The sequence below is a fragment of the Kaistella carnis genome, from assembly GCF_003860585.1.
In the GTDB taxonomy this organism is placed as follows: domain Bacteria; phylum Bacteroidota; class Bacteroidia; order Flavobacteriales; family Weeksellaceae; genus Kaistella; species Kaistella carnis.
This window is the reverse complement of sequence record NZ_CP034159.1, coordinates 173,015-288,357: the sequence shown is the minus strand read 5'-3', so window position 1 is coordinate 288,357 and position 115,343 is coordinate 173,015. Positions and strand designations below refer to the sequence as shown.

Annotated in this window: 106 protein-coding genes and 2 tRNA genes (2 of these 108 running past the window's edge); 30 read left to right on the top strand and 78 right to left on the bottom strand. The window is 36.0% G+C overall.

Annotated features, from left to right (window positions below):
• Nucleotides 1–302, top strand: the final stretch of a protein-coding gene (locus EIB73_RS01235; RefSeq protein WP_125021861.1) for a M28 family peptidase. 865 nt of this gene lie to the left of the window's left edge; only the last 302 of its 1,167 coding nucleotides appear in the window; the start codon falls outside the window, past its left edge; its stop codon occupies nucleotides 300–302.
• 52 nt (nucleotides 303–354) lie between these two features.
• Here the strand turns inward: EIB73_RS01235 and hisIE are convergent, their stop codons facing one another.
• The 12 genes from hisIE to EIB73_RS01175 all read right to left on the bottom strand — a co-directional run bounded on the left by hisIE (nucleotide 355) and on the right by EIB73_RS01175 (nucleotide 10,815).
• Nucleotides 355–945: a bifunctional phosphoribosyl-AMP cyclohydrolase/phosphoribosyl-ATP diphosphatase HisIE gene (hisIE, locus tag EIB73_RS01230; protein WP_125026041.1), complete on the bottom strand. Its 591-nt coding sequence runs from the start codon at nucleotides 943–945 to the stop codon at nucleotides 355–357.
• A complete protein-coding gene (hisF, locus tag EIB73_RS01225) occupies nucleotides 945–1,697 on the bottom strand; it encodes an imidazole glycerol phosphate synthase subunit HisF (protein WP_125021859.1) in 753 nt (250 codons plus the stop codon). Before hisF ends, hisIE begins: the two co-directional genes overlap by 1 nt.
• Before the next feature lies 1 nt (nucleotide 1,698).
• Nucleotides 1,699–2,412 carry a 1-(5-phosphoribosyl)-5-[(5-phosphoribosylamino)methylideneamino]imidazole-4-carboxamide isomerase gene (gene hisA, locus EIB73_RS01220; RefSeq protein WP_125021857.1) on the bottom strand — a complete coding sequence of 238 codons (714 nt, stop codon included), beginning with the start codon at nucleotides 2,410–2,412 and terminating at the stop codon, nucleotides 1,699–1,701.
• Nucleotides 2,413–2,569: 157 nt separating this feature from the next.
• The gene (gene hisH, locus EIB73_RS01215) at nucleotides 2,570–3,151 is read right to left on the bottom strand and encodes an imidazole glycerol phosphate synthase subunit HisH (protein WP_125021855.1); all 582 of its coding nucleotides are present in this window, start codon (nucleotides 3,149–3,151) and stop codon (nucleotides 2,570–2,572) included.
• Nucleotides 3,148–4,242: a bifunctional histidinol-phosphatase/imidazoleglycerol-phosphate dehydratase HisB gene (hisB, locus tag EIB73_RS01210; protein ID WP_125021853.1), complete on the bottom strand. Its 1,095-nt coding sequence runs from the start codon at nucleotides 4,240–4,242 to the stop codon at nucleotides 3,148–3,150. The genes hisH and hisB overlap by 4 nt, the downstream gene beginning before the upstream one ends.
• On the bottom strand, nucleotides 4,239–5,270 hold the full coding sequence (gene hisC, locus EIB73_RS01205) for a histidinol-phosphate transaminase (protein ID WP_125021851.1): 1,032 nt from the start codon (nucleotides 5,268–5,270) through the stop codon (nucleotides 4,239–4,241). Before hisC ends, hisB begins: the two co-directional genes overlap by 4 nt.
• On the bottom strand, nucleotides 5,260–6,555 hold the full coding sequence (gene hisD / locus EIB73_RS01200; protein WP_125021849.1) for a histidinol dehydrogenase: 1,296 nt from the start codon (nucleotides 6,553–6,555) through the stop codon (nucleotides 5,260–5,262). The genes hisC and hisD overlap by 11 nt, the downstream gene beginning before the upstream one ends.
• Before the next feature lie 11 nt (nucleotides 6,556–6,566).
• On the bottom strand, nucleotides 6,567–7,424 hold the full coding sequence (hisG, locus tag EIB73_RS01195; protein WP_125021848.1) for an ATP phosphoribosyltransferase: 858 nt from the start codon (nucleotides 7,422–7,424) through the stop codon (nucleotides 6,567–6,569).
• 223 nt (nucleotides 7,425–7,647) lie between these two features.
• Entirely contained in the window at nucleotides 7,648–8,751 is a 1,104-nt protein-coding gene (locus EIB73_RS01190) for a glycosyltransferase family 4 protein (RefSeq protein ID WP_125021846.1), read from the bottom strand.
• Complete coding sequence (locus EIB73_RS01185; protein ID WP_262706708.1) at nucleotides 8,751–9,338, bottom strand: glycosyltransferase family 32 protein; 588 nt, start codon at nucleotides 9,336–9,338, stop codon at nucleotides 8,751–8,753. The genes EIB73_RS01190 and EIB73_RS01185 overlap by 1 nt, the downstream gene beginning before the upstream one ends.
• Before the next feature lie 89 nt (nucleotides 9,339–9,427).
• Nucleotides 9,428–10,237 carry a 2,3,4,5-tetrahydropyridine-2,6-dicarboxylate N-succinyltransferase gene (locus EIB73_RS01180; RefSeq protein ID WP_125021842.1) on the bottom strand — a complete coding sequence of 270 codons (810 nt, stop codon included), beginning with the start codon at nucleotides 10,235–10,237 and terminating at the stop codon, nucleotides 9,428–9,430.
• 38 nt (nucleotides 10,238–10,275) lie between these two features.
• The gene (locus EIB73_RS01175; RefSeq protein ID WP_125021840.1) at nucleotides 10,276–10,815 is read right to left on the bottom strand and encodes a C40 family peptidase; all 540 of its coding nucleotides are present in this window, start codon (nucleotides 10,813–10,815) and stop codon (nucleotides 10,276–10,278) included.
• Nucleotides 10,816–10,983: 168 nt separating this feature from the next.
• Here EIB73_RS01175 and prmC point away from each other — a divergent pair, with 168 nt between their 5' ends.
• Nucleotides 10,984–11,835, top strand: coding sequence for a peptide chain release factor N(5)-glutamine methyltransferase (gene prmC, locus EIB73_RS01170; RefSeq protein ID WP_125021838.1), 852 nt, complete (start codon nucleotides 10,984–10,986; stop codon nucleotides 11,833–11,835).
• 505 nt (nucleotides 11,836–12,340) lie between these two features.
• Here prmC and EIB73_RS01165 read toward each other — a convergent pair.
• The 9 genes from EIB73_RS01165 to atpB form a co-directional block, all read right to left on the bottom strand.
• Complete coding sequence (locus tag EIB73_RS01165; RefSeq protein ID WP_125021836.1) at nucleotides 12,341–12,997, bottom strand: rhomboid family intramembrane serine protease; 657 nt, start codon at nucleotides 12,995–12,997, stop codon at nucleotides 12,341–12,343.
• 42 nt (nucleotides 12,998–13,039) lie between these two features.
• Nucleotides 13,040–13,357 (bottom strand): ATP-dependent Clp protease adaptor ClpS, encoded by a 318-nt coding sequence (locus tag EIB73_RS01160; protein ID WP_125021833.1) that lies wholly within the window; start codon nucleotides 13,355–13,357, stop codon nucleotides 13,040–13,042.
• Between the two features lie 32 nt (nucleotides 13,358–13,389).
• A complete protein-coding gene (locus tag EIB73_RS01155; protein WP_125021831.1) occupies nucleotides 13,390–14,748 on the bottom strand; it encodes a hemolysin family protein in 1,359 nt (452 codons plus the stop codon).
• 329 nt (nucleotides 14,749–15,077) lie between these two features.
• On the bottom strand, nucleotides 15,078–15,935 hold the full coding sequence (atpG, locus tag EIB73_RS01150) for an ATP synthase F1 subunit gamma (protein ID WP_125021830.1): 858 nt from the start codon (nucleotides 15,933–15,935) through the stop codon (nucleotides 15,078–15,080).
• Nucleotides 15,936–16,005: 70 nt separating this feature from the next.
• A complete protein-coding gene (gene atpA, locus EIB73_RS01145) occupies nucleotides 16,006–17,583 on the bottom strand; it encodes a F0F1 ATP synthase subunit alpha (protein ID WP_125021828.1) in 1,578 nt (525 codons plus the stop codon).
• An 18-nt stretch (nucleotides 17,584–17,601) separates the two neighbouring features.
• Nucleotides 17,602–18,141, bottom strand: a complete 540-nt coding sequence (atpH, locus tag EIB73_RS01140) for an ATP synthase F1 subunit delta (protein WP_125021826.1) — start codon at nucleotides 18,139–18,141, stop codon at nucleotides 17,602–17,604.
• 1 nt (nucleotide 18,142) lies between these two features.
• Complete coding sequence (gene atpF, locus EIB73_RS01135) at nucleotides 18,143–18,631, bottom strand: F0F1 ATP synthase subunit B (protein WP_125021824.1); 489 nt, start codon at nucleotides 18,629–18,631, stop codon at nucleotides 18,143–18,145.
• A 93-nt stretch (nucleotides 18,632–18,724) separates the two neighbouring features.
• Nucleotides 18,725–18,946: an ATP synthase F0 subunit C gene (locus EIB73_RS01130; protein ID WP_052252138.1), complete on the bottom strand. Its 222-nt coding sequence runs from the start codon at nucleotides 18,944–18,946 to the stop codon at nucleotides 18,725–18,727.
• Nucleotides 18,947–18,984: 38 nt separating this feature from the next.
• Complete coding sequence (gene atpB, locus EIB73_RS01125; protein ID WP_125021822.1) at nucleotides 18,985–20,100, bottom strand: F0F1 ATP synthase subunit A; 1,116 nt, start codon at nucleotides 20,098–20,100, stop codon at nucleotides 18,985–18,987.
• Between the two features lie 421 nt (nucleotides 20,101–20,521).
• On the opposite strand from atpB, the gene ffh reads away from it, so the two are divergent.
• The gene (ffh, locus tag EIB73_RS01120; protein WP_125021820.1) at nucleotides 20,522–21,889 is read left to right on the top strand and encodes a signal recognition particle protein; all 1,368 of its coding nucleotides are present in this window, start codon (nucleotides 20,522–20,524) and stop codon (nucleotides 21,887–21,889) included.
• Nucleotides 21,890–21,958: 69 nt separating this feature from the next.
• Here ffh and EIB73_RS01115 read toward each other — a convergent pair whose 3' ends face one another.
• From EIB73_RS01115 to EIB73_RS01090, 7 genes are all read right to left on the bottom strand, one after another.
• The gene (locus EIB73_RS01115; RefSeq protein WP_125021818.1) at nucleotides 21,959–22,570 is read right to left on the bottom strand and encodes an OmpW family outer membrane protein; all 612 of its coding nucleotides are present in this window, start codon (nucleotides 22,568–22,570) and stop codon (nucleotides 21,959–21,961) included.
• A gap of 204 nt (nucleotides 22,571–22,774) precedes the next feature.
• Nucleotides 22,775–22,918: a hypothetical protein gene (locus EIB73_RS14985; protein WP_164467840.1), complete on the bottom strand. Its 144-nt coding sequence runs from the start codon at nucleotides 22,916–22,918 to the stop codon at nucleotides 22,775–22,777.
• Complete coding sequence (locus EIB73_RS01110; RefSeq protein ID WP_125021816.1) at nucleotides 22,884–23,477, bottom strand: hypothetical protein; 594 nt, start codon at nucleotides 23,475–23,477, stop codon at nucleotides 22,884–22,886. Before EIB73_RS01110 ends, EIB73_RS14985 begins: the two co-directional genes overlap by 35 nt.
• A 286-nt stretch (nucleotides 23,478–23,763) precedes the next feature.
• Nucleotides 23,764–24,252 (bottom strand): outer membrane beta-barrel protein, encoded by a 489-nt coding sequence (locus EIB73_RS01105; protein ID WP_125021814.1) that lies wholly within the window; start codon nucleotides 24,250–24,252, stop codon nucleotides 23,764–23,766.
• A 282-nt stretch (nucleotides 24,253–24,534) separates the two neighbouring features.
• Nucleotides 24,535–25,119 (bottom strand): outer membrane beta-barrel protein, encoded by a 585-nt coding sequence (locus EIB73_RS01100; protein ID WP_125021812.1) that lies wholly within the window; start codon nucleotides 25,117–25,119, stop codon nucleotides 24,535–24,537.
• A gap of 297 nt (nucleotides 25,120–25,416) precedes the next feature.
• Nucleotides 25,417–25,974: a porin family protein gene (locus EIB73_RS01095; protein WP_125021810.1), complete on the bottom strand. Its 558-nt coding sequence runs from the start codon at nucleotides 25,972–25,974 to the stop codon at nucleotides 25,417–25,419.
• A gap of 118 nt (nucleotides 25,975–26,092) precedes the next feature.
• Nucleotides 26,093–27,052 carry a PhoH family protein gene (locus EIB73_RS01090; RefSeq protein WP_125021809.1) on the bottom strand — a complete coding sequence of 320 codons (960 nt, stop codon included), beginning with the start codon at nucleotides 27,050–27,052 and terminating at the stop codon, nucleotides 26,093–26,095.
• Nucleotides 27,053–27,178: 126 nt separating this feature from the next.
• On the opposite strand from EIB73_RS01090, the gene EIB73_RS01085 reads away from it, so the two are divergent.
• On the top strand, nucleotides 27,179–28,006 hold the full coding sequence (locus EIB73_RS01085; protein WP_125021807.1) for an SAM hydrolase/SAM-dependent halogenase family protein: 828 nt from the start codon (nucleotides 27,179–27,181) through the stop codon (nucleotides 28,004–28,006).
• A gap of 71 nt (nucleotides 28,007–28,077) precedes the next feature.
• On the opposite strand, the gene EIB73_RS01080 is transcribed toward EIB73_RS01085, so the two are convergent.
• Nucleotides 28,078–30,243, bottom strand: a complete 2,166-nt coding sequence (locus EIB73_RS01080) for a M12 family metallo-peptidase (protein ID WP_228411259.1) — start codon at nucleotides 30,241–30,243, stop codon at nucleotides 28,078–28,080.
• A 150-nt stretch (nucleotides 30,244–30,393) separates the two neighbouring features.
• Here EIB73_RS01080 and EIB73_RS01075 point away from each other — a divergent pair, with 150 nt between their 5' ends.
• From EIB73_RS01075 to gldG, 3 genes are all read left to right on the top strand, one after another.
• Complete coding sequence (locus EIB73_RS01075) at nucleotides 30,394–30,939, top strand: CopD family protein (RefSeq protein ID WP_125021803.1); 546 nt, start codon at nucleotides 30,394–30,396, stop codon at nucleotides 30,937–30,939.
• 68 nt (nucleotides 30,940–31,007) lie between these two features.
• On the top strand, nucleotides 31,008–31,736 hold the full coding sequence (locus EIB73_RS01070; protein WP_125021801.1) for an ABC transporter permease subunit: 729 nt from the start codon (nucleotides 31,008–31,010) through the stop codon (nucleotides 31,734–31,736).
• 23 nt (nucleotides 31,737–31,759) lie between these two features.
• Nucleotides 31,760–33,418, top strand: coding sequence for a gliding motility-associated ABC transporter substrate-binding protein GldG (gldG, locus tag EIB73_RS01065; RefSeq protein WP_125021799.1), 1,659 nt, complete (start codon nucleotides 31,760–31,762; stop codon nucleotides 33,416–33,418).
• Nucleotides 33,419–33,458: 40 nt separating this feature from the next.
• Here gldG and EIB73_RS01060 read toward each other — a convergent pair whose 3' ends face one another.
• Nucleotides 33,459–33,887, bottom strand: a complete 429-nt coding sequence (locus EIB73_RS01060; protein ID WP_125021797.1) for a DUF4268 domain-containing protein — start codon at nucleotides 33,885–33,887, stop codon at nucleotides 33,459–33,461.
• Between the two features lie 327 nt (nucleotides 33,888–34,214).
• Here EIB73_RS01060 and EIB73_RS01055 point away from each other — a divergent pair, with 327 nt between their 5' ends.
• From EIB73_RS01055 to EIB73_RS01035, 5 genes are all read left to right on the top strand, one after another.
• Nucleotides 34,215–34,622: an RrF2 family transcriptional regulator gene (locus EIB73_RS01055; RefSeq protein WP_125021795.1), complete on the top strand. Its 408-nt coding sequence runs from the start codon at nucleotides 34,215–34,217 to the stop codon at nucleotides 34,620–34,622.
• 89 nt (nucleotides 34,623–34,711) lie between these two features.
• Entirely contained in the window at nucleotides 34,712–35,407 is a 696-nt protein-coding gene (locus EIB73_RS01050) for a phosphoadenylyl-sulfate reductase (RefSeq protein WP_125021793.1), read from the top strand.
• Nucleotides 35,408–35,425: 18 nt separating this feature from the next.
• A complete protein-coding gene (cysD, locus tag EIB73_RS01045; protein ID WP_125021791.1) occupies nucleotides 35,426–36,334 on the top strand; it encodes a sulfate adenylyltransferase subunit CysD in 909 nt (302 codons plus the stop codon).
• A gap of 153 nt (nucleotides 36,335–36,487) precedes the next feature.
• A complete protein-coding gene (locus tag EIB73_RS01040; RefSeq protein WP_125021789.1) occupies nucleotides 36,488–37,726 on the top strand; it encodes a sulfate adenylyltransferase subunit 1 in 1,239 nt (412 codons plus the stop codon).
• A 3-nt stretch (nucleotides 37,727–37,729) separates the two neighbouring features.
• Nucleotides 37,730–39,256, top strand: a complete 1,527-nt coding sequence (locus EIB73_RS01035) for a TSUP family transporter (protein ID WP_228411258.1) — start codon at nucleotides 37,730–37,732, stop codon at nucleotides 39,254–39,256.
• A gap of 369 nt (nucleotides 39,257–39,625) precedes the next feature.
• On the opposite strand, the gene kbl is transcribed toward EIB73_RS01035, so the two are convergent.
• The 5 genes from kbl to EIB73_RS01010 form a co-directional block, all read right to left on the bottom strand.
• On the bottom strand, nucleotides 39,626–40,819 hold the full coding sequence (gene kbl, locus EIB73_RS01030; RefSeq protein ID WP_125021787.1) for a glycine C-acetyltransferase: 1,194 nt from the start codon (nucleotides 40,817–40,819) through the stop codon (nucleotides 39,626–39,628).
• Nucleotides 40,820–40,915: 96 nt separating this feature from the next.
• Nucleotides 40,916–42,847, bottom strand: coding sequence for a M1 family aminopeptidase (locus EIB73_RS01025; protein WP_125021785.1), 1,932 nt, complete (start codon nucleotides 42,845–42,847; stop codon nucleotides 40,916–40,918).
• Between the two features lie 78 nt (nucleotides 42,848–42,925).
• Nucleotides 42,926–44,380, bottom strand: a complete 1,455-nt coding sequence (gene dacB, locus EIB73_RS01020) for a D-alanyl-D-alanine carboxypeptidase/D-alanyl-D-alanine endopeptidase (RefSeq protein WP_125021783.1) — start codon at nucleotides 44,378–44,380, stop codon at nucleotides 42,926–42,928.
• 148 nt (nucleotides 44,381–44,528) lie between these two features.
• Complete coding sequence (gene priA / locus EIB73_RS01015; protein ID WP_228411330.1) at nucleotides 44,529–46,982, bottom strand: replication restart helicase PriA; 2,454 nt, start codon at nucleotides 46,980–46,982, stop codon at nucleotides 44,529–44,531.
• Between the two features lie 164 nt (nucleotides 46,983–47,146).
• Nucleotides 47,147–48,316 carry a proline dehydrogenase family protein gene (locus EIB73_RS01010; protein ID WP_125021779.1) on the bottom strand — a complete coding sequence of 390 codons (1,170 nt, stop codon included), beginning with the start codon at nucleotides 48,314–48,316 and terminating at the stop codon, nucleotides 47,147–47,149.
• Between the two features lie 90 nt (nucleotides 48,317–48,406).
• Here EIB73_RS01010 and aroB point away from each other — a divergent pair, with 90 nt between their 5' ends.
• On the top strand, nucleotides 48,407–49,447 hold the full coding sequence (gene aroB / locus EIB73_RS01005; RefSeq protein WP_125021777.1) for a 3-dehydroquinate synthase: 1,041 nt from the start codon (nucleotides 48,407–48,409) through the stop codon (nucleotides 49,445–49,447).
• Between the two features lie 301 nt (nucleotides 49,448–49,748).
• On the top strand, nucleotides 49,749–50,372 hold the full coding sequence (locus EIB73_RS01000; RefSeq protein ID WP_055042777.1) for a porin family protein: 624 nt from the start codon (nucleotides 49,749–49,751) through the stop codon (nucleotides 50,370–50,372).
• Nucleotides 50,373–50,442: 70 nt separating this feature from the next.
• Here the strand turns inward: EIB73_RS01000 and purF are convergent, their stop codons facing one another.
• From purF to EIB73_RS00965, 7 genes are all read right to left on the bottom strand, one after another.
• Nucleotides 50,443–51,933, bottom strand: a complete 1,491-nt coding sequence (gene purF / locus EIB73_RS00995; protein WP_125021775.1) for an amidophosphoribosyltransferase — start codon at nucleotides 51,931–51,933, stop codon at nucleotides 50,443–50,445.
• A gap of 18 nt (nucleotides 51,934–51,951) precedes the next feature.
• A complete protein-coding gene (gene purC, locus EIB73_RS00990; protein WP_125021773.1) occupies nucleotides 51,952–52,671 on the bottom strand; it encodes a phosphoribosylaminoimidazolesuccinocarboxamide synthase in 720 nt (239 codons plus the stop codon).
• Nucleotides 52,672–52,761: 90 nt separating this feature from the next.
• A complete protein-coding gene (locus tag EIB73_RS00985) occupies nucleotides 52,762–53,463 on the bottom strand; it encodes a DUF3307 domain-containing protein (RefSeq protein ID WP_125021771.1) in 702 nt (233 codons plus the stop codon).
• Nucleotides 53,464–54,069 (bottom strand): SatD family protein, encoded by a 606-nt coding sequence (locus EIB73_RS00980; protein ID WP_125021769.1) that lies wholly within the window; start codon nucleotides 54,067–54,069, stop codon nucleotides 53,464–53,466.
• Between the two features lie 135 nt (nucleotides 54,070–54,204).
• A complete protein-coding gene (locus EIB73_RS00975) occupies nucleotides 54,205–57,894 on the bottom strand; it encodes a phosphoribosylformylglycinamidine synthase (protein ID WP_125021767.1) in 3,690 nt (1,229 codons plus the stop codon).
• Nucleotides 57,895–58,019: 125 nt separating this feature from the next.
• Entirely contained in the window at nucleotides 58,020–59,447 is a 1,428-nt protein-coding gene (purB, locus tag EIB73_RS00970) for an adenylosuccinate lyase (protein WP_125021765.1), read from the bottom strand.
• Nucleotides 59,448–59,503: 56 nt separating this feature from the next.
• On the bottom strand, nucleotides 59,504–60,310 hold the full coding sequence (locus EIB73_RS00965) for an SDR family oxidoreductase (RefSeq protein ID WP_125021763.1): 807 nt from the start codon (nucleotides 60,308–60,310) through the stop codon (nucleotides 59,504–59,506).
• 128 nt (nucleotides 60,311–60,438) lie between these two features.
• Here EIB73_RS00965 and EIB73_RS00960 point away from each other — a divergent pair, with 128 nt between their 5' ends.
• Nucleotides 60,439–61,800, top strand: coding sequence for an aldehyde dehydrogenase (locus tag EIB73_RS00960; protein ID WP_125021761.1), 1,362 nt, complete (start codon nucleotides 60,439–60,441; stop codon nucleotides 61,798–61,800).
• Between the two features lie 31 nt (nucleotides 61,801–61,831).
• Here EIB73_RS00960 and EIB73_RS00955 read toward each other — a convergent pair whose 3' ends face one another.
• Complete coding sequence (locus EIB73_RS00955; protein WP_228411329.1) at nucleotides 61,832–62,305, bottom strand: thioredoxin family protein; 474 nt, start codon at nucleotides 62,303–62,305, stop codon at nucleotides 61,832–61,834.
• Nucleotides 62,306–62,505: 200 nt separating this feature from the next.
• On the opposite strand from EIB73_RS00955, the gene EIB73_RS00950 reads away from it, so the two are divergent.
• From EIB73_RS00950 to EIB73_RS00925, 6 genes are read left to right on the top strand one after another with little or no spacing between them, the layout of a single operon-like run.
• Complete coding sequence (locus EIB73_RS00950) at nucleotides 62,506–63,381, top strand: lysophospholipid acyltransferase family protein (RefSeq protein ID WP_125021757.1); 876 nt, start codon at nucleotides 62,506–62,508, stop codon at nucleotides 63,379–63,381.
• 27 nt (nucleotides 63,382–63,408) lie between these two features.
• Nucleotides 63,409–64,371 carry a glycosyltransferase family 2 protein gene (locus EIB73_RS00945; protein WP_125021755.1) on the top strand — a complete coding sequence of 321 codons (963 nt, stop codon included), beginning with the start codon at nucleotides 63,409–63,411 and terminating at the stop codon, nucleotides 64,369–64,371.
• 60 nt (nucleotides 64,372–64,431) lie between these two features.
• A complete protein-coding gene (locus tag EIB73_RS00940) occupies nucleotides 64,432–65,295 on the top strand; it encodes an alpha/beta hydrolase (protein WP_228411257.1) in 864 nt (287 codons plus the stop codon).
• A 52-nt stretch (nucleotides 65,296–65,347) separates the two neighbouring features.
• Complete coding sequence (locus EIB73_RS00935; protein WP_125021753.1) at nucleotides 65,348–66,637, top strand: hemolysin family protein; 1,290 nt, start codon at nucleotides 65,348–65,350, stop codon at nucleotides 66,635–66,637.
• A 3-nt stretch (nucleotides 66,638–66,640) separates the two neighbouring features.
• Nucleotides 66,641–67,414: an alpha/beta hydrolase gene (locus tag EIB73_RS00930; RefSeq protein WP_125021751.1), complete on the top strand. Its 774-nt coding sequence runs from the start codon at nucleotides 66,641–66,643 to the stop codon at nucleotides 67,412–67,414.
• A 43-nt stretch (nucleotides 67,415–67,457) separates the two neighbouring features.
• Nucleotides 67,458–68,015, top strand: a complete 558-nt coding sequence (locus EIB73_RS00925) for a 3'-5' exonuclease (protein WP_125021749.1) — start codon at nucleotides 67,458–67,460, stop codon at nucleotides 68,013–68,015.
• A gap of 50 nt (nucleotides 68,016–68,065) precedes the next feature.
• Here EIB73_RS00925 and apaG read toward each other — a convergent pair whose 3' ends face one another.
• The 7 genes from apaG to EIB73_RS00890 all read right to left on the bottom strand — a co-directional run bounded on the left by apaG (nucleotide 68,066) and on the right by EIB73_RS00890 (nucleotide 76,736).
• Nucleotides 68,066–68,452 carry a Co2+/Mg2+ efflux protein ApaG gene (gene apaG, locus EIB73_RS00920; protein ID WP_125021747.1) on the bottom strand — a complete coding sequence of 129 codons (387 nt, stop codon included), beginning with the start codon at nucleotides 68,450–68,452 and terminating at the stop codon, nucleotides 68,066–68,068.
• A gap of 83 nt (nucleotides 68,453–68,535) precedes the next feature.
• Nucleotides 68,536–69,774, bottom strand: a complete 1,239-nt coding sequence (gene odhB, locus EIB73_RS00915; RefSeq protein ID WP_125021745.1) for a 2-oxoglutarate dehydrogenase complex dihydrolipoyllysine-residue succinyltransferase — start codon at nucleotides 69,772–69,774, stop codon at nucleotides 68,536–68,538.
• Nucleotides 69,775–69,798: 24 nt separating this feature from the next.
• Nucleotides 69,799–70,365, bottom strand: a complete 567-nt coding sequence (locus EIB73_RS00910) for a hypothetical protein (protein WP_125021743.1) — start codon at nucleotides 70,363–70,365, stop codon at nucleotides 69,799–69,801.
• An 8-nt stretch (nucleotides 70,366–70,373) separates the two neighbouring features.
• Complete coding sequence (locus EIB73_RS00905) at nucleotides 70,374–73,181, bottom strand: 2-oxoglutarate dehydrogenase E1 component (RefSeq protein WP_125021741.1); 2,808 nt, start codon at nucleotides 73,179–73,181, stop codon at nucleotides 70,374–70,376.
• Nucleotides 73,182–73,281: 100 nt separating this feature from the next.
• On the bottom strand, nucleotides 73,282–74,319 hold the full coding sequence (locus EIB73_RS00900; protein ID WP_125021739.1) for an SRPBCC family protein: 1,038 nt from the start codon (nucleotides 74,317–74,319) through the stop codon (nucleotides 73,282–73,284).
• 85 nt (nucleotides 74,320–74,404) lie between these two features.
• Complete coding sequence (locus EIB73_RS00895) at nucleotides 74,405–75,673, bottom strand: glucose-1-phosphate adenylyltransferase (protein WP_125021737.1); 1,269 nt, start codon at nucleotides 75,671–75,673, stop codon at nucleotides 74,405–74,407.
• A gap of 286 nt (nucleotides 75,674–75,959) precedes the next feature.
• Nucleotides 75,960–76,736 carry an XRE family transcriptional regulator gene (locus EIB73_RS00890; protein ID WP_125021735.1) on the bottom strand — a complete coding sequence of 259 codons (777 nt, stop codon included), beginning with the start codon at nucleotides 76,734–76,736 and terminating at the stop codon, nucleotides 75,960–75,962.
• A 61-nt stretch (nucleotides 76,737–76,797) separates the two neighbouring features.
• Between EIB73_RS00890 and dinB the strand changes: the two genes are divergently transcribed.
• Both dinB and EIB73_RS00880 read left to right on the top strand, forming a co-directional pair.
• Nucleotides 76,798–77,940 carry a DNA polymerase IV gene (gene dinB, locus EIB73_RS00885; protein ID WP_125021734.1) on the top strand — a complete coding sequence of 381 codons (1,143 nt, stop codon included), beginning with the start codon at nucleotides 76,798–76,800 and terminating at the stop codon, nucleotides 77,938–77,940.
• 9 nt (nucleotides 77,941–77,949) lie between these two features.
• Complete coding sequence (locus EIB73_RS00880; RefSeq protein ID WP_125021732.1) at nucleotides 77,950–81,015, top strand: DNA polymerase III subunit alpha; 3,066 nt, start codon at nucleotides 77,950–77,952, stop codon at nucleotides 81,013–81,015.
• A 110-nt stretch (nucleotides 81,016–81,125) separates the two neighbouring features.
• On the opposite strand, the gene EIB73_RS00875 is transcribed toward EIB73_RS00880, so the two are convergent.
• The 19 genes from EIB73_RS00875 to EIB73_RS00785 form a co-directional block, all read right to left on the bottom strand.
• A tRNA-Asp gene (locus tag EIB73_RS00875) sits at nucleotides 81,126–81,199 on the bottom strand.
• A gap of 32 nt (nucleotides 81,200–81,231) precedes the next feature.
• Nucleotides 81,232–81,305 (bottom strand) — tRNA-Asp (locus EIB73_RS00870).
• Between the two features lie 224 nt (nucleotides 81,306–81,529).
• Entirely contained in the window at nucleotides 81,530–81,847 is a 318-nt protein-coding gene (gene trxA, locus EIB73_RS00865; RefSeq protein ID WP_125021730.1) for a thioredoxin, read from the bottom strand.
• A 77-nt stretch (nucleotides 81,848–81,924) separates the two neighbouring features.
• A complete protein-coding gene (locus EIB73_RS00860) occupies nucleotides 81,925–83,100 on the bottom strand; it encodes a cysteine desulfurase family protein (protein WP_125021728.1) in 1,176 nt (391 codons plus the stop codon).
• A 39-nt stretch (nucleotides 83,101–83,139) separates the two neighbouring features.
• Nucleotides 83,140–83,727 carry an HAD family hydrolase gene (locus EIB73_RS00855; protein WP_125021726.1) on the bottom strand — a complete coding sequence of 196 codons (588 nt, stop codon included), beginning with the start codon at nucleotides 83,725–83,727 and terminating at the stop codon, nucleotides 83,140–83,142.
• A gap of 51 nt (nucleotides 83,728–83,778) precedes the next feature.
• Nucleotides 83,779–84,504 carry an SDR family NAD(P)-dependent oxidoreductase gene (locus tag EIB73_RS00850; RefSeq protein WP_125021724.1) on the bottom strand — a complete coding sequence of 242 codons (726 nt, stop codon included), beginning with the start codon at nucleotides 84,502–84,504 and terminating at the stop codon, nucleotides 83,779–83,781.
• Nucleotides 84,505–84,556: 52 nt separating this feature from the next.
• On the bottom strand, nucleotides 84,557–85,870 hold the full coding sequence (locus tag EIB73_RS00845; protein ID WP_125021722.1) for an FAD-binding oxidoreductase: 1,314 nt from the start codon (nucleotides 85,868–85,870) through the stop codon (nucleotides 84,557–84,559).
• Entirely contained in the window at nucleotides 85,867–86,754 is an 888-nt protein-coding gene (locus tag EIB73_RS00840; RefSeq protein ID WP_125021720.1) for a decaprenyl-phosphate phosphoribosyltransferase, read from the bottom strand. Before EIB73_RS00840 ends, EIB73_RS00845 begins: the two co-directional genes overlap by 4 nt.
• Before the next feature lie 88 nt (nucleotides 86,755–86,842).
• On the bottom strand, nucleotides 86,843–87,535 hold the full coding sequence (locus tag EIB73_RS00835; RefSeq protein WP_125021718.1) for an OmpA family protein: 693 nt from the start codon (nucleotides 87,533–87,535) through the stop codon (nucleotides 86,843–86,845).
• A 29-nt stretch (nucleotides 87,536–87,564) separates the two neighbouring features.
• Nucleotides 87,565–88,044 carry a lipocalin family protein gene (locus tag EIB73_RS00830; protein WP_125021716.1) on the bottom strand — a complete coding sequence of 160 codons (480 nt, stop codon included), beginning with the start codon at nucleotides 88,042–88,044 and terminating at the stop codon, nucleotides 87,565–87,567.
• Nucleotides 88,045–88,141: 97 nt separating this feature from the next.
• Nucleotides 88,142–89,845 (bottom strand): S8 family serine peptidase, encoded by a 1,704-nt coding sequence (locus EIB73_RS00825; RefSeq protein ID WP_125021714.1) that lies wholly within the window; start codon nucleotides 89,843–89,845, stop codon nucleotides 88,142–88,144.
• Nucleotides 89,846–89,853: 8 nt separating this feature from the next.
• The gene (locus EIB73_RS00820) at nucleotides 89,854–90,465 is read right to left on the bottom strand and encodes a WbqC family protein (RefSeq protein ID WP_125021712.1); all 612 of its coding nucleotides are present in this window, start codon (nucleotides 90,463–90,465) and stop codon (nucleotides 89,854–89,856) included.
• Between the two features lie 153 nt (nucleotides 90,466–90,618).
• Nucleotides 90,619–92,268, bottom strand: a complete 1,650-nt coding sequence (lepB, locus tag EIB73_RS00815; RefSeq protein ID WP_125021710.1) for a signal peptidase I — start codon at nucleotides 92,266–92,268, stop codon at nucleotides 90,619–90,621.
• Between the two features lie 101 nt (nucleotides 92,269–92,369).
• Nucleotides 92,370–93,074: a 4-hydroxy-tetrahydrodipicolinate reductase gene (gene dapB, locus EIB73_RS00810; RefSeq protein ID WP_125021708.1), complete on the bottom strand. Its 705-nt coding sequence runs from the start codon at nucleotides 93,072–93,074 to the stop codon at nucleotides 92,370–92,372.
• Between the two features lie 32 nt (nucleotides 93,075–93,106).
• Nucleotides 93,107–93,739, bottom strand: coding sequence for a DUF5683 domain-containing protein (locus EIB73_RS00805; protein WP_125021707.1), 633 nt, complete (start codon nucleotides 93,737–93,739; stop codon nucleotides 93,107–93,109).
• Nucleotides 93,736–94,623: a ParB/RepB/Spo0J family partition protein gene (locus EIB73_RS00800; protein ID WP_125021705.1), complete on the bottom strand. Its 888-nt coding sequence runs from the start codon at nucleotides 94,621–94,623 to the stop codon at nucleotides 93,736–93,738. Before EIB73_RS00800 ends, EIB73_RS00805 begins: the two co-directional genes overlap by 4 nt.
• A 58-nt stretch (nucleotides 94,624–94,681) precedes the next feature.
• A complete protein-coding gene (locus tag EIB73_RS00795) occupies nucleotides 94,682–95,455 on the bottom strand; it encodes a ParA family protein (RefSeq protein ID WP_125021703.1) in 774 nt (257 codons plus the stop codon).
• A gap of 170 nt (nucleotides 95,456–95,625) precedes the next feature.
• Nucleotides 95,626–96,444 carry an energy transducer TonB gene (locus EIB73_RS00790; protein WP_125021701.1) on the bottom strand — a complete coding sequence of 273 codons (819 nt, stop codon included), beginning with the start codon at nucleotides 96,442–96,444 and terminating at the stop codon, nucleotides 95,626–95,628.
• A 219-nt stretch (nucleotides 96,445–96,663) separates the two neighbouring features.
• Entirely contained in the window at nucleotides 96,664–97,950 is a 1,287-nt protein-coding gene (locus EIB73_RS00785) for an adenylosuccinate synthase (protein ID WP_125021699.1), read from the bottom strand.
• 152 nt (nucleotides 97,951–98,102) lie between these two features.
• Here EIB73_RS00785 and hpt point away from each other — a divergent pair, with 152 nt between their 5' ends.
• The 5 genes from hpt (at nucleotide 98,103) to EIB73_RS00760 (ending at nucleotide 102,358) form a co-directional block, all read left to right on the top strand.
• On the top strand, nucleotides 98,103–98,660 hold the full coding sequence (gene hpt, locus EIB73_RS00780) for a hypoxanthine phosphoribosyltransferase (protein ID WP_125021697.1): 558 nt from the start codon (nucleotides 98,103–98,105) through the stop codon (nucleotides 98,658–98,660).
• Between the two features lie 16 nt (nucleotides 98,661–98,676).
• Nucleotides 98,677–99,255 carry an adenylate kinase gene (locus EIB73_RS00775; RefSeq protein WP_125021695.1) on the top strand — a complete coding sequence of 193 codons (579 nt, stop codon included), beginning with the start codon at nucleotides 98,677–98,679 and terminating at the stop codon, nucleotides 99,253–99,255.
• 86 nt (nucleotides 99,256–99,341) lie between these two features.
• Entirely contained in the window at nucleotides 99,342–100,325 is a 984-nt protein-coding gene (gene obgE / locus EIB73_RS00770) for a GTPase ObgE (RefSeq protein WP_125021693.1), read from the top strand.
• 220 nt (nucleotides 100,326–100,545) lie between these two features.
• Nucleotides 100,546–100,893: a DUF6438 domain-containing protein gene (locus EIB73_RS00765; RefSeq protein WP_262706707.1), complete on the top strand. Its 348-nt coding sequence runs from the start codon at nucleotides 100,546–100,548 to the stop codon at nucleotides 100,891–100,893.
• 208 nt (nucleotides 100,894–101,101) lie between these two features.
• Entirely contained in the window at nucleotides 101,102–102,358 is a 1,257-nt protein-coding gene (locus EIB73_RS00760; RefSeq protein WP_125021690.1) for a DEAD/DEAH box helicase, read from the top strand.
• Nucleotides 102,359–102,422: 64 nt separating this feature from the next.
• Here EIB73_RS00760 and EIB73_RS00755 read toward each other — a convergent pair whose 3' ends face one another.
• From EIB73_RS00755 to EIB73_RS00720, 8 genes are all read right to left on the bottom strand, one after another.
• Nucleotides 102,423–103,544 carry a 1-acyl-sn-glycerol-3-phosphate acyltransferase gene (locus EIB73_RS00755; protein ID WP_125021688.1) on the bottom strand — a complete coding sequence of 374 codons (1,122 nt, stop codon included), beginning with the start codon at nucleotides 103,542–103,544 and terminating at the stop codon, nucleotides 102,423–102,425.
• Nucleotides 103,545–103,553: 9 nt separating this feature from the next.
• A complete protein-coding gene (locus tag EIB73_RS00750) occupies nucleotides 103,554–104,318 on the bottom strand; it encodes a TatD family hydrolase (protein WP_125021686.1) in 765 nt (254 codons plus the stop codon).
• 169 nt (nucleotides 104,319–104,487) lie between these two features.
• Entirely contained in the window at nucleotides 104,488–105,438 is a 951-nt protein-coding gene (locus EIB73_RS00745) for a GSCFA domain-containing protein (protein ID WP_125021684.1), read from the bottom strand.
• Nucleotides 105,439–105,506: 68 nt separating this feature from the next.
• On the bottom strand, nucleotides 105,507–106,478 hold the full coding sequence (locus tag EIB73_RS00740; RefSeq protein WP_125021682.1) for a polyprenyl synthetase family protein: 972 nt from the start codon (nucleotides 106,476–106,478) through the stop codon (nucleotides 105,507–105,509).
• A 111-nt stretch (nucleotides 106,479–106,589) separates the two neighbouring features.
• A complete protein-coding gene (locus tag EIB73_RS00735; protein WP_125021680.1) occupies nucleotides 106,590–107,732 on the bottom strand; it encodes an inorganic phosphate transporter in 1,143 nt (380 codons plus the stop codon).
• Nucleotides 107,733–107,762: 30 nt separating this feature from the next.
• The gene (locus tag EIB73_RS00730) at nucleotides 107,763–108,401 is read right to left on the bottom strand and encodes a DUF47 domain-containing protein (RefSeq protein ID WP_125021678.1); all 639 of its coding nucleotides are present in this window, start codon (nucleotides 108,399–108,401) and stop codon (nucleotides 107,763–107,765) included.
• Between the two features lie 217 nt (nucleotides 108,402–108,618).
• Nucleotides 108,619–110,166 carry an IS1182 family transposase gene (locus EIB73_RS00725; protein WP_125026038.1) on the bottom strand — a complete coding sequence of 516 codons (1,548 nt, stop codon included), beginning with the start codon at nucleotides 110,164–110,166 and terminating at the stop codon, nucleotides 108,619–108,621.
• A gap of 109 nt (nucleotides 110,167–110,275) precedes the next feature.
• Nucleotides 110,276–112,051, bottom strand: coding sequence for a DEAD/DEAH box helicase (locus tag EIB73_RS00720; RefSeq protein WP_125021676.1), 1,776 nt, complete (start codon nucleotides 112,049–112,051; stop codon nucleotides 110,276–110,278).
• 361 nt (nucleotides 112,052–112,412) lie between these two features.
• Here EIB73_RS00720 and EIB73_RS00715 point away from each other — a divergent pair, with 361 nt between their 5' ends.
• A complete protein-coding gene (locus EIB73_RS00715) occupies nucleotides 112,413–113,084 on the top strand; it encodes a DUF2461 domain-containing protein (protein WP_125021675.1) in 672 nt (223 codons plus the stop codon).
• Nucleotides 113,085–113,161: 77 nt separating this feature from the next.
• Here EIB73_RS00715 and EIB73_RS00710 read toward each other — a convergent pair whose 3' ends face one another.
• Nucleotides 113,162–114,799 (bottom strand): alpha-amylase family glycosyl hydrolase, encoded by a 1,638-nt coding sequence (locus EIB73_RS00710; protein WP_125021673.1) that lies wholly within the window; start codon nucleotides 114,797–114,799, stop codon nucleotides 113,162–113,164.
• A 290-nt stretch (nucleotides 114,800–115,089) separates the two neighbouring features.
• On the opposite strand from EIB73_RS00710, the gene EIB73_RS00705 reads away from it, so the two are divergent.
• Nucleotides 115,090–115,343, top strand: partial view of a lipopolysaccharide biosynthesis protein gene (locus tag EIB73_RS00705; protein ID WP_125021671.1) — the start only. It continues 1,225 nt past the right edge of the window; 254 of the gene's 1,479 nt are visible here — the first part of the coding sequence; the start codon lies at nucleotides 115,090–115,092; its stop codon lies beyond the right edge, outside the window.

The window sequence follows — 115,343 nt, the reverse complement described above, 5'->3', positions numbered from 1 at the left end:
CACTGGGTGCCGTTCAACATTTTGCCGTGGCGAAAATCTCTCCAGATCTGGGAGTTGTGGATGCCGGTCAGAACCTAAATGATGAAATCAGTTTATACCCCAATCCTGCACAAGATTTTGTAAATATTGGCATTAAGGGAAAAGACTTTCAAACGATCATCAGTGACTTTTCAGGTAAAACTGTTTTAAAATTTGAGAATGAGCAAAGCCTTGACGTTTCTAAATTACCCAATGGAAATTATCTACTCACCGTATCCAGAAATGGAAAGAGTGTAACAAGAAAATTAATGATTAAAAAATAAGATAATCATCAAACACATGAAAAACCTGAGCTCTGTTCAGGTTTTTTTATTTCTATTTTGAACTTCTTTCCATCAATACCTTTTCTATTTCAGCCAATGAAAACGATTTCGCTTTTAGTAAAATTAAAAAATGATAAATCAAATCTGCGGCTTCATCTTTAAACAATTTGACGTTATCATCTTTGGCTTCGATGACCAATTCTACGGCTTCCTCTCCTACTTTCTGCGCCATTTTATTAATGCCTCTTTGATACAAATCATAAGTGTAGGATTTTTCAACTTTCTGATCAATTCGTTCGGAAATAGTTTCTTCTAATTCATATAAAAAGCCTTTTGACTTTTTCTCTTCGAAACAACTGAAAGTTCCAGTGTGACAAACGTTTCCGACTGGTTTCACCTGAATCAATAAAGCATCTGAATCACAGTCTTCTTTAATGCTTTTTACATAAAGATAATTTTCGGACGTTTCTCCCTTGAGCCAAATTCTGTTTTTGGTTCGGCTGAAAAAATGAACTCGTCCGTCTTTTTGCGTTAATTCTAAAGCTTCTTTGTTCATATAACCCAACATTAAAACCTGCTGTGTTCGGTTATCCTGAATAATTACAGGAACTAAACCGTTTCCTTTTTCAAAATCTAAGTTCATCATCTTATTGATATTTTATTCTGTTTTAAATTTTCTTTTAAATCGGATATTTTTATTTCATTAAAATGAAAAATACTAGCCGCCAAAGCGCCGGTTACTTTCGTTTTGGTAAAGACTTCTGTAAAATCTTCCATCTTACCTGCACCGCCGGAAGCGATCATTGGAAGCTGACAAACATCTGAAACATTTTGTAACATTCGGATATCAAACCCGTTTTTAGTTCCGTCAAAATCCATAGATGTTAGTAAAATTTCTCCAGCTCCTAAATCTGCGACGGTTTTTACCCAGTCTAAAGTTTTCAATTCGGTTTTAATTTTTCCTCCATTAATGAAAACAAAATCTTCACCTTCAAGTTGCTTAGTATCAATCGCTGCCACAACACATTGATTTCCGAATTGTTGGGCTATTTCACGAACTAATTCAGGACGTCGAACTGCAGCAGAATTGATGGAAACTTTATCCGCACCGGCTTTTAATAAGGCTTCAACATCTTGAACGGAAGAGATTCCGCCACCAATCGTAAAAGGAATATTGATTTCTAAACTGAGTTTTTCCACGAGTTCAATTAAAGTTTTTCTTCCTTCTAAAGTTGCCGTAATATCCAGGAAAACCAATTCATCGGCTCCATCTTTGACATACTTTTTTGCGAGTTCAACTGGATCTCCGGCAATTCGTAAATCTTCAAACTGAATTCCTTTTACCGTTTTTCCATCTTTGATATCCAAACACGGAATGATTCTTTTTTTCAACATGTTACAAAAATTTTTGAAGTTCTTTTAAAGTAATTTTTCCTTCATATAAAGCTTTTCCAATGATTGCGCCCGAACAACCAAGTTCTTTTAAATCCTCCAAATCCTGAATGGATGAAATTCCGCCACTTGAAATTAATGAGACTTCGCTTTGATTTAAAATTTCTTTATACAATTCGAATGAAGGTCCTTCTAACATTCCATCTTTAGAAATATCGGTGCAAATCACATCCTTTATTCCTTTATTTTGATACGATTGAATAAATGCAATTACATCAAGATCTGAATTTTCTAACCAACCCGAAGTTTTGACTTTCCGGTCTAAACAATCTGCGCCTAAAATTAATTTCTCTGCCCCAAATTCATTAATCCAATCTATACATAGTTCCAGATTTTCGACAGCAATACTTCCTATCGTAACTTGGTTTGCTCCTGCATTGAAAGCACTTTCCAAACTTTCTCGTGTTTTGATTCCACCTCCGAAATCAATAATTAAATTTGTTTCCGAAGCCAATACTTTTAAGGTTTTTAAATTTTTAATGGTTTTTGCCTTCGCTCCATCTAAGTCAACCAAGTGCAAATATTGGATTCCATTCGCTTCATACTCTTTCGCAATATCCAAAGGGTTTTCGTGATAGATTTTTTTCGTATCGTAATCTCCTTTGGAAAGTCGAACGCATTTTCCGTCGATAATATCTATGGCTGGAATTATTTTCATTTTATATTATTTTTTAAACCACAAAAGGCACAAAATTTTTCTTCAATTTTTTGAGAAACTCAAAAGTCCATATATTTGTAAATGTTAACACCACACCTTTTGCGAACTTTAAAGAGATAAAATTTCATCTTTAACTTTTGTGACTTTTGTAGTTAAATTATTTTATTTTTAAGAAGTTTTGAAGAATGAGAGAACCAACATCGCCAGATTTTTCCGGATGAAACTGTGTTCCATAAAAATTATCTTTCTGTAAAGTAGCACTGAAAGGCAAGATATAATCACATTCTGAAGTCGTATTTTCGCCAATTTCACAATAATAACTGTGGACGAAATAGAAATTATCGTCTTCAGAAATTCCGTTTAAAAGTTTACCACTTATCTTCTGCAAATTATTCCAGCCCATGTGCGGAACAATATCTGTGGCGGGAAATTGTTTTACTTTCAGATCAAATATTCCGAGACATTTTGTATTTCCTTCTTCTGAAAAATCACATAATAATTGTTGACCCAAACAGATTCCTAAAAAAGGTTGTTTTAAAGTTGGAATTAATTCGTTTAGTTTTAAACTTTTCAAATAATTCATCGCTGTTGAGGCTTCACCAACTCCAGGAAAAATCACTTTGTCAGCATTTTTAATTTCTTCAGGATTTGAAGTTATTAAGGTTTCGTAACCCAATTTTCTCACAGCATTTTCAACGGATTTTACATTTCCGGCAACGTAATCGATAATCGCTATCATAATACTCCTTTTGTACTTGGAATTGAAAAATTATTGTCATCTCGCTTCACCGCATCTCGTAAAACTTTCGCAAAAGCTTTAAAGATCGATTCAATTTTATGGTGTTCATTTTCGCCTTCACATTGAATATTGAGATTACATTTTCCAGTATCTGTGAATGATTTAAAGAAATGATAAAACAATTCAGTCGGAACATCACCGATTTTTTCTCTTTTAAAATCAACGTTCCAAACCAACCAATTACGTCCACCAAAATCGAGCGCGACTTGCGCCAAACAATCGTCCATTGGTAAAGCAAAAGCATAACGCTCAATTCCTTTTTTTGAACCTAACGCTTGCTCAAAACAAGTTCCGAAAACCAAAGCCGTATCTTCAATCGTGTGATGTTCATCAACCTGAAGATCGCCATTTACCAAAACTTTTAAATCAAAATTTCCGTGTTTTGAAATCTGTTCGAGCATGTGATCAAAGAAAGCCAAACCGGTGTTGATATTAGATTTTCCGCTTCCGTCGAGATTCAGTTCAATTGAAATCTCTGTTTCTTTTGTTTTTCGATTGACCTTTGCTTTCCTTGGAATCTGCTTTAAATATTGATAAATTTCATCCCAATTATCAGTAGTTAAAAACGCATCTTCAAAATTTTCTTTAGAAATGAAAATAGATTGTGTTCCTAAATTTTTCGCCAGTTCTACATCTGTTTTCCGATCTCCAATGACGAAGGAATTTTTCAGATCATAGTTTCCATAGATGTATTTTTGAAGCAATCCAGTTCGAGGTTTTCTGTTGGGCGAATTTTCAGATTTAAAACTATTATCAATTAAAATATCTGAAAAAACAATATTTTCATTGGCCAAAGTCTTCAACATTTTTTCCTGTGGAATTTTGAAATCTTCATGCGGAAAAGAATCCGTACCCAAACCATCCTGATTCGTAACCATAACCAATTCGTAATCCAGTTCTTTCACAATCTTGGCTAAATTCTGAATCACTTTTGGATAAAATTCTAATTTTTCTAAAGAATCTACTTGTAAATCTGTCGGCGTTTCAATAATTATAGTTCCGTCGCGGTCGATGAATAATACTTTTTTCATAATTCGTCTATTTCTGATAATACTTTTAATAGTTCTGAATTTTCTTGAGCAGCTCCGACACTTATTCGAAGGCAGTTTTTTAAATTGGGATGTCTTAAACTTGTCAAAATATTTTTGTCTAATAATTTCTGATAGATCAATTGTGCATCTTTAAATTCAATGAGAAAAAAATTAGCATCGGACGAATATATTTTTACGACCTCATTAATTTGATCTAAACCTTTTTTTAATTTTTCCTTTTCTTCCAGAATGAAACCGATGTTATTTTCGATTTCTTGCACTTGATTCAATTGCTCCAAAGCCAATTTTTGACTTTCTGAACTAATATTGTAAGGAGGTTTAAGTTGTATGAACAAACTCGCAATTTCTGCTGAGGCAAAACCAACTCCAATTCGTAAACCTGCCATTCCAAAAGCTTTTGATAAAGTTTTTAAAACAATTAAGTTTGGATATTTATATAATAATTTGACCGCAGAATCTGCTGGAGAAAACTCAATATACGCCTCATCAACGACTACAATTCCCTTAAAATTTTGAATATAAAATTCTAGATCAGAAATTGAATTTCCGGTTGGATTATTAGGTGAACAGAGAAATAAAACTTTAGCCTGACTTGTAGAAATTGTATTTAAAAACTTACCTTTCTCTAATTCAAAATCTGAATTCAATTGCAGTTTTTCAACCTGAAGATTATTCATTTTTGCATAAATTTCGTACATCACAAAACTCGGATTCATAATCATAATCGAATCTTTCGTCGGTTCGCAGAAAATGCGCATCGTTAAATCGATCAACTCATCGCTGCCGTTTCCTAAAAATAAATTCTCAGTTTTTGCTAGATTAATTTCGGCCAGTTTCTTTTTTAACTTAATTGGATCACCATCCGGATAACGGTTAAATTCACCGAAAGGATTTTCATTCGCATCCAAATAAACCGCTTGTTTATTAATATAGGAATCACGTAAAGTTTGGTATGATTTCACTCCAACTAAATGCGGACGAATCATTTTATTTAAATTAAATTCCATTTTCTAAAGATTTTAAGCGAAGTGAAACAGCATTTTTGTGAGCATCCAAACCTTCTGCAGCTGCCATGACCTCTATAGTTTTTCCAATATTCTTCAGTCCGATTTTTGTAATTTCCTGAATGGTTATTTTCTTAACAAAACTGTCGAGTGAAACACCACTATAATTTCTCGCAAAACCGTTGGTTGGTAAAGTGTGATTGGTTCCACTTGCATAATCTCCCGCTGATTCCGGTGTGTAATTTCCGAGAAAAATAGAACCTGCGTTTGTAATTTTTGATATATAACTTTTTGAATTTTCGACCGCTAAAATTAAATGTTCCGGTGCATAGAAATTACTCATTTCAAGGGCTTCATCAATTGAATTCAATAAAATAAACCGGCTGTTATCTAAGGCTAATTTTGCGATTTCATTTCTTGGAAGTTCGTCTAATTGTTTTTCAATTTCGTCTAAAGTTTCATTAAAAATGATTTCATCTGTCGAAATAAAAATAACTTGAGAATCCGTTCCGTGTTCTGCTTGAGACAATAAATCTGCGGCACAAAATTCAGGATTTGCGGATTGATCGGCCATCACTAAAACTTCGCTTGGACCCGCTGGTAAATCGATGGCGACATTAAATTCCATCGCCAATTGTTTCGCTTGCGTCACATATTGATTTCCGGGACCGAAAATCTTGTCAACTTTGGGAATACTTTCTGTTCCAAAAGTTAAAGCTGCAATGGCTTGCGCACCGCCAACTTTAAAAATTTTTGTAATTCCACACAATTTCGCGGTGTATAAAATTGCGGGATTAATCGAACCATCTTTTTTTGGTGGCGTGCAAAGAATCACTTCTTTACAACCTGCAATTTGAGCCGGAATAGCCAACATTAAAACAGTGGAAAAAAGCGACGCGGTTCCGCCTGGAATATATAATCCAACTTTTTCAATCGCTCGCGATTCGCGCCAACAAATAACTCCTTCGGTGGTTTCAATTTCTTCGGTATTTGCTTTTTGAGCAACGTGAAATTTATAGATGTTTTCTTTAGCCTGATTGATTGCGGTTTTTAATTCTTCTGAAACTTCATTAATCGCAAATTCTATTTCTTCTTCAGAAACCAATAAGTTTTCAATATTAACCTGATCAAATTTTTCCGAGAATTCTTTTAAGGCAGAATCTCTTTCATTTTTAACCTTCAAGAAAATTTCCTGAACGGTATTTCTCAAATCCTTTTTTTCCAGCAATGGTCTTTGTAGCAAAGTTTCCCAAGTATTTTGCGTCGGATATTTAATTATATTTTTCATGATCAATTAAATTACAAAACCATTTTTTCGATTGGAATCACCAAGATACCTTCTGCACCAAACTTTTTCAACTCATCGATAATTTTCCAGAATTCATTTTCACGAACAACAGAGTGAATACTACTCCATCCAGTTTCAGCTAAAGGTAAAACCGTTGGAGATTTCATGCCTGGCAAAATTTCAATTATTTTTTCGATTGAATCGTTTGGAGCGTTTAACAAAATGTATTTGTTCTCACGGGAATTAATGACTGCCTGAATTCGGAAAAGAAATGATTCCAGAATGATTGAAATATCCTCAGGAAGATTTCGGCTGGAAATTAGAACGGCTTCACTTTTTAAGACCTGCTCCACTTCTTTCAAACCATTGTGTAATAAAGTGCTTCCGGAACTTACCAAATCAGCAATGGTATCTGCTAAACCAATACTTGGCGCGATTTCCACACTTCCAGAAATCTCCACAATTTCGGCATTGATATTTTTTTTATCGAAATAGTTTTTAACAATTGAAGGATAAGATGTTGCAATTTTTTTCTGATTGAAAAAACTTAAATCGGTATATTCTACATCTTTCGGAATTGCAAGTGATAAACGACAATTCGCAAAACCCAGCTTTCTTACTAAGTCAACATTTTTGTTCTGTTCCAGAACTTCGTTTTCTCCGATAATCCCAATATCGACAATACCTTGTTCTACATATTTGGGAATATCATCATCCCGAAGGAACAGTATTTCTAAAGGAAAATTAGTGGCTGAATTTTTCAGTTTACTTTTAAAATCCGGAATTTTAATTCCACATTCCTGTAAAAGTTCTAAGGATTTTTCGCTTAAGCGTCCGCTTTTTTGGAGGGCAATTTTTAATTTGTTCATGTTCAATTTTGAGATTGGGTCTGAACAAATGCTTTATTTTTGGATACAAAAAAAACCGTCTTTGCTCAGACGGTTTAATTTTATTTTATTCACTTAATGCCATAAATATATCAACTCGTCTTTAGATGAGATGATGATGATGGAATAAAGTGATTGTATTTTTCATGTTGTTTTAACTGTGCAAATATAACTGATAAACATTTTAACCTGCAAGAATTAATTTCTATTCAATTATAACTTCCTGATAAACAGCGTGTAAATTTTTAGCAATTTCTTCATCATTAAATTTCTGAACGAATTCTAAACTTTTTCCTGTTCTTCGATTTCTTTCAGATTCGTTATTCCAGAGAAATAAAATCTTGGCTTTAATGTCTTCGAAATTGTGTGGATTTATGTAAACTGAATTCTCGCCACCTGCTTCCGGCAGACAACTTATGTTACTTGTAATTACTGGCGTTCCGGAAAAAAGAGATTCAATAACAGGAATACCAAAACCTTCGAAAAAACTTGGGTAAACGAAAATATCTGCCAGTTTATAAATGGTGGCCAATTCTTCCATTGAAACATTTTCAAGAAACTGAACCTGATCTTCTAATTTATTTTTCTTTACAAACTTTTGAACTTTATTAAAGTATTTTGTTTTCTTACCGATGACCACTAAAGGGATTTCCGTTCCATGAATGGCTTTAACAATATGTAAAAGGTTTTTTCGCTCTTCAATTGTTCCGACATTCAAAATAAATCTTTTCGGAAGATTGTATTTTTCTTTAATGGAATTTAAAAAGTCTGCGCTTTGATTTACTTTAAAAGCATGATGACAGCCTTGATAAACAACCCTAATTTTTTCTTCCGGAACTTTTAAAAACTGAATAATATCCCGCTTGGTCTGTTCTGAAATGGCGATAATTAAATCGGCTTGTTCTGTGGCTTTTTTAAATTTCCAGAAATGGATTTTACGGTCAAAAAAAGAATAGTATTGGGGAAATCTTAAGAAGATCAAATCATGAATGGTAACGATCTTTTTAATGGGTTTATCTGTCCATTTTAAAGGCAATTCACCGGAAAGTCCATGGAAAATATCTGCATTGATCTGCTGTGCATCTTTACCCATTTTCAATTGTCGGGAAAAATTTCCTTTGGAAGTTTCCACAAAAGAAACATTCGGTAAATTCAGAATATCTTTACCTTTTACTGATTGATTTTCATTAAAAAGTACATATTTGTTTTCCGAAAAATAAGTCGCTAAAATCCTGACTAAGTCGCGTGAATAGTTTCCTAAACCCGAACTGTTATTGAAAAACCGTTTCCCATCAAAAGCAATTTTCATTATTCCGCAGGTTTAATGATATCCTGAGTCAGTTGTTTGCGTTTCCAATGGTCTGATTTCTTACTGTATAGAAAAAACTTACCCAATTTATACTTGAATTTCAAATAACCGCGGTATTCAATTCCATCAAAAATACGGTAAGGAATAGAAGGATCTTCAGCAATACAAGCTCTGATCGCGTTGGAGAATGCAGTAGGACCGGTAGTTTGATGCACATCGTGAGGAAAACGGTGCGTCTGAATATTCTCTAAAACATCTTCTAACGTTCTTTTCAAAAAAGGATGGCCTTTGTCGAAAATTAAGGCCCACTGGCAAAATAATCCAACGTGTCTTTCCTTGCTGATCAGTGCAACATCATCATGCTGAATGAGATATTTTAAAGGTTTTGACATTCCACTGTCGATATCGAGATAGACGCCGCCTTTCTTATAAAGAATCGCGTAACGGAAAAAATCTGCCTTTGCTGCACCAATCGTCAGTTCATTGTAAGCTTTTAAATAGTCTTGAGGAAATTCCTTTTTAAAAAACTCCTGAATATCCTCATCATCATACAAAAAATATTCATATTCAGGGTTTTGTCTTTTCATGTTCCAAATATGCCATCGGGTGATCACTGGCAATTTTTTGGTCTTAAAAGTTTGAAAAATATACTTAGGAATTGCCATAGCGATCAGAATTAAACGGAAACATTATTTTCTCTCAAAGCGTCGTTAAGAGAAGTTTTTTTATCCGTAGATTCTTTTCTTTGCCCAATGATCAAAGCACAAGGTACCTGATATTCTCCAGCTGGAAACTTCTTGGTATAACTTCCGGGAATGACCACCGAACGCGCCGGAACTCTTCCTTTAATTTCAACCGGATTTTCACCCGTAACATCAATGATTTTTGTAGAGGCAGTTAAGACCACATTTGCTCCCAACACAGCTTCTCTTTCTACATGAACTCCTTCTACAACGATACATCTGGAACCCACGAAAACGTTATCTTCAATAATGACCGGAGCGGCCTGTAAAGGTTCTAGAACGCCGCCAATTCCTACTCCACCACTCAAGTGAACATCTTTCCCGATCTGTGCACAGCTTCCAACAGTTGCCCAGGTATCAACCATGGTTCCAGAATCTACGTACGCCCCAATATTTACATAAGAAGGCATCAAAATCACGCCGGAGGCGATGTAAGCTCCTTCTCTTGCAACCGCATGAGGTACGACTCTCACCCCTTTTTCAGCATAATTTCTTTTCAAAGGCATTTTGTCATGAAACTCGAACGGACCTACTTCAATCGTTTCCATTTTCTGGATTGGAAAATACATCACGACGGCTTTTTTCACCCATTCGTTTACTTTCCAGCCATCGTCAGTAGGTTCGGCTACACGCAGTTCTCCTAAATCTAATTGTCGGATCACTTCACGAATGGCTTTTTTACTGTCTTCGTTCTGTAACAATTCTCTGTTGTCCCAAATATTTTCTATGGTTTGCTGTAACATATAATCAGTTTATTTTTAAAATTTTAAAGCGTACAAATTTACAAAACTCTTCGGGCGAAAAGATATGCTTTGTTCCAATACTTTTCATTAAGTGAAGAGATAATTACGCCTTTTGAAGTAGATGAATGAATAAATTTTACTTCGCCGTCACGCCCGATATCGTGAATAATTCCGACATGTGTTACTTTTGAACCACCTGATGTTGCAAAAAAGACAAGATCGCCCGGTTTTGCTTCTTTTATTTTTATCGGAACTCCTTTATTCGCTTGATCTTCGGATCTGCGTGGAAGCTGCAACTCATTTTCGTCAAATACTTTTGCTACTAATCCAGAACAATCAAAACCGGAGGCCGTATTTCCAGCGTATTTATAAGGAGCACCTAAATATTTCTTAGCGTCGCGTAGTAATTCTGAGACTAAATTGGAGTTTTTACCGGAATAATTTGATTCTAACGTTTTTAAGTCAGCAGTTTTAGCAACAGTTTTGGTTGGAGTTGCACGCTTGACCACTACTTTTTTTGAAGAACCGCAGGAAACTAGAACTACTGCAGAAAAAGTCATCAGAAAATATTTTTTCATTTTTATTTTTCAATTTTTTCAAAATTAGTGAATTTATTTAAATTTGGCCTTAGAAACGAGACAATTTGCTTTTTATAAGGGCTTTCTACAATTATTTTTTAATGCATCTCCACTCCTTTCCAAAAAAAGGAATTATATTTAAAATTCTGAAAAATACTGAACAATAAAATGACCTATTCCCAATATAAAATTCACTTTAAAAAACAGCTTCTTTCCATTTATGATGATTCGGAGTCTTCCCGGCTATTTGATGTTTTTGTTCAGCATTTAACAGGATGGAATTCGATAGAAATTCGAAATGCCCGCGATGAAGATGTGACAGAAAATATAGAAGAAAAATTAAATTCTTTTTTATCTGAACTTACAACCGGGAAACCTTATCAACAGATTTTAGGGGAAACGGAATTTTATGGTTTAAAGTTTTTTGTGGATGAACATGTTTTGATTCCAAGACCTGAAACGGAGGAATTGTTGGAGTTGGCGATTGATAAAATTAACAAATCAGGTTCCCATAACAAGGATTTAAAAATTTTAGATATTGGAACGGGTTCTGCAATTATTCCGATTGTGTTAAAGAAACGTTTTCCGGACGCGGAAGTTTCGGCGATTGACTTCTCTGAAAACGCTTTGAAAACTGCGCAGCGAAATGCAGATTTTCAGCAGGTTGAAATTAATTTTATCCACCAGGATTATTTGAAGGCAAACTTGACTGGGGTTTATGATGTTATCATTTCTAATCCGCCTTATATTGGAATCGAGGAAGAAGGTGAGATTGCAGATTCGGTAAAAGAGTTTGAGCCTAAAATGGCATTGTTTTCTCCAACTTCAAATGCTTTGATCTTCTATGAAAAGATTGCAGAAGATTGCAAAAGTCATTTGAATGAAAATGGATTGGTTTTTCTGGAAATTAATCAGAAATTGGGAAAAGAAACTTTGGAACTTTTTACTAATGTTTTGTCGGAAGCAGAATTGATGAGAGATTTGTCTGGGAATGAGAGGATTGTTTGGGGAAGAAAGTGAGGAGAGTTTATTGTTGAAAGGTAAAGGGTGAAGGTTGAAGGTGGGCGCGAGCGAAGCGAGCGCCGAAAAGTTGAATTGTTGCATTTATTCATTTTTATTGCGCTGATTTATTGAATCTAAAATGTAATTACAAAACCGGAATTAGTCAATATATCTTGAAACAATTACTGTTACAAAAAGAAGTAGTTCTCTAAAGGTCTTGTCTAAAAACTATTTTGAACTGGATCTATTAAGACCGGGGTAATCCTTTTGCTAATGAAATTATAAGAATTTTTAACTAAAATACCTCGTTAAAATTCTGCCATGAAAATAGAAACTGTATGAAATTGTAGCCATCTTATTTAAGGAATACCCGCAAAAATTTGTCGCGAAAAGAAAAACTGCGTGAACTTCTAGCCCCGATTGGAACGGCATCCTTTTTTGAGGAGGAACGACGAAAAAAAGATAGAGTGGAAAGCGGGACCGGAATTTCTAAGAAGCGTAAATTTTGTTGCTCCTAACAATTTTAACCAACTCGCTTTTTCACGAAAACCATATACGCCATATACATAAGCGGAAGTGCCATAATTCCCAAGTATAAAGCATTCTGCACTGCTCGTTCAGGTTGAAGGGCAACCGCGTAAACCAAGCCGAAAAATGCGCCGCCCAAATGCGCGGCATGTCCGATATTATCGTTTTGTCGCGGATTGAGCATCATATAAACGGAATACCCAAAATAGGCGAAACCGAAAAGGTACCCCGGAATGGCAATTGGAATAAAGAAAAAGTAAATGGGCAAATCAGGAATCATCGCGATGGATGCAAATAAAATCCCCGAAACTCCACCACTCGCTCCGATTGCAGAATACCAGGATTGATTTTTATAGAGGTAGAGGGAAAATACGTTTCCTAATAGAATAGATCCGAAATACACCAAAAGAAATCCGAACGCACCAAAAGCATCGATGACAATGGGTCCAAAGAAATACAACGTCATCATGTTGAACAACAAATGCATTAAATCTGCATGTAAAAAACCGGCAGAAATTAACCGCACATATTCTTTATTGCGCAAGATTGCACCGACATTGAACTTGTATTTTTCGAAAAGCGCGTGATTGCTAAAAGCGATATAACTGATGATTGCCGTGGCTGCAATGATGATCAATAAAACTGGACTCATATTATTTTATAAAATAAAAGTTTCGAAATACGAAACTTTGGTTTAAACAATTTCTGAAGTTAAACTTCGGGAAAGTAATTTTTCGTGCATGGGTTTTAGCTTTTCTAAACTCCCGGTTTTTACGGTACATTTGCCTTTGTAGTGAACGAGCATCGTACATTGTTCTGCCTGTTCTAAGGTATGCCCGCAAATTTCTATCAAGGCTTCTATAACGTAATCAAAGGTATTTACGTCATCATTCCACAACACGATTTTATATACTTCATCTTCCTGCTCAAGCAGTCCGACGTCTTCTTCGTATTCCCGCTGCGGCTTTTCGTAATCTTTAATGTTTGCCGGAATATTATAATGTATGCTCATGTCTTTAATTTTAAAAATTAGTATTCTTTAAATTAAATTTCTCCAATTTCGTTGGCTAATTCCGAAATAATATTGGGTTCTTCATAAACAAGTTCTACAAGATCAACACTTTTATTCTGCATTTTCAGAATTTTAATCTGATAATCATTGATAACGAATTCCTGATTTTCTCCCGGAATATCTTCGAGTTCATGCAAAATAAAACCTGCTAATGTATTGTATTCTCCATCTTCTGAAAGTGGGAAAATTTTTGGTAGCTTCTCATTGATCTCATCTAAAGGTTGCGTAGCTTTTACCCAGAAAACATTCTCGCCCACTTTGTCAACGATTTTCTCTTCTTCATCTTCCTCATCCTGAATCTCACCTACCAACTCTTCTAAAATATCTTCTAAGGTTACAATTCCTTCAGTGCCACCGAATTCATCAATAACAACTGCCAAATGCTGCTTTTTCTGCTGGAAAACTTTTAAAAGGTCAGAGATCTTCTTACTTCCCACCACGAAAAATGCTTCCCGCATAAGATCGTTTAAATCTTCATGGGTAATTTCTCCCTTTCTTTTTACATATTCGCGAATGATTTCTTTCGCATAAAATATTCCAATAATATTATCAATAGAATCTTTATAAACGGGAAGTCGGGAATAACCGCTTTCCATAATGATATTAATAATATTTTCAATGGGTTCTTCAATATCGATCGACGAGATATTCTGTCTCGGAATCATGATCTGCTTCGCAGAGTGGTCCGTAAAATCAAAAGCATTTTTAATGATCTCGTAGTTTTCTTCTTCAATCGCTCCGGAATCGGCAGACTGTTTTACCAATAACTGCAATTCTTCGGTAGAGTGAATTTCCTGATCGGAAGCTGGATGAATTTTTATTAAACGCAAAAATGCATTAGACATGTGGTTCATGGTCCAGATAAATGGCTTGAAAACAGTATAGAATACACGCAAAGGCATTGCGATAAACATGGCTGTAGATTCTGATTTTCTGATCGCAATAGATTTCGGAATTAATTCACCAAACACAATATGCATTACGGTAATTATCAGGAAACTTAATACAAGGGAAATCGTAGTAATGGTGGCATCTGCAACAGCAACATTGAAATAATGAAACATATTTTCGATGACGTGATGCATTGCACTTTCACCGACCCAACCTAAAGCCAGGGAAGCCAAGGTGATACCGAGCTGGGTTGCAGAAAGATATTCATCTAAATGCTTAATGATGTGTTCCGCCTGTTTGGCCATCGAATCTCCCTCTGCGGCCTTCAATTGAATTTGAGAGTAACGAACTTTAACGATAGAGAATTCAGCGGCTACGAAAAAACCATTCAATACTACTAAGAATACAGCTAACAAGAGCTTGACTATGTCCGAGTCCATTTAGAAATTTAAAAATATTGCCACAAAGATACACAAATAAAATAATTAATATAGAAGTAATTACGATATCTGTAAACTGGGGAAAAACAAAAGCAGCTAATCTAAAGACGCTATCTTAAAGGTTAGATTCTCTTTTTTAGTAAAATGCTTAAAGTAAAAAATTTATTTATAAGAAACAACCTATTTTCTTACTTAAAATATTAATAATCAGTACATAAACCTATGCGTGGTTTGTGATTAATGATCAGTAGAACTTGGCAATTCGATTTCGCATAAAAAAAAGACTGTGAAAAATATCACAGTCTATAATTTTATAAAATATACTCTTTCTAAGAATTCTTCAAAGCTTCTGCTCCACCTACGATTTCTAAAATCTCGTTGGTAATCGCAGCTTGACGCGCTTTGTTGTAGAAAATTTTCAACTCGTTTCTAAGAGCTTCCGCATTATCGGTTGCTTTGTGCATTGCAGTCATTCGAGCGCCATGTTCAGAAGCCACTGAATCTAAGATTGCTTTGTAAACCTGCGTTTTAATTGATTTAGGCATTAAAACGTCTAAAATTTCTTTTGCATTAGGCTCAAAAAGATAATCGGTGTTTGAAGCCTCTACATTTTGAGGTAAAGAAATCGGCAGAACCTGCTCGGTCTGTACTTCCTGAGTTGCAGCGTTGATGAATTTATTGTAAATCACATACACTTTATCAAAACGACCTTCGCGGTAATCTCTCATGACGTTTTCTACAAAATTCGCAACAACCTCAAAGCTCATTCCATCAAAAATACCACTTTGATTATCATAAATTTTCTTGCTCTTTCTTACTGCATCATATACTTTTTTACCTACGGACAGAATTTCTATCTCATGAGGTGTATTGGCAATTGACTTGTTAAGTTCTTTGATTACAGCAGAGTTAAATGCGCCGGCCAAACCTTTGTTAGAAGTTACCACAATGTAAAGTACTTTGTTTACTTCTCTTTCTTCGGTGTACGTAGACACACCTTCCAGATCAGTTGAAGCACTTACATTTTCGATAATCTCCTGCAATTTTTCCGAGTAAGGTCTCAACATCCCAATTGCATCGGTTGCTTTCTTCAGTTTCGCTGCCGAAACCATTTTCATCGCACTCGTAATCTGCATTGTAGATGAGATCGAAGTAATTCTCCCCCGTATTTCCTTTAAATTTGCCATTCTTTGACTGTAAAGTTTAAAATTCAGTATTCAAAATTAAAAATTCTGAATACTGAAAATTGAATATTTTTTAGTTGTATTTAGAAGCAAGTTCTGTAGCAGCCTGCTTAAGAACAGAAGTAATTGAATCATCAATTTTTCCCATTTTAATTGCTGCCATGGTCTCAGGATGTTTAGATCTTAAGAACGCAATATATTCAGTTTGGAACTCTCTTACTTTCTCAATAGGAATATTACGCATTAAGTTTTCAGTACCTGCATAAATCATTGCAACCTGGCTATCTACAGGAAGTGGTGAGTTTACGGGTTGTTTCAAAACTTCCACGTTTCTCTCTCCTTTAGAAATTACCGCCTGTGTAGAAGCATCTAAGTCTGAACCAAATTTAGCAAAAGCTTCCAGTTCTTTATATTGTGCTTGGTCAAGCTTCAATGTTCCAGAAACTTTTTTCATTGATTTAATCTGAGCATTACCACCAACACGAGATACCGAAATACCTACGTTAATTGCCGGACGAACTCCGGAGTTAAACAAATCAGTTTCCAAGAAAATCTGACCGTCGGTAATTGAAATTACGTTCGTCGGAATATAAGCAGAAACGTCTCCCGCTTGAGTTTCAATAATCGGAAGTGCTGTTAATGAACCACCACCTTTAACAATTGGTTTTAATGAATCCGGTAAATCGTTCATTTGTGCTGCAATCGTATCATCGTTGATTACTTTCGCCGCTCTTTCCAATAATCTGGAGTGAAGGTAGAAAACGTCACCTGGATAAGCTTCACGACCCGGTGGTCTTCTCAATAGTAGAGAAAGCTCACGGTAAGCAACAGCCTGTTTAGACAAGTCATCATAAACAATCAAAGCCGGTCTACCCGTATCACGGAAGAATTCCCCGATCGCTGCTCCAGCCATTGGTGCATAAACCTGCATCGGAGCCGGATCAGAAGCGTTTGCTGCAACAATTACAGTATATGCTAAAGCGCCTTTGTCTTCTAATGTTTTTGCAATTTGCGCAACGGTTGAACCTTTTTGTCCAATCGCTACATATATACAGAATACAGGTTCACCTGCATCATAAAATTCTCTTTGATTAATGATCGTATCAATCGCTACCACTGTTTTACCAGTTTGGCGGTCACCAATGATAAGCTCTCTTTGTCCTCTACCAACAGGAATCATGGAGTCGATCGCAACAATACCAGTTTGTAATGGCTCAGTTACCGGCTGACGAAAAATTACTCCCGGCGCTTTTCTTTCCAAAGGCATCTCGTAAGTTTCACCAGAAATAGGTCCTTTACCATCAATTGGATTTCCTAAAGTATCAACTACTCTACCCAACATTCCTTCTCCTACTTTAATAGAGGAAATTCTTTGGGTTCTGTTTACGGTGTCTCCTTCCTTAACTAATTTGGATTCACCCAAGAGAGCAACCCCAACGTTATCTTCAGCAAGGTTAAGAACGATTCCTTCAACACCGCTTTGGAATTTTACCAATTCACCGTACTGAACATTTTCTAAACCGTACACTAAAGCGATACCATCACCGATGGTTAATACCGTTCCTACCTCTTCAACATTCGACTGTGTATCGAAATTAGCGAGCTGCTGTTTTAGAATTGCAGATACTTCTGCCGGATTTATTTCTGCCATTTTATGGTTGTTTTTGTCTTAATTTAATTGAAATTCTTTATTCAATCGGTTTAATTTTGATTTCACCGATGCATCTATTTGTTGATCGCCAACCCGTAATATATATCCTCCCAAAATTTCAGGATTGATAATTGATTTTACATCGAACTGGTTATTATGATTAACAAGGGTTGTTGATTTAAGGATATTATCAATATTCTCCTGAGAAAGTGCCGTTGCAGAAGTCAAAGTAATTCTTTGCACTCCGTTCATGTCTTCCACTTTGTTAATGAATTCCTGACCAATATTGCTCAATTGTCCTTCTCTACCATGCTTAATGACCAACTGAATTAAATTCTTAGTCACAGGAGAAAAGCTTTTAAAAATCTCTGCCGAAACACTGATTTTCTTCTTCACCTCTATAATCGGAGAAGTAAAAAAGCTTTGCAGCTCTTTCGATTTTTCGATGGTATTCACCAGGTCCTTCATCTCCCCAAAAACAGAAGTTGTAAGTCCTGCTTCCTGGGTAAAATTAAGTAAACCTTGTGCATATCTTTTTGCAACTTTACTTGTACGCATCCTAGTTTAAGTTAGAAGTATTAAGGATATTTGCTACTAATTCATCCTGTGCACCATCGTTATCTAATTTTTGTTTCAAAATAGATTCCGCGATGTTTACAGATAAAGCTCCAATTTGGTTTTTGATATCAGCTACAGCAGCAGATTTTTCTGCCTGGATGGTGTGTCTTGCTGATTCAATTATTTTGTCTGCTTCCGCTTTTGCTACATCTTTAGCCTCACCTACAATTCTGTCTTTAATTTCTCTGGCTTCTTTCAAAATTTGATCACGCTCTACCTTAGCTTCACGGATGATGATTTCGTTTTCAGCTTTCAAGTTTTCAACTTCTTGTTTTGCCAATTTAGCTTGATTAAGGGAATCTACGATCGTAACTTCTCTTTCGTTAATAGCACTTAAAATTGGTTTCCACGCGAACTTTGCTAATAAAAATAAAAGGATCACAAAGGTTAAAGTCATCCAAAACAATAAGCCAATTCCCGGTTCTATCATAATAGTAATTTTTTGTAATTTTTTTTCTTTATGGAAGTTAAAAAATTCTTAGCAGAGCCAACCGCGCTGCTAAGAACTAGTTTCTGAGGTTTCTTACTTAACGAACGCTCCAAAGATGATCGCGATCAAACCAGCACCCTCGATAAGTCCTGCAGCAATAAGCATTGCTCCCTGGATTTTACCTGCTTGCTCTGGTTGTCTTGCAATAGCATCCATTGCATGTCCACCGATTTTACCAATACCTAGACCAACGCCTAATACTGCTAAACCGATTCCTACGTAAATAAGTCCTACTCCTTGTGAAATCTCTTCCATAATAAAAATATATAAAGGTTAAAAATATTCTAAATTAATTAATGTGCTCCTTCATGTTCGTGCTCTTGAACTGCCATTCCAATAAACAAAGCTGAAAGAACGGTAAAGATATAGGCCTGTAAAGCTGCTACTAATATTTCCAACATTCCGATGAATAATCCAAGTGGAACTGAAGCGAATCCTAAAAGTGGTGTTTTAAAAATAAATATTAAAGACATGATCGCTAATACCATAATGTGTCCAGCTGTAATATTAGCAAAGAGACGCATCATTAAGGCAAATGGCTTCGTGAATATACCGATGATTTCAATTGGAACCATAATTGGGTACAATAATAATGGCACTGGTGGCATGAAGATATGTTTCCAATAATCTTTATTGGCACTGAATAGAGTAATTAATAAAGTAATAATTGCTAAAACAGCTGTTGTTGCGATGTTACCAGTTAAGTTATAACCAAATGGCGCAAATGGAATTAAACCAAACATATTGTTAAACCAGATAAAGAAAAATACAGTCAATAAATAAGGCATGTATTTTTTATATTTTTTTGCTCCAATATTCGGGATCGCTACTTCGTCTCTAATAAAAAGAATAACAGGTTCCATGAATCTTCCGAATCCACTTGGTACTAATGATTTTGAATATCCTCTTGCCATTCCAATAAAAACAAGGAACATAAAGAAGATGGAGATAAAGATCGCTGCAACGTTTTTCGTGATCGAAAAATCATAAAACGCGTTGTCTGAATTATGTTTTCCGCTTAGTAAAGAGAATAATTTTGCCTGCTCTAAACCTTGTGTAGATTTTACAATTCCATTTTCTAAAGTATAACCATCGTGCTCGTGCCCATGTGCTATCGCACTAGACATGAACATGTGAAGGCCCCTTTTGTCTTTAATGATAACCGGCAAAGGAATAGAAACATGGTTTTCTTCAGGCGTTCCTTCATTTAATGTTAGGATATGCCACTCATTCGCATCGCTGATGTGACTCATGATCATACTCTTCGCATCAAATTTTTGATTATCCTCTTGGATTTTTTGCTCCAAACTTTCAGTAGGCTTGGCTTCAACCTCATGCTGTGCATAAGTGAAAACACCTGAAAGTGTTAGAAATAAAACGAAAAATAAAGAAGAAATTCTCTTGTTCATAGGTCAAATTTATCGGTTTGCAAATATATTGAAATTATTAAAACTTACCAATACAAAAAATTGATTTTTATCAGTTAATTTTCAGGAACGATTTAATAAGCGAATTACTTTAAAATACAGGAAGAAGGAAGTTACAAGAAAGACTCCTATTAATAATAGGAAATTGTTTTGAGTGGTCTCTAATTTACCGAGCCAATACCCTACCCATACGATGTCTTTAAAAATATTGATCATTAAAAACAATAGGCCCGGATTGGAAGTTTTCATCAAATATTTTTTAAAAATGTAAAAAAGTACTACATTTAAAAAAGTAGCGGAAAGGAATAATAAAATTATATTTACAATATTCATAGCGCAAAAATAAGCAACTTTACGATAATTGAATGAAATTCCTTATTTTTGCAAATCTTAAAGATAAATTATGTTCAATAGCTTACAGGATAAATTAGACAAAGCGCTTCACAATATTTCAGGGCGCGGGAAGATTTCAGAAATCAACGTTGCAGAAACGGTAAAGGAAATTCGCCGTGCATTGGTTGATGCCGACGTTAATTACAAAGTAGCGAAAGACCTCACCAAGAGAGTTCAGGACAAAGCACTGGGTCAAAATGTACTGACCAGTTTAACGCCCGGACAACTAATGACCAAAATCGTTCACGACGAATTGGTTGAATTAATGGGTTCAACTCATGAAGGAATTAATCTTTCCGGGAAACCAAGTGTAATCTTAATTGCAGGTTTGCAAGGTTCCGGTAAAACAACCTTCTCCGGAAAATTAGCCAATTATTTAAAACAGAAAAGAAATAAAAAACCGCTTTTGGTTGCGTGTGATGTCTATCGTCCCGCGGCAATTGAGCAGTTGAAAGTATTAGGATCACAAACCGGAATTCCTGTTTATACGGAAGAAGGTGCCGTAAATCCTTCCTCAATCGCTGAAAATGCCGTTAAATTTGCGAAAGAAAATGGTCACGATGTTGTGATTGTCGATACGGCAGGTCGTTTGGCGATTGATGAGCAGATGATGAACGAAATTAAATCTGTTCATTATTTCATTAAACCGAACGAAACCCTGTTCGTAGTAGATTCAATGACCGGTCAAGATGCCGTAAATACAGCAAAAGCCTTCAACGAAGCTTTAAATTTCGACGGTGTTGTTCTGACTAAATTAGATGGTGATACACGTGGTGGAGCTGCATTAACTATTCGTTCCGTAGTTGAAAAACCGATCAAGTTTATTTCTACCGGGGAAAAAATGGAAGCACTTGATGTGTTCTATCCGGAAAGGATGGCGGATCGTATTCTTGGGATGGGTGATGTTGTGTCCTTAGTAGAAAGAGCGCAGGAACAATTCGACGAAGAAGAAGCCAAAAAACTTCACAAAAAAATTGCCAAGAACGAATTTGGTTTTGATGATTTCTTAAAGCAAATCAATCAGATCAAAAAAATGGGGAATATGAAAGATTTAATGGGTATGATTCCAGGTGTTGGTAAAGCCATTAAAGATGTAGATATTCAGGATGATGCCTTTAAACATATTGAAGCCATTATTTATTCGATGACGCCGGAAGAAAGAAGAAGACCTTCTATCATCAATACTCAGAGAAAAAACAGAATTGCAAAAGGTGCAGGAAGAAAAATTGAAGATGTAAATGCTCTAATGAAACAATTCGATCAAATGGGTAAAATGATGAAGATGATGCAGGGACCACAGGGTAAACAAATGATGGAAATGATGAGCAAAGGAATGCCAAAAGTCCCCGGAATGGGCGGTAATTTATTTGGCAGATAAATTCACATCGATATATAAAAGCAAAAATCCTGAGAATTTTCTCAGGATTTTTTTTATTTTCTAATTTTCTTATCTAAAGAATACAGAGATTCCGGCGCTTACACCAAAAGCATCAGCAGAAGTTTTCACCTCTGTATTGTCAACTGTTTCTTTCGTCGTTAGGCTATTGTAACCAGCTCCTAAATCGATTCCGATGTTTGAATTTAGCATATACAATAAACCGCCTTTTGCACCCCAAAGAAAACCACCTTTTGTTGTTTCTTCATCATTGAAAAAGTCAGTAGAAGTTAAACTTCCGTACCCGATCCCTGCTCCCAAGTAAGGTCGCAAGTTACTTGCAGTTGGGAAATAATAGGTTGCGTTTGGTAAAATAGAGAATACTGATGTTTTTTCTTCGTAATCAAACTCTAAAGCTGAATTTTTGAAAGTAGTTTTTGTTGAAGTAAATCCTAAATCTACGCCCACGGCGATATTGTTCGCCACAAAATAACCAACGCTTGGTGTAATGGTAAATGTAGACACTTTCGGACCATCGTAAGATTGACCTTCTGCAGTGTATTTTGTAGTTGCAGAACTGAAATCGATTCCTGTTTTACCTGAAACAATCCAAGATCCTTTTTCCATTTGAGCATTTAATGCTCCAAAAAGTGCAACTGCACCAACCAGTAATAGTTTTTTCATAATTTTTTTTAATTTAATTTACAAAAGTATTAAATTTCTAATTTGAAATACCAATGATTTTTATCATAAAAAAAATCACAAATGTGTCATTTAAAATAGATTGACTGAATTAAAATTAAGAACTCCGAGTCAAATCAAATCAACGGCACAAAAAATCCTGGGTAAGAAATACGCAGGACTTTTCTAAAATATGAAGAATTTGTGTTAGTCTGAAATTTTATAAATGACTGCAGAGGCTGAACTGCTGCTTAGTAAACCCAACGCCATTCCTCCAGCATTAACTTCAAAAGACAATCGGTCCCCTGCGGTGAGTTCATATACGCCATCGATATTGGTGGCGGTCAGCATCGCACTTGCCAAAAGGGGAATACTGGTACCACTGAATTTTTTTTTCATCCAAGACTGTGTAAGAACCACCGGTATGTTTTAGAATTCCTATACTAGGCGTTCCTGAAAAGTTCAAAACAGATAACAAGACACCATTTCCGTATCTAAAATCATAATTAATTCGATAAATCCCATTGGAAGGAACAGTGTAGAAATCATTACTGGCTGTAAAATTACCGCCCGAATCAATCTTAACATTTGCGGGATCAAAATTTATTTTCTGCCAACCCGCAAAACCTGTCGCACTCAAAAGAGTAACTCCATTTCGTTCTACGGCTTTAGCAAGAGTAGTGTTAACACCAGTCATCGAAAAATTACCGTTAACTTTTTGGACTTCATTTGTCGAATTGTTATGCACCAGAAAATCATAATTTGAATTGGGTGCAGCAACCTCTACCGTTCTAATGATCACATCCCCGTTAACATCTAATGTTGACTGCGGATCATCAGTATTTATCCCAACTTGAGCTTGCAACAGACCGATGCTTACCAGCAAAACCATAGTGTAAATCTTTCTCATAAAAACTATTTTAATTGATGATAGGTAAATTTAGAGAAAAATAACTACTTAACCAAATTAACAATCATAATCTTTAATTATAAAATTATATTTATAAAATATTAATTTATGATGTCAAATCGATAAAAAAAATACAAAAACAAAACATTCAGAGTTAAATTTAAGCATAAAATTAAAAATGTAGAGTTATAAAGATTCCTACGTTTATAACATACATCCAATTGCAGAAAAAGAGAAATCCTGAGAAATTCTCAGGATTATTATTGATAGTTTTTATTATATATTATTATAATCTAATTCCCAAACCTAAATTAAATATATTAAAGTGTAGTCTCTCTCCGGAAGGACTTTTAAACGCATCATTTAACTGGAAAGCATATCTCGCTTCAATTAACAGCCCGGAAAATAAATCTGCTCCCAATCCAATGGCAGCACCGAAATTAGTTTTGTTATTTTTCGAGGAGTTGTCATTAAATCTGAAAGCGAACTGTGGACCTACCTGAACATTCACTTTTGGAACAAAATAAAACTTCATCATCACAGGAACTTGAAAATAAGAATCATCATCAATCCTCACATAATTTAGCGCTGGCTGCAATTTGAGGGCACCTGGAATACCGATTTCCGAAAATACTCCGGCATAATAACCTTGTGTAAGATTATCGAATTTTCCGGAAACGACGGCGGAAGAAAAACCACCATTAATACCGAATTTAATCTGCGCATTCATCGTCCCAAATAAAATAATTGCAAAGGCGAGGATCAGTCTTTTCATAAATTTTAATTTTTCACAAAAATATCATTTAATACCTTCATAAAAAAAGTTTCGTCCACATTTCGCGGTTGATAAGCGATTATATTTTAATTAAATTACTTTAGTTCTTCGAAATTAAAATGATGACAAAGGACATAATCGTGGAAATAGTAAGCTTGCCTTTTGAATAACAAAAATAAAATCAATTTGAAACGATTATTTATAACTTAGAAACTTATTCTTAAACAAAAAAAGACTGCTCTAATAAATTAAAACAGTCTTTTAAATCGATTTGGAATTGAATTATTCAGACTTAATATTTTGCATCGCTTTTTTAGATGGTAAGAAAATATTTAAACCAAGTCTAAAATCAACTGCAGAAGTTGTTCCTCTATTTCCAAAGCCCAGGTTCCCATTTAATTTTACAGAAGCATCAAGACCGATGTTTGGAGTTACAAAATAAGTATAACCTGGCCCGATGCCTAAATCAAGACCGTTTGCGGAATCTCCGCCATCTGAAATAGTGGTACCACCGATTCCGGCATTACCTTCAACAAAAAATCTGCCGTGTCTCAATAAACTATCTACACCCGCTTCACCTGGAGAGAAATAATATCTGGACAAAGCTCCTACTCCATAAGTAAAAGTAGTTGGCGCGTCCTTGGCTCCAGCAAAACCCAAACGAACATATGGACCTACCGCCCAATTGTCTTGAACAAAAAATGCTGCTTGCGGCGTAATTTGGAAATTATAACCAGAACCTTCATTAAGGCCAAAATGAGCGGCGGCTAATTCACCTCCTACCATATAATTTCCTTTTTGTAACTGTGCATTTGCAGCTGTGATTCCCATAAAAGCTACAGCTCCTGCAATTAGTAATTTTTTCATAATGCTATTTTTTATTGTTTACAATCTTTCTTTAACAAAAAATTATGATGATGTTAAATTTTTGACGCAAAAACCACGCCCAAAATTATAAAGCGTTTTATTGATTAATATATTTTGATGGTCTATAAATAAAATATCAACAACAAACATCTTTGTCATCAACAATATTTAAAAAAAATAAACTCGTAGATTAAAATAAAATTACAGAAATGCCTGATTTCATTTTAACACTAATAAAAACAATCCAAAAAAAGTCCCACATTTCCATGTGGGACTTCATCAATATGTATTGAAAAATTATTTGCTGAATTTGTAAGCTAAACCAATTTGGAATACTCCATTTCTTACAGAGTCACCAGGATTGTTTTTAATAACATCGCTGAAACCTGCAACATATCTTGCTGTAAGTCCAATATTTGGCGTGAAATAATATCCTGCACCAAGACCTACACCGATATCGAAACTTTCAACTGCATCTTTAGCGTCGCCTGACATTCCATTAGCTTTCGCTTTTGAAGATACTACGAAACTAAATTCTGGTCCAGCTTCTAAATAAAACTGAGGAGTTGCATTATATTGAAACATCACAGGCACTGAAATATAATCAATTTTTAATGAGATATCTCCAGGACCGTCATATTTAGCTCCTTTTGCGTTATAAAGAACTTCCGGCTGAATACTGAAATCTGCAGCAAGTGGTGCATTCATAAATACTCCCGCATTAAAGCCTACCAAAGATTTTGTATCGTCAGCATTGGAAAGGTTAGAAATATTCATTCCTGCTTTAACACCAAAAGTTTGAGCATTCATCGCTCCAAAAAGCGCAACAGCACCTACTAAAAATAATTTTTTCATAGTTATAAATTTAATTATGGTGCGAAGATAAAACTATTTTTTTTGATTTAATAAATTTTAACATTTAATTACTTAAAGTTTCGATGATTCACTGACAATTATTAAATATTTTTTTGTCCTACTCTTCTCTTTGTCTTTGTTCCTCCTCACCATATGCTGCAATTATTTTCCGTACCACAGGATGGCGCACCACATCTTCTTCGGTGAGATATACAAAACCAATTTCTTTTACCTCACTCAAAATACGCATCGACTCTTTTAAGCCGGATTTTTGACGCATCGGTAAATCGACCTGACTGGGATCTCCCGTTATAATAAATTTTGCATTCATACCCATCCTTGTAAGAAACATCTTCATTTGCGCATGGGTTGTATTTTGCGCTTCATCCAGAATAACGAATGCCTCATCCAACGTACGACCTCTCATAAATGCCAAAGGTGCTACTTCGATGACGTTTTTTTCCATAAAACCTTCCAATTTTTCATGCGGAATCATATCGCGCAAGGCATCATATAAAGGCTGTAAATAAGGGTCGAGTTTTTCTTTTAGATCACCCGGCAAAAATCCCAGACTCTCGCCTGCTTCCACGGCTGGTCTTGTCAGAATAATTCTTTTAACTTCTTTATCTCGTAAAGCGCGTACTGCGAGCGCAACACTGGTATAGGTTTTCCCGGTTCCTGCCGGTCCTATTGCAAAAACCATGTCTTTGGACTCGGTCGCTTTTACCAATTTTTTCAGATTGGTGGTTTTGGCTTTAATGATTTTACCATTGATCCCCTTTACAATAATATCCTGATCAAAGACCAGTTGCTTTTCGGCATCATCTTTAAAACTTAATATACTTTCGTAATCCTTTAAAGTGATCGCATTATTTTTGGAGATGAAACTCACAATGTCTTCCAATTTATTTCGAAATACATCGAGTGCTTCTTGATTTCCTTTTGCGAAAACATAATGATCGCGGCCCGTAATTTTAAGTGTGGGAAATTTTGATTTTAGAAGATTAAAATATTGATTGTTGACGCCATAAAAAGCCTTGGCTTCGATGCCGGAAATTTCGTAATTCAGTTCAAACATGTATCAGCGGTTTTTATTTTATTTTTATTAAAAGTATTACTTTTATTTCAATTAAAGGGCTTACTTTTCCACAATGATGCTTAAAATATTTTTTTAAACTAAATTTGTGCTTTCCTAAAATTACGCATGTCAGTTATTACTTTCACCTCAGATTATGGATTGGTTGATCACAGAGTTGCCTCAGTGAAAGGTAAGATTTTGACCTTAAATGAGCACGCAACAATTGTAGATATAACGCATAATATACAGGCCTACAATCTTTTACAAACCGCATATATTGTAAGAAACTCCTATTCTTATTTTCCAAAGGGCACGGTTCATATTATTTCGGTAGACAGCTTTTATACCAAAGAAAGAAAATGTATTCTTTATAAAGCAGACGGACACTATTTTATCGCGGCTGATAACGGAGTGCTCAGTTTAATATTTTATGATATTAAACCGGAAGAAGTCTATGAAATTACCTTAAACAACCGCTTTGATGATGAAGTAACATTCACTTCTACCGATATTTTCGCACCTGTTGCGGTACATCTTCAGAATGGAGGTTTGCCCGAAGTCATAGGCCGGAAATTTAATACGCCCAAACAACTTTCATTTCCCCGTGCAGTATTTAACGAAAGTGAGAAAATAATCATTGGTGAGATTATGTACATTGATAATTTTGGAAATGTAGTATCCAACATCACCAGAAAATTCTTAGAAAAAAGTGGGCTGGGCTTTCAGTCATTCATCGTCAAATTTAGGAATTTGGCCCTGACACGCATCTACAATCAATATACAGACCTCGTACAGGATTGGACGATAGAACACGAATTTCACGGAAAAGCGGCGGCAGTTTTTAATGATGCCGGATTACTTGAACTTACCATTTACAAAGGCCATCGTGAAAGTGGCGCCCGAACATTGTTTGGTTTAAAGGTTGGTGAAAGCATCTATATCGAATTCCAATAAGTACATTACCAATAAAAAAAATAGCCGACATTTAAATGCCGGCTATTTTCTATGAAATTAATTAGACCATTTTACGGTTTGATCACTTTTTTAGTAACTGTTTCTTTTGCAGTAATCACTCGAACCACATAAGTTCCAGCCGGAGCATTAGAAAGATCTACTTTATCTTGAGACTCTAAAGACTTCAAAGATTTCTTCACTAACTTTCCTGAAAGATCAAATACCTCATAAGACAACACTTTATCTTTCGACGTAATTGTAAATATTCCTTTCATTGTAGATGGAGAAATATTGATGGTATTCGACATCATATTTTCACCGGTACCTAAATTTGTACATTGGAAAGTAGAGATCCAACCTGTTCCATTTTCCAGCTGATCAGCTACAAATTTCACGGTGATTGCTCCTGTTGGATGCGTAGACTCAAAAGGTCCGGGAATAGTGGTCCCACTTAAATTACTGCCATTTGAAAATTTTGGTGAAGCTGTAGACGGACCGTCGTAAACATTCATGAAGTCATAACCCTCTTCTGTATCAAACTCAGTAAACGTAAGTTTCAATTTATCTTGAGAATTGTTTGGGTAGAAAGTTTTAATGATCGTCTGCTCATTAAAATAATTTGCATTATCGCCACCCGGATCCGTAAATTTAACACCACTACACCAGTTTGCATCTGTTAACAAAAGTTGTTGGAAAGAAAATGCCTGAGGACCGGAGCAAGATGTTCCCACAGCGATGGTATAATAGGTTCCTTCCTGCAAACCGCTAAGATTTATAACTTTTGTATCACTTGTTCCGGATTGAACTACGGTACCATCCATCTTAGAAACACGATATTTCCAGCTGCTTGAGGTATTATCTGCGATCGTAGCTGTTACAGAATTAGCAGTGATATTTGAAAGCGTTAATCCAAGGATTGTTGCTGGACATGCAGCGATACAGTCAGTCCCTAAACACGCTTTCGTATTGATTCTACTTCTAATAAGGGCTCCCGGCTGAGGACCGAAACCTTTTGTAAAATTAATTCCTACAGAAGAAACCAAATGGCAATAACTCATAATTGTTCCACCGTCTGAAGGTAATGGTCCGCTTGCGCAAGTTCCGTTTCCTGGGTTTCCAGAGGCTGGTCCACATCCATCGATTCTCGTATTGTTACCATTCCATACACAGTCATGGGTGTGTGGAGATCCTAAGTTATGGCCGATTTCGTGCGTCATCGCCTCAATGTTCCAGGAATAGGTCGGAACATCTGCGTATGCAAAATTAACCCCTGAATAGGAATAGTTATAAGCACCACATAAAGCATCTACATAGGCGATACTTGTTGTTGCCGGATTTCTGATCAGCTGTGCAACATCTCCGTTAAATGAAGTTCTTGTTGTTCTGAACTGATTTAAAATATTGGAAGGTGATCCGGTATAAGGATCCGTTGTAGTCCAAACAAAAATTTCACTTAAAGCGACGGTAATTCCATCATTTGCATAAAGAGTAGAAATATTGTTATGCATTGAAGTCACCCAGTTCGTAGTCGTAGTCACATTTGAACCATTTTGAGTGTAAGGTCCAAATCCTGCTTCGTAATAAATTCTAACACAATTGTCCGTTTTCTTGTCGGTCATTGTACTTGGATCGTAAGAGATCGCAAGTTTTTGATTTTCCGGAAGCTCATCGGCCTCACAGCTGAATGGATTTGCGCCTTTTAATTTAGCATCATTATAAGAAACAAAATCCTGAGAATTTTTGGCTTTACCTATAACGATATTACCCAAATCTTTAATCGAAGTTACGCCGATAACGTCATTTTTAAAAAAACTGATGGCCACTAAAGATTCGTTATCACCTTTTACAATTCCTTGGTAATAAACTCCTGGATTATAAATGGCAGTTCCCTTATCCGTATTAACTTTAAAATCATGGGTGAAGAAATTATTCTTCACTAACTCTACTTCAATACTTTTACCTTCAAACGGAAAACTCATGCTTAACGTTTCTGGTTGTTCGGTGGTAATTCTACTGATCTCAGCAGTGTTTAATTTCATCACCGTGATTCCCTCCGCCGCTGCTTTATACAAACTTTGTTTTTGAGGGCTCTGATCTACTGTAAATAGATCGTACTTCGCAAATGTCTTGTTTGCAGTTTTAGAATCATTCACTTTCTGAGCAATAGGCTTTAAATTCTGCGAAAAGCCGAAAGAGAATAATAACAAACTGAAACACAATTGGAAAACTTTTTTCATAATGTTTACTGTTTATTTTATTAGACTACAAAAAAACCAAAAAAAAACGACAATATTGGTAAGATTGATAATTTTAACATTAAAAATTGAAGTGTATTCTCCAATTAGATTTTCATATAATTCCGTTATATTTGCATCTAAAATTTTCAGATGCTTTATACCATCATAAAAGCCATTCATATTATATTTATGGTCAGTTATTTTGCCGGAATTTTTTACTTGGTAAGACTATTTGTGTACTATAAAGACACTGATAACTTTGAAGAAAATAAAAAGCAGATTTTACGGGAGCAGTACGTTTTTATGGCCAGAAGATTATGGAACATCATTACCGTTCCGGCTGGCGTCATTATGCTGACCACGGGTTTGATCATGATTTCCCTTAATTTTGGCTTAATGAAAACGCCTTGGTTTCATTTAAAATTAACTTTCCTTGTGGGTCTTGCAGCCTACCACTTCTGGTGCTGGAAAAAAGTTTTGCAAATTAAAAATCTGCAGGGAAATATTCTTCCAATTGAAAATATCAAACTTCGCCAAGCCAATGAAATAGCAACTTTCATTTTATTTCTGGTTGTGTTTACAGTCATTTTAAAATCGCTGGTTATTTCGTTTTGGTGGCAATTAATCGTAGGATTTGTCGTTTTGGTTTTTGCTATTATGATGACCGTAAAACTCGTAAACAAGAAGAAAAAATAATTAATGGTAATTCATATTGCTAACTACTGTCTTGAAGCCTTGTCATTGTCTAAACATAAATGTATTTTATGATTGCAATATTTAAAAAAGAATTGTGGACTTATTTCGGTAACTGGAGTGCCTGGTTTATTATTGGTGCATTCAGTTTAATTGCAAGCCTTTTCTTATTTTTCTTTGAAAATGATTCGAATATATTTGATATTGGATCCGCAAGTTTACAGAGTTACTTTACGCTCGTGCCTTGGTTATTGATGTTTATTATGCCGGCAGTTTCTATGAAAACGCTGGCCGAAGAACAACAATCAGGAACACTAAGCTGGTTGTTTTCCCAACCTATTAAAATTTCAGAAATCATCATCGGAAAATTTTTAGCCGTTTGGGTAGTTGGAATTTTGTGTTTACTGCCTTCGCTGATTTACCTTTACACGGTTTACGTCTTGGGTATTCCGGAAGGGAATATTGATTTGGGAGCCACTTTCGGGAGTTATTTTGGACTTTTGTTTGTAACCGCAGCATTTTCCGCTGTAGGAATCTTGGCGTCTTCCCTTTCTCAAAACCAAATTATGGCGTATTTACTTGGAGTATTTATGTCTTTCTTTTTATATTTTGGGATTGAGCAACTTGCAAGCTATAAATTGCTGGGCGGTCTAGATTACGCGCTTTCAACGCTGGGATTTTATCAACATTTTCTGGCATTTTCCCGAGGATTAATTGATACCCGCGACCTGTTTTATTTTCTGTTGGTGATCGGAATTTGTTTATTTCTGGCCAAAGTTTTTGTTGAAAAGAAAAAGTAACCGAATTTTTATCGTTTTAAAAAATGAACAAAAAAACCACTATATATCTTGTCCTTCTCGTTGTTTTATTAGCGGGCGTTTTTGGTCTGTTTTCGATGCGTTTTGATTTGACTCAGGAAAAAAGATATACCCTTTCTGATTCAACCATCAAAGTCTTGCAATCTGTGAAAAAACCTTTACACGTCGACGTTTATTTGGATGGTGATTTCCCTGCCAGTTTCCGGCAGCTTCAAAATGAAACCAAATTTTTACTGCAGGAATTCCGAAAAGTAAATCTTAAAATAGATTACCGTTTTATCGATCCAATCAAGACCAAAATGTCCAAAGATACTTTGGCTGCGATGGGCATTGAACCCTCCATTTTACCGGATATGAAAGACGGGAAAATATCGGAGATCGTTATGTTTCCTTATGCTTCTGTAAAATATAATTCAATCGGAACTTCCGTGCCTTTGATCATTAATCAGACAGGAATTGATGCTTCACAGCAATTAACGAGATCAATCGAAAATCTGGAATATAATTTCGTTTCGAATATTAAAAGAATCACGCAGGACCAGAAAAAAAATATTGGGATTCTTATCAATCAGGATGAGCTTCGACCTGATGAGTTTAGTGGTTTCATGGAAATGGCATTGCAGAATTACAACGCCGGTCCCATTATTCCTAAAAATCAAGCGGAACTGACTTACGAAGATGTGCCCCAGCTTCAACATATGGACGCTTTGGTAATCGCAAAACCAAGAAAACCATTCACCGAAAATGAAAAGTTGATCCTGGACCAATACATTATGAAAGGCGGGAAAACCCTTTGGATGATTGATGCGGTAAATGCAGAAATGGACACGCTGTATCGTTCTAAAAAAATAATGGCTTATCCCATAGAAACAGGATTAACCGATTTCTTTTTTAATTATGGAATTCGATTAAATGCTGGTTTAGTAAAGGATATGAAGAAGTCTGCACTCATCCGAATCGTATCTGGAGAAGTTGCCGGAAATCCTCAATACAGCAGTTTTCTGTGGCCGTATTTTCCTTTGGGAGTTGCAGAAGATAAAAATCCTATCACCAAAAATATTAATCCAGTTAAATTTGAATTTCCGACTTCAATTGATACTTTAGGAAGAAAAAATATTAAGACCAAAGTTTTATTTAAATCCAGCGAAAGGACGAATATTAAGCAAGTTCCGAATTACGTTGCTCTGGCGGAAATCGTGAGTACGGATTCACTGGGAATTTTTGACCAACCTACGACTCCAAAGATCTTTGCGGTAAGTCTGGAAGGAAAATTCAATTCTGCCTATGCAACCCGAAGCGAACGTAAGATCTATCCAAATTTCAAAGCCCAAAGCCCTGAGAACAAAATGGTGATTATCGCTGACGGTGATGTAGGCCGCAATCAGATTTATAAGGGAAACCCTCTCCCACTCGGCGAAGACCTTTTGACCAAACAAGCGTATGGAAATGAACAATTCTTAAGAAATGCACTCGATTTTCTGTTAGATGATTCTAATTTAATGGAGCTCCGAAACCGTAATATCGAAGCCAGACTGTTGGACCGACAAAGAATTGATGAAGAGAAAAACGAGTGGCAATGGTTTATTTTATTGCTTCCGCTCGCAATTATCGGAGCATTGGGCGGTATTTTCTACTGGTGGAGAAAAAGGAAATTTGCTAAATAAAAAACCTTCAGAAATATAAAATCTGAAGGTTTTAAAGCAGTTAAATATCTTTTATAAAATCCTCGTATTCAAAATAAACCCGTTCGAAGGCCTCCATTTTTTCTACAAAAAACTCGAAAATTTCTTGCCAAGTATTTTTGTTATAAATAGAAACATTTTCTTTCGTAATCCAAAATCGGGAAATCACTTTTCCGTTTTCTAAAGTATAGAATTCATCTTTATGAATCTCGCCTAATTCTTCTTCCAAGATGGATTCCAGCGACCACATCTTCTCGAAATAAGCATTACGAAAGAGTTCATCATTAATTTCTATATCTAAAGAAACCTCGGCTTTTTTAGCATCTGCATTAAATTTAAAGGAGAAATCTTTAATTTTTGTATTGTATAAAATCCATTTTCGCGGAAAGCTTTTTCCAAAGGCGATCCAGAACTCTTTTCTTAATTTTTGTGCTTCTTCTTTGCTAAACATTCTGTTAAATTTACGAAATGCGAACTTACTCAAAATATCATATTTTATCGAGTTCAAACCTCATATTTTTTTTGAGTGCCAACGTTTTTCTATTTTAAGAAAATGTGATCAGTTCAAATTTACCGATAACCAATTCGTACATTCGTCGCAGCATCATACTTAATGGGCACACAGATTTCACGGATCTACAAATTACAAATGAGCAAAATTAATTATTCTGTAAAAAACGTGGAATCTGTGTTTCAAGAAACCTCTTAAATTTATTTCGATTAGCGTTAAATTATTGTACTTTCTTCTCTTCTAAAATCTTTTACCTAATTTTGCTTTATGCTATCAAAAAAATCACAATACGCTTTCAGAGCCCTTTCTTACCTCGTCGGTAAAAAAAATGAGGGACCTGTTTTGATTTCAGATATTGCGAGTGAGAAAAAAATTCCCGTCAAATTTCTAGAAAATATTTTGCTTGAATTAAAAAAAGCCGAAATTCTCGACAGCAAAAAAGGAAAAGGTGGCGGCTATTTTTTAAACACCGATCCGGCAAAGGTTTCACTGGCTAGAATAATTCGTTTGGTGAATGGTCCTATCGCCATGATTCCGTGTGTGAGTCTTAATTTTCATGAACAATGTCTAAATTGCAATCAGGAACATTGTGGTTTACATGATGTCCTGATCGAAGTTCGCGATGCCTCTTTAGCGATTTTAGAAAAGAAGACTTTGCTCGATATAGTAGATTAATTCGATCCCTTTTTATTTATTTTAATAGTCCACCAATTTGGTAGGATAATAAATTTATTGCAAATTTGCTGACATTAAATAAAGAAATAATGTTCTCAACAGAAGAAATTCAGCAAATAGAAACCCTTTCCCTAGAGCAAAGTCTGTTTAAATTGTGCGAGATGATTCCAGACGGAATTGTGTTTTCAACTTCTTTAGGACAAGAAGATCAAATCATTACCGATGTTATTTTTAAAAATAAATTACCCATAAAAGTATTTACATTGGATACGGGAAGATTATTTTACGAACATTATGACCTTCTTTCCAACAACAATTCAAGATACAAAATCAAAACAGAAGTCTATTTTCCGCAAGCAGATGATGTTGAAAAATTTGTCAATGAAAAAGGAATTAACGGCTTTTTCCATTCTATAGAAAACAGAAAAGAATGTTGCTACATCCGAAAAGTAAAACCACTCAATCGTGCTTTGCAAGGAGCAAAAGTTTGGATTACCGGTTTAAGAAGTGAACAATCTGAAAACCGACATTCTTTAAAAATGCTGGAATGGGACGAAAGCAGACAACTCTACAAATTTAATCCACTTCTCCACTGGACTTATGATGAAATTTTAAAATACATTGAGGAACATCAAATTATGGATTTGCCTCTTCATAAAAAAGGGTTCATCAGCGTTGGTTGCAAACCGTGTACAAGAGCAATTGAACCCGGTGAAGATCCGCGTGCCGGAAGATGGTGGTGGGAAGAATCTCAGAAAGAATGCGGTCTTCATTCAGAAAAATAAAAATTCTAAAACTCAATTATGTCAAAATATCATTTAAATGATCTGGAGCAATTAGAAGCGGAAAGCATTTATATCATGCGGGAAGTTGCGGCTCAGTTTGAAAAACCTGCACTATTATTCAGCGGTGGAAAAGATTCGATTACATTGGTTCATTTGGCGATGAAAGCCTTTGCGCCTATGAAAATCCCTTTTCCTTTAGTTCATATCGACACCGGTCATAATTTCCCGGAAGCCTTGGCGTACCGAGATTTTTTAGCCAAAGAAATCGGTGCAGAATTAATTGTCAGGAAAGTGGAAGATACGATTCACAAACAAAAACTGACTGAACCTAAAGGAAAGTTCGCTTCCAGAAACTGGTTGCAAACGCATACTTTATTAGAAACGATTGAAGAATTCCAATTCGATGCCTGTATTGGTGGAGCGCGACGTGACGAAGAAAAAGCCAGAGCCAAAGAACGTTTTTTTTCCGTTCGGGATGATTTCGGACAATGGGATCCAAAACTTCAAAGACCGGAATTATGGAAAATCTACAACGGACGAATTCACAAAGGTGAAAATGTTCGGGTCTTCCCTATTTCAAACTGGACGGAACTCGATGTCTGGAATTACATTAAAAAAGAGAAAATTCAATTGCCCTCTATTTATTTTTCACACGAAAGAGAAGTTTTGGAATATGAAGGTCAGTTAATTGCAGTTTCAGATTTTATTCAAATTGATGAAGGTGATGTTATTTCCACAAAAACTGTTCGATATAGAACTGTGGGAGATATGACTTGTACGGCAGCGGTAGAAAGCAATGCCGCGACTTTAGATGAAGTGGTTCAGGAAATTACCGCCTCAAGAATTTCGGAAAGAGGCGAAACCAGAATCGATGATAAAGTGACCGAAGCCGCAATGGAGGATCGTAAGAAAGGCGGATACTTCTAATTATAAACAAATCGTTTTTGGAACCCTAATTCTGCAGCCCGACTTGAGCGGAAATCCTTTTTTTGTAGGGCAAAAACGCTGGAAAAAAAGATTGGGAGCGGAAGGCGGAGATGCTGCCCAAATAAAAACCTTTTAAAGAAAGAAAATAAAGAAATGGATATATTACGATTAATGACGGCTGGAAGCGTTGATGATGGTAAAAGCACCTTAATTGGTCGCCTTTTATACGATAGCAAAAGTATTCTGGTCGATCAACTGGAAGTCTTGGAAAAGCAGTCTAAAAATAAAAACTCAGACGGAATTGATTTGGCGATTCTTACCGATGGATTGCGTGCAGAAAGAGAACAGGGAATTACGATTGACGTCGCCTACCGATATTTTTCAACACCGAATCGGAAATTTATTATTGCGGATGCTCCCGGTCACGTTCAATACACGAGAAACATGATTACCGGCGCGTCGAATTCTGATTTGATGATTATCCTGATCGATGCCCGACAAGGTGTGATTGAGCAAACCAGAAGACACAGTATTATCGCTTCCCTTTTAAAAATTAAACACATCGTCATTGCGGTGAATAAAATGGATTTGGTTAATTATTCAGAAGAAGTTTTTGAAAATATTAAAACCGATTATCTGGAAATTGCTAAAAAATTGAACCTCAGCAATATTCAGTTTTTCCCAATCTCTGCTTTAGATGGCGATAATATCGTCGATCGATCTACGAAAATGCCTTGGTTTAAAGAAAATTCTTTATTAGAATATTTGGAGCAAGTTGAAATCAATAAAGAAATTAATCTGGAAGACACGCGCTTTCAAGTTCAGTTTGTCATTCGTCCGCAAACCGAAGAACTGCATGATTATCGAGGTTATGCCGGCGAAATCGTAAGTGGAATTTACAAGAAAGGTGATCGTATAAAAGTGCTTCCGCAGAATATAGAAACCACGATTATTAAAGTTGAAACCGGCGGAAAAGAAGTCGATGAAGTTTTCGCACCTCAACCTGCTGTTATTCATATTGAAGATGATATCGATATTTCACGTGGTGATTATTTTGTTCATGCAGACCAAATTCCGACCGTGGCTAATGAATTTGAAGCGTTAGTTTGTTGGATGGATCATAAAGAATTAGTGATCGGGAATAAATATTTTCTGCAGCACAGAAGTAAGTTGATTAAAACGATTATCAAAGAAATTGATTATAAATTAGATGTCAATTCCTTAGAAAAAACGCCAACTGATTCTGTCAAATTGAATGAAGTCGTAAAAGTTACTTTAAAAACCGCGAGTCCTTTAGTACATGATTCTTTTGAAAAAAACAAAGGAACAGGAAGTGCGATTTTGGTCGACGAAACAAGCAATTCAACTGTTGGCGCGGTAATGATTCTATAATTCATGAGCGAAGTTCAACCTAATAATATGCATCCGTTATTCCTTAATTTGGAAAGGATTCCCGTATTATTGGTTGGACATGATGAATTGATTCTCCAAGCATTAAAACAAATCGTTCGAAATTCTATCCATTGTAAAATCAAAATTTTTGATGAAAATAGTTCAGAAGATTTAATTGAATTTTCTTCGGACAAATCCAACATTACTCTTTTCCATCGAAAAATGGAAGAAGATGATTTACAAGATTTTGCCTTGCTAATAATTTCAACTGAAGATCATGAATACGAAGAACATCTTCTTCAAATTTCTCAAAATAAAAATGTTCTGATCAATGTCATCGGGAAACCACAAATCAGTGATTTCTCTTTGGTTTCAGTCATTAAAAAAGAAAATATAAAACTGGGAATTTCATCTAATGATTATTCGCCAGAAGTTCAGGAAAGAATCAACCGAATTATCGAACACAGCATTCCATCGGACTTGGAGGAGTTTATTGGTAAATTAAAATTCGCCTATAAAAACCCTTTGATGAATCGAGAAGATGAACTGAAATCGCTCGACACGATTACGGCTGATTATCTTGATCAGAAACAAAAACATCCTCTCGCCAATTCTGAATTTGAGAATTTAGAAAAAATAACGAAAGCCGTTCGCCGTCGTTCTAATATCTATCTTGGTATTATCGGCGTCATGGTTTTAATTGGCGTTTTGTCTTATATTCTTTTTGAATTTCAATTATTCCCGGATATCAATGCATTTCTAAATGCCGACAATCATATTTTTTATAAAATGCTGGCGGTTGGTTTCGTCGCAGAACTGGTTGTCGGAAGTACGGGAATGGGTTACGGAATTATTTGCACCACGATTCTATTAATGTTGAATATTGCACCACCAATTATTAGCGCAAGTATTCACTCGGCAGAAACATTTACGTCTGCAGCGGGAAGCATCAGCCATTTCCGCTTAAAGAATGTGAATATGAAACTGGTGAAAGCCTTGGCGATTCCGGCAATTATTGGTGCGATTATCGGCGCATTATCTCTTACTTATTTTGGTCAACATTATGCGCATATTGTAAAACCAATTATTTCCTGTTACACTTTATATCTTGGAATTAATATTTTGCGGAACGCTTTCAAAAATAATAGAAAGAAAAAACGCACTCAGAAATCTAGTCGAAACATCAAAGTTTTAGGATTATTCGGCGGGTTTATCGATTCCTTTACCGGCGGCGGTTGGGGACCGATGGTTACGGGAAGTTTATTAAAGGACGGACGAACGCCAAGATACGTGATTGGAAGTTCTACCCTTTCTAAATTTATTCTGACCATTACCAGCGCAATTACTTTTGTAATAACAATCGGTATTCAGCATTGGAATATAGTTCTCGGTCTTTTAATTGGTGGAATTGTTACCGCACCTTTTGCAGCAATGCTTACGAGCAGAATTCCGATTAAGAAAATGTTTGTGGTTATTGGGATTCTTATAATTAGTTTGAGTGTTATTTCGATTGTAAAATCGTTGACTTAGTTTTTTTTAATCACAAAAGTCACAAAAGTTTTTAATGGCCGAAGTTTAAAATAATGCTGCTGAAAGTTCACAAAACGTCTATTGAAAAGTTATTTAAACAAAAAGTCACAAAAGTTTTTAATGGCTGAAGTTTAAAATAACGCTGATGAAAAGTTCACAAAATATTTCTTGAAAATTTTTGACCGCAGAAAATCCAAAAGGTTTATTTATCAGGACATTCAAAAGGTTGTAAAAGGTGCTAGGAATAACGCTCTTAATTATTTACATTCTTTTGTACTATTTTTTTCAATTACCTTTTACTTCTTTTACGGTTAAAATATAAAAACCTTCCATTACAGAAGGTTTTTAAATATATTTCGGAACAAGTTTTTAAATAACTCCTAAATCTTTTCCTACCTTTTCGAAAGCAGCAATCGCTTTGTCTAACTGTTCTCTGGTATGAGCCGCAGAAAGTTGAACTCTGATTCTGGCTTTTCCTTTTGGCACAACCGGATAAAAGAAGCCGATGACATAAATTCCTTCATCCATTAATTTTTCCGCCATTTTTTGGGCTAAAGGTGCGTCGTATAACATTACCGGAACAATTGCTGCATCACCGTCAGGAATATCAAAACCTTTGGCTTTCATTTCTTTTCTGAAGTATTCCGCATTTTCCATTACTTTATCCCTCAAAGTCGTATCCTCGGAAATCATATCCAACACTTTAATCGCTGCCCCAACAATTCCCGGAGCCAATGAATTCGAGAATAAATAAGGTCTGGAACGCTGTCTCAACATATCGATGATTTCTTTTTTACCGGAAGTAAATCCGCCAAGCGCGCCGCCTAATGCTTTTCCTAAGGTTGAAGTGATGATATCTACTCTACCCATTACATCGTTTGCTTCATGAGTTCCACGACCGGTTTTCCCGATAAATCCTGTAGCGTGAGAATCATCAACCATGACCAAACAATCATATTTTTCTGCTAAATCGCAAAGTCCTTTCAGATCAGCAACGATTCCGTCCATGGAGAAAACTCCGTCGGTAACGATGATTTTAAAACGGTGATTAATTTTGGAAGCCTCAATTAACTGCTCTTCCAAATCTGCCATATTATTATTTTTGTAACGGTATCTGGTTGCTTTACACAAACGCACGCCATCAATGATTGAAGCGTGATTTAATTCATCAGAGATAATGGCATCCTGATCAGTAAACAAAGGTTCGAAAACGCCACCATTTGCATCAAAACAAGCAGCATATAAAATGGTATCTTCCAAACCTAAAAACTTAGAAATCTTGGCTTCTAATTCCTTGTGAATATCCTGAGTTCCACAAATAAAACGGACAGACGATAATCCGTACCCACGACTTTCGATCATATCCTGGGAAGCTTTCATCACTTCGGGATTATTAGATAATCCTAAATAGTTATTCGCACAGAAATTCAAAAGAGTTTTTCCATTGGCTTCAATCACGGCAGATTGCTGTGAAGTAATGATGCGTTCGGTTTTAAACAAACCATCATTTTTTATATTTTGAAGTTCGTTCTGAAGATTTTCCAGATAATTTTTAGAAATCATATTTATAATTTTTGAAATGCTAATTTAAGAAAAAAAGCCCTCTTTCGGAAGGCTTTTCAATTCTATTAAAAATTCAGTTCCTAATTCATTAAAAAATTATTCTTTGATGAATTTTAAATTTCGGTCTTCTATCTTCAAAATATAAACGCCTTTCGGAAGGTCATTCAATTGAAGAGATTGCTTGGAAGCAAGAACACCTGATTTCACCAATCGTCCTTCAATGCTGATGATTTGATATGGTTGATCTTTTGTCGTTCCTGAAACATACAACTCATTCTTCACCGGATTCGGATAGATCCTAAGTTCGTTTTTCGTTATATCATCCACTCCTAAAATTCCGGTATCATTTATAACGGTTGAATTTCGAGTCACAATTTGCTTTTCATAATTAAACTGAACTGATGCGACATTGAAATTTAATGCATTTGAAAAGTTTTGATTATTGGTTGTATTATCCAAAACCAAAAACGCTGTTTCTCCACCGGTTCCTGTAACTTTAATTGGCAAAGGCAGTTCGAAAAAGTTCACGGAAGAATGACTTTGGGTTTGTTCTACATTAAATCGGATGACTTTATCTGCCGTTTGATTCCACTTAATTTTATAGGTTGGATATCCCTGACCGTAAATCCAGTCGTTGAAGAATTCTGTCAAATCTTTTCCGGTGGACTGAAGAATTGAATTTTTCAAATCATTGGTTACCACATAATTATAGGCTAAATTAGGTCTATTGTGATAATCTTTAATCGCTTGATAAAATGCTTCCTCTCCTAGAATCCATTTCATCATTCTCAAAACATAACCTCCTTTGGAATAACTTAGTCTACTATCAAAAATAGCGTTGATATTCCCCAAATTGCTATCGGAAACATACACACTTCCACCGGATGAACTGGTAATATAATTCATTTCTGAAGAAAGGTAGTTCATAAACTCACTATTACTCATGATCAGTTTTTCATTTGCCAAATGCTCACCGAAAGTCGCAAAACCTTCACTCAGCCAAATGTCATTCCAAGCTCCACACGTTACTTTATCTCCAAACCATTGGTGGGCTAATTCATGTGCAATTATTCCTTTACCAAAACCACCCATAGAAGACATTGTTGCATGTTCCATTCCGCCACCCCAGCCGAACTGCATGTGACCGTATTTTTCATTCCTGTAAGGGTATGCACCAAAATACTGCTCATAAACATTGATAATATCTTTGGTCCAGTTGATCGTAGCCATCGTAGATGAATTGTTGGCGGTGGAAGGATACACATAATTTACAAAGGGAAAAGGTGGTGTTCCCATGGTGTCGTTAAACTTCGTGTAATTTGTAATCCCCAAAGCAATTAAATAGGCAGGGATTGGATAATTTGTTTGCCAGAAAGTCAATTTCTTATTGTTAGGCAGAGCAGTCTCTGATAAAAGTTTACCGTTTGAGGCAACATTATATTGCGCGGGTGATGTGATTTTAATATCTACTTTCTCAATCTTATCATTCATGCTTTGTTTGGTAGGAAACCACTCTTGTGCACCATAAGGCTCAGAAAGGGTATAAAGGACAGGCGTTCCTCCCTGTGTAGAAATGGTAAATGCGTCGCCCGCACTTCCGGAAGAATCAGGAACTCCAGCATATTTTATCGACAAAGAATCCAAGGTTGCAGCTGCAATCGGCGTAATGAAATCAATTTTAAGTTCTTTTGTTGACAGTTGAGTGAACGATAAATTTGTTCCGTGATATTTCACTTCAGAAACCGTAAGCAAATGAGACAGGTCGAAATATATACTCGACATGGTGGCATTCGGGATAAAGTGATTAGTGACTGTACCACTTACATAATATTGTGCTGGATCCAGACTAAGCTCTAAACGCTGATATTTAAGGTCGTAATTTAATGTGTTTGGATTCACATTGTAATTAAGCATTTTGGAATACTGACTGCTTTCGCTTTTCATCATACTTTTTCTTTGAGCCTCTTCATTTTGTGCAAAAGTGTGCATGAAAAAGAGCAAGAAAGGAAGTACATAAAGTTTTTTCATTGGATAATTATTTACTGATAAAGATAAAAAAAACCTTTCAATATGTATTGAAAGGTTGGGTATTTTTATTTGAATACGTTACAGACTTAATGCCGGTTCCAGGATTTGTTCCATTCTGCTTTTAACCTGATCCACAGATCCTGCATAATTGTTAATCAACAAAGAGAAAACCAGGGTTTTCCCAGAATTGGTTTTCATATATCCTGCCAATGTTTTTACTTTATTTAAAGTTCCGGTTTTGGCAAAAATCTGGCCGTTTCCTACGTTGGAAAACGTTTTCTTCAATGTTCCGGTTTGTCCACCGATCGGTAGAGAATTGAAAAAGGTTCGGTAATATTTCTCGTTCATTAAGTGCGACAAAAATTTAACCTGTGAAATTGGCGTAACTACATTACTGCGCGACAAACCACTGCCATCATAATAATTTAGTCCTTGCGTTTCAAAAGCCACTTTTTGCAAATGATCCATCACAGCTTTACGACCACTTTCTAAAGTTTGATCTCCGAATTTCTGAAATCCTACCATTCTTAAAGTTGCTTCTGCTAACGCATTATCACTGTGCTGATTGGTGTAAAAAACAATTTCTGCCAGCGTAGGAGACTGATAGTTCGTAATTACTTCTCTTTTCTCCGGTTCAATATCGGTCATCTTTGTCACTACTTTTCCGGTAACAGGTATGGCGCTTTTTAACAGAGTTGCACGCAAGCTGTTGGCTAAATAGGCCGGAGCATCAGGCAGTTTTGTCGTAAGATATTTTCCTTCAAATTTATCTGCATAAACCATCTGTCCTATATAAGGAGAGATGTAGTAAAAATTTTTATTTGCTGAAAAAGGATTTCCTTTCTTCGCAATTAACTTTTCATTTTCAGGATTGATCTCGTACGTTGTCCCTACAGGCAAATAGTAATTTCCGTTTTCTAACCATACTACATTTTCCGGTAAAGTCTGGGTCTTATTTGCTTTAAAAACTGCCGTCTGTATGATTATATCACCGTTAACTTTATTAATTCCTTTCTTTGAAATTGCCGAAATAAAATCTGAAACAATTTCGCGATAAGTATAAGCACCGCCTTTATTTGTTCCTAAAGAAGGATCGCCACTTCCGACAATGTACAAATTACCATCCAACACGCCGTCTTCATTAATGCTTCCGGAATACTCCAGTTGCGTGATCCAGCGGAATTGCTCTCCCAAAAGATTCATGGCGGTTTCGGTAGTCAGTAATTTAGTTGTAGATGCCGGTACCAAAGAAGTATTCTCATTGTAAGAGCTGATCACTTTCATTGTCTTTGGATCGTAAACGACGAATCCCCAATTTGCATTTCGCAAAACAGGATCATTCATCATCGAATTCAGCTTGATGTCTACGAGCTCTTTCGCACTCAGTAATTTATCTGCCGAAACGACGTCTTTATTGGAATTTTGATTTTCGTAAGATTGAGGATAATTAGAACTTGCAAAGGTTCCCTGTCCGAAGGCCATTGCTGAAATGGTAAATGCGGAAGAAACCAAGATTTTTTTGATGTTAATCATTTAATTTTATTATTTGATTATCGTTTAGAAGTTTGTTAAAACACAAATTTGTTTTCCAAAACATCTTTGAAACGTTCAAAAATATAAAATATTGTTGACCCACAGACCTTTAACCCTGATAAATCCCTTTAAAATTAGTTAAACTTTGTTAAAAATCCACGAAAATCAGTTTTTTGATGCTGTGGTAAGCAGAAATCTCATTAAATTCATCTAAACTTTTGTTCAGTAACATTTTATATTCAGGGTACTTTTTGCCACGTGGAAATTTCAATAAAAGTTGATATTGATACATTAAATTAATTTTTCCAATAGGTGATTTTTCCGGACCCAAAATACATTCTTCCGGCAAATATTTACGTAAAATAGAACCGAAAAACTGAGATGCCCGATTCACTTTATCTTCCCGACGGTGCTTCAATTCAATCATGATCAATTTTACAAAAGGAGGATACAAAAACTTCTTTCGCTCATTTAATAGATGTTCATAGATGTTTGCAGTATCATGATCTTTAAGCATTTGAAAAATAGAGTGTTGCGGATTATAAGTCTGAATTAAAACTTTTCCTGTGCCTGAAATTCTACCCGCTCTTCCGGAAACCTGCGTGATCAACTGAAAAGCTCTTTCTTCCGCCCGAAAATCCTGAACATACAACAGAGAATCTGCTTTCGGAATGGCGACCAGTTCAATATTATCAAAATCCAAACCTTTAGAAATCATCTGAGTACCTACAATAATATCAGTTTCGCCCTCTTCAATTTTTTCATACAACTTTTCGTAGGCAAATTTTCTCCGCATAGAATCTACATCCATACGATCGACCTCTGCATCGGGGAAAATCTTAGAGACCTCTTCATGAATTTGTTCAACACCAACTCCCCGAACATTTAATTTCTCCGAATTACATTTGGGACAAGTTCTCGGTTTTGCTGCTTTCTGGCCACAGTAATGACATTTCATTTCATTCGAAAACTTGTGATATGTCATCACCACATCACAATTTGAGCAATAGTTTACATAACCGCAACTTTCACATTCTACGACATTTGCATAGCCACGGCGATTGTGAAGGATCATGATCTGTTTTTTACGGTCGATTTCCAATTTTATATCATCAATCAACTGCAGAGAAAAACTGCCCACCAATTTTTTAGAATCCTGCGCTTCTTTAAAATTGATCAGCTCAAACTCCGGAATTTTAACACTCCCAAAACGCTCTGCCAGATAAACATATCTAAGTTTTTCTTTCTTTGATGCATAATAAGATTCTACCGAAGGAGTCGCTGAACCTAAAATAACATTTGAATTATAAAAGTTCGCCAGAACCTGTGCCGCATCTTTTGCATTGAAAAACGGAGAAATTTCGCGCGGCTTGTAATTGGAATCATGTTCTTCATCAACCACTATTAAACCAAGGTTTTCAAAAGGCAAAAACAAAGCGTTTCGAGTTCCGATCAACACTTTAATTTCATTATTTTTAATCCTTCGCCAAACTTCTACTCTTTCAAAGTCTGTCAATTTCTGATGATAAAAACCCAGTTGTTTGCCGTAATTTTTTTCTAAACGCTGGACAATTTGTTTGGTTAATGCAATTTCCGGAAGCAGAAATAGAACGTTCTTTCCTTCTGCGACTGTTTCTTCAATTTTTTCCAGATACAAATGCGTCTTACCGGAAGAAGTTACGCCATGCAACAGTACATTCTTACCTTCATTAAAGGCTTCATCGATTTCGGTTTTGGCTTGTTGCTGCAGCGGACTTAACTTCTCCAGTTCTTCAGTTGTGCCTTCATAGCTCTGAAGTCGGTCTTTCTGCAGATAATATTCGTGAACCAAATCTTTTTCCACTAAAGACTTCAACTGCGCATGAGCGAAATTACCATCTTCCAAGAGCGTAGACTTTTTTAACAGTTTGTCTGGATTTTCGGTATGTTGTTCTAAAAGTGTCAGAAAAAGTTCCTGTTGTTTTGGTGACCTTTTTAGGGACAAAAGAATTTCCTGAAGTTGGGAGTTTTTTAAAACTTCTTCGTTGAGTTTTATATAGGCAACTTCTTTTGCTTTATATTTTTCCGAAATTTTTTCATCAACCTCAATATATTGTAAATCGATTAAAGATTTAATCGTTTTTACAATTTCTTTTTTAGGAATAAAAGCTTCAATTTCTGATAAATTTACAAGTTGGCGAACCTCCAAGGCTTGAATCAGATACATTTCATTCACATCTAAATTCTCAAAATCGACTTGAATATTGGGTTTTAATTTTAAATAGGTTTCACTTTCAAGTTTTAAAGAACCGGGAAAAGAAAAACGGTAAATCTCCCCCAGATTACTGAGATAATATTCGGAAAGCCATTTCCAAAAAAGCAGTTGCTCCGGCGGTAAAATCGGGAAATCATCTAAAATATTAATGATCTCTTTCGGTACAAAAGTTTCGGGTTCCTCACTATGAAGTTCGAAAACAATTCCGGTATATATTTTTTTTCCGCGGAAAGAAACCAGAACGCGCATTCCAACCTGGATGGATTCCAGGAGTTCAACAGGGACTTTATACGTAAAAGTTCCTTTTAAGTTTAAGGGAAGAATGACTTGGGCAAACGTTGATTTGATGATGCGATGGTTTTGTGATGTACGGATTCTGAAAAGTCAAGTTACAAATTTAGAAATAAATTTTCGCTGCAGCCAACTGCTTTTCTCCATTAAAAAACGGGCTAAAGCCCGTTCCTATTGATAAAGATTGTTTTATAAAATTGAAACAAAAAATAACTTTTAAATTATCTTCCTTTTCTTCTCTCCAATTCTTTTTGAATTAATCCTAATTCACGACCGGTTTGACCTGCAACGGAAGTATTTTCCTGAGCCCTTCTTGTTAAATAAGGAACCACATCTTTTACAGGACCATAAGGTAAATATTTACAGACATTATATTTTTCTGCGCCCAAAAAGTAGGTAATATTGTCACTCATTCCATATAACTGTCCGAAGTGAATTTGCGCATGATCGTGTGGCAAGCCCATTTCCTGCATTTTATTCATGACCAATTCCGTAGATTTTTCGTTGTGCGTTCCAAAAAAAGCAGACACTTTATCTAGGTTTTGCAAAACAAAATCGATGGCCGAATTGTAATTGTCATCAGACGCCTGTTTTGTTGGCTGAATTGGATCCGGATAATTCATTGCAGCCGCACGTGCTCTTTCTTTTTCCATGTAAGCACCACGAACAAATTTATACCCCAAGAAATAATTTTTCTGTTTTGCCCGCTCTAAATCTTTTGCAAGATATTCCAGGCGGCCTTTTCGGTACATTTGAACGGTATTCCAGATGATTGCTCTTTGTGTATTATATTTCTCCATCATGGAGTTCACTAAATCATCTGTGGAATCCTGCATCCAGGTTTCTTCTGCGTCGACCATTAAAATAACATTTCTGTCGTAAGCCATTTGACAAACTTCATTGAATCTGTTCACTACTCTCTCCCATTCTTGCTTTTGAGAATTGGTCAATTCTACCTTTCGTCCTATTTCTTCATAGATTTCAATTCTACCGAAACCTGTAGGTTTAAAAACCACAAAAGGAATTGCGGGATTACCTTCTGCAAATTTTATGTTTTGTTTAATTTCTTCACAGGTATCATCAAAAACTTTCTCTTCTGCCTTTCCTTCAATCGCATAATCGAAAATACTCCCGACGTGATGTTTAAACATTTGTTTCACCACTTTCATGCTTTCTTCACGCGTTTCGCCGCCACAAAACTGCTCAAATAAAGTGTTTTTTACGACATCTGTTACAAAAGGAAAATTGTTAGTCACCGTAAAATTAAGGGCAGAGATCCCAAATTTTGTCAGCAAGGGCTGTTCAATGGCTTTGAACATCCAATACGCTTTTTTCAGTTGAGAATCCGTTTTATCTGCGAAGGCAATTTGGGTATTATTAAAAATGCTCATGATAATTATTATAGTTGCGCAAATTTAATCATATTGAATGAATTGGTAAAACTAAATTATAGTTTAATTTTGCGACAAACTTCAGTGAAAATGATTTCAATTTTAGACGAGGATTTTTCTCAACTCAACGATTTTTTAGAGACTTTAAAACCCACGAAACTTCTTATTCTGGTTGATGAAAATACGCACGAACACTGTCTGCCAATTTTGCTGGGAAATTTAGAAACCGAAATCCCTTTTGAAATTATAGAAATTGCGGCCGGTGAAGAGATGAAAAATCTGGAAACCGCGGCGCAACTTTGGGAGATTCTCACCGAATTTGAAACCGACCGAAAAGCTTTAATGATCAATTTGGGTGGCGGAGTAATTACAGATATGGGTGGTTTTGTTGCCTCAACCTATAAAAGAGGAATTCCGTTTATCAATATTCCCACCACACTTTTAGGAATGTGCGACGCCTCTATTGGTGGAAAAACCGGCATCGACCATCGATATTTAAAGAACATCATTGGAACATTTGCGCATCCGGAACATATTTTTGTATTTCCGGAATTTCTTAAGACTTTGCCTTTGAACGAAATTCGGAGCGGTTTTGCTGAAATGTTGAAACATGGCTTAATTGCAGATCAAAATCACTGGAAGGATCTTATTTCTATCGAAACATTAGTTCCGGAAAATATTAAACCTTTTATCGAAACTTCGATGAAGATCAAAGAAAAAGTGGTTGAGGAGGATTTTAAAGAACAGCATATTCGGAAAACCCTGAATTTCGGTCATACCATAGGACATGCGATCGAAAGTCTGTTTTTACTGAAAGGGAAACCCATCATGCATGGTGAGGCAGTTGCTTTAGGAATGATTTGTGAAACGCACCTTTCTTTTTTAGAACATTTAATTTCAAAAGATACAGCGGAAAATATTGTCTTTAATATAAGAAAGTTCTTTCCTGATCTAGATATCAGTGACTTTTCAGCAGAAGAAATTTTAGATTTCATGAAGAATGATAAAAAAAATTCTTTCGGGAATGTGAGCTTTTCTCTACTTAAAAATATTGGTAATGCTACTTTTAATTCGTCTGTAAGCAACGAAAAAATAAATTATGCATTGCATTATTATCAAAATTTAGGGTAAAAAACGAATTCTCTGTCAATTTTAAAGTCCTGATTAATTTTAGGGCTTTTTTATTTTTACCATACTTAAAGAACTGTAATACACAGTTTTACAATAATAACTTATTAAACTACTGTTTAATTTTTTACATGACGAGGTGTTTTTGGCACAGCATTTGAAAGTACTCCAATCGTAAAACAAAATTAAAAATGTAACGGTAACGAGGATTAGTAAGTTTTTAAAATGAAAAGAAATTGATTTTTAAAAATAACGTGATCCAAATTATTGAAAACAAAAAAGTTAATCAGAAAAATTTAAGATTATGAAAAAGTTATTTTTAGGTGCAGCAATCGCAATGAGTTCATTGACATTCGCACAGCAATTTGGTGTTAAAGGTGGTATGAATGTTTCTTCACTTTCAGATGATGCAACATTAAGCGACCAAGAATCTAAAATTGGATTTAACGCCGGTGTATTTATGAATGCTCCTTTAGCAGAGAACTTCAGCATTCAGCCAGAGGTATTATATAATGACCTTGGTTCAAAAGTGACAAGAAGTACAGAAATTTTAGGCAACACTTACTCTGCAGATTATTCTAGAAACTTAGGTTACATTTCAGTACCGGTAATGTTCCAGTACAATGCAACTCCAGGATTCTACCTTGAAGCAGGACCACAGTTTGGTTTCTTAGTAAGTGCTAAAGACAAATTCAAAAACTCTACTAACGGAAGTACAGACAATGCTACTATCGTTGCTTTGGACAAAGACAATTTCAACACTTTTGATTTTGGAATTGGTTTAGGAGCTGGATATTATTTCACACCTAATTTAGGTTTAACTGCTAGATATACTGCAGGATTATCAGACATTATCAAAGATAACCCAGGTGATTCAGTTAAAAACAATGTATTCCAAGTTGGTTTAGCTTACAAATTCAGTAAGTAATAGCACACTTCATATCAAAAACACAATTTATATAGAGAAGGTTGGGATTAATTCCCAACCTTTTCATTTTTTACTTATCGGTGTAATCAGGATGAGGACCTGCAGGAACTGGATATTCTTCAGTAAAACACCCAAAGCAATGGTACGTGCTTCCAAGAATTTCCTTGAGATTTTCCATACTTAAAAACTCCAGGGAATCAACGCCCAGGTATTTTCGTAATTCTTCAACGGTCATATTGGCAGAAATCAAGTCATCTTTTGTTGGGGTATCGATTCCCAGATAACACGGCGCAATAATCGGCGGCGAAACGCTTCGGAAATGAATTTCCTTAACTCCCGCATCTTTTAAAATCTTCACCAAACGTTTTGAAGTTGTCCCACGAACGATCGAATCGTCGATGATCACTACTCTCTTTCCTTTAATTTCGGAAATAATTGGATTCAGTTTTAGATTCACAATTCGCTCACGCATCTCCTGAGTGGGAACGATGAAACTTCTACCAATATATCTGTTCTTAATTAAAACCGGACGAAAAGGAATACCGGACGCAATAGAAAAACCAATCGCCGCAGGAACTCCAGAATCAGGAACTCCGATGACGATATCTGCTTCTACAGGTGCTTGCTCCCAAATTTTCATTCCGGATTTCTCCCGAATTTCGTGAACATTAAGCCCTTCCATTATAGAATCCGGACGGGCGAAATAAATATATTCGAAAGCACACGTTCTTTTCTCGCAGTTTTCTTTGGCCATGAAACTTTGTAAACCGGCTTCATTTTCATTGGTATAAATAATTTCTCCAGGTAAAATATCACGAACATATTGCGCTCCAACAGCGTCCAGCGCTACAGATTCTGAAGCCACAACATAAGTCTTCTCATCAATCGCTCCTAAAACCAACGGACGAATTCCATGAAAATCACGGAAAGCAAAGAACTTATTTCTCGTCATTCCAACGACAGAATACGCACCTTGAATTTTTCCCATCGTAGTTTTAATCGCCGCACGCAAACCTAAATCAAGATGTTTCTGAATTAATCTCAGAATGACTTCAGAGTCAGAAGTTGCCCTAAAAACTACGCCTTCCTCTTCCAGTTCTTTTTTTAGTTCAGCAGCGTTGGTCAAATTTCCGTTGTGTGCAATCGTAAGAATGGTCTGATCATATTCATTCTTGGCAAAAAAGGGCTGGAAATTATATTTTTTCTTGTCGCCTGCCGTGGTATATCTCGTATGTCCAATCGCACAATTTCCCATAAAGGTTTCCGGTTCTCGGATTTCTTTGAACACATCGAGCACCAAACCTTCATCTTTAATATTGAAAATTTTGCCCTGTTTCATTACAGAGATCCCACAGGCTTCCTGACCACGGTGCTGCAAAGCAAAAAGTCCAAATTGAGACATCGAAAACGTATCAACATCGTTATCTGAATAGATTCCGAAAATCCCACATTCCTCAGCAGGCGCATCAAACGGATCATCTATTTTAAGAAGATTTCTACCGTACGTATTCTCCTTAAACTGATTTAAATAATCTTCTCTGTGTTGTTGTAAATCTTTCATTTTTAGTGTTCCCAAAAATTATTTTTGAAGAACTTTTTTCAATCGTTCATAAATTTCTACATACGCTTCGGTTACTTCACCCAAATCACGTCTGAAACGGTCTTTGTCGAGTTTCTTCATCGTATCTTTATCCCAAAGTCTGCAAGTATCTGGTGAAATTTCGTCAGCCAGGATAATTTTACCATTTGAATCTTTACCCAATTCAATTTTGAAATCAACCAAAATAATATTCATTTGATCAAAAAGGTCAATCAAAATATCATTAATGTCTGACGTCAATTCATACATCTCATCCAATTCCTCGTAACTGGCTGCACCAAGAAAAACTGCGTGGTGATCGTTAATTAGCGGATCTCCCAGATCGTCTCTTTTATAACAGAGATCAAAAATAGTTACGGGAGATTTTACTCCTTCTTCTACGCCTAATCTTTGCGCCATACTTCCGGCAGCGTAATTACGAACCACCATTTCCAATGGAATAATATGAACTTTTTTCACCAACTGTTCTCTTTCGTCTAACTTTTTGATGAAGTGAGTAGGAATTCCTTTTTTATTCAAGTATTCGAAAATCAAGGTGGTAATGGCATTATTCATTTCCCCTTTTAAATCAAATTGTCCTTTTTTTTGCGCATTGAAAGCGGTTGCATCATCTTTAAAACGGACAATCACTTCATTGGGATTATCAGTTTCGAAAACTTGCTTTGCCTTTCCTTCATAAAGCATTGCTCCTTTTGTCATTTTTACTTTTTATTAAATTTTTACTTTCTATTTATTTTGTAGGGTTAAAACCCTACTCTTTTTTAAATCGCCACTCCGTGGCTTGAGGAATTATAATTTAACTAAAATTCCTGTAAGAACCGCGATGCCAAAACTTAGCAAAGTTCCTATTAATACATACTCTGTGAGCTTCCTCTGTTTTGCTTCTGCTAAATCACTGAATCTGAAAACCGACTTTGCGGCAATCATAAATCCTACGCCTTCCCAATGATTCACCAAGATAAAAACGAAAACTAAAAGTCTTTCAAGAATTCCAATGTATTTTCCGGCATTGACCAGGGATTCTGTCTGTATTTTACTGTGTTCTACGGTGACGGGTGTCCAGATCGAAATAATCGTTTTGATTAGTATTGAAGATGGCACGGTCAGAAAAACAAAGGCGGTGATGAGTTCTAAATTTCTAAGATTAAAGAAATCTTCCCATCTAAAGAAAGGGAAATAGATAATTGACAGCACTCCAATAACCAAGATGTGTGCAATTTGGTCAATAAAAAACCAATTGCGTTTCGTTTTTGGATTCTGAAACTGAAGTTTTGCCCAATCAATCAAAAAATGGGTAATGCCTATGATTAAAGCGATCCACCATAAATTGCGATCCCACAAAAATATGAAAGCGAGAATGGTGTGTAAAAGAACGTGAATATATAAATAGATGCTTCCACCTTTTTTGTTCTCCTTATCAGCCACCCAAGAATTAGGCTGAAGAATAAAATCTCCTAATAAATGCGCTAATATGAGAGGGATAAAAATCATTTATAATTCTGCTATTTTCTTTTTGAAAAATTGATTGGTCTCTTGTAATAGATCGAAATTCGCTCTTTTAAGCCTTTGACTTACTGATGATTGCGTAATATTAAGTTCTTTTGCCAATTCTTCTTGTGTTAATTCGGAATTGCGTAATAACTGATGAATAATTTCTGCAGTTGCGGCCGTCCAGTTATCAAAATCAATGGAAGCCCATTTGAAAAGAATATTTAAATCACGGTTTACTTTTTCATTTTCTGTTTGTATGGCTAATGTTCTTCCGTTTAACTTAATATCCGTTAACAATCTGCCGGAATTCACATAAGCAGAACCATTAGATTCTGTGATTTTTTCCGAGCGAAACACTTCGTTTCCTATACCAATTGCGAGACGAACATCTAAATTTTCAAAGGTTTTAATGAGTGATTTTAAAAGCAACGCTTTATGGAACACGCCATCAACACTACATTTCAATTGAAATTCATCTCCTCTATACACTTCCCAATTTTCTGGAGTCGATGACCAAGACGCCATTAATTCTTTCAATTTTGGCAGCCAAATTTCGGTATCGGACTTTTGAGAATTAATAATATCACCCGTAATAATTGCAATCATGCTACAAATATAAGCAATATTCCTTATAAGTATAAAATATAAGGTAAAAAGCTAATAATTTATACTTTTACACTAATAACAAAACATAATCGATTTCACTTATAATCCACTAATATAAGCTAAATCACTTATATTTTATTTAAAATATTCCACTCCGTTTTTAAAAATATTATGATAATTCGCAGTTGGAATATTTTTCATCAACCCTTCGGCATATCTTTCCGGATGGCCCATTCTACCAAATATTTTTCCGGATTTTGAAGTAAGACCTTCAATTCCGAACAGTGAGTTATTTGGATTGAACGGCATTCCGTGTACAATCTTTCCGTCGTGATCAATGTATTGCGTTGCAATCTGACCATTTTCGTACAATTCCTGAATCACCTTCTCGGAAGCCATAAACCGTCCTTCACCGTGTGAAATCGGAATAGTGAAGACCTGATCTTTCATTCCTTTTAACCAAGGAGAATCGTCATTGACTACTTTCACATCAACCATTTGAGAAATATGACGTCCGATTGCGTTATGTGCTAAAGTCGGCGAATCCGCATCCAAATCCCGAATCTCACCATAAGGCAACAATCCAGATTTTACCAACGCCTGGAAACCGTTACATATTCCGAGAATCATTCCGTCACGTTCCAATAATTGATGAACTGCATTTTTCATCTTCTCATTTTTCAAAACATTGACGATGAATTTTGCTGAACCGTCGGGCTCATCTCCGGCAGAAAATCCACCCGATAAAACTAAAATTTGGGACTGATTAATTTCCGAAATCATGGCATCCAAACTTTCATTTAAAAGTTGGTGATTGAGATTAATTAAGGGTAACCCTGAAACTTCAGCGCCTTCTTTTCTAAACGCATTTTGAGTTTCATATTCACAATTTGTTCCCGGGAAAATCGGTGCAAAAACTTTCGGTTTTGCTAATTGATGTTTCAAGATATGAATGGTTCTTGGCTGAATCGAATTCAATTTTGAATCAATTTCAACAACCATTTTCGCTTTTTCTTTGGTTGGAAACAGTTCTTCAAAAGTGCCTTTCCATACTTCAAGTAATTTTTCGATTTTGAATTCAAAACCACTGATTTTCAAACTATTAGAATTTGACACTTCACCAATAACTTGAAGTAAATCATTTTCTAAATCCTCTGAACTTTCTATGATTAAACTTCCAATATTCTTTGTTAAAAGTAAATCTTCGTCTACTTTAATTTCTGCTCCAAGATGATTACCAAAACTCATTTTTGCTAAGGCAACTGAAACTCCACCCTCTTTAATCGTCTTCACCGAAACAATCTTTTTAGACTTAATATTTTCAAATATAAAATCAAATATGTGTTTCAAATCTTCATAATTCGGCATTCCATTTTCTTGCGAAATATGGTTGAATAAGTATAGTTTATTTCCGACTTTTTTGAACTCCGGTGAAATGATATTTTTCTTTTCTCCGTTCGCACAAGCAAAAGAAATCAAGGTCGGTGGAACGTGAATATCCTGGAAACTTCCACTCATTGAATCCTTACCACCAATCGCGGCCAATTCAAAATTCATTTGCGCATCATACGCACCAAGCAAAGAAGTCAATGGTTTCCCCCACTTCTCAGGCTGATTTCCTAATTTCTCAAAATACTCCTGGAAACTCAAACGGATGTTTTTATAATCTCCACCCATCGCAACAATCTTCGCAACACTTTCAACGACGGCATTCGCAGCGCCAACCAAAGAGTTTTGCGATGATATATCAGCATCAAATCCCCAAGAGGCCATAGACACTGTTTCGATGTTTTTAGCATTTAAAATCGGCAGCGTTTGTACACTTCCTTCCATTTCGGTTAACTGATGTTTTCCGCCAAATGGCATCGCCACAGAAGTTCCGCCTACAGAAGCATCGAACATTTCAGCCAATCCTTTTTGGGAAGCGACATTTTTACTGGAAAGGATTTTGAAAAAATTTTCTTCATCGAATTTTACCAACTCATTTTCAACTAGTTGCAAGTGCGAAACTTCTGCATGCTGAGTTTTTGCACAACCATTGGTATCTAAAAACGCGCGGCTTAAATCGACAATTTTATTTCCCTGCCAAAACATTTGCATTCTATCAGAATCGGTCACCTTCGCAACTTCTACGGCTTTTATATTTTCTTTTTCACAGAATCTGATGAATTTTTCTTTGTCTTTCGGTTCAATAACAACTGCCATTCTTTCCTGTGATTCAGAAATCGCAAGTTCAGTTCCATTTAAACCTTCATATTTTAAAGGAAGAATATCGAGGTTAATTTCCAGTGAATCAGCAATTTCACCAATTGCCACAGAAACTCCGCCCGCACCAAAATCATTTGATTTTTTAATTAAAGTCGTGACTTCAGGATTTCTAAAGAGTCTTTGAATTTTACGTTCTTCCACTGCATTTCCTTTCTGAACTTCAGTTGACAAGGTATGAATCGAGGTTTCATCCTGCACTTTAGAACTGCCACTTGCGCCTCCAACGCCATCTCTTCCGGTTGCGCCACCTAATAAAATAACGAGATCACCATTTTGAGGCTGCTCTCTTTTCACCCAATCTTTTTTAACTGCACCAACGACAAAACCAACTTCCATTCGTTTTGCTTTGTAGCCATCGTGGTAAATTTCATTGACTGAAGTCGTGGCTAAACCAATTTGATTTCCATAGGAAGAATAACCGTTTGCGGCTTGCTTCGAAATGGTACGTTGTGGAAGTTTACCTGGTAAAGTTTCAGAAATTGGTTCTAAAACATTGGCTGCTCCGGACAAACGCATCGCTTGATAAACGAAAGCACGTCCGGATAAAGGATCACGAATTGCACCACCTAAACAAGTTGAGGCACCACCAAAAGGTTCAATTTCAGTTGGGTGATTATGGGTTTCATTTTTAAATAACAGATACCATGGTTCTTTCTTACCGTCGAATTCTGCTTCTATTTCAATCGTACAGGCATTTATTTCATCGGAAACAACCAGGTTTTCCAATCTACCTGTCTTATGAAAATATCTTGCGCAAACCGTAGCCAAATCCATCAAAGAAACTGGTTTCGCTTCACGGCCCAAGAATTTTCTCTTTTCTAAATAATCATTAAAAATCGTTTTTAAAGTCGATTTAAAAGAATCATTAAACTGAATATCAGTCAGTTCAGTTTCAAAAGTCGTATGTCGGCAATGGTCGCTCCAATACGTATCTAGAACTTTAAGTTCTGTTTCTGTTGGATTTCTATTTTCTGTTTTAAAATAATTCTGAATAAATTCTAAATCATCTATATCTAAAGCAAAACCGTGATGGTCATAAAAGGCTTTCAATTCTTCTGAAGAAAAATCAGTGAAGCCTTCATGAACAATAACCGGATCAGGAGTTTCTTCTGACGGAATTTCTAATTTTGATAAATCCTTAACTTGAGATTCAACCTTATTAATCAAATGATTCTTAATGGTTTCTACGTCAGATTCAGAAACTCCGAATAATTCGACGAGTTTTCCACTTCTTACTTTACCGTTCTCATTTGCAGTTAATAAGGCAATACATTGCTGTGCTGAATCTGCACGTTGATCATATTGTCCAGGCAGATATTCAGTCGCGAAATGAGTGCTTTTTGCCGGATTTTCTTCATGCAAAATATCGGTCACCGGATCTACAAAAGTACTGTTGATAACCCTTGAGAACTCATTGTCATTAACACCGAAAACATCATACACATTATAGACTTTAACATCTTTAATAGTCGGAACAATATTTTTTATTTCATTAAAAACCTGCGGACTTTCAACATCGAAAATTCCTTTTTTTTCTACGAAGATTCTTTTTTTCATTTTTAATTTTTATAAATAGGATCTTATCCTATTCTTTATTAAAGCGTCCCTTCAGGACTTTATAAGATTCATTTACTTGATAAAAAATATAAAAAAAATGCAGCCAAAAAGACTGCATTAATAATTTATACTTTAAGGTCGGCTTTTAACCCGATTAGGTCGGCATACTTTTGCAGAATTGGATTTACCTCATTTTCAATAAACTCCTGCGTCTGAATCGGCGCGAATCCGATGAAGTTTTTCGGGTCGAGCACTTCTCTAATTTTCGATTTATCCATTTTTAAGGAAGTGTCGTTCATGATTCTGGCAATTAAATCATTTTCTTTTCCTTCCTCTTTAACTTTTTTACTCGCTTCCATCGAATGAACGCGGATGGTTTCGTGAATTTCCTGACGGTCACCGCCGGCTTTCACTTCTTCCATAATAATATATTCGGTCGCCATAAATGGAAGTTCATCCATAATATGTTTCTGAATTCTGTTTTCATAAACCACGATTCCGTTCATGATATTATTCCAAATCATCAGAATAGCATCAACTGAAAGAAACGCTTGGGGAATGGTTAATCTCTTATTGGCAGAATCATCCAAAGTTCTTTCAAACCATTGTGTAGATGCGACCATTGCGGAACTTGTAGACAATGACATCACAAATTTTGCCAAAGCGCCTATTCTTTCCGAACGCATTGGATTTCGTTTATAAGCCATCGCAGAAGAACCAATTTGATTCTTTTCGAAAGGTTCTTCAATTTCTTTTAAATTCTGAAGCAACCGTAAATCATTTGTAAATTTATGAGCAGATTGCGCAATGTTAGAAAGCAATGCGACCACTTTTGCATCGATTTTTCGATCGTAAGTTTGTCCCGAAACTCCGAACACTTTATCAAAACCAAAACGCTTTGAAAGTTCTTTATCCAAATGTTTTACTTTGGAATAATCACCATCAAACAATTCTAAAAAACTTGCGGCTGTTCCAGTCGTTCCTTTTACACCTCTAAATCTTAAAGTTTCAATGAAAAATTCTAATTCTTCAAAATCTAAAACTAGAGATTGTAACCATAAAGTGGCCCGTTTTCCGACGGTTGTTAACTGTGCCGGTTGATAATGGGTAAAACCTAAAGTCGGTAAATCTTTGTATTGAAGAGCGAAATCAGCCAGATTTTTCATCACATTGACCAATTGTTTTCTGATCAATAGAAGACCGTCGCGCATTTGAATTAAGTCGGTATTATCGCCAACAAAAGCCGAAGTGGCTCCAAGGTGAATTATTCCTTTTGCTAAAGGAGCAGCGTCGCCATACGTGTGAACATGTGCCATCACGTCGTGACGGAATTTCTTTTCGTATTCAGCAGCCTTTACATAATCAATGTCTTCAGCGTTTTCTTTGAGTTGTGCAATTTGTTCGTCGGAAATATCTAAACCTAAATCTTTTTCGATTTCGGCCAGAGCGATCCATAATTTTCGCCAGTTTCTAAACTTGTTGTTGGGAGAGAAATTATAGAGCATTTCCTCACTTGAATAGCGTTCTTCAAGAGGGTTTTTGTAGGAATTCATTCTTTCTTTTACTTTTTACTTGCACAAATTTAAGTAAAATTTTTGAGCCTTAAAACTTATTTTCTTCCCGTAAATTCCTTCATCGTGTCGTAAATTCCAAAAACATTTTCCATCACCCAATCAAAAGCAGGAATGGGTAAAATCCCTTGCGAAAAGCGAATAAACCAATATGGAAGCGGCATTGCCAGCATTTTTGTTTCGTTCTCGATTGCTTTAATAATTCGTTCAGACGTCTTTTCAGGTTCTAAAATCGGAAGCACTTTCGACTTCACACCATCGAACATACCTGTATTAATAAAGAAAGGCATGATGGTCGTTACCGAAACATTTTTCTTTAACTGTCCCATCTCGAGGCGAACACTATCTCCCCAACCAATTGTCGCCCACTTTGACGCTGCATAAACAGACATCTTCGGATTTGAAATCAGTCCAGCCGAGGAAGCAATATTGCAAATCGCTCCAGAATTCTTTGAAATCATTCCGGGTAAAAACTCCAGTGTAAGATGCATTGGTGCATTCGAATTGATCAGCATGCTTTTTTCGATCTGCTCGTGCGTATGTTCATGGAAATATTTCCCGACCACAATTCCGGCATTATTAACTAGAATATCCACAGAACCAACTTCTGTTCTGACACGTTGTGCATTGATTTTAATGTCATCAAGATTGGAAACATCCACTTTATAAGTGAAAATTTCACCACCCAATTTGGAAAATTCTGATTTAGTTTGAGTCAAACCTTCTTCGTTAATATCCCAAATGATCAATTTAGAGCAACCTCTTTCCAGAGATTTACGGCCCATAATTTTTCCAATTCCGGAACAGCCGCCTGTGATAAGAACTATTTTATTTTTAAAATCCATTTCGTAAAGATGTCAATTATTTTTAAGCTAAATTTGTTTGGATTAAAGTTGCTGTGAATTTTATACAAACACTGCAATATTCGCAATGCAGTGCATATTACACCCACTAATTTTAATAAATAAAAGTAATGAATTTTCAAGATATTTTCATTGAGCAAAAAGAATTTTTTAACAGTCAAAAAACAAAAAGTCTGAACTTTAGAAAAATGTATCTGGAGAAACTAAAAGAGGTAATTCAAAAAAATGAAGACTTACTCTACGAAGCAATCTATAAGGACTTTGGCAAATCTAAATTCGACACTTACACCACGGAGATTTCTTTTGTTATTAAAGACATTGATTACTTTTTGAAGAATCTCAAATCCTTAGCAAAACCCAAAAAGGTACGTACAAATTTAGCCAATCAGTTGGGTTCCAGCAGAATTTACCCGGAACCTCTGGGTTGTGCTTTGGTTATTGGAGCTTGGAATTATCCTTATCAATTGTCGCTTTCACCAGTTGTAGCTGCTTTGGCTGCAGGAAACACCTGTATTTTAAAACCCAGCGAGATTGCAGAAAATACCATGAAAGCAATGTCGAAAATCATCAATGAAAATTTCCCTAGAGAATATTTATTTGTCGCAGAAGGCGGTGTAGAAGAAACAACGGAGATTTTAAAACTAAAGTTTGACAAAATATTCTTTACGGGAAGTCCGAAAGTTGGTCAAATCGTTTATGAAGCTGCCGCAAAAAATTTAACACCAGTTACTTTGGAATTGGGTGGAAAAAGCCCGGCTATTGTAACCTCAAGTGCTGATTTTGAAGTTGCGGCAAAAAGAATAGTTTGGGGAAAATTTTTGAATGCGGGACAAACGTGTGTTGCGCCCGACTACATTTTAGTTGATGAGAAAGTGAAAGACAGTTTCATGGATTCTTTAAAATCATTTATTCAAAAATTTGACTATCAACCTGATTCAGAACAATACACCAAAATAATTAATCAGAGGAATTTCGAAAGGCTCCGTAAATTAATTGATCCGGAAAAAATATTTGTAGGCGGGAAAACAGATGCGTCTAACAGATATATTGAACCCACTATTTTACACAATGTATCTTGGGATGATGCAGTAATGAAGGAAGAAATTTTCGGACCTATTTTGCCGATTCTAACTTTTACAAATTTTAATGAAGCTTTGATGCAGATCTCGAATTATGAAAAGCCGCTTTCTGCTTATCTTTTCACAGATAACTCCGAAGAGAAAGAAAGTTTTATCGCTAAGATTTTTTTTGGGGGCGGCTGTATTAATGATGTAGTGATGCATTTAAGCAATGATTACTTGCCGTTTGGAGGCGTAGGAAATTCCGGTATCGGCAATTATCATGGGAAGTATGGCTTTGAAGCTTTTTCTCACCAGAAAGCAGTTTTGGATCGTTTGACCTGGGGTGAACCCGATATTAAATATCCTCCTTATACTGACAAAAAACTTAATATCATTAAGAAATTTTTATAAAAAAAACCGAGAATTAATTCTCGGTTTTTTATTATGATTTTGGTGCAAACTTCGTAAAGAAATCTTTTACTTTTTCTAAGCTGTATCCTTTTCCATCCTCAAGGATTGCACTGTCCTGGGTGTGGATTTGTTTTCCATTTTTATCCAACACTATAAAAACGGGGTAGCCAAATTTCTCCCCTGGATTTCCGTATTTCGCAAAAACTTTCTCATTTTTATTTTCCGGAGAATAATTTAAATGATAGTACAGATAGTTTTTATCTACGATTTCCTTTAATTCCGGTGTTGTCTGTACATAATTATTAAAACGTAAACACCAAATACACCAGTTTCCGCCGGCTTGCAAAATAATATTTTTATTTTCTGCCTGGGCTTGTTTAACCAATTCAGCTATTTTCGCTTCTGCGTCTTCTTTATCGTTATATGGTTTCGGAAGTTTGGCTTTCTCCTCCGCTGCCGCTTTCTTTTTGGCTTCAAGGATTGCTAAACTGTCAGACTCCACCATAAGGGATTTATCTGTTTCTGCTTTTTTTACTTTTATATCTTCTGTTTTTTGAGAACACGCTAAACCTGCAAACAAGATCGCGGACAATCCAAATATTTTTACTTTACTGTTAATCATATTTTTTCCTTATTTAATGATTGCAAATTAACAAAAAAGGAGCCAACCATAACATTTATTATCGTTAAATTTGCACCATATTTATGAAATTTCTATTTAAAGTTAGCCTCTTATTCTCAAAGCTTCCGCTCCGGGTGTTTTATATGATTTCAGATCTTATGTATCTTGTGATCTATCATATTGTCGGGTACCGGAGAAAAGTGATTTTAGAAAATTTACAAAATTCATTTCCCACAAAATCACCATTCGAAATTAAAGAAATTCAGAAGAAATTTTACGTGAACTTCTGCGATTATATCGTAGAAACATTCAAATCATTTACTATTTCTTCTACAGAACTTCGGGTTCGCGTACAGCATATCAATCAAGAAATTTTTCATGAGGCGAAGGCTGAAAATAAAAACGTGATCTTACTCGCGGGTCACATTTTTAACTGGGAATGGTATAATGCCTTGGCTACCATTATTCCACAGGAAAACAGCTTTCCTGTATATCGAAAAGTTCAAAATGGATTTTGGGAGGAAAATATTAAAACTTTACGAAATAGATTTGGCAATCAGGCTTTAGAAGCTAAAGAAGTGGTTCGGCACATTTTCCGGAATCCGAACGATGGTAATTCTGTTTACATGTTTGTTGCTGATCAAACGCCGCACAGTTCAGAAGTTACCTATGGTTTAAATTTCCTAAATCAGAAAACACCGGTTTTTGTAGGGTATGATAAACTTTCCACAAGAATGGATTTGGCCTTTGTATTCTGTGAAATGAAAAAAGTAAAACGCGGGTATTATCAGATAAACTATCACCGAATTTATCCCGACGGAGAAAAGTTTGTAGAGCACGAAGTTGTTAAAAAATTCCATCATTTACTTGAAAATACTATTAATAAAAGGCCAGATAATTATTTGTGGTCCCACAGAAGATGGAAATATCAGCAGGCAATCAAAGTAATGGGCTCCTAACTCTTTAACATTCTTTATACTAGCATTTTGAAATTAGCAATTGTTATACTGAACTGGAATGGTCGAAACTGGTTAGAAAATTTTCTTCCAAACGTCATTCAAAATTCTGGAGACGCTGAACTTTATATCATCGATAATGCATCGACGGACGATTCTGTTTCATATCTAAAATTAAATTTTACGAATGTGAAAATCGTACAGAATGATCGCAACTACGGTTTTGCTGGGGGTTACAATGAAGGACTGAAAAAAATTGAAAGCGACATTTACTGTCTCTTAAATTCTGATGTAGAAGTTACTGAAAACTGGATCCCTCCGGTGATGTCTCTTTTTGAGCTGGACGAAAACATTGCTGCTGTTCAGCCCAAAATTTTAGATTTTAACAAAAGAAATTATTTTGAATTTGCGGGTGCTGGCGGAGGCTTTATCGACAATCTCGGTTTTCCCTATTGCCGTGGGAGAATTTTTGAAAATATAGAAGAAGACCTGGGACAGTACAATGATGAGATCGAGATTTTCTGGGCTTCCGGGTGTTGTTTCTTTATCCGTTCAAAAGATTTTTGGGCGCAGAATGGTTTTGATGCGAGATTTTTTGCACATCAGGAAGAAATCGATTTGTGCTGGCGCTTAAAAAACGCAGGTAAGAAGATATTTTATACTGGAAAATCCAGTGTTTATCATGTGGGCGGTGGAACTTTAAATAAGCAAAGTCCGCAGAAAACTTTTCTTAACATTAGAAATAATCTTTCGATGTTATTAAAAAACCTTCCTTTCCCAGAGTTGATCTGGATTATTTTCATACGTTTTGTATTGGATGGTTTTGCCGGAATTTATTTTGCTTTTAAAAATGGAATGCCCCATTTTTGGGCTGTAATTAGAGCACACTTTTCTTTCTATTCACAGATAAGGACGAGCTTTAAATTAAGACAAAATCATCAAATAGCTCACTTTTATAAAGATAAATGGCTGGTTTTTAAAAATTTCCTATAAATATTTCGGTATACTTGATGTTTATTTAAAAATCTGAAATATATTCTCTACATTTATGATATGTTTATAAAAGTAGATTTATATTTAATTTCCATTATTATTGTAGCATTTATTCTCGCTATTGGTTTATTTATCTATTTTTTTCAACACAAATTTTTCTTTCATCCCGAAAAACTGCCGCCAGATTTCAAATTCGCATACGACCATTTAAAAGCAGAGGAGAAATTTGCAGAACCTGAAAAGGGCGCTACAATCAGTTATCTGCATTTTCAAGTTGATGATCCAAAAGGCGTTGTCATTTATCTAAAAGGAAATACCAAAAGCATTAAAGGTTGGGGAAAATTTGCGATCGACTTCACGCGTTTGGGATATGAGGTTGTAATGATGGATTACCGGGGTTTTGGTAAAAGCACAGGGAAAAGGACGGTAGAGGCCATGAAAAGAGATTCACAATTCATTTACGAGATTGTAAAAAATGAATTTAGCGAAGATAAGATTATTGTTTATGGACGTTCATTGGGTTCCGGATTTGCGGCCAGACTTGCCTCCAAAAACAATCCACGATTATTGATATTGACCTCTCCCATTTACTCTTTACTCAGAACAATTCATCGATATCTCCCTTTCATGCCGGCAAAGCCGTTTCTTCGGTATAATATTCCCACCTTTCAATATTTGAAGAATGTGCGTTGTCCTATTAAAATCATTCATGGAAGTGATGACAAGCTTGTCCCCATTAATACAGCAGTTGATTTGTCTGAAATAAACCCAAAACTGACGCGGCTTTATGTGATTTTGGGCGCTGGTCACATTGATGTTCATCAGTTTGAGGAATACCACCGCGTGATGGAAGAGATTTTCGAAGAACGGAAAGTTTTTATCGACACTGATAAAACAAGTTTCGGCTACTCTCACCGAAAGTAAAACCCTCATTATAAAATCAAAAAAATTATATTTGCTTAATTAAAAATTTTTAATGGAATTAATTATCATAATATTACTTGTGCTTCTTAACGGAGTTTTTGCAATGTCGGAAATGTCGCTGGTGTCCTCCCGAAAATTTAAGTTAGAGAATGCCGCAAGAAAAGGAAGCACCGCGGCAAAAAAAGCAATTGAACTTTCCGAGAATCCCACCAAATTTCTATCAACAGTACAAATCGGAATCACGCTCATCGGAATTTTACTTGGAGTTTATTCTGGGGAAAATCTGACCAATAACTTCAAACAATTCCTGGATCATTTTGAGGTCATCCAACCCTACTCTAAACCTTTAGCAACCGTTGGAGTTGTAATTTTCATTACCTATCTTTCCATCTTATTGGGGGAACTTTTGCCCAAAAGAATCGCGATGACTTTCCCCGAGCGTATCATCACCTTGCTTGCAAAACCGATGGATATTTTATCTAAAGTCACTTCTCCCTTTGTTTTTCTACTCACCAGTTCCAATAATTTATTATTGAAATTATTTGGAATAAAAAATACATCAGACAGTATTGTAACCGAGGAAGAAATAAAATCTATGGTAAGAGAAAGTGCACAGGAAGGGCAGATTGAGCATATTGAGCACAATATCGTAGAACGTGTTTTTGAATTGGGAGACCGTAAAATAAACACGCTTTTAACGCATAGAACCGCAATAACCTTTTTCAACATTAATGAAAGTTTGGACGAGATTTTAGCGAAATTAAAAAATGAAAAGCACAATGCATATCCTGTTACCTCTGGTAATAATTTGGATGATATTTTAGGGATCGTAATGTTGAAAGATATTTTTCCGATTGAAGATCCGATGAATTTCGATTTAAAAAAATATTTGCGACAACCCATTTATCTTAATGAAAATTACTATGCTTATAAGGTGTTGGAAATTTTTAAAAAAGAAAAAAATCATTACGGAATCGTAATCGATGAATATGGGAACACGGTAGGGATCGTCACCATGCATGACGTACTTGATGCTTTGGTGGGAAATACGGCGACCAATGAGAATTTCGATTACCGAATTGTCCAGAGAAGTCAAAACAGCTGGCTTGCAGATGCACAATTTCCCATCGTAGAGTTTCTTAAATATTTTCACCTGGACTACGAATTTGATAATAAAGATAACTATACCACGCTGGTTGGCTTTTTTCTAAATGAACATAACGGCACCACGGAAGTGGGCGACCTTGTAACGATTGAAGATCTGGAGTTAGAAATTATTGATAAAGACAGACAACGGGTTGATAAAATTTTAATCACCAGAAAACCACAGGTATCCGCTTAATAAATGAGTAAGCTTCTTCAATATTTTCAGGAAAAAGTTGTTTTTCTGCCGGTAGCTTTACCGACAGATCATGAATTTGACTTTGAGGAAGAATTTGAAGAATATCTTTGGGACACCCCATTTGAAGGTAAGATCAATGTTCTTCATTTTAAAATCAAGAATCCTAAAGGCGTCATTGCTTATTTTCACGGGAATGCAGACAATCTTCTTCGTTGGGGGAAAATCGCAAATGAATATACCAAGTTCGGATATGACGTTCTTGTCATGGATTACCGAGGCTACGGAAAAAGCGCAGGACCTCGAAATGAGGATTTTCTCTTTTCTGATGCGCAGTATTTTTATGATTTTGCCAAAAAAGAATATGGCGAAAAAAGAACGATTGTCTACGGAAGAAGTTTGGGAGGTTCATTTGCTATAAAAATTGCAGCAGAAAACAAACCGAAAGCCGTAATTTTGGAGGCTACTTTTTATAATCTTCAAGATATTGTGAATCGCTGGTTACCGAAAAAAGTGACCGACAAAGTTTCCCCGACCATGACGTATCATTTTTTATCCAATGAATATATTTCAAATGTTGAAGTCCCACTCTATCATTTTCATGGAACTAAAGATTTTGTGGTTCCTTTAAGATCCGGAAAAAAACTTTTTGAGCTGTTTGAGAAAAAGCAACCTAAAGTGGAAAAAAAATTCATCGAAATATCGGGTGCCACGCACAATGATTTAATTAAGTTCGAAGAATTTGTGACCGAAATAAAAAAGATATTATCTACTCCATAACTTTAAAAAGAATTTAATTCTTTACTAAAAATAATTATTCCCTATGCTAGATTTTTGCGCCATTGATTTTGAAACTGCCACTCACGAACGGAATTCTGCCTGTGAAATGGGAATCTGTGTGGTTGAAAATGGTGAAATTGTTTCTACAAAAACATGGCTCATTAAACCTCCAAGTTATCCTTATTTTCATCCCAGAAATATCGATGTACATGGAATTACGCCGCAAGAAGTGAAAAACGCACCGACTTTTGATGAAATTTGGCATGAAGCGCAGGAACTGATGTATGGAAATTTAATGATCGCTCACAATGCGGGTTTCGACGCAGGAGTTCTGCGAAGTTGTCTGGACTATTATGGTTTCTTTAAACCAAAATTGAACTATTTGTGCAGTATTTCATTAGCCAAAAAATCCTGGAAAAATCTGCCAAAATATGGTTTAAAAAGTCTAGCTGAAAATCATAATATTCAGTTTACTCATCACCGAGCGGGCGCAGATGCAGAAGTTTGTGCAAAGATTTCCCTTCTGGCTTTTAATCAATTGATGCTAACCAGAAATGATGAAGTGAATGAAGTATTGAAAAAGAATTTGAAAGTATTGTAAAACACTTTAGCGCGTGAAAAATTTCGGTGAGTAATTGAAGAAAAAGTGCTTTAATTATTTAAAACCTGCGATACCAAATTAAATTTCGGAACTTCAATTTCCAGCTGTTCTTTAGTAGATTGATTCACGCAGTAATAAATCCCCTGCATATTTCCAACCCCTGAGCGTAACATCACATTTGAAAAGTAAGTAAAATTGTCGCCCGGTAAAATCTCAGGTGTTAAACCTATTACGCCGTCTCCGGAAACTTCTGTAAATCCAAAACCCAAATCATAGATGAGCCATTTTCTGCGCAAAAGCTGAATGGGATCTTTTCCCAGATTTTCAATGGTAATGGTGTACCGAAACACAAAGCGATTTGCTGACGGGAAACTGTTTTTCACATCATATTCGGGAATAACCGTGACTTTGATATCGAAAGTAGTTGTTGAAAACATGGAAAAAATTTTGAATCTGTAAGTACAAAAATCCCGCCTTTATAGACGGGATTTTATATAATTTAGAAAAAATAATCTTCTGATTAAAGTTCTAAGGCTTTTCTTTCGTCGCCATCCATTAAAAATTCAACAGGATTGTCGATTGCTTCTTTTACTGCAACAAGGAATCCTACAGACTCTTTACCGTCGATAATTCGGTGATCATACGACATCGCAACATACATCATTGGGCGAATGACCACTTGTCCATCAATCGCCATTGGTCTTTGAAGAATGTTGTGCATTCCTAAAATTGCAGATTGTGGCGGGTTGATAATTGGCGTAGACATCATTGATCCGAAAGTACCACCATTAGTTATAGTAAATGTACCACCAGTCATTTCATCAACGGTAATTCTACCGTCTCTTACTTTTTCTGCCAACGATTTAATATTGCTCTCAATACCACGGAAAGACATCGTTTCTGCATTTCTCAATACCGGAACCATCAATCCTTTCGGTCCTGAAACGGCAATAGAAATATCGCAGAAATCATAATTAACTTTGAAATCGCCATCAATTGACGCGTTAACATCAGGATACATTTGTAATGCTCTGGTCACGGCTTTCGTGAAGAATGACATAAATCCTAAACCTACACCATGTTTTTGGGCAAATTCTTCTTTATATTGTTTTCTAAGTCTAAAAATTTCCGACATATCCACTTCATTAAAAGTAGTCAACATCGCTGTTTCGTTTTTCACTGTCACCAATCTGGCGGCTACTTTTCTACGAAGTACAGAAAGTTTTGTAGTGCTGGAAGCTCTGGATCCACTTGTAGAAGTCACAGACCCCATGGCCGGAACAGAAGCTACATCAGCATCCTGTTTCGTAATTCTTCCATCTTTTCCGGAACCTGATACTTGAGCAGCATCAATTCCTTTTTCGTCTAAAATTTTCTTGGCTGCAGGCGAAGGAGTTCCTGTTGCATAAGTTGCAGCTGCTTTAGGTTCTGCTTTGGGAGCTTCTGCTTTCGGAGCTTCTTTTACAGGTTCTGCTGCTTTTTCTTCAGATTTTGGTGCAGCATCACCACTAGGTTTTGCAGCAGAGGTGTCGATCAAGCATACGACTTGACCTACTTCTACGGCGTCACCTTCTTCTGCTTTCAAAGTGATGATTCCGCTCTCTTCTGCGGGCAGTTCCAAAGTTGCTTTATCAGAATCTACTTCTGCGATGGGTTGATCTTTTTCTACGTAATCGCCGTCTTTTACTAACCACGTCGCGATTTCAACTTCTGTGATGGATTCTCCCGGTGAAGGGACTTTCATTTCTAATATTGACATCGGATATATTTTTATTTTTGTTTATTATTTTAATTCTTTTAAAAACTGTATTGGTATAAACTGTCTAAGGATCGGAATCTGTTTTTTTTCAATAACGGTAAATTTCCAGTTTTTTAGGTTATGAGAACTGGCTATTGCTTCTTTTCCCATGCGCACTTCAAAAAACTTTGTACTGTCATTAAACTTTACATGATCTGCTCCAAATTCTTCCTGAAGAGCGGCATAAAACTGATCATTTGTTACATTTGGCATATTGAGTTTTATATCTAAACTCTGCCTGTAATTAATTTTGATATATGATTTATCACCTTCTTTTACAACATCTTTGCTTACAGCGATATCTTCCGGCTTATAAATTTTGAAGTCAATACCTTCCATATTGAACATTTGATCCATCAATTGAACCATCTGGTCTTTCGGAAATATTTTCAGAAAATCTTCATTCACATAAAGATCCAAAGCTTTATCAAAATTTTTCTCTGCAATTAAAGCATTAAAATCTCTAAACTGACCTTCTATATCCGACTGAATCGTCTGGGAGAAAGAGAGAACAGAGAAAGAAATACATAAAAATAAAAGCAGTTTTTTCATTTTAAAATTTATGCAGTTACGGGTCTTTTCGCTGGCTCATCATTTCTGTCAAAAACTCTGTTGATGACGTTATTCTGATTTCTTTCAAACATTTTATGACTTCCCGGCGCTGGTGAACCACTTGGTACCGGTGCGATCACCTCAATTCCTGTATCTCGGAAATGTCTTAGAATATAACCCCAAGCTCCCATATTCTCCGGTTCTTCCTGCACCCAAAGCAATTGTTTTCTGTTGCCGTACTTTTCCAGGACTTCTTTAATCTTATCTTGCTGTAAAGGATATAATTGCTCGAACCTTACCAAAGCGATATTTTCGCAGTTCAGCTCTTCTTTCTTCGCTAAAAGTTCGTAATAAATTTTACCTGAACACAATACCAGTTTTTCAATTTTGTCCGCGTTTGCCGTTTCATCATCAAGAATTGGCTGGAACTGTCCGTTTGCCAAATCTTCGAGTGGAGAAATTACTTTTGGATGACGCAACAATGATTTTGGAGACATTACCACCAAAGGTTTTCTGAAGTTCCATTTCATTTGTCTTCTCAACAAGTGGAAATAATTTGCAGGTGTTGTAGCGTTGGCCACAACCATATTATCATTGGCACAAAGTCCCAAAAATCTTTCTAAACGAGCGGAAGAATGTTCTGCTCCCTGGCCTTCAAAACCATGTGGAAGAAGCATGACCAAACCGGCCTGAATTTTCCATTTTTCTTCTGCTGCAACCAGATATTGGTCAATAATGATTTGAGCTCCATTTACAAAATCACCAAATTGTGCTTCCCAAATTGTCAAAGTATTTGGGGAGGCCATCGCATATCCATAATCAAAACCAAGCACTCCATATTCGGAAAGATGGGAATTATAAATATCGAATCTGTTTTCTGTAATATGTCTTAACGGAATGTATTCTTCTTCGGTATCTTCGGTTTTTACAACGGCATGACGGTGAGAGAATGTTCCTCTTTCAACATCTTCACCAGAGATACGCACATTGTGACCTTCTGTAAGCAACGTCGCATACGCTAACCACTCACTTAGTGCCCAGTCAATCGTATTGTCCTCAATCATTTTGATTCTGTTCTCAAAAAGACGGGTTACTTTTTTTATAAATTTCTTATCAACTGGCAAAGTTGACATTCTGATTGCCAATTCCTTTAGTGCTTTTAGATCAAATTTTGTGTCAACCGGAATTTTAATTTCTCCTTTTAAAGAGATAGGTAAATCTTTCCAGTCGTCGGACATGAAAAGATCCATGGTGTTTTTTTCAATTTCTTTGGAAGCATCGTAATTGTCATCCAAAAGATTTTTAAACTTCACTTCCATCTCTTTCAGAACATCGTTTGACAATATTCCTTCTTTGATCAACTGATCTTTATAAATCTCTCTTGGGTTCGGATGTTTAGAAATTAATTTATACAAATTAGGCTGTGTGAAACGAGGTTCATCACCTTCATTGTGACCATATTTTCTATATCCTAAAAGATCAATGTAAACGTCTTTACCAAATTTTGCACGGAAATCAGCAGCAAATCTCATAGCATGAACCACTGCTTCAACATCATCAGCATTTACATGCATAACGGGTGATTCAGTAACTTTAGCAATGTCTGTACAATAATTTGAAGATCTGGCATCTAAAAAATTCGTAGTAAATGAAACCTGGTTATTTACAACGATATGTACCGTTCCACCGGTTCTATATCCTTCCAAAGTCATCATTTGGGCAACTTCATATACAATTCCCTGTCCGGCAATTGCACCGTCTCCATGAATAACGATTGGTAAAACTTTTTTGAAATCTTTGTATTTGTTGTCCACTTTCGCACGGCAAATTCCTTCAACCAATGCTGCAACAGTTTCTAAGTGAGAAGGATTTGGTGTCAGGTTGATAGAAACCTCTTCCCCACTTTCTGTTTTTATTTTTTTAGACGAACCCAAGTGGTATTTTACATCCCCTGAGAAAACGTCTTCTTCAAATTCTTTTCCTTCGAATTCTGAGAAAATCTGCTTGTAAGATTTACCAAAAATATTGGTTAGTACATTCAGTCTTCCACGGTGAGCCATTCCTAAAACCACCTCATCGACGCCCAACTGAGAAGAACGGCTGATGAGTTGATCCAAAGCGGGAATTAAAGATTCACCTCCTTCCAGAGAGAATCTTTTTTGTCCTACAAATTTGGTATGCAGGTAATTCTCAAAAGCCACTGCCTGATTGAGTTTCTCCAAAATTTCGGTTTTCTCAGCGGCATTTAATTTGGGATGGTTTTCATTGACCTGCAACCATTCACGAATGAATTTTCTTTCGGCAACATTATTCACATGCATATACTCCACACCAATTGACTCACAATAAATCTTGTTAAGGTGATTCAAAATTTCCTGTAAAGTAGCAGCGCCCGGCAAACCTGTTTCGGCAGCAGAATTGAATTTTTTGTTTAAGTCATCTTTACTTAATCCAAAGTTTTCAATATCTAAAGTTGGTTCGTAATGTCTTCTCTCACGCACCGGATTGGTCTTGGTAAATAAATGACCACGATGTCTGTAAGCTTCAATTAAATTTAAAATTTTAAATTCCTTTTGAATGTCATCAGGAATATTGCCACTTTCAGCAGCTTTATTTGCCATTTGAACTGGCGCAGAAACCGGTTCGGTTTCATTATTTCTCCCAAAATCGTCACCGTAACCTTCGAGTGCAAAATCGAATCCCTGGAAAAAGGCTTTCCAGGAAGGTTCAAGGGAGTCTGGGTATTTTAAATATTGTTGGTATAAGTCTTCTATTAACTGGGAGTGCGCAGCATTTAGGAATGAAAATTTATCCATTATTTACTAATTATCTGTTGATTTTGATTTAAAGAACAAATTTAACAAAAATAAGTGAAGTATTAAAGCTAAAAAAACATAAAAGGAGCCCGTTAAGTAATTACTTGAAAACGGGGATGGATAATTTTAAAACCACTTTGCCATCGGTTGTTGGTTCTTCTAAAAATGTTTGCTGTAAATCACCGATCCGCATACTGTCTTTTTTCGCTTGATTGATTATTTGCTGAATGGATTTTATACGGTTTGCATACGTTCCCTGATAAAAAATAACGTAATTCTGAGAGGCATTTAAAGTTCTAAAACTGAAATTATTATCCGAAACACTTTCCTTTTTAGAAATTGGAATTCCATAAAAATAAGAAACCTCTTTATCCTTAAAATTATCCGGATCTGTAATTAGGACAGGTTCGCCATACTCATCGTCTTTTTTTGAAAGATCCATCTTTACAAAGTTCAATACTTTATTATGATTCATCACAATACTTTTGAAAAGTGCGTCTTTCACATTTTTGGCGCTCACATTTACACCTAACAGCAACTGGCTTTCCTGTTCTTCCACTATCAGACTGTCAAATTTCAAATTTTCCCGCCGGGTTTCTTTATCTACTTTATTCCCTAAAATTTGATAGAGTTTTTTCATACTCTGATCTACACTTTCCACAAAAAAATCTTCGGAAACTAAATTCAGAGATCTTTTAAGTAAAGGTTGCTTTGGAGTCTGAATGTACCAGATTACTTTGGTACTTTCGCCTTTCGGTATAAATTTTAAATCAATTAAATAGGGCGTATTTTTCTTACCTTCAAATAATTGGTATTTTAAAGTTTTTAAAGGGTTTTCATAACTAATAAAGACATCTCCAAAAACATCTTCATCTTTCATATCATGAAAAGTCATAGAGCTTCCTTTTCCTTCATAAGGTGAGAAAAACTCTACCTTCATATTTTTGTTATCTGAAAAAAAGGTATTCCAACGTGCAAAATTCTGGAGATTGGTAAACTGGGGAAATACTTTATCTACAGGATAAGCGATTTCTTTTTCGATCGTGAAGTTTTTATTTTCCGCGACAAAAAACATAGAAACAGCATAAACTGCCCCAAATAAAATAACTATGAAAAATCCAAATTTTAACCAACGCATGGGACAAAAATACATAAAAACATGACCAAAAAAAACACGGAAATCAAAATATGCCGTGTTGTATTATTAAAAATCAAAGGGATCCTCAGGAAATTTGCGTACCCGGTTGAATCACCGCATTCTTTTTCACGACAATAATACCATCTTTAATAGAATGGGTTTCATAATCACCATCTTGAAGATGAGTACCGCCAATAATTCTCACGTTGTCACCAATTCTACAGTTTTTATCTAAAATGGCGCGTTCGATATAACAATATTTACCGACGCCCAAATTAGGAATCCCTGATTTATCATTGGATACAATCTCATCGGTTTCCTGATAAAAATCGGCCCCCATCATATAAGAATTCATGATGGTACTTCCGCGGTCAACACGGCTACGGTTTCCGACAATTGAGTTCTCTATTTTATCTGCCATGACAATACAACCATCACCAAAAATTGCTTTGCTCACATAGGAACCCAGAATTTTGGAAGGAGGAAGCATTCTGGCCCGGGTATAAATGGGACATTTACTGAACAGATTGAATTTGGGGAAATCTGTTGTTAGATCCAAGTTGGCATCAAAGAAAGATTGAATTGTTCCAATATCCGTCCAGTAACCATCATATTGAAAACTCAGGGTTTTGTATTTTCCAATACCATTCGGAATTAATTCTCCTCCGAAATCATCACCGGCATCTTCATCAAACATTTTCTTCAATCCATTTTTATTGAAGACATAAATCCCCATGGAGGCTAGATATTCTTTACCTTCCGCTTTATTTTTTTCAGATACTTCAGATTTCCAGTCATTTAAAAGCTCGCCGGAAGGTTTCTCAATAAATGAAGTTACATTTCCTTCTTCATCAGATTTTAAAATACCGAATCCAGTGGCGTCCTGTGCATTTACGGGAATTGTGGCGATGGTAATATCAGCTTCATTGCGGCAATGGAAATCGATCATTTCGCGAAAATCCATTTGATAGAGCTGATCACCCGAAAGAATTAATATATAGTCGTAGTCATATTTATCTAAATGCTTCATGGATTGACGAACTGCATCTGCGGTCCCTTGATACCACTCATCACTTTCTATATTTTGTTCTGCGGCTAAAATATCGACAAAACCTTTGCTGAAAATATCAAAGTGAAAGGAATTTTTGATGTGGGAATTCAAAGAAGCAGAGTTAAACTGGGTCAGTACCAGAATTCTATTAAATCCAGAATTAAGACAATTAGAAATAGGAATATCAACTAACCGATACTTCCCGGCAATGGGAACCGCTGGTTTAGAACGTGTATTGGTTAATGGAGATAGCCGTGTTCCTCTTCCTCCACCAAGAACAATTGAAATGACGCTGGGTTTCATATAATTATATTTTAATTTAATGTAAAAATGATGCTTAACAATATTACTGCTTTTCCTGTACTAATCAAAATAAATTATGGTGACAAATGATATTCTTTGCGAATTTGACGGGCACTAAAATTTCTATTATAAAATTAGGGAGAAAGAAAAGATTATTGCTCTGTGTGAATAAAAAATAATATAAGTATTGAATCTTTTTCCATTTAAATGACAGAAAAAATTTCACTTTCAAAACTCATTATATAAATAATATTCTGCTTTTCCAGGGGAGAATTTTTGTTTAAACCTAAGATGGAAATCTTGAAATCTTGCCTTCCAGATCTTGAACTGTTTTTTTCAGATCACCTATCATATCTTTTAAATGGGCATAATCGGGCAGATAAGGTTTATAATCTTTTGGTAAAATACCAATGGTATAAGTCCATACCTGCAAAATATCTGATAACTGAATGTCATAAGGATCATAAAATGAATTATCTGCAGCTACCGTTAAACTGTTCTTTTTACTTTTAACATAGGTTTTAAAAGTGGTTCCTTCGGCAGTCACAAATATATATTCTTTACCCGGTTTTAGATCTTTCAAACTTTCCACATACTCTCCTACCACACAGGTTCCGTTAATAAATGGAGGCATAGAATCACCATCAGCCATAAATCCTCTAAACTTTCCGTGACCCAAAAAAGGGAGATAAATACGGGGGAGACTCTCAATATATTCGGGATCGCTGTAGCCATTCAGATATCCCATTGTAGCTTTTTGAGGAACGATTTCAATATAATTATTCCCCTCTGAATCTACCACTACGGGCAAGACTTTATTATTATCTGGCAGGTTGACCATATCATCTATAGGATATTTTCTAATGTCTAAAGTCAGGAGTAAATCAATACTGACCTGAAAAAATTTAGAGATCCTTATTAATATTTCATAGGGCGGCTCAGAACGGCCATCTTCGTATTTTGAATAGCGTACCCTGCTCATCCCAAGACTTTCTGCAAAGCTCTGTTGGGATAAGTTTTTTTTGTTCCGTAGAAACCTGATGTTATCTGAAAATATTGACATTGATACAAATTGTATCTGCAAATATAATAAAAATGATACAAAATGAATCTAATTTTGCAACATGGAAAGAGCGATTGCACATATGGATTTAGACACCTTTTTTGTCTCCTGTGAAAGATTGAAAAACTCAGCATTAGAAAAATCACCTGTTATCGTGGGAGGTGGAGATCGTGGAGTTGTTGCCTCCTGTTCTTATGAAGCACGATATTTTGGGGTAAGAAGCGCTATGCCTATAAAAATGGCGCTCAGATTATGTCCGGAAGCAAAAGTAATTAAAGGAGATATGGAATACTACTCCAATATGTCACATACGGTTACAGAAATCATTAAAGAAAAAGTTCCGGTATTGGAAAAGGCAAGCATTGATGAATTTTATATGGATCTTTCCGGAATGGATCAGTTTTTTGGGTGCTATCAATGGACCACAGAAATTGCGGAATCGATCCTTAAAAACACCGGCCTTCCCATCAGTTTTGCTTTATCGACAAATAAAACAGTTTCAAAAATTGGGACCGGAGAATCTAAACCCCTAGGAAAGCTGGAAGTGACCGCACCCAATATTCAAAATTTCTTAAATCCTTTGTCTGTAAGAAAGATTCCGATGGTGGGACCTGAAACCTTTCAGTTGTTCTCAAGATTAGGAATAAAAACGATAAAAACCCTTTCTGAAATGCCTGTCGAAGTATTGCAGCAGCTTGTAGGGAAAAATGGACATACCCTTTGGAAAAAAGCCAATGGCATCGATGAAACTCCTGTAATTCCCTATTCTGAAAGAAAATCAATCTCCACGGAAAACACATTTTCTCAGGACACGATCGATATTCATCAAATCAGATGTGTATTGTCCGGAATGGTAGAACAATTGGCTTTTCAGCTGAGACAGGAAAAATGGCTTACCTCAACAATTTCTGTAAAAATCAGATATTCAAATTTTGATACAGAAACCAAACAGTGCAAAATTCCATACACTTCAGCAGATCACACTTTGCTGAAATATGTTTTGGAACTTTTTAAAAAAGTGTATACCCGAAGAATGAGAATTCGCCTGATTGGAATCAAATTCACCGGTTTGGTGCACGGCTGTCATCAAATGAATTTGTTTGATGATACAGAAGAACTCATCTCTTTATATCAAACCATGGATAAAATTAAGAACAGGTTCGGCACGTCCAGTGTAGGCAGAGCCTCGGGTTTACTAAAATAGTGATCGATTATGTTTCTGAATTGTCATTCTTATCACAGTTTACGTTATGGAACCATTTCTGTTCAGGATTTGGTTAAGCAGGCTGCTGATTTTAAAATTAAAGTATTGGCACTCACTGATATCAATACTGTTACCGGAATCTATGATTTTTATAAACTTTGCAAAGACCGCAACATCAAACCTATTGTAGGCGTTGAAGCACGGGTTGAAAACCAATTCTACTACATTTGTCTGGCGAAGAATCAAAAAAGTATTGCAGAGATCAACAGGCTTTTAACCGATTACAATTGTGAAGGCATCGATATTCCCAAACAAAACCCAATCTTAAAAAACACCATTGTTATTTATTCTCTTCAAGATATTCCGGAAAAATTACTGGACCATGAATTTATTGGAATCAGACCGGAAGAATTAAACCTGTTAATAAAACCTGAACTCAAGGCTTGGCTTCATAAAATGGTGATTCTGCATCCCATTACCTTTAAAACGAAGGAGGAATATGACCTGCATAAAATATTAAGAGCGATAGATCAAAATACTTTAATCAGTAAACTTTCAGAAAATGATTATTGTAAAGACACCGAAATTTTTGTCAATAAGAAAGCGCTTTTAAATAAGTTCAAGGATTACCCCCAAATTATTGAGAACACCAAATACATTGTCAATGAATGCAGTTTTGATTTTGATTTCTCCACGCCTAAAAACAAGAAACACTTTACAGACAGTAAGAAAAACGACTTTAAAATGCTGGAAAAGCTGGCTTATGAAGGATTGAGCAGAAAATATTCCGCAGATAATATAGCAGCAAAAGCAAGAATGGAGAAAGAATTGGGCGTTATAGACCAGCTTAATTTCTGTGCTTATTTCCTTATTACCTGGGATATTATTCAGTACAGCAACCGCATGGGTTTTATGCATATGGGAAGGGGAAGCGGCGCCAATTCCATTGTCAGTTATTGTATAGGCATCACCGATATTTGTCCACTGGAACTGGACTTGTATTTTGAGAGATTTTTAAACCTTAACCGAAAAACGCCACCCGATTTCGATATCGACTGGAGCTGGCAAACAAGAGATACCATTTTAGAATACATTTTTAATAAATATGGAAAAGACCATGTGGCATTCTGCGGAACGAATGTAGAATTTAAATACAAATCTATTTTTCGGGAAGTGGGTAAAGCTTTTGGTTTGCCTAAAGAAGAATTAGATGCTTTAGCTACAAAACCACTGGAATCTCACGATATAAATTCTGTATCACGATTGGTTCACAAATACGGAAAGCTCTTAGAAAAATATCCCAATCAAAGAAGCATGCATTCATGTGGAATCCTCATCTCCGAAGAACCGATTACCAATTATACCGCTTTAGAAATGCCACCCAAAGGTTTTCCTATTGTGCAGTTTGACATGCACACCGCAGAAGATATCGGTTTGGAAAAATTTGATATTTTATCGCAGAGAGGATTGGGTACCATTAAAGATACAGTGGACCTTGTTAAAGAAAAAAGAGGAATAACCATCGATATTAAAGATACTACGCTTTCAAAAAACGAAACAAAATGCAATGAATATCTGAGTATCGGAAAAACCATTGGGTGCTTTTATATCGAAAGTCCCGCCATGCGCGGCTTATTGAGAAGACTAAAATGTGACAATTATAAAGTATTGGTCGCTGCATCTTCTATTATACGGCCGGGTGTAGCGCAGAGTGGAATGATGAAAGAATATATTTTCCGCCATAACAATCCTACCCAATTCGAATATTTTCATGACGTCTTTAAAAAGGAATTGGGCGAAACGTATGGAATTATGGTCTATCAGGAAGATGTAATTAAAATAGCCTTGCATTTCGGTGGATTATCTGCCACTGATGGAGATGTATTGAGACGCGCAATGAGCGGTAAAGGAAGATCTTTATCAGCATTACAAAAAGTGAAAGACCATTTCTTTGAATCCTGTCAGAAACTGGGACATCCCGAGCAATTATCTTCAGAAGTTTACCGTCAGATTGAATCATTTGCGGGATATTCTTTCTGCAAAGCTCATTCCGCTTCCTATGCCGTAGAAAGCTATCAGAGTCTCTATCTAAAAGTTTATTATCCAATTGAGTTTATGGTGTGTGCCATCAATAATGGTGGAGGTTTCTACAGAACGGAAGTTTATATTCATGAAGCTAAAATGTCTGGCGCAATAATTAACAACCCTTGTGTTAATCTGAGTGAATATCAAACCACCGTTTACGGAATCGAGGTTTATCTCGGATTAATGCATATTGAAAAGCTGGATCAGAAAATTGGCATGCTGATTCCCGAAGAAAGAAAACTTAACGGAGATTACGAATCCCTGGAAAACTTTACCAAAAGAATTCCGATCGGTATTGAAACTTTACAGATTTTGATTTTTATTGGAGCTTTCCGATTTACGGGAAAGCAAAAACACGAACTGTTAATAGAAGCACGATTTTTATTGGCCAACAATAAGACCGTTTTCAAACAGGCCACTTTACTCGATGAGCCACAAAAAAACTATCAGTTACCGGAAATTAACAGGAATCCTTTTGAAGATGCATTTGATGAAATTGAAATCTTAGGTTTTCCCGTTTCCTACAGTCCTTTTGATTTGTTACAGACCAAATATCGAGGAACAGTAATGGCAAAAGATCTGATTAAATATCATAAAAAGCAGGTAAAAATGCTGGCGTACCTTATTTCCAGAAAACATGTTCCCACAAAAAGAGGAATCATGTTTTTCGGAACATGGATTGATGCGGAAGGAGAATATTTTGATACCGCTCATTTTTCAGATTGTCTTGCACAATATCCATTTCAGGGTGGTGGCTGCTATTTGCTTCTGGGAACGGTAGAAGTTGATTTTCATTTTCCCACCATTACCATTCATAAAATGGCAAAGATGCCGTTTATACCAGATCCCCGATATTCAATGGATAAAGAAAAATCTGCTGAAGCACAGCATAAATTAAAGGAAGACGTAAGCATGACTTCGCGAAAACCTTATCCACAAGAGCATGAAATTGGCTTACCCAGAATGAAAATAAATACTATAACCTTATAAATTTGAAAATATTTAAAGAAAATTTTGTGGATATGATTATCAAGTAGGCACCAAAAAAAATGCTTTAAAAACAATGTTTTAAAGCATTTGAACTACTTGTTATGCAGTTGCGATCCGGACGGGATTCGAACCCGCGACCTCCGCCGTGACAGGGCGGCATTCTAACCAGCTGAACTACCGGATCAATTTTGTAAAAGTAAAATTGTAAACCTTATGCGATCCGGACGGGATTCGAACCCGCGACCTCCGCCGTGACAGGGCGGCATTCTAACCAGCTGAACTACCGGATCAATTAGAATAAATAATTTAAACCACGTTTGAAAACCTGTCGTCAACTCTTGTTAAGATGACTGATCATAGATTTCAACCAGGTGAATTATCGAATATTTTAGTTTGTAAGAACGTCTTTCTTTTTGGTGAGTGCAAAAGTACAAATTTTATCAGACACTCCAAACAATTTTCAAAAAAAATGCTTCCCTAATTAGGAAAGCACTCATTTTCAAGCACCTTAATTTTATAAATGTGCAGATAATTTTTCAGTAATTACTTCTTTTGAAGCTACACCAACGATTTTGTCTACTACTTCTCCGTTTTTGAAAATCAAAACAGTAGGAATATTTCTAATTCCGTAATCTACAGAAACCTGCTGATTGTTATCAACATCTACTTTTCCTACGATTGCTTTTCCTTCAAAATCATTAGCAACTTCTTCGATGATGGGTCCTAACATTCTACATGGTCCACACCATACTGCCCAAAAATCTACTAATACTGGTTTATCTGAATTCAATACCGTTTCCTGAAACGATTGATCTGTAATCTCTAATGCCATTTTTCTAATTTTTAAATTTTTTTTGTATCTAATTTCTTTGTCAAATTTACAATATTCCTGCCAATTTCGGGATTGATTTATCTATGCTCCACATTTGTTTTTTCTATCTCGAAGCCGTGTGCAATTTCCGCTACACCACTTACCAGCGCATCAATTTCCGCTTTGGTGGTCAAGTGACTGAAAGAAACCCGCAATGGAGTTGTTTCCATCATCTCTTCCTCATCCAAAATCATCATCATCACCATAGATGGTTTAGACGCGCCAGATGAACAGGCACTTCCCTGCGATATTGCGATTCCCTGCATATCTAATTTCAAACCGATCATCGGATCTTTGAAAGGAAGTAAAACGCTTAATACCGTATAAAGGCTCTTGTCCATTTCAGAACTTCTGCCGTTAAATTTAACTCCCTTTATTTTTTCTGAAAGCTGCGTAATGGCATATTGCTTAATTTCTTTGATGTAATTTGCGTAGGAATCCATATTATTTAAATACAGTTCCAGCGCTTTTCCTAAACCTACAATTCCACACACGTTTTCTGTGCCTGCACGTAAACTTCTTTCCTGTGGTCCTCCGGTGATAATTCCTTTTAAGCCCGTTGCTTTTCTGATAAAGGCAAAACCACTTCCTTTTGGACCGTGAAATTTATGGGCACTGCACGATGCAAAATCTACCGGAATATCAGAGAAATCCAAATCCATATGTGCCATTGATTGCACCGTATCAGAGTGGAACAGGGCATTATTCTCCTTGCAGAGTTCCGCAACCTTTTTAATGTCTAACAGATTTCCTATCTCGTTATTTGCATGCATTAAAGTAACCAAAGTTTTCTTTTCAGAATTCTTCAGAACCTCTGCCAATTCTTCTATACTGATATCTCCTCTGCTATCCGGACGCAAATAAACGACTTCAATGCCTTTTCTTTTCTTCAGGTCCATCACGGTTTCTGAAACACATTTATGTTCCATAGGTGAAGTGATAATTCTTTCGACTCCACAATGATCCACGCAAGATTTGATGATCATATTATTGGATTCTGTTCCACATGACGTAAAAATAATTTCCGCCGGCGTAACTTTTAAATATTCTGCTACTTGCCTACGAACATTTTCAATTAAAATTTTAGCTTCCTGCCCTAAGCTGTGCGTGGAGGATGGATTGCCGTAGTTATTTTTTAGAACATTAACCATGGCATCTATTACTTCTTCGGAAAGTGGCGTTGTTGCCGCGTTATCCAAATATATTTTATTCATTTATTAGATTTTCTTAATAAGATTTTTCGGAGCATAAAATTAATGAAAAAATTTAAACTGACTCTCATCTGCCCACTCCATCATTTCACGATCCCCCGAAGTATCTCCAAAAGCAATAATTTTATCGTATTTTTTACCTTTAGTCGCTTCTTTTAACCGCTCTACTTTTTCAGCTCCGTTGCAATTTTTACCAATAAAATTACCCGTGAAAATATCATCAACAAACTCCGCACGGGTCGCCAGCAGATTCATCTTAAATTTTTCTGCAAAAGGTTGAACCCAAATATCGAGAGAGGCAGAAACAATATAACTTTCAGTGTGGTTCCGGTCAATACTCTCTATAAATTCTAAAGCATTTGTCCGAAAAATTTCCGGATAGTATTTTTCAAAAAACTGTTGGGATTTTTTTTCAATTTTCTCTTTTGATTCTCCCTTTAAAATAGAAGCAATAAAACTCTTTTTGATTTTTTCAGCTTCTACCAGCTTTAATTTTAATAAAACAAAAAGAGGAACATGTTTCACAAACTGCATTCGGAATTTCGAGGAATTGTAAAATTTGAGATAGAGAAACATGGTATCATTGTAGGTTAAAGTTCCATCAAAATCAAAACAGTATAATTTTTTCATTTTTTTTAAATAGATTTTAAGAAGTTTCCTTTAAACTTACAATTTATTTTATTAAAGTTTAAATTTCTTAAAAATAAATTCGGGTATATTTCTAATAACCAACATAATAATAGACCATATCGGTAAAACATATGCTACATTCTTTTTATTTTTGTAAGCTTTGTAAATGGCTTCAGCTGCCTGTTTCGGACTTGCCGTTAATTTTGGATTGAGCGGCAAACCTTCGGTCATTTTAGTCGCCATAAAACCTGGCTTTATGGTGAGCACGTGGACTTTTTTACTAAAAAGATAATTCCGCAAACCGCTCAAATATGCAGTTAAACCAGCCTTTGCACTGCCGTAAATAAAATTACTTTGTCGACCGCGGTCACCCGCTACGGAGGAAAGTACGATCATGGTACCACTACGCTGTCTTTCCATTTTCTCTGCAAAAAAATTAAGAACAGGAATTAATTTAGCATAATTTACATCGATTATTTTCTTTGTATTTCGATCATCATACAGCCCTTCCTCGGTTCCTTCCCCAAGATATCCCGTCGCGCAGAAGAGAAGATGAGAATTAATATCATCAAGCATATTAAAATCAAGTTCCTGTAACAGATCAAGTTCGATAATCTCAGACTGTTGAATATATTTTACTTCGAGATGTTTTGAAAATTTTTCGGTCGTTTCTTTATTTGAAGTGAGGAGGAAAATTTTAGAAAATTTTTCCCCGGCATCTAAGGCTTTTTCCACAAAGGCCTGTGCTACTTCTGAATTGCTTCCTAGAACGATCATATTGATAGTGTAATTTTCGGCATTTTAATTTCGGATAAGAAAATATTTTTGATCAGCTATTTTGAATTCTTTTCTGTTGTAAAGACTGAAATTTAGAATTTTGAACATTCTCCAAATAATTGGTCAAGGAAGATTTGCTCATAGAATCTTTGGTTAAATAAATTCGCCCTCCATATTCCTCTACAATCGAATCAAGTTGTGCGACCAGTTTTTTAAGTTTTGAATTCACTTTAAAATCCAAAGCCAAGGTGTAACCTTCCTGCGGGAAAGAATTATATGCTTCGGGATTGTTTTTACCAAAAAGTTTTAAGACCGCGAGAAAAGAACCGTTTCCACTTTTGGCAATGGTTTCTAAAATTTTCCTCATGCCTTCTTTCCCTTTCTCTTTCGGAATCACCATTTGATACTGGATGAAACCTTTTTTGCCATAAATTTTATTCCAGTCGTTAACGATATCCAGCGGATAAAAAAACGATTCGTAATGAACAAAATTTTTGACTGTTTTTTTTCTTTGTTTATTGAAATACAGCAAATTAAACAATTTCACCGTCAGATTATTTAGAACAAAGCCGGGAAAATAAAAAGGGACAGATGGATTAATTCCTTTTTTTAATTCTAAAGGATTCTGTTGCTGTTTTTGAGAGATCTGATGTTTAAAAGCATGTTCGCCACGCATCAGAATGCTTCTTCCCAAATTTTTATCTTTCTGTAAACAGTCGATCCAGGCCACATTATAAGTCCACGATTCACTTTCTTCAAAGAGGCGGAAAATCTCGTCTAAATTATCAGCTTTAATACTTTCCTGATAAATATAAGAGGTTTCTATATTTTTTAATTTGAATTTTGCCGAAAGAATGATTCCTGTAAGTCCCATTCCTCCAATGGTTGCCCAAAATTTTTCCTGATTTTCATCTCGGGAACATTTGAGGACTTCTCCCCTTTCATTCAATAATGAAAATTCTAAAACATATTCTGAAAAGCAACCTTCAGCATGATGATTTTTACCGTGAACATCAGATGCAATTGCGCCACCCACGGTCACAAATTTGGTTCCGGGCGTTACAAAGAGAAAATAACCTTGCGGTACAATTACTTCTAAGACCTGAGAAAGTAAGACGCCAGATTCACATTCGATCACACCGTTTAAACGGTCGAAACTGATGAATTTATTGAGTCTTTTGGTAGAAAATATATGTTCCGAGAGTGCCGAATCGCCATAACATCTGCCGTTCCCGCGGGCAATAATTTCGTTATGATTTTTTACAAAGTCTATTATTTTAGATAAAGAATCTTCAGACTTCATTTCTTTTTCCACTACGGGAAAATTACCCCAGTTCGCTACTTCCTGTTTATAATTTGGTTTCATTTTTTAAAATAAATTTGAAGTAAAAAGGCAACTAACCAAAGTACCATGGTTACCTGAATATAACGATCCTTGTAAATAATTTTGGTTGGTGATTCGGTTTTATTATACACCAAAGTCTGTTGCAGATAACGTAAAAACGCAAACACTACAAAAAATACGGTGTAAAAAACGCGTGGATGGAATTTCTGTTGCACTTCTGGTGATAAGGTAAACATTAAATAACAAACGATTGCCAATGCACAACTGATGGAAAGTGCGATATCTGCAAACTGAACATTGTAACCATCGAGTGATTTTCTTGTTCTGCCTGAAATCTGAGCATTTATAAGTTCCCCTCTTCGCTTTCCTATTGCTAAAACCAGTGCCAATACAAAAGTAAGTAATATTGCCCACTGCGAGATTAAAATACCGGTGGCATAACCTCCTGCCAAAACCCGTAAAACAAAACCGATAGCGATAATACAAACATCAACAATCGCCACATGCTTCAATTTAAAAGTGTAGGCTAAATTCATCACAAAGTAAAAGGAAATGATGGAGGAAAACTTCCAAAGATGGTCTCCAAAATAGTCTTTCGCACTAAAAACGACCGTAACAACGATTGCTAATAAAATTCCTAAAATTATTTTTGCAGTAACCTTCGAAATTACACCGCTGGCTAAGGGTCTGTCTTTTTTTTGAGGATGCTTCCGGTCTGATTCAATATCTGAATAATCATTAATAATATAAATACTGCTGGCCGTAAGCGAAAAAATGATAAATGCCAAAATACTTCGGGTCAGCAAATCGACATTGGTAATATTTCCGGAAAAAAATAGTGGTGCAAAAACAAAAAGGTTTTTCACCCATTGTTCAACACGGAGCAGTTTTAAATATTTCGTCATTTATGTAAAAAATCAGTTGCAAAATTAGTGAATTAATAATAAAAAAATCCGCCGAAGCGGATTTCTATAGATCTTATTCAATCTTTATTTATTGACCTGATTTTGCATCGTTGATCATATTTTCATTTGCAGTAATTGCAAATTCTACTCTTCTGTTTTCTGCTCTACCAGCATCGGTATCATTAGAAGCAATTGGATCTTGCTCACCCATACCCATCGTCATCATTCTGGAAGAAGCAATTCCTTTAGACATCATATAGCTTTTTACAGCAGCTGCTCTTCTGTCAGATAATGAAAGGTTATAACTGTCGCTACCTTTACTGTCGGTATAACCGTAGATATTAATGTTGGTATCCGGATTATTTGATAAAACCTGAACCAATTTATCGAGGTTAGCCATAGCAGATGAAGTTAAATTTGAAGAATCAAAAGCAAAGTTGACCATATTTTCTTTCATTGTCACTCTAATTCCTTCTCCTACTCTTTCTACTTCAGCTCCAGGAAGGGTTTCTTTGATTTCTTTGGCTTGCTTATCCATTTTGCTACCGATGACGTTACCTGCAACTCCTCCTACAATTCCTCCAAGTACTGCTCCTAAAGGTGCATTTTTACCTTTACCGATATTGTTACCAAGAACGCCTCCCAATACTGCACCAGCAGAGGTTCCTATAACAGTTCCTCTCTGTTGATTATTTGAATTTTTTACAGCTTCACAACTTGTCATCACCATTGAAGTGGAGATAAATAAGGCTGCTATACTTGTTTTGTTAATAAATTTCATAATGTTTTATTTTATTTTTTTAATATTTATTATTTCATTCCAGTTCTAGAAAAATTGTAAACTACTCTTACATTTTCTCCATTTGACGGAATATTTTGTTCTAAGCTAAAATTGTCATTGGTTTGACTTACTAAATTAAGAGAGTAACCGGAAGTTACTGCTTTTGCTTTTGAACCTTCCATTAATTTTTTAAACTTAAATTCAGTTCCGTTTACGACCTCGAATTTAATTGGCTGTATAACACTCGGACAATCACCACCACCGTTGATGGTATAAGATCCCGTCCAGTTGTTCGGTATAAGTCTCCAATGGCTGCCTACGAAACATTGTGCATCTGCATTTTCATCAAAAGGCTTCACTTTGTAATTGCTGTCGTAATCAACACTTGTAATTTCCCAATCTCCTTTCAACTGTAAAAATTCAGCCTTATTCGCTTGTGCGGTTTTTGCAGTAGAACATGAAACAGTCATTGCTGCTCCGATAATTCCTGCTAATAATAAATTTTTCATAGTATTAAAATTAATTAGATATTACTTACAAAAAACCGTGCCATAATGTTAAAAACAAAAAAATCCGACGAATCGGATTTTTTTGAAGTGTATTCAATTATTTTCTGCTTACCTTTTTCTTTTTCACCTTACTCGGAGCAATTTTAGTCGAAGTAGGCTTGTAAAAATTAGTATATGCGTATTCTGCGGCTTTTTTCAAATCAATTACACCGCCTGCTTCAGAAATCAGGTCGAATCTGTTATTTGTATTCGAACTGATCATCGCGTTAACAGTTGATTTATTCGAAGTTTTTACGAAAGATTCAATGATCTGGGCAGGAGTTAAATTTGGCATATGAGCCAGTAAAACTGAGGCTGCACCGGCAACAACCGGAGAAGCCATGGATGTTCCCTGAAGATATTCATACGTATTTTTGGGAACGGTAGAATAAATTTCAGTACCTGGAGCGAAAACGTTTACCAATTTCTGATTGTAATTGGAAAAATTAGCTCTCAAAAATTCATTATCTTTTGTAGAAGCTCCTACCACAATCATATTGTTAATAAAAGGTTTCGCATCTTCTACAGACTTGTAATTGGTAGGAAAATAGACATGCTCTGCAATATCTTCGTTGTCATTTCCGGCGGCTTTTACCAAAAGCACTCCTTTGGATTCGGCATATTTAAAAGCTTCCCAAACGACCTCTTTCCCCGGAGAAACCGGTTTTCCAAAACTCATGTTCAGAATTCTTGCGCCGTTATCCACGGCATATCGAATGGCATTTGCAACATCTTTATCTCTTTCATCACCATCCGGTACCGCACGCACGGTCATAATCTTAGCCGTTTTGTATCCTACACCATATTGTATCTGGTCACCTTGTGGTAATCCTGCAATAATTCCTGCCACGTGTGTACCGTGTTTTGCATCAGGACCTTCGTAATGATTATTTCCGTAATTTTTCTCTTTGTAATTATCATAATCATCACCAACCATAGAAGCGCGCGGATCATAATCCAGGTTATACTGCTTTGTTGCCTGTGGCTCATAATAATCTAAAGCTTCTTTCATTTGACCTTCCAGTGCTTTCTGAACTTCAGCGGGTGATTTCCCTGCCATAGAAGGATCTCTGCTGATTTGTCCCAGAACATTCACCGCCATCATCTGTTCCGGCGTTGCTGGTTTAATCGTAGCAAGCACTTCAGGAGTAAGGTTTTGACCATTCAGTAGTGAAATCATAGAAGGAATCATTTGCTGGATTCTCTTATAGGTTTCATAATTTTGTTTAGCCTCAACGCTTTTTTTGGTAAAAATTTCTTTTGAGGTCATGTACATTGCAAATTCTGCAGGCATCTTTGCCTGATTTGCTTTGTTTTCGGTAGAATTTGGACCTTCGAAAATGGGTTGATATTTTTTAACGACCCGCGTAACTTCCATATTGTCGATATCGATGTCGCCATTTTTCCCACCACTGAAATTCCAGCCATATACATCATCAATGTAGCCATTGCCATCATCGTCTTTCCCATTATTAGGAACCTCATTAGGGTTCTTCCACATATTCTGAATCAAACCGGGATGGTCGACCTGAACTCCACTATCCAAAACACCAACAATAACTGGTTTTGGTGTCAGACCTTTGGATTCTAAAAATTTATAAGCGTTTTGGGTATTGACTCCATATACATTACTTGAGGCAAAGTCCTGATGATACCAAGTCATCAAATCTTTGTCTTTCATTGGGTCTAATGTGGTGTCTGCAGTTTGTGCAAATGCTGCAAATCCTGTCATAAACCATGCTGCAATCAGTATCTTTTTCATATGTATCACTATTTCGATTTAATATTATTTATATAAGTCAAAGATTCCGGGCCTTTGTTACAAAGAAGATCAATTATGGACAAGTCCTCTAAAAAACCATATTTATCAGAAAATGTCTGATAATATTCTTCCATGTCGAAGTTTGTCTGGAGTTTGGGTGAGAATTGATCTCTGTAGTTCTGTTGCTCCGGTTCTTTGAAATACTCTTCTGTGAATGTAAAGTCCTTTTCTACTTTCAAGATCTTTTGGATGATTTTTAAAGCATGAAGGTTAAATTCCATTAAAGAATTTGTTTTAAAAGTGAAGATTTTTTCGAGTTGATCCTCATAAAATTCAAAAAATGGGGAGCTCTGATACGCTGTTTTTATAGATTTCCAATGAATCTGTTGCCACTTTTCCCGGTGCGAAACATTAATTTCGCTGATCAGTCTTGTACCATCATGATTAATAGGAATGATCAATGATAATTTACCATTAGCACCGTAAACATTGGTTCTGTTACGGAAGGTTTGCTTCGGAAAATTCTCAAATTTTTCAAAAATAACTTCGTGATCTGGGTTTAAAAAAATGGAGAACCAGGAAATTGGTGGAAGATAAAATATGGGTAATAAAACTTGCATTGTATTCAAATGATTTATTGATGATCTTGTAAATTATTACAAATTCATTGTTTAAAAAACGAAATTCCTAGCCCCGATGGAAGCGGCATCCTTTTATGAAACTTCAGTGGAATAAAAGATAGAGCGGACAGCGGGAAACAGCTCCTAAAAAAATTAAATATCTTCTTCTTTCTTTTTGAAAAGTTTCATAATATAATCCCAGCCGAAAAAGAGGCCTAAAATCAATACCGCAACCCACCAATAGGATGTTTTATGCAATTCTCCGGTATTGGTTGCTTTGAACATACGGTCCCAACGGATTGTTTTACCAGCCGGCTGATAGGTAGAACTGTTGTCGGCGAAAAGCCCCTCAACACTTAACCAAGTAAACATAGGCGATCCTACGATATTTTCTTCCGGAACAAAGCCGAAAAAACGGGCATCTAAGGAAGCATCACGGTTGTCCCCGATCATCATATAGTAATCCTGCTGAATGGTATATTGGGTTGCTTCTTTGCCATCGATAAAAATTTTACCGTTCTTATTTTCAAGATGATGATGTTCGTATTCAGAAATAATCCATTGATATTCGGGCAAAGTTTCCTGATTTAAAGTAACAACGTCGCCTTTTTTCGGAATTCTGAGCGGTCCGTACCAATCTTGGTTCCAGCCTTTATTGATAGGGAAGATCGATTGGGTGGTGTCGATATTTTTGGTGTAAGCATCTCTTGCGGCATTAACCTTATATGAAACTCCGGGAGTATCTTTTTCCCAAATATGCTCTTTTAGTTCTATGATCTGAGGCAGTTCTCTAATTTCTTTTGCAGTCTTATCCGTTAGACCTTGGAAATCGTAGAGAAATCCATTTTGAGTCTGAACTTCCTGAACCGGTAAAAATCCATAGGTTCTGTATAATGCGGGAATATCGAGCTGACTTCCGGTTGTTGCAATATACTTGTGCTGCATTTGCTGATCGCCTAAAATCTGTTCAGGCTTTCCATTGATGGAAAGTTTACCTGCTCTAAATTCAAGAACATCTCCTGCCACTGCAACACATCTTTTAACATAAGGATCTTTTCGGTCAATTGCAGTATGAACCGAATCCTGAGGATAATTAAAAACGACGATGTCATTTTTCTTCGGCTTTTTTAACTGTAATAACCTAAGGTAAGGCAATTTAACTCCTTCTACATATGATTTTGGATCATCTTTCGGATTTCCTTTTTCCCCGGTATCCATAATGGTTCCCTGCAAGAATGGGATCGCAACCGGTCGCATTGGCATTCTGTAGCCGTAAGACCATTTATTCACAAAAAGAAAATCGCCGACCATTAATGTACGTTCCATAGATCCCGTAGGAATACCAAAAGGCTGGGTAACGAAAATATGAATAACCGTCGCGAATACCACCGCAAAAGTAATTGATCCTACAAAAGTATCTTTTTTCTTTTCCAGGTGTTCTTCGTTGGTAAGATATAATTCTTCTTTCTGAACCTCCGGATCTTTGGAGTAATTGACTGACGCCATATAAATAAACGGAAGAATAATGGTAAGAAGCTTCTGAACAAAAGAAGATTTGCCAAAATGACTCATTAAGAACAAATGAAAAACCGTCATCATAATAGGTCCTATAATAGGAAGATAAGAAAGTATCGCCCACCATTTTGAATGTCCCGTTTCCTTTAAAACAATATAATAATTATAAAAGGGAACGAAAGCAAAAAGAGGGTTATAACCCATTATTTTGAAAAGTTTCCAAGTTGAAAGTCCCATTAACACTGAAATAATCAGGACGTAAACCGAATAAGTAAGAAAGTAATCCATATTTTGTAGCTTATGGCTATTAGTTTAATTTTATTGAATATTGTTACAGATCCACGCTTTATAAGTCATTTAGAATGACTAATTAATTCGTAAAACTTTTATTATTTATCAAACAGGACATCTTTTATGGTGAAATTTCCTTTTTTGCCGATAATCCATTCTGCGGCAATTACTGCACCGAGTGCAAATCCATTTCTGTTAAAAGCGGTATGTTTAATTTCAAGTTCATCAACGGCGCTTTTATAAGAGACGCGGTGTGTACCAGGAACTTCATCTTGTCGCAAGGCAAAAATACCGAGTTCTTTATTTTGAGTTTCGTCCAGTTTCCAGGCATCGAAACGGTCATCGTTTTTTATAATTCCTTCCGCTAAGGAAATGGCGGTTCCACTTGGCGCATCTTTCTTGTGCGTGTGGTGAATTTCTTCGAGCTGAACCTGGTATTCTGGAAAACCTTTCATTAAATCAGCTAATTTTTCATTCAAAGCAAAAAAAAGATTAACGCCTAAAGAAAAATTTGACCCATATAAAAAAGCGGTATTATTTTTTAAGGCAATTTCCTCGATTTCAGATTTACGGTCCAGCCAACCCGTTGTTCCACAAATTACAGGAATGTTATGTTCCAGACCTACTTTAATATTTTCAAAAGCAACTTCCGGATTAGAAAACTCAATGATCACATCCGGATTATTTAAATTATCCTTTGTTGGCGTCTCATTTAATCTGGCTACAATTTCATGGCCTTTTTTGGTGGCAATATCGTCAATAATATGCCCCATTTTTCCGTAACCAACCAATGCTATTTTCATAACGGTAATACGCTCAGGCGTATGATTTTAAATTAAAAATTATAACTTAGACTTAATCCTGCTTTTGAATTTGTTTTACCAAACTCGTCAAAAATCACAGTGGGTTTTAAGGCTAAATCCGGATCTTTTCTACCTTCATATAAATGCGCATCAACTACGGCATCTACAATATTCAGAACATAGATTAAACTTGTAATTGCGATTGCATAATCCCGTTGTCTTTTTGCGCGATCCTGTGTTCGCCCCAACACTTCTTTGGTAACCCCCGGAATATCGGAAAACTCATGTTCCTGCCCATTCAATTCGGCTATAAAAGCATCACGATACCGGTCATACCTTTTTTGATTCCACAAAGTTACGCCAACACCGGTTCCGATTGCGCCCCAAACAATAGGTATTTTCCAGTATTTTCGATTATAATATTGTCCTAACCCCGGCAATACGGCAGAATACAATCCCGCTTTGGTAGGATTATATTTCATTGCTTTGGCAGGAGCATTTGCTTCCTTGATATCTTCTAAGACTGCAATATCGGAGGGTGCTTTTTTAGTAGACACCGAATCCGTAGGGTAATTTTCTACACGGATCGTATCTTTCGGACTGATTTGTGCGAAAACCTGTAGAGAAAAAAGGAATAAAATTAATAGGGTGAATCTTTGCATCATCTAAAATGTGAAAGAATTTGATCCAGCTCTTCTTCATTCTTAAAATCGAGCACTATTTTCCCTTTCTTGCCATTGGCCGCGGTTTTTATTTCAACCTTTACGTCTAAAATATCCGCTAAATTTTTCTCGAACTTTTTATAATGATTAGGTTTTGCAGCAGGAGTTTTTTTAAGTGAAACTTTCGGCTCCTTCATCAAACTGGCTTCTTGTTCTGCCTGACGAACACTTAGATTTTCTTTAACTATTTTATTAAAGAATTCCTGTTGTTTTTCAGGATCTTCGACACTGATGATGGCACGGCCATGACCGGCAGAAATTTCGCCACTTCGAATAGCATTCTGAATATCGGGACTTAAGCGCAGCAAACGGATGGAATTGGTAATGGTACTTCTTTCCTTCCCGACGCGTTGACTTAAATTTTCCTGAGTCATGCCAATTTCCTCCAATAATCTTTGGTAAGTTAAAGCAATTTCGATTGCATCTAAATCTTCTCTCTGGATATTTTCAACCAAAGCCATTTCCAGCAATTCCTGATCATTAACCAAACGTATGTAGGCAGGAATACTTTTCAATCCTGCAATTTTACTGGCTCTAAAACGACGTTCACCGGAAATAATTTCGAATTTACTTCCGTCTTTTCGTAAAGTAATTGGCTGAATCACGCCTAAATTTCGGATTGACTGTGCTAAATCATTCAGCGCTTTTTCATCAAAGTAGGTTCTGGGTTGGGAGGCATTCGCTTCGATATCTTCAATCGCGACTTCCATAATATTACCCACAAATTTGTCTGCTCCTTCATCTGTAGCTGAGTTGACCGACGCTTTGGATTCTGCACTCAAAATTGCGCCTAAACCGCGACCCATTGCTCTTTTCTTATCCTTCATTCTAAAAATATTTTGTTGATTTCAGGTGCTTAAATGTATCAAGCTCCTCAAATTTTTCTTAATTATTAATAAGGTTTTCATTTTTTAATAAAACCTCTTCTGCCAATTGCAGATACTGAATGGCACCTTTACTTTCCGCATCATAATTTAAAATGCTCTCTCCAAAACTTGGAGCTTCACTTAAACGCACATTTCGACTGATAATTGTTTCGAAAACCATTTCCGGAAAATGAAGATGAACTTCTTCTACCACTTGATTTGAAAGCCGCAAACGAGAATCAAACATGGTTAAAAGCAAACCTTCGATATCTAAATCAGGGTTATGAATTTTCTGAACGTTTTTAATGGTGTTCAATAATTTACCTAAACCTTCCAAGGCAAAATATTCACACTGAATGGGAATGATGACAGAATCTGAGGCAGTTAAGGCATTTACCGTGATCAAACCTAAACTTGGCGCACAGTCAATAATGATGTAATCGTAGTCATTTTTGATGGTTTCCAAAGCCTTTTTAAGCATATATTCACGATTCTCGCGATCTACCAATTCAATTTCTGCCGCCACCAAATCAATATGTGACGGAATAATATCCAGGTTTGGAGAAGCTGTTTTCTGTATACATTTTTCTACTTCAACACTGTGTTCCAACAAGTGATAAGTAGAAAAAGTAGCGTCTTCAATACCCAAACCCGAAGTTGCATTTGCCTGAGGATCAGCATCGATCAAGAGAATTTTTTTCTCTAAAACCCCTAATGCTGCTGCCAGATTAACTGCGGTGGTTGTTTTACCTACCCCACCTTTCTGATTTGCAACTCCTATAATTTTCGCCATGGTATAAAAATTTAATCTCCAAAAATACACTTTTTTATCATTTTCAAACGATTCCGAAACCTTTAAATAAAGTTAAAGTATTATAAAACAAAGGATTGGAAATAAAAAAAATTATCCACAAAACAATATATTTTGTGGATAACTCTTTATTTACTGAATTGAACATTTATTTACTCAAACTGCATGGTAATGGGAAATTTAAAATAGCTTCTCACGTTCTCCCCATTTAATTTTGCCGGAATCCATTTTCCTTTCACCGCTTTCACTGTTTTTTCAGCCTGACGGTTAAAATCAGAATTTGGTCCTGAAGCTTTAACATCACTAATTGTTCCATCTTTCTCTACAATAAAAGTTATCGTAGTTCTCACCGTTTCAGAAGTTCCATCCATGACAGAAGTATCAAATTTATTGACGACTGTGTTTCTAAATGCGTCAATTCCTCCCGTAAATTTGGCTTCTATATCAACACGGGTTTTCGGACTGTTGTCAACAGGTTTAGGAGGACCAATTTCTGTTTTATTTCCAGGAACAGTATTTATAACAGGTGGATTTGAAGTGATGACTGGTGGTTCGCCAATCACGTTTTCTATTCCTACTACTGCATCTTTATAATCCGATTGTTTTGGCATTACCGTTTCTACTTTTGCATTTCTTGTTGGCGTCACTAAACGTGAATCAATTGTATTTACGTTCGTTTGTGCCGGCGGCGTTACATGAACTACCGGTGGTACTTCTGGCGGATCATTCACCTCTGTGATTACAAAAGGCGGTGGCTCCGGTACAGTAACAATTGGTTCCGTACTTTTAAAGACGTTAATGAGTAAAGGAGTTATTGCAATCATTGCAAAAACACCAATTCCCAGAAACATCGATTTTGTAAGAATATGATCTGCATTGTTTCTTAATGCATACGCACCATAATTTTTGTTTCTGTTTTCGAAGAGGATTTCATCTAGTTGAAATTCGTTGTTTTGGAGTAAATTTTTCATATCACTAAATTATTTTAATTGGTTGTTTTTAAAATTCAATGATTATTAGCTTTAGTTAAATATTATTAAACAATTATCAAATTCTAAACCAATTTATTATCAATTAAAAACTAAAACAATTCAAAACATAGCATAAGAATAATTTCAACCTAAAAATATAAAAACCACACTTTTCAGCGTGGTTTTGATTTATAATTTTCGTAAAATTATTGTAAAATATTAAAATAATTCTTTTCGGATAATATTTTGACTTCTTTCCGGTCCTACAGAAACCAGGTAAACATTAATTCCTAAATGGTTCTCAATAAACTCGATGTATTTCTTAGCATTTTCCGGAAGTTCATCGTAGGTTCTTGCATGCGTGATATCTTCTGTCCAACCTTGCAACTCCTCATAAATCGGTTCATAGTTGTATAGTTTTGTAGTTGATGAAGTGAAGTAATCGATTATTTTACCGTCTTCTGTTTTATATTTCGTCGCAATTTTCAAAGTAGAAATCCCGGAAAGCACATCCAGTTTTGTAATCACCAAATTATTGATTCCATTGATCATGGTTGCATGTTTTAGCGAAACCAAATCGAGCCACCCACATCTTCGTGGTCTTCCCGTTGTTGCACCGAATTCATGACCCACTTTTCGCATCTCAGCTCCAATCTCGTCGTTTAGTTCTGTAGGAAAAGGACCATTTCCAACTCTGGTTGTGTATGCTTTTGCCACTCCGATCAAATTCTGCAGACTTGTTGGTGGAACTCCGGCTCCGGAACAAACACCGCCCGTTGTTGGCGAAGAAGAAGTTACATATGGATAGGTTCCGAAATCAATATCTAACATTGCGGCCTGAGCACCTTCAAACAAGATATTTTTACCGTCATGAATTGCTTCATTTAATTCTACTTCGGTATCAACAATTCGATCTTTCAATGTTTCGCCCAGAGCTAGAAATTCATTATAAATTTCATCAAAGTCTAATTTCGGTTTCTCAAAATACTTTTCGAAAAGTGAATTTTTAGTTTTAAGATTCTTCTTGATTTTTTCTGCTAATACTTCCGGATTCAGCAAATCCACCATGCGAATTCCAACTCTTGCGATCTTATCTTCATAACAAGGTCCAATCCCTTTTTTAGTGGTTCCAATTTGGGTTCCGCCTTCTTCTTCTTCCCGATAAGTATCAAGCAAAATATGATAAGGCATAATGACATGCGCTCTTCTGCTGATAAAAACGTGATCGGTACGCATTCCTTTTTCTTCGATTTGACCGATTTCTTTCAAAAATGCTTTTGGATTTACTACGACTCCGTTTGCAATGATACACTTTCCTTTACATTGCAAAACTCCCGATGGAAGCAAGTGTAAAACGAATTTTTCATCCCCCACATATACTGTATGACCCGCGTTATCACCACCTTGGAAACGTACTACATAGTCAGATTTTGCAGAAAGTACATCTGTAATTTTCCCTTTGCCTTCGTCACCGTACTGAAGACCAACCACAACGTAAGTTGCCATAATTTACTTTTTTTTAGATTTCTACAAAAATAGTTTTAATAATAATCTTGAACAAAATTTAGGGCTAAAATATTTACGTCCTTTATATAGGGTCTGAATTAGGCAACTTCACTTTCGAATAATTTCCGTAAATTTGCACTTTAGAAAACCGTATGGAAGTAGTTAAAATACACGATAAAGAGTTCGTTCCTTATCTTAAGAACGAAGAAATTCAAACCCTTATTAAAGATCTCGCCTTAAAAGTTTACGAGGATTATAAAGATGAAACTCCAGTTTTCATAGGAGTTTTAAACGGTGTAATTATGTTTTTTGCTGATTTCCTTAAGCATTATCCGGGTCCTTGCGAAATTGCTTTTCTTCAGATGAGTTCCTATGTGGGTGGTTTGCAATCTACGGGAATTGTCTACAAAAAAATGGACTTAACAAAAGAAGTGGAAGGCAGACATATTATCTTAATGGAAGATATTATTGATACCGGCAACACCATTGAAAGTCTTTTTGAATATTTTAAAAATACCCAACGACCAAAATCTTTAAAAGTAGCATCTTTATTATTAAAGCCGGATGTGTACAAAAAAGAATTCAAAATTGATTACGTTGCAAAAGAAATTCCCAACAAATTTGTCTTAGGTTACGGCCTGGATTATGATGAATTAGGAAGAAACCTTCCGGATCTTTATCAATTGTCTGAGGGAAGAATCAATCATTAAAATAAATCTGATATACATGATAAACATCGTTCTCTTCGGTCCTCCAGGAAGCGGAAAAGGTACACAAGCACAGAATTTAATTGAAAAATTCAATCTTAAACAAATTTCCACAGGCGACCTGTTTCGTTACAATATGAAAAACGATACTGCTTTGGGTCAATTGGCAAAATCCTATATTGACAAAGGCGAGCTCGTTCCGGATCAGGTAACCATCGACATGCTGACGGATGAATTGAAAAAACCATGTGATGCGAAAGGCTTTATTTTCGATGGCTTCCCAAGAACTGCGAATCAAACGCAAGCTCTGGAAGTAATTGTAAAGGAGGTTTTGAACGCGGAAATTAATGTTTGCCTTTCTCTGGTAGTGCAGGATGAAATTTTGGTAGAGCGACTATTAAAAAGAGGTGAAACCAGTGGCCGGACAGATGATTCTAACAAAGAAATTATCAGCAATAGAATTAAAGAATATTACGCAAAAACTGCAGAAGTTGCCGAGCTTTATAAAAAACAGGGCAAATATGTAGAAGTGAACGGAGTTGGTGCAATTGAAGACATCTCAGAAAAACTTTTTGCGGAAGTAGAAAAAATAAAATAAAAATCGTCATTGCAAGCGCAGCGATCAAGCAATCTTAACTATTGGGTTGCTTCGTTGTTTTTATAGCATTGAACAATCAAGGTAATATGTCAAATTTCGTAGATTACGTAAAAATCCATTGTAAAAGTGGTCATGGTGGTGGAGGATCCGCTCACCTTAACCGTGAAAAATATGTTCCGAAAGGAGGTCCGGATGGTGGAGATGGTGGCCGTGGTGGTCACGTAATTTTAAAAGGAAATGCACATGAGTGGACTTTGCTTCCACTGAGATATACCAGACACGTAAAAGCAGAACGCGGTAAGAACGGAAGTAAAAACCAGTTAACAGGTGCTTACGGTGAAGATGTTTATATTGAAGTTCCCCTGGGAACCATTGCTAAAAATGAAGAAGGAGAAGTTGTTGCTGAAATTTTAGAACACGGTCAGGAAATTATCCTGATGCACGGTGGAAAAGGAGGAAAAGGAAATGAGCATTTTAAATCTTCTACCAATCAAACGCCAAGATACGCACAACCGGGAATGCCGGGTGAAGAAGGCTATATTACTTTTGAATTAAAATTATTGGCAGATGTTGGTTTAGTAGGATTTCCAAATGCTGGAAAATCTACACTTTTAGCGGCTGTGTCTGCTGCGAAACCGAAGATTGCAGATTATGCCTTTACGACATTGACGCCCAACTTAGGAATCGTCGACTACCGTAATTACAAATCTTTTGTAATGGCCGATATCCCGGGAATTATCGAAGGTGCGGCAGAAGGAAAAGGTTTAGGACACCGATTTTTACGTCATATCGAAAGAAACTCGATATTATTATTCTTAATTCCTGCGGATTCTGAAGATCATTTTCAAGAATTTAAAATCCTGGAGAATGAGTTGAAAGAATATAATCCTGAACTTGTTGATAAAGATTACATCATTTCTGTCTCTAAAGCAGATTTACTGGATGATGAATTAAAAGCGGAAGTTTGTAAAGAGTTCCCGGAGAACAGACAGCCCATTTTCTTTTCCGCAGTAACGCAGGAAGGTTTGATGGAATTGAAAGATGCGATCTGGAAAAAATTACACGGATAATTAATCATTATTTATATAGAAATAGGTTTGGATTTTCCAAACCTATTTTTTTTTGGAATAATACTTGAAACAATGGAAAGAAAATCACCTTATGAAATATTTACTTACCCTTTTTACACTTTTATTCCTGTTCTCATGTTCAACAAATAAGATGGACACACCATATTCTAAAATTGAATATTCAGCAGGTGCCTGCTTTGGCTTTTGTCCAATTTACAAAATGACAATAAGCTCAGATCAAACGGCAGTATTTGAAGCAAAGCGATTTAATTTTTCCCGCGACACTGATTCACAAGAAGATGAAGGCACATTTACGGGGAAAATTGGTAACGATAAATACGATGAATTGATTTCCATTTTGAACGATTTAAAATTGTCGAAAATGAAAGATCATTACGGAAATAGGAACGTAAGCGATTTACCAACATCTAATTTAAACATCACCTATAAAGATGGAAAAGAAAAGAAAATTGAGGATTACGGAAAACACGGAACTCCGGAATTACAAAAGCTTTATCAGTTCTTTGATGCATTAAAAACCAATCAAACCTGGACAAAAATCAAATAATAAGATGGTTATTATTTGCTAAAAATAAATAAACTATCTTTGCAAAACTAAATTCCTTCTTTGCGGAAGGATTTTTTATGGACGTAGTCATTCTAGATGAAACCGCTTCCCTGCGGATTTGAAAACTCAAAAAGTTTTTATGCTTCATTTTCTTCGTTTCATGATATTAAGAATGACACGAGTTTCATTTTAATTAAAAACATTTCATTTGAATTTTACCGACCTACAACTAATTGATCCTATCGCAAAAGCGCTAAAGGAAGAGGGTTACACCCAACCAACCCCTATTCAGGAAAAATCGATCCCGCACATATTACAGGGCAGAGATTTATTGGGAACTGCACAAACAGGAACAGGAAAAACCGCAGCATTTGCGATTCCTATTTTACAAAATTTAGCCACTAAAAGCCAAAAAAACAATAACATCAAGGTTTTGATTCTTACGCCAACACGAGAATTGGCCATTCAGATTGATGAAAGTTTTAAATCCTACGGAAGACACTTAAGATTAAGAAATCTCGTTGTTTTCGGTGGTGTAAAACAAGGTTCCCAAGAAACCGCGCTAAAAAGAGGTGTTGATATCTTGGTAGCGACTCCGGGAAGATTGCTGGATTTTATTTCTCAAGGAATTATTTCCCTCAAAGATCTGGAAGTTTTCGTTTTAGATGAAGCCGACAGAATGCTCGATATGGGATTTGTACACGATGTGAAAAGAATCATCAAATTACTGCCACCCAAAAGACAAACCCTTTTCTTCTCGGCAACATTCCCGGAAGAAATTAACAAACTGGCAAATTCAATGCTTACAAATCCTGTAAAAATTGAAGTAGCACCGGTTTCTGCAACTGCAGACACCATTCAGCAAAAAGTTTATTTTGTAGATAAAAACGATAAACTTGATCTTTTGACGCATATTTTACAAAAAGACATCAAAGAATCTGTATTGGTATTTTCCCGTACAAAACATGGTGCTGATAAAATTGCACGAAAATTACAGAGTCATAAAATTTCTGCCGAAGCCATTCACGGAAATAAGTCTCAGAATGCAAGACAGAATGCACTTTCCAACTTTAAATCCGGGAAAACCAGAATCTTGGTTGCAACTGATATTGCAGCTAGAGGAATTGATATTGACGAACTGAAATACGTCGTGAATTTCGAATTGTCTGATGTGTCTGAAACTTACGTTCACCGTATTGGTAGAACAGGAAGAGCTGGCGCAGAAGGAAGTTCAATCTCTTTCGTTGATGGTTTAGATTTATTGAATCTGAAGAATACAGAGAAATTGATCGGTAAGAAAATTCCGGTTGAAAGAGATCATCCTTTCCATACAGATAATTTAGTAGCTGAGAAAAGAGATTCTAATAACAAACCTTTCAGACCAAGACCGCAAGGCCAAGGGAATGCAAGCAACAGTCATAGTAAGAAGCCTAACAATAAGAGTAATTTTTCGAGAGGGAAATAGGTTGTTGCCAAAAAACATTTGCCACGAACTCGCGAATTAATCATTCGTGAATTCGTGGCATTTTTTATAGATTTTGTTTGTTAAAAACGGGATTTGCATACATTTCCAAAAGCGCTTGATTCATACAACTGTTATCTTTAACAATGCTTAAATTCATTCGTTTGATAAAGAATTGCTTTTCCTTTTCAGTATAATATTTCGAATATATTGTGGTGTTTTTAAGTAAATCTGCAGCAATATAATTACTTGGCCAAAGTTTATAACCCTCTACAATTTTTTTGGTTAAAACCTCTGCTAACTCCTTTATTTGTTTATTAGAATTTGAAACCGAGTTTTCAATATCCGTATAAATCTCATCTTCTATCTTGCCAAAATGTAGGTGAATTCTTTTCTTCTGGCCAGAAATTCCCGTCATAATATTGAGAAAATCTTCGTTTTTGTGCTTTTCTTGATTCTGATCATCTGCACACATTTTTTCAACTTTTAATTTGTCTGTCGGGTCTAACTCATAAGAAATAGAAACAGGAACTACTTTTAGTTTTTTAAAATATTGACAAGGTTTACTTTGCGCATCAAACATAGAAATCATTTTCAAAACGCCAGCTTGAGTGAAATCATTACCGTCTTTAGCACGACCTTCCCGCTGCGCAATCCAAACCGACCGATTTTCATTGGTTAATAATTGGAAAATATATTCAGATAAAAGTTTGCTGTTTTCCAAAAGTTCCCGTGGCCCCGCACTCCGTTTTACAAAAAAATTCCGGTTTAGTTTTGCCAAAATAAGATACAAATCTCTTTCCACCAAATTATCTCCAATGGCCGATGCTGTAAGGTTTAAACCTTTCTCTAACAAAGCAAAATTTAACAAACAGGTGTCTAAAAGAATATCCCGGTGATTGGATATAAAAAGATATGAATCCTTTTTATTCAAATTTTCTGCTCCGGAAATAGTAAATCCGTCAGAACTTTCTTTCAAAACGTTCTTGATACTTGGGTAAATAATGACGTTCTGAAAATCTTCGATCGAATTGATATCGCCAACAATTTGCTGTATTTTTTCATCTGAAATATTGGGAAGACTATAATTCAGGAGAAGTTTCATCATAGGATGGCGCATTATAAAGCGTATCGCAGGATTCACTTCTTCAGGATGATAAAATCTTATGCTGTCGAATTTCTCTTTCATGATCTTTCTTTACCTATTAAAAATCCGATTTGCGTTATCTGTCGTAATTCGGTCGATCTCGGAAAAGTCTTTATTATAGATATTCACGAGTTTTCCCACGACCAGATCCAGATAAGAACTTTCGTTTCTTTTTCCGCGGTGTGGAACAGGTGCTAAATAAGGAGAGTCGGTTTCTAAGACGATTTTATCTAACGGAATTTCGTTTAAGAACTGATCGATCTTTCCATTTTTAAAGGTGACTACTCCACCGATTCCCAGAATAAACTGAAGATCAATTGCTCGTTTTGCCTGCTCTAAATTCCCGGAAAAACAGTGAAAGATCCCCCGTAATTTAGGATGTTTTTTTCTTTCTAAAACTTCAAATGTTTCATCGAAACTTTCTCTGGTGTGAATCACAATGGGCATATCCCTTTCAATTGCCCAGTCGATTTGCTGTTCGAACGCTTTTACCTGAATATCTAAAGTAGTTTTATCCCAATATAAATCAATTCCGATTTCACCGATGGCGGCGAATGGTCTTTGGTTTAAATAATTATCAACCAATTTCAGTTCCTGTTCCCAGGATTCAGGTTTTACATAACATGGATGAAGTCCCATCATAGAGAAAATCTGATTCGGATATTCACTTTCTAATGCGAGCATCTTTTCGTGCGTTTCAGAATTAATGGCTGGAAGATAAAATTTAGAAACACCTTTACTGATCGCTCTTTCGATCATTTCTTTTCGGTCTTCGTCGAATTCTTCGGAGTATAAATGAGTATGCGTATCGATCATATTTCTTGATAATTAATTGTAAATACTGGAGATCTTACCTTTTATAACATATCTTTCCAGATAAAACTAAATTGCAGCCCGACTTGAGTGGAGCTCATTTTTTGCGTTGGCCAATGCACCGGCAAAAAAATAGCGGGAACGGAAGGCGGAATTGTCTGCCCAAATTATTTTAAAATATTTTATGCTTCACTTTGGCTTGCTGAACTGAGATCCGTGCTTTCAATTTCTCTAGAAATTCTTGATATTTTGGATTCTTTTCATCTACTGTTTTATGATCCAAAGATTTTGCAATTTTCAAATTCTCCTCTATGAAATCCATAGTATTATCAGAGAAATAAGCGTTTCCGAACTTTTCCCAGATGTACAAAATCGCCTGTTTATTGGGGTGAATTAAATCTTCTTTATAAAATCGATAATCCCGCAGATCGTCCATTAAAATTTCATAAGCCGGTAAATAGTGGCAGTTTTCAAATTGGGGTAAAATCTCGTGCAACGCCGTAATTATTTTTGATTTGCTCAGCGTGTTTTCTACCATTCCATCTTTTGTATGACGAACGGGCGAAACGGTGAATAAAATCTGAACATCATCTGTGGCAATATCCTGCAAATTGACAATCGTTTCATAGATAGAATCTGTGATTTCCAGATGAGTTAACAAGCGTTTTTCAAAATATTTTGCAGGTATTTTGTGACAATTTGCAACGAGTTTTTTCTTCGGCAGAAATTCATAGATATAGGAACTTCCGTAGGTGATCAAAATCCATTTTGTATTCTGCAGAAATTGGTTTCCCAACTCGATTTGAGAATTAATTCGGTCTAAAGTCTGATGCAGAAACCGAGAATTAAAGGAAGTATGATGATCCAGAGAGATCACTTCTTCATTAAAACTGATCAAATCTCCCTCTGTGTAAAAATCTGCATTGTGCAATTTTTTAACCGCTTGATTAACGGAATAAGGATTAAACAAAGTCCCAAAAGGATTGTTGAATGTTTGTAATTGTCCACTCTGAAGAAGATCTGTCATCTCCGTCGCAAAACAGGAACCGATTGAAAAGATTTGATCTTCAACTTCAATTTTTTTACTGGAATTTGGTATTTCTACTTCCGTTCTGAATTTCATAGGTAGGCTGGACGATTGGATGATTTGGTGATAATTTAATTTGCAGATTGAATCCTAAAAAACAGGGGTTAGCTTTCTCTGCGCAACAAGTAATTGGCGAGTTCGATAAACGGTTTTTTCTTCTCATCGGAAACATTGATTTTGTTCAGATATTGCTGAGCCAAAGCGTTGTGTTCCTGAATAAGGTGCAAGGTTTTCTCATCAACTCTAGTGCGACGGAAAATCTTTTCTACACTGTACACTTTATCCACATTATCTGTCTTTTTGGAGTACCAGAATTCGAGTTCTTTTCTTTCTTCTTCTGTCCCATGTTCTTTGGCTAAAAGATATAGAACAGTTTTCTTATTTTCATAAATATCTCCTGCGTGTTTCTTCCCAAACTGCTCCTGGTTTCCAAAGACATCTAAATAATCATCCATAATCTGGAAGGCGATTCCCACGTGTTTTCCAAAATTAAAAATGGCTTTTGCATCTTTAAAATCTGCACCGGCAATTAAAGCACCAATTTCAAAAGATGACGCACTTAAAATTCCGGTTTTATAGGTAATCATTCTGATATAGTCATTAAAGGTCACTTCTTCCTGCGTTTCGAAATTAATATCGTACTGCTGTCCTTCACAAAGCAATAATCCAGTGTGAATAAAAACGCGCATACACGCTTTATAAAGCTCCGGCTCTAAATCTTCAAAAAACTTAATGGCTTTAAACATAAGGGCATCACCTGAGAGAATTCCCGTATTGATGCCATGTAAAGTATGAATGGTTGGTTTATTTCGACGAAGAGGCGCTTCGTCCATAATATCATCATGAATCAAGGTAAAGTTATGAAAGAACTCAATGGCCAATGCAGGTTTAATTGCTTTCTTTAAATCGCCTCCAAACATTTCACACGCCATTAAGACCATCATAGGACGAAGTCTTTTCCCGCCATGTGAAATAATATAATTCATAGGACCATAGAGTTCCTCCGGTTTATCTTTGAAAATATATTTTTGGATTGCAGTGGCAACCATCTCTTGATATTCATCTAAAAACTGCATAAATTTCTTGTTTGTGCAAAAATACGATTTATAATAATTATCTAACGACTAAAATGAGAACAAAAAAAAAGCCATCTCTCCTGAGATGGCTTTTATATAAAGGAATGTTGTTTATCTTACAAAGACCACGATTAAATATGAAAGTCCTGCAACCATTGCTGAAATTGGAATGGTTAAAATCCAGGCCCACAATAAACTTACCGTGATTCCCCAGCGTACTGCGGAAACTCTTTTGGTAACGCCTACCCCGATGATGGCACCGGTGATGGTGTGTGTAGTAGAAACTGGAATTCCGAAATGCTCTGAAATGAAAAGCGTGATCGCTCCTGCAGTTTCAGCCGCAACACCTTCCAGTGGAGTTACTTTTGTGATACGGGTTCCCATTGTTTTCACAATTTTCCAACCTCCACTCATGGTTCCTAAAGCAATCATTAAAAATGAAGTAAAAGGCACCCAGAAATAATGTTCTACAAAGTAGTTAAACTGATGCGTACTGTCTAAAGCCAAATACACAGGATCATGCAAGGTTTGCGTATGATGGTAGATCACAGCTGCGCCGATTATCCCCATTACTTTTTGCGCATCGTTGGTACCGTGTCCTAAACTGAATAATGCTGAAGAAGCCAACTGCAACTTTTTGAAGACATTATCTGCTTTTCTTGGACTTGATCTTTTCGATACATTAACAATAAATAAAGTGATCAATATTGAAATCGCAGAACCAATTAAAGGTGCCAGGAAAATGAATAAAAAGATCGGAATCACTTTATCATACCTGACTACATTCTGCGTAAAGAGTTGCTTAAAGGCCAGAATCAGTTTATCAAAAGTAGCCAGGTCCGGTTGAGCCAAAGCAATCACATGATAATCAGTCACCAAGGCATGCATTAACGCAGCACCTAAGAAACCTCCAATTAAGGTGTGGGAAGAAGAAGACGGAATCCCAAACCACCAGGTTAATAAATTCCAGGCGATTGCGGCGACTAATCCGGCAAATATAACTTCAAGATTGATGAAATCAGTATTGACCGATTTGGCAATGGTATTACCGATTTTAAATTCTCCGATTACATAAGCAGCTAAGAAAAATGCTGCGAAATTCCAGACTGCAGCCCAAAGAACTGCCTGAAAAGGAGTTAAAACCTTAGTGGAAACGATGGTCGCAATTGAGTTGGCGGCATCGTGGAAACCATTGATATAGTCAAATACTAAGGCTAATACAATGATGATGACAAGTAGAATTGGTAAATCCATTCTGTTGTTTATAATAAATTAAGGAATAGATTAAGCGTATTTAATCAAAATACTGTCGATGGTGTTTGCAACATCTTCTGCTTTGTCGGTTACCGTCTCAAGATATTCCAAAACTGATTTTACTTTGATGATCAAAAGCGCATCATTTGTATCAAATAATTTAACGATCGCCTGACTTAAAACATCATCAGCAATATTTTCAAAAGAGTTGATTTTAATGCAAGATTCTTTAACTGCCTTAGGATCTTTAAAGTCGTTCAGGTTCTTAAGAGCTGATTGAACTTCAAGACAAGACTTATAAATCAACAATGTAAATTCAGTATAAGCAGGATCAAGTGGTGCTTTGTATAAATAGATGTATTTAGCAGAAGCATACATAAAATCAGCAATATCATCTAAACCGCTGGCTAAATGACTGATGTCTTCTCTATCAAATGGTGTGATGAAATTTTCCCCGAGCTGAACAAAGATTTCGTGAGTTAAATCATCCATCCGATGTTCGTAATCACTCATGTGCTGCAGCATTGTATCATCATTGATGTCGAAGTCCAACAAACTTTCGTGAAATTCTTTTGACATCGCTACAAGTTCTTCTGCAACTTTTTCAAACAGTACAAAAAACACTTTGTCTTTCGGCTGGAACATTTTAAAAATATTTCCGATTCCCATTATTATTCATTTAGAGATTAGTGGTGCAAATTTCCGAAAAAGAGTGATAGGTTTCTCGTTTTTATATTAAGTTTTATTAACATTGGCCAAATACTTCCTAACAACGAAGAAGCCGTCTCAAAATAAAATTTGAGGCGGTTTTTTTATTTTCTTTTGTAAAGCGTTAAATTTTGATTATTTGTGATTTTTGCACATTAGGATAAAAAGGTGCTCTTACTTAAGCACTCTTTTTTCTTAGATTGTGTGCTAAAGCGTGTAATCCGAACTCTAATTCCACTTTTTCTATTCCAGTGTGTGTAAAACGCTTGAAGTTCCGATTGGATTTGATATGTGCAAAGACGGGTTCTACATCCGCCGTGCGTTGTTTGCGTTTTATTTCACCGATTTCACTCAAGAGGTTTTCCCGAACTCTCTCCTTATGCCGTTCTAAATTTTGGTTGCGTTCTATTATTCTGTTTCCCTGGGCTTTATGGCAAGCCCCTCGCAGCGGACAACCGTTGCAGTTTTGAGCCTGGTACAGTGAACTTGTCTGAGCATAACCGCTTTTGGTTTTTCGATTTCGGTTGGTGATTTTATTCATCGGTTGCCCCATCGGACAGATATACTGATCTTTCTCTTCGTTATAATAAAGTTTATCGCGGTGAAAGTCTTCGTTGATTTTCTTTCTTTTCGATTTTAAAATACCCTGTTCCTTATCGAAGGTGTTGTATTTTACGAAGGTTTCTATATTTTTCTCTTCCAGAAAATCATAATTTTCTTCACTGCCGTAACCAGCATCAGCAGTAAGTTCTTCCGGCAAAAACTGATAAAGTTCTTCAAAAGTATTGAGGTGTGGTTGAAGCGTATTTAAATCATTGGTGGTTTGGTGTAAAGTATAATGAATAACAAACTGGGACTGCGAACTTACCTGCACGTTGTAGGCGGGTTTAAGTTGCCCATTCTGCATATGATCATCTTTCATGCGCATAAATGTGGCATCGGGATCGGTCTTACTATAACTGCCACGTCCGTCCAAAAGTTTTTCCTGCTCCTCGTACTTATCCAGGTTCTGAGAAAAATTCTTTTGAATGTATCTTAATTTTGCCTTTGCTTTGGTGGATGCCTGCGGGTTTTTGCTGATGATCTCTTCTATTTTCTTGGCGGTCTTCTCTATTTTATCTCTATCGATGGTTTTAAACTCCGGTGGTGTAGGATCGCTGTCTTCTTCCTCAGCAATGCTTTGGGCATAGTTCCACATTTGTTCAAGTTGTTCTGCCATCTTCTCTTTTCTGGTTTTAATGGCATTGCCCCAAACGAAGGTATATCTCCCGGCAATAGACTCTATCTTAGTTCCATCGGTAAAAACTTCTTTCAAGCTAACGAGTCCTTCCTCTGCTAATAACAGGACGACCTGTTTGAAAATGTCTTTGAAAATAGTCTTGAGTTTCTTGCTCCGAAAACGTGCGATGGTGTTATGGTCTGCGACCTGTTGAGCGGACAACCACATAAAATTAATATTCTCACGCATCGCTTTTTCAATCTTCCTGCTGGAATACGTATTATCCATATAAGCGTAAACCATCACCTTAAGCATCATCTTGGGATGAAAGCTCGGTTTGCCATCTTTACTATACTCTTCAATGAGCAATCGTAAATCCAGTTGTTCAATAATTCCATTAACGACCCGAACGGGATGATTTTCTGGAATCAATTCCTCGATTGATGGTGGGAATAACCAATTTTGTTGCTGGTTATAATCTTTAAATTTAATACTCATATAATTGATTATCAATACTTAAAGATAGTAAAACCCTTTAAAACTGACAAATGTTAAACACAGAAAAAACCGCCTCAGTATTGAGACGGCTTCATATGTAAAAGAAGTGATAAAAGAATTAGTTAGATTCTTCTGCTCTCATATCTTTTCCTTTGAATTTCTGAGTTTGTAATCCTTTCAGAACTTCATCTTTAAAACCTTTTTCTACTTCAAAGAAAGAGAATTTTTCCAAAATCTCGATATTTCCGATATCCGGACGTTTTCTTGACTTCTCCGTTGATTTATTGATGATTTCTAACATGTCAATTTTTTTCAAATTGTCTCTTTTTCCTAAGTTAAAGAAAAAGCGAACCATGTCTTCACTGTTTTTTCTTGGTTTTCTGTCTCTGGATTCACCTCTGTTTCCACCGTCACGATCTCTACCAAAATCACGACTTCCACTTTCTCTGAAGCGGTTGCCATTGTCTCTGTTTCCACCTTCTCTTCGGTCGCCTCTATCGCGGTCTCTACCTCTTCCATCACGGTCTCTGCCACGATCTCTACCTCGGTCTCCTCCTCTATCGTCGCTGTTGAATTTCTGATCAACTAAATCGTCTTTATCTTTATAATAAAGCGCCATTTCTCTCAGTTGTAACTGCAACATTTGATGAACCAACTCTTCTTTAGTAAAGGCAGATAAATCCGGAATCAAATCATTGTCAAATTCAACAAGATTTTCGTGCTCCGTAAATAACTTCTCGAAAACGCCAGCAACCTGAGCTTCGATAATTGTTTTACCGGTCGGGATTTTCTTCTCAACAATATCAATTTTAGTAACTGATTTAATTTGTTTCAGTTTTCTTGATTCTTCAGGTTTAATTAAAGAAATCGAAATTCCATCTTTTCCTGCACGTCCTGTTCTACCACTACGGTGAACAAAAACTTCAGGATCATCCGGTAAAGAGAAGTGAATAACGTGGGTTAATGAATCAACATCTAAACCTCTTGCCGCAACATCAGTCGCAACTAAGATATCAATGTTTTTCAAACGGAATTTTTTCATTACCGTATCACGTTGTGCCTGCGATAAATCACCGTGAAGTGCATCTGCAGCATACCCGTTTTGCATCAAAAAGTCTGCGACTTCCTGAGTTTCCATACGCGTTCGACAGAAAAGAATTGAATATTGATTTGGATTTGCATCGATCAATCTCTTCAAAGCTTCTTTTTTGTTTCTGTAACCAACCACGTAATATTCGTGTTTGATATTTTTCTTAACTTCATTAATCGATCCAACAGAAATTCTGTGTGGATTCGTTAAATAGTTTTTAGAAATACGTTCAACCTCTCTGTTCATCGTTGCCGAGAATAAAAGAGTTTGTTTTGTATCAGGAGTTTCCCGTAGAATTGTTGCCAAATCTTCTTTGAAACCCATTGATAACATTTCATCAGCTTCATCAAGAATTAACCATTGGATTTCTGAGAAATCAAGGGCTTTTCTGTTGATCAAGTCAATAACTCTCCCTGGAGTTCCTACAATAATTTGTGGTTTCTCACGTAAAGATCTGATTTGATCAGTAATACTGCTACCACCATAAACCGCTGTAGTTTTGATGTTTTTTAAGTATTTCGAATAATTAGTAATGTCTTTGGTAATTTGCAAACAAAGTTCTCTGGTTGGACAAAGCACCAATAATTGGATTTTGCGACTCCCGTCGTCAATCATATCCAAAATCGGAAGCGTAAACGCTGCTGTTTTGCCTGTTCCCGTCTGCGCAAGTGCGATTAGATCGCGAGTATCTGTAGAGATAAAAGGAATAGTCTGTTTTTGGATTTCTGTTGGGCTCACAAAGCCCATTTCGCCAATTGCCTTCAAAACTTCAGGACTTAGATTGGTCTCCGTAAATAAATTCATGTAAAAGATCGTCTATAAATTGGGTGCAAAGATACGCATTTTATTTATGATAATTATATCGGTGGTTTATTAAATTATTGTTAATAATGAACAATCGTGTTAAAGGGGCGATTAAAACAGTGATACCAGCAGTTTTTTATAATTAAAATAAAGTGGACTGCAACTGAAATATTCAATTTGAGTTGTTAAATACCATTATTAAAAGAAGTAAAGCTTTTAAAAAGCTCGCCAAACTTTTTGAGTAATTGGGAAAACTACTTTTAAAAAATCGTGTCAAGGTTTAGAACCTTGACACGGTTAACTAGTGACGAATATTTATTTAAAATTAAATTTGATTAAATTTGAGTTTAATTAAAACGTAATGAAAAACAATATTTCTGCTTCTACCCTTCAATTTCTGAAAACTTTAGAAAAAAATAACAACCGCGAGTGGTTCAATGAAAATAAAAACCTTTACTTGAAAGCTAAGGAAGATGTAGAATCATTCGTAGAAAGTTTAATTCAGGAGATCGCTACGTTTGACGAGGAGATTTTAAAAATTGATCCGAAGAAAGCCGTCTTTAGAATCTATCGGGACATTCGTTTTTCGAAAAATAAAATTCCTTATAAAACACATTTCGGCGCCAGTTTGGGTATGGGAAAAGGCAATAAAATTTCCGGATATTATTTGCATATTGAACCCGGACAATCCTTTTTAGCGGGTGGAGTTTACACGCCTAAACCTTCTGTATTGAAGGAAATAAGAAAAGAAATCGCGGCAAGCGGTGAAGATTTCCGGAAGATTTTAAATCATAAGAATTTCCGAAATAATTTTAGAGGTTTAAGTGTTGAACACAAATTACAAAGAGTTCCGACCGGTTTTGAAAAAGATCACCCAATGGCGGAATATCTTAAATTAAAAAGTTTTACCGTTAGTCATCCTATTTCAGATGAGGAACTTTTAGATAAAAATGCCGCGAAAAATTTCGCAAAGATATTAGAGAGCATTAAACCATTGAACGATTTTCTGGAACTCCCTTTTCAAGACTTGTAAATTCTGATATTTATAGGAAAATCCCCAAAGTTCAAGAATATATTCCTGTGCTTTAAAAGTGATACATGATCAAAAAATCAATATTTTTCCAACAAAACAGTTGAATAAACGGAGTAAAAAGAAACTTTACCATTAATTACAGGCATTGAAGCTTTGGAATAGAAATCCCGAACTTGCTCACCTTCTTTAAAAACTCCATTCACATTAAATTCTTTCAGTTTTCCTTCTAAATCAAGACCGATAATCACTTTATCTGTAAACTTTCCATTGGTTAAAATCCTCGAGAAATAATAGGGTGTATAAGACAATTTTTTATGAACACCCGCTCCTACAGCCGGATGATTCGCTCTGAATTGCCCCAGTTTTTGATAGTGCTTCACCAATTTTTGAGTGGCGACGTTATTTGACAAATCCTCCCAATTCATATTTGACCGGAGATTCGCATCTCCTTCTGCACCGGCAACGGTTAACGTTCTTGCGGTCTCATCACCATAATAAACCTGGGAAATACCAGGCGCCAATAATAGTTTTGTTCCAGCTTCGAACGTTCTTTTACGTTCTTTGTCAAACGGAGAGCCGTCATCATGTGAAGTCAAATAATTCATCACCGTTTTGCCATTTAAATTAGAATGCAATAATTGAGAATAGTTTGAAAACAATTCTTCATAGGACTTATTGGCATCACCTTTAAAATCAAAATTGATAAGGGATTTAAATCCATTCTCATAATAATTCACTTTTTTATCACCGAAATCATAATCCTGCTTTTGAGAAATTCCGTAACCATAAACTTCGCCGACGGTAAAAAATAAATTATTGTCGAGCACTTTCGACGGATTATTTCTTTTATAAATATCAAAGGATTCCTGACACACCTTTTGAAAATCTTTCCAAACATCTTCGTTCGTATGTTTTACAGTATCTATCCGATAACCGTCGATCCCGTAATTTTGAACGTAATCAGCGAGCCATTTCATAATGTAATATTTCGGTGCTCTGGGAAAACCAGTTCTGGCAAAAAAAGCATCCAAAGACTTCATTTCGGCTTCGTACTTTCCTTCTTTTTTCCATTTTTCAACCAATAGTGGAGGAAGTTCCACGGGTTCATTCGACTCCGTTAAAATATCGGGAAGGTTAGCTACCAAAGTACATTCCGTTGTATTTTTGTAATTATCATACGTACATGTTGGCTCCGTTCTCACCCATGAATTTGGATAAGCAGCATCGATATTCGTCACCGGACCCGTGTGATTAATTACGGCATCCAGCACAATTCGAATGCCTTTCTTATGTGCTTTTTCAACCAGTTCTTTAAGATCGTCTTTCGTCCCAAAATTGGGGTCGAGTTCCGTCCAGTCTTTAGCCCAATAGCCATGAAAACCATACGTTTTTCCTGTGCCCTCATTGGTTACGCCATGAATTTGTTCAACCAACGGCGTCATCCAGATCGCATTAATTCCTAAATCTGAGAAATAATTTTCATCAATTTTTTGAATGACTCCTCTTAAATCTCCGCCTTCAAAACCACGCAGAACGGCAGCTTTTTCTGTTCTGTTAAAGTTAACATCGTTGGAAGAATCTCCATTTTTAAAGCGGTCCGTCAACAGAAAATAAACATTGGCGCCTTCCCATAAAAAGGGCTTTTGCTCTGAGTGCTTAATCGAAATGCATGAAGTAAGAATACTAAAACCGAGAAGAATAAAGAGTTTTTTCATAACAATGTGGCAAGAAATTTTAGATTTAAAAATAACTTTTGGGGGATTTTTACATAAAACTTTAAAAGTAAAACAAAAGAGCGATACGTTAAAATCTTTTAACGCAACAAGCCTATTTTAACATTTATTTAACATATTTTACTATCTTTGCTTTCTTCAATTTGATAAAGTCCTTATGATATAGAAATTTACTCACAAACTTATTTTACCAATCCTTTGATATCATTAGAAAATATGGTGCGAAATTTCATTTTCAAAGCTTTCCAAAAAACCTGTAAAAACCTTACAAAATGAGTGTAGTTGCACGACAAGGTTTTAAATATTCCTTAATCGGATATTTCGGTTTTTTACTCGGAACCATTTCGGCTATTTTTATTTTCCCGTACGATATGGAATTCTATGGGAAGTTACGCTATATTATGCCAACAGCAGAAATGCTTTTGCCCATCGTAGTTTTCGGACTTTCTTTCTCAAACGTGAAATTTTTTCATAAGACTCAAAAAGACGGAAAACATCAGAACTTGCTCTCCCTTTCTTTAGCCGG

What these genes read in the sequence shown, in the direction of transcription:
- EIB73_RS00900 (WP_125021739.1), bottom strand. Translation starts at nt 74,319, where the DNA reads ATGCGTTGGTTAAAATTTGGATTTTTCATAGTTATTTTATTTGGGGCA.
- EIB73_RS00940 (WP_228411257.1), top strand. Translation starts at nt 64,432, where the DNA reads ATGTTTATAAAAGTAGATTTATATTTAATTTCCATTATTATTGTAGCA.
- aroB (WP_125021777.1), top strand. Translation starts at nt 48,407, where the DNA reads ATGATTTCAATTTTAGACGAGGATTTTTCTCAACTCAACGATTTTTTA.
- hisC (WP_125021851.1), bottom strand. Translation starts at nt 5,270, where the DNA reads ATGGAATTTAATTTAAATAAAATGATTCGTCCGCATTTAGTTGGAGTG.
- EIB73_RS01010 (WP_125021779.1), bottom strand. Translation starts at nt 48,316, where the DNA reads ATGAGCATTTTTAATAATACCCAAATTGCCTTCGCAGATAAAACGGAT.
- trxA (WP_125021730.1), bottom strand. Translation starts at nt 81,847, where the DNA reads ATGGCATTAGAGATTACAGATCAATCGTTTCAGGAAACGGTATTGAAT.
- EIB73_RS00935 (WP_125021753.1), top strand. Translation starts at nt 65,348, where the DNA reads ATGGAATTAATTATCATAATATTACTTGTGCTTCTTAACGGAGTTTTT.
- EIB73_RS00910 (WP_125021743.1), bottom strand. Translation starts at nt 70,365, where the DNA reads ATGAAAAAACTGCTTTTATTTTTATGTATTTCTTTCTCTGTTCTCTCT.
- EIB73_RS00755 (WP_125021688.1), bottom strand. Translation starts at nt 103,544, where the DNA reads ATGAAAGAGAAATTCGACAGCATAAGATTTTATCATCCTGAAGAAGTG.
- EIB73_RS00860 (WP_125021728.1), bottom strand. Translation starts at nt 83,100, where the DNA reads ATGAATAAAATATATTTGGATAACGCGGCAACAACGCCACTTTCCGAA.
- EIB73_RS00930 (WP_125021751.1), top strand. Translation starts at nt 66,641, where the DNA reads ATGAGTAAGCTTCTTCAATATTTTCAGGAAAAAGTTGTTTTTCTGCCG.
- EIB73_RS01115 (WP_125021818.1), bottom strand. Translation starts at nt 22,570, where the DNA reads ATGAAAAAACTATTACTGGTTGGTGCAGTTGCACTTTTTGGAGCATTA.
- EIB73_RS00720 (WP_125021676.1), bottom strand. Translation starts at nt 112,051, where the DNA reads ATGAATTTATTTACGGAGACCAATCTAAGTCCTGAAGTTTTGAAGGCA.
- hisD (WP_125021849.1), bottom strand. Translation starts at nt 6,555, where the DNA reads ATGAAAAATATAATTAAATATCCGACGCAAAATACTTGGGAAACTTTG.
- EIB73_RS00880 (WP_125021732.1), top strand. Translation starts at nt 77,950, where the DNA reads ATGTTTCTGAATTGTCATTCTTATCACAGTTTACGTTATGGAACCATT.
- EIB73_RS14985 (WP_164467840.1), bottom strand. Translation starts at nt 22,918, where the DNA reads ATGCTGACCGCCACCAATATCGATGGCGTATATGAACTCACCGCAGGG.
- EIB73_RS00790 (WP_125021701.1), bottom strand. Translation starts at nt 96,444, where the DNA reads ATGAAAAATTTACTCCAAAACAACGAATTTCAACTAGATGAAATCCTC.
- obgE (WP_125021693.1), top strand. Translation starts at nt 99,342, where the DNA reads ATGTCAAATTTCGTAGATTACGTAAAAATCCATTGTAAAAGTGGTCAT.
- EIB73_RS00750 (WP_125021686.1), bottom strand. Translation starts at nt 104,318, where the DNA reads ATGATCGATACGCATACTCATTTATACTCCGAAGAATTCGACGAAGAC.
- hisF (WP_125021859.1), bottom strand. Translation starts at nt 1,697, where the DNA reads ATGTTGAAAAAAAGAATCATTCCGTGTTTGGATATCAAAGATGGAAAA.
- EIB73_RS00835 (WP_125021718.1), bottom strand. Translation starts at nt 87,535, where the DNA reads ATGAAATTTATTAACAAAACAAGTATAGCAGCCTTATTTATCTCCACT.
- purF (WP_125021775.1), bottom strand. Translation starts at nt 51,933, where the DNA reads ATGAAAGATTTACAACAACACAGAGAAGATTATTTAAATCAGTTTAAG.
- atpB (WP_125021822.1), bottom strand. Translation starts at nt 20,100, where the DNA reads ATGAACAAGAGAATTTCTTCTTTATTTTTCGTTTTATTTCTAACACTT.
- EIB73_RS00830 (WP_125021716.1), bottom strand. Translation starts at nt 88,044, where the DNA reads ATGAAAAATTTATTATTAGCAGGAATTATCGGAGCAGCAATGACTGTT.
- hisB (WP_125021853.1), bottom strand. Translation starts at nt 4,242, where the DNA reads ATGAAAAAAGTATTATTCATCGACCGCGACGGAACTATAATTATTGAA.
- EIB73_RS00710 (WP_125021673.1), bottom strand. Translation starts at nt 114,799, where the DNA reads ATGAAAAAACTCTTTATTCTTCTCGGTTTTAGTATTCTTACTTCATGC.
- hisA (WP_125021857.1), bottom strand. Translation starts at nt 2,412, where the DNA reads ATGAAAATAATTCCAGCCATAGATATTATCGACGGAAAATGCGTTCGA.
- EIB73_RS01000 (WP_055042777.1), top strand. Translation starts at nt 49,749, where the DNA reads ATGAAAAAGTTATTTTTAGGTGCAGCAATCGCAATGAGTTCATTGACA.
- EIB73_RS01080 (WP_228411259.1), bottom strand. Translation starts at nt 30,243, where the DNA reads ATGAAAAAAGTTTTCCAATTGTGTTTCAGTTTGTTATTATTCTCTTTC.
- EIB73_RS00960 (WP_125021761.1), top strand. Translation starts at nt 60,439, where the DNA reads ATGAATTTTCAAGATATTTTCATTGAGCAAAAAGAATTTTTTAACAGT.
- EIB73_RS01050 (WP_125021793.1), top strand. Translation starts at nt 34,712, where the DNA reads ATGTTCTCAACAGAAGAAATTCAGCAAATAGAAACCCTTTCCCTAGAG.
- EIB73_RS01180 (WP_125021842.1), bottom strand. Translation starts at nt 10,237, where the DNA reads ATGTTACAGCAAACCATAGAAAATATTTGGGACAACAGAGAATTGTTA.
- hisH (WP_125021855.1), bottom strand. Translation starts at nt 3,151, where the DNA reads ATGATAGCGATTATCGATTACGTTGCCGGAAATGTAAAATCCGTTGAA.
- EIB73_RS01035 (WP_228411258.1), top strand. Translation starts at nt 37,730, where the DNA reads ATGAGCGAAGTTCAACCTAATAATATGCATCCGTTATTCCTTAATTTG.
- EIB73_RS01160 (WP_125021833.1), bottom strand. Translation starts at nt 13,357, where the DNA reads ATGAGCATACATTATAATATTCCGGCAAACATTAAAGATTACGAAAAG.
- EIB73_RS01040 (WP_125021789.1), top strand. Translation starts at nt 36,488, where the DNA reads ATGGATATATTACGATTAATGACGGCTGGAAGCGTTGATGATGGTAAA.
- EIB73_RS00735 (WP_125021680.1), bottom strand. Translation starts at nt 107,732, where the DNA reads ATGGATTTACCAATTCTACTTGTCATCATCATTGTATTAGCCTTAGTA.
- EIB73_RS00845 (WP_125021722.1), bottom strand. Translation starts at nt 85,870, where the DNA reads ATGAAACCAAATTATAAACAGGAAGTAGCGAACTGGGGTAATTTTCCC.
- apaG (WP_125021747.1), bottom strand. Translation starts at nt 68,452, where the DNA reads ATGTTTTCAACAACTACTTTCGATATCAAAGTCACGGTTATTCCCGAA.
- cysD (WP_125021791.1), top strand. Translation starts at nt 35,426, where the DNA reads ATGTCAAAATATCATTTAAATGATCTGGAGCAATTAGAAGCGGAAAGC.
- EIB73_RS01100 (WP_125021812.1), bottom strand. Translation starts at nt 25,119, where the DNA reads ATGAAAAAATTACTAATTGCAGGAGCTGTAGCTTTTATGGGAATCACA.
- hisIE (WP_125026041.1), bottom strand. Translation starts at nt 945, where the DNA reads ATGAACTTAGATTTTGAAAAAGGAAACGGTTTAGTTCCTGTAATTATT.
- purC (WP_125021773.1), bottom strand. Translation starts at nt 52,671, where the DNA reads ATGACAAAAGGAGCAATGCTTTATGAAGGAAAGGCAAAGCAAGTTTTC.
- lepB (WP_125021710.1), bottom strand. Translation starts at nt 92,268, where the DNA reads ATGGATTACTTTCTTACTTATTCGGTTTACGTCCTGATTATTTCAGTG.
- prmC (WP_125021838.1), top strand. Translation starts at nt 10,984, where the DNA reads ATGACCTATTCCCAATATAAAATTCACTTTAAAAAACAGCTTCTTTCC.
- EIB73_RS01165 (WP_125021836.1), bottom strand. Translation starts at nt 12,997, where the DNA reads ATGAGTCCAGTTTTATTGATCATCATTGCAGCCACGGCAATCATCAGT.
- EIB73_RS00840 (WP_125021720.1), bottom strand. Translation starts at nt 86,754, where the DNA reads ATGACGAAATATTTAAAACTGCTCCGTGTTGAACAATGGGTGAAAAAC.
- EIB73_RS01155 (WP_125021831.1), bottom strand. Translation starts at nt 14,748, where the DNA reads ATGGACTCGGACATAGTCAAGCTCTTGTTAGCTGTATTCTTAGTAGTA.
- EIB73_RS01175 (WP_125021840.1), bottom strand. Translation starts at nt 10,815, where the DNA reads ATGAAAAAATATTTTCTGATGACTTTTTCTGCAGTAGTTCTAGTTTCC.
- EIB73_RS00975 (WP_125021767.1), bottom strand. Translation starts at nt 57,894, where the DNA reads ATGAAAAAAAGAATCTTCGTAGAAAAAAAAGGAATTTTCGATGTTGAA.
- atpF (WP_125021824.1), bottom strand. Translation starts at nt 18,631, where the DNA reads ATGATAGAACCGGGAATTGGCTTATTGTTTTGGATGACTTTAACCTTT.
- EIB73_RS00805 (WP_125021707.1), bottom strand. Translation starts at nt 93,739, where the DNA reads ATGATGCAAAGATTCACCCTATTAATTTTATTCCTTTTTTCTCTACAG.
- EIB73_RS00890 (WP_125021735.1), bottom strand. Translation starts at nt 76,736, where the DNA reads ATGTCAATATTTTCAGATAACATCAGGTTTCTACGGAACAAAAAAAAC.
- EIB73_RS00985 (WP_125021771.1), bottom strand. Translation starts at nt 53,463, where the DNA reads ATGATTTTTATCCCTCTCATATTAGCGCATTTATTAGGAGATTTTATT.
- EIB73_RS01095 (WP_125021810.1), bottom strand. Translation starts at nt 25,974, where the DNA reads ATGAAAAAATTATTTTTAGTAGGTGCTGTTGCGCTTTTTGGAGCGATG.
- EIB73_RS00820 (WP_125021712.1), bottom strand. Translation starts at nt 90,465, where the DNA reads ATGCAAGTTTTATTACCCATATTTTATCTTCCACCAATTTCCTGGTTC.
- EIB73_RS00950 (WP_125021757.1), top strand. Translation starts at nt 62,506, where the DNA reads ATGAAATTTCTATTTAAAGTTAGCCTCTTATTCTCAAAGCTTCCGCTC.
- atpH (WP_125021826.1), bottom strand. Translation starts at nt 18,141, where the DNA reads ATGCGTACAAGTAAAGTTGCAAAAAGATATGCACAAGGTTTACTTAAT.
- EIB73_RS00785 (WP_125021699.1), bottom strand. Translation starts at nt 97,950, where the DNA reads ATGGCAACTTACGTTGTGGTTGGTCTTCAGTACGGTGACGAAGGCAAA.
- atpG (WP_125021830.1), bottom strand. Translation starts at nt 15,935, where the DNA reads ATGGCAAATTTAAAGGAAATACGGGGGAGAATTACTTCGATCTCATCT.
- atpA (WP_125021828.1), bottom strand. Translation starts at nt 17,583, where the DNA reads ATGGCAGAAATAAATCCGGCAGAAGTATCTGCAATTCTAAAACAGCAG.
- EIB73_RS01055 (WP_125021795.1), top strand. Translation starts at nt 34,215, where the DNA reads ATGCTATCAAAAAAATCACAATACGCTTTCAGAGCCCTTTCTTACCTC.
- EIB73_RS00740 (WP_125021682.1), bottom strand. Translation starts at nt 106,478, where the DNA reads ATGCAGTTTTTAGATGAATATCAAGAGATGGTTGCCACTGCAATCCAA.
- EIB73_RS00980 (WP_125021769.1), bottom strand. Translation starts at nt 54,069, where the DNA reads ATGATTGCAATTATTACGGGTGATATTATTAATTCTCAAAAGTCCGAT.
- EIB73_RS01025 (WP_125021785.1), bottom strand. Translation starts at nt 42,847, where the DNA reads ATGAAAAAACTTTATGTACTTCCTTTCTTGCTCTTTTTCATGCACACT.
- EIB73_RS00765 (WP_262706707.1), top strand. Translation starts at nt 100,546, where the DNA reads ATGACAATAAGCTCAGATCAAACGGCAGTATTTGAAGCAAAGCGATTT.
- EIB73_RS00850 (WP_125021724.1), bottom strand. Translation starts at nt 84,504, where the DNA reads ATGATCGTTCTAGGAAGCAATTCAGAAGTAGCACAGGCCTTTGTGGAA.
- EIB73_RS01130 (WP_052252138.1), bottom strand. Translation starts at nt 18,946, where the DNA reads ATGGAAGAGATTTCACAAGGAGTAGGACTTATTTACGTAGGAATCGGT.
- odhB (WP_125021745.1), bottom strand. Translation starts at nt 69,774, where the DNA reads ATGTCAATATTAGAAATGAAAGTCCCTTCACCGGGAGAATCCATCACA.
- ffh (WP_125021820.1), top strand. Translation starts at nt 20,522, where the DNA reads ATGTTCAATAGCTTACAGGATAAATTAGACAAAGCGCTTCACAATATT.
- kbl (WP_125021787.1), bottom strand. Translation starts at nt 40,819, where the DNA reads ATGATTTCTAAAAATTATCTGGAAAATCTTCAGAACGAACTTCAAAAT.
- EIB73_RS00730 (WP_125021678.1), bottom strand. Translation starts at nt 108,401, where the DNA reads ATGGGAATCGGAAATATTTTTAAAATGTTCCAGCCGAAAGACAAAGTG.
- EIB73_RS01070 (WP_125021801.1), top strand. Translation starts at nt 31,008, where the DNA reads ATGATTGCAATATTTAAAAAAGAATTGTGGACTTATTTCGGTAACTGG.
- EIB73_RS01185 (WP_262706708.1), bottom strand. Translation starts at nt 9,338, where the DNA reads ATGAAAAGACAAAACCCTGAATATGAATATTTTTTGTATGATGATGAG.
- EIB73_RS00825 (WP_125021714.1), bottom strand. Translation starts at nt 89,845, where the DNA reads ATGAAAAAGATACTGATTGCAGCATGGTTTATGACAGGATTTGCAGCA.
- EIB73_RS01075 (WP_125021803.1), top strand. Translation starts at nt 30,394, where the DNA reads ATGCTTTATACCATCATAAAAGCCATTCATATTATATTTATGGTCAGT.
- EIB73_RS01190 (WP_125021846.1), bottom strand. Translation starts at nt 8,751, where the DNA reads ATGAAAATTGCTTTTGATGGGAAACGGTTTTTCAATAACAGTTCGGGT.
- hisG (WP_125021848.1), bottom strand. Translation starts at nt 7,424, where the DNA reads ATGAACAAATTAAAAATTGCCCTCCAAAAAAGCGGACGCTTAAGCGAA.
- EIB73_RS00895 (WP_125021737.1), bottom strand. Translation starts at nt 75,673, where the DNA reads ATGAAACCCAGCGTCATTTCAATTGTTCTTGGTGGAGGAAGAGGAACA.
- EIB73_RS01110 (WP_125021816.1), bottom strand. Translation starts at nt 23,477, where the DNA reads ATGAGAAAGATTTACACTATGGTTTTGCTGGTAAGCATCGGTCTGTTG.
- EIB73_RS01060 (WP_125021797.1), bottom strand. Translation starts at nt 33,887, where the DNA reads ATGTTTAGCAAAGAAGAAGCACAAAAATTAAGAAAAGAGTTCTGGATC.
- EIB73_RS00965 (WP_125021763.1), bottom strand. Translation starts at nt 60,310, where the DNA reads ATGGATTTTAAAAATAAAATAGTTCTTATCACAGGCGGCTGTTCCGGA.
- EIB73_RS00775 (WP_125021695.1), top strand. Translation starts at nt 98,677, where the DNA reads ATGATAAACATCGTTCTCTTCGGTCCTCCAGGAAGCGGAAAAGGTACA.
- EIB73_RS00715 (WP_125021675.1), top strand. Translation starts at nt 112,413, where the DNA reads ATGAAAAACAATATTTCTGCTTCTACCCTTCAATTTCTGAAAACTTTA.
- EIB73_RS01085 (WP_125021807.1), top strand. Translation starts at nt 27,179, where the DNA reads ATGTCAGTTATTACTTTCACCTCAGATTATGGATTGGTTGATCACAGA.
- EIB73_RS00905 (WP_125021741.1), bottom strand. Translation starts at nt 73,181, where the DNA reads ATGGATAAATTTTCATTCCTAAATGCTGCGCACTCCCAGTTAATAGAA.
- dacB (WP_125021783.1), bottom strand. Translation starts at nt 44,380, where the DNA reads ATGATTAACATCAAAAAAATCTTGGTTTCTTCCGCATTTACCATTTCA.
- EIB73_RS01090 (WP_125021809.1), bottom strand. Translation starts at nt 27,052, where the DNA reads ATGTTTGAACTGAATTACGAAATTTCCGGCATCGAAGCCAAGGCTTTT.
- EIB73_RS01105 (WP_125021814.1), bottom strand. Translation starts at nt 24,252, where the DNA reads ATGAAAAGACTGATCCTCGCCTTTGCAATTATTTTATTTGGGACGATG.
- purB (WP_125021765.1), bottom strand. Translation starts at nt 59,447, where the DNA reads ATGAATTCCTACAAAAACCCTCTTGAAGAACGCTATTCAAGTGAGGAA.
- EIB73_RS00955 (WP_228411329.1), bottom strand. Translation starts at nt 62,305, where the DNA reads ATGGTGGAGTCTGACAGTTTAGCAATCCTTGAAGCCAAAAAGAAAGCG.
- EIB73_RS00855 (WP_125021726.1), bottom strand. Translation starts at nt 83,727, where the DNA reads ATGAAAAAATTATACTGTTTTGATTTTGATGGAACTTTAACCTACAAT.
- EIB73_RS00925 (WP_125021749.1), top strand. Translation starts at nt 67,458, where the DNA reads ATGCTAGATTTTTGCGCCATTGATTTTGAAACTGCCACTCACGAACGG.
- dinB (WP_125021734.1), top strand. Translation starts at nt 76,798, where the DNA reads ATGGAAAGAGCGATTGCACATATGGATTTAGACACCTTTTTTGTCTCC.
- EIB73_RS00795 (WP_125021703.1), bottom strand. Translation starts at nt 95,455, where the DNA reads ATGGCGAAAATTATAGGAGTTGCAAATCAGAAAGGTGGGGTAGGTAAA.
- EIB73_RS00800 (WP_125021705.1), bottom strand. Translation starts at nt 94,623, where the DNA reads ATGAAGGATAAGAAAAGAGCAATGGGTCGCGGTTTAGGCGCAATTTTG.
- gldG (WP_125021799.1), top strand. Translation starts at nt 31,760, where the DNA reads ATGAACAAAAAAACCACTATATATCTTGTCCTTCTCGTTGTTTTATTA.
- EIB73_RS00745 (WP_125021684.1), bottom strand. Translation starts at nt 105,438, where the DNA reads ATGAAATTCAGAACGGAAGTAGAAATACCAAATTCCAGTAAAAAAATT.
- hpt (WP_125021697.1), top strand. Translation starts at nt 98,103, where the DNA reads ATGGAAGTAGTTAAAATACACGATAAAGAGTTCGTTCCTTATCTTAAG.
- dapB (WP_125021708.1), bottom strand. Translation starts at nt 93,074, where the DNA reads ATGAAAATAGCATTGGTTGGTTACGGAAAAATGGGGCATATTATTGAC.